At 60.6% G+C, this 91,386-nt stretch carries 84 protein-coding genes, 1 pseudogene and 1 riboswitch; of the genes and pseudogenes, 1 reads left to right on the forward strand and 84 read right to left on the reverse strand.

Features of this window, described 5'->3' with window-relative positions:
• Positions 1–56: 56 nt before the first annotated feature.
• The 16 genes and pseudogenes from hrpB to lepB all read right to left on the reverse strand — a co-directional run.
• Positions 57–1,514 (reverse strand): annotated as a pseudogene (gene hrpB / locus I8J29_RS20260) (ATP-dependent helicase HrpB); the annotation flags it as partial.
• Positions 1,515–1,761: 247 nt separating this feature from the next.
• Positions 1,762–2,475: an adenosylcobinamide amidohydrolase gene (locus I8J29_RS20265; protein ID WP_208849325.1), complete on the reverse strand. Its 714-nt coding sequence runs from the start codon at positions 2,473–2,475 to the stop codon at positions 1,762–1,764.
• On the reverse strand, positions 2,472–4,133 hold the full coding sequence (locus I8J29_RS20270) for a cobyric acid synthase (RefSeq protein WP_208849326.1): 1,662 nt from the start codon (positions 4,131–4,133) through the stop codon (positions 2,472–2,474). Before I8J29_RS20270 ends, I8J29_RS20265 begins: the two co-directional genes overlap by 4 nt.
• Entirely contained in the window at positions 4,130–5,278 is a 1,149-nt protein-coding gene (locus I8J29_RS20275; protein WP_208849327.1) for a pyridoxal phosphate-dependent aminotransferase, read from the reverse strand. The genes I8J29_RS20270 and I8J29_RS20275 overlap by 4 nt, the downstream gene beginning before the upstream one ends.
• Positions 5,279–5,296: 18 nt before the next feature.
• Positions 5,297–6,118 (reverse strand): adenosylcobinamide-GDP ribazoletransferase, encoded by an 822-nt coding sequence (gene cobS / locus I8J29_RS20280; RefSeq protein ID WP_208849328.1) that lies wholly within the window; start codon positions 6,116–6,118, stop codon positions 5,297–5,299.
• Complete coding sequence (cbiB, locus tag I8J29_RS20285) at positions 6,088–7,080, reverse strand: adenosylcobinamide-phosphate synthase CbiB (protein WP_208849329.1); 993 nt, start codon at positions 7,078–7,080, stop codon at positions 6,088–6,090. Before cbiB ends, cobS begins: the two co-directional genes overlap by 31 nt.
• A gap of 6 nt (positions 7,081–7,086) precedes the next feature.
• On the reverse strand, positions 7,087–7,686 hold the full coding sequence (gene cobU / locus I8J29_RS20290; RefSeq protein ID WP_208849330.1) for a bifunctional adenosylcobinamide kinase/adenosylcobinamide-phosphate guanylyltransferase: 600 nt from the start codon (positions 7,684–7,686) through the stop codon (positions 7,087–7,089).
• Between the two features lie 53 nt (positions 7,687–7,739).
• A complete protein-coding gene (gene cobT / locus I8J29_RS20295) occupies positions 7,740–8,777 on the reverse strand; it encodes a nicotinate-nucleotide--dimethylbenzimidazole phosphoribosyltransferase (RefSeq protein WP_276316307.1) in 1,038 nt (345 codons plus the stop codon).
• A gap of 55 nt (positions 8,778–8,832) precedes the next feature.
• Positions 8,833–9,651: an ABC transporter ATP-binding protein gene (locus tag I8J29_RS20300; protein WP_208849331.1), complete on the reverse strand. Its 819-nt coding sequence runs from the start codon at positions 9,649–9,651 to the stop codon at positions 8,833–8,835.
• Positions 9,648–10,688 (reverse strand): FecCD family ABC transporter permease, encoded by a 1,041-nt coding sequence (locus I8J29_RS20305; RefSeq protein ID WP_208849332.1) that lies wholly within the window; start codon positions 10,686–10,688, stop codon positions 9,648–9,650. Before I8J29_RS20305 ends, I8J29_RS20300 begins: the two co-directional genes overlap by 4 nt.
• Before the next feature lies 1 nt (position 10,689).
• Positions 10,690–11,754 carry an ABC transporter substrate-binding protein gene (locus I8J29_RS20310; RefSeq protein WP_208849333.1) on the reverse strand — a complete coding sequence of 355 codons (1,065 nt, stop codon included), beginning with the start codon at positions 11,752–11,754 and terminating at the stop codon, positions 10,690–10,692.
• Positions 11,755–11,962: 208 nt separating this feature from the next.
• Positions 11,963–12,194: riboswitch (cobalamin riboswitch) on the reverse strand.
• A gap of 262 nt (positions 12,195–12,456) precedes the next feature.
• Complete coding sequence (locus I8J29_RS20315) at positions 12,457–14,664, reverse strand: heavy metal translocating P-type ATPase (protein WP_208849334.1); 2,208 nt, start codon at positions 14,662–14,664, stop codon at positions 12,457–12,459.
• A 165-nt stretch (positions 14,665–14,829) separates the two neighbouring features.
• The gene (locus I8J29_RS20320; protein ID WP_208849335.1) at positions 14,830–15,138 is read right to left on the reverse strand and encodes a rhodanese-like domain-containing protein; all 309 of its coding nucleotides are present in this window, start codon (positions 15,136–15,138) and stop codon (positions 14,830–14,832) included.
• A 144-nt stretch (positions 15,139–15,282) separates the two neighbouring features.
• Positions 15,283–15,594 (reverse strand): heavy metal-binding domain-containing protein, encoded by a 312-nt coding sequence (locus I8J29_RS20325; RefSeq protein ID WP_208849336.1) that lies wholly within the window; start codon positions 15,592–15,594, stop codon positions 15,283–15,285.
• A gap of 143 nt (positions 15,595–15,737) precedes the next feature.
• On the reverse strand, positions 15,738–16,748 hold the full coding sequence (locus tag I8J29_RS20330) for a DUF4184 family protein (protein ID WP_208849337.1): 1,011 nt from the start codon (positions 16,746–16,748) through the stop codon (positions 15,738–15,740).
• A gap of 3 nt (positions 16,749–16,751) precedes the next feature.
• On the reverse strand, positions 16,752–17,276 hold the full coding sequence (lepB, locus tag I8J29_RS20335; protein WP_208849338.1) for a signal peptidase I: 525 nt from the start codon (positions 17,274–17,276) through the stop codon (positions 16,752–16,754).
• A gap of 189 nt (positions 17,277–17,465) precedes the next feature.
• Here lepB and I8J29_RS20340 point away from each other — a divergent pair, with 189 nt between their 5' ends.
• On the forward strand, positions 17,466–18,671 hold the full coding sequence (locus I8J29_RS20340; protein WP_240546353.1) for an MFS transporter: 1,206 nt from the start codon (positions 17,466–17,468) through the stop codon (positions 18,669–18,671).
• A gap of 54 nt (positions 18,672–18,725) precedes the next feature.
• On the opposite strand, the gene I8J29_RS20345 is transcribed toward I8J29_RS20340, so the two are convergent.
• The 68 genes from I8J29_RS20345 to I8J29_RS20680 all read right to left on the reverse strand — a co-directional run bounded on the left by I8J29_RS20345 (position 18,726) and on the right by I8J29_RS20680 (position 91,227).
• Positions 18,726–19,202, reverse strand: coding sequence for a YlbF/YmcA family competence regulator (locus I8J29_RS20345; protein WP_090637490.1), 477 nt, complete (start codon positions 19,200–19,202; stop codon positions 18,726–18,728).
• A 22-nt stretch (positions 19,203–19,224) separates the two neighbouring features.
• Positions 19,225–20,811, reverse strand: a complete 1,587-nt coding sequence (miaB, locus tag I8J29_RS20350) for a tRNA (N6-isopentenyl adenosine(37)-C2)-methylthiotransferase MiaB (protein ID WP_208849340.1) — start codon at positions 20,809–20,811, stop codon at positions 19,225–19,227.
• A 107-nt stretch (positions 20,812–20,918) separates the two neighbouring features.
• Entirely contained in the window at positions 20,919–21,488 is a 570-nt protein-coding gene (gene pduL, locus I8J29_RS20355) for a phosphate propanoyltransferase (RefSeq protein WP_208849341.1), read from the reverse strand.
• A 208-nt stretch (positions 21,489–21,696) separates the two neighbouring features.
• Positions 21,697–22,563 (reverse strand): 2-oxoacid:ferredoxin oxidoreductase subunit beta, encoded by an 867-nt coding sequence (locus I8J29_RS20360; protein WP_090637493.1) that lies wholly within the window; start codon positions 22,561–22,563, stop codon positions 21,697–21,699.
• 1 nt (position 22,564) lies between these two features.
• Positions 22,565–24,298 carry a 2-oxoacid:acceptor oxidoreductase subunit alpha gene (locus tag I8J29_RS20365; protein WP_208849342.1) on the reverse strand — a complete coding sequence of 578 codons (1,734 nt, stop codon included), beginning with the start codon at positions 24,296–24,298 and terminating at the stop codon, positions 22,565–22,567.
• A 191-nt stretch (positions 24,299–24,489) separates the two neighbouring features.
• Positions 24,490–25,443 carry a dipeptidase gene (locus I8J29_RS20370; protein ID WP_208849343.1) on the reverse strand — a complete coding sequence of 318 codons (954 nt, stop codon included), beginning with the start codon at positions 25,441–25,443 and terminating at the stop codon, positions 24,490–24,492.
• 120 nt (positions 25,444–25,563) lie between these two features.
• Positions 25,564–25,824 (reverse strand): stage V sporulation protein S, encoded by a 261-nt coding sequence (locus I8J29_RS20375; protein ID WP_028597363.1) that lies wholly within the window; start codon positions 25,822–25,824, stop codon positions 25,564–25,566.
• Positions 25,825–26,087: 263 nt separating this feature from the next.
• On the reverse strand, positions 26,088–26,882 hold the full coding sequence (locus I8J29_RS20380; protein ID WP_208849344.1) for a TIGR00282 family metallophosphoesterase: 795 nt from the start codon (positions 26,880–26,882) through the stop codon (positions 26,088–26,090).
• A gap of 78 nt (positions 26,883–26,960) precedes the next feature.
• Positions 26,961–28,502, reverse strand: coding sequence for a ribonuclease Y (gene rny, locus I8J29_RS20385; protein WP_090637497.1), 1,542 nt, complete (start codon positions 28,500–28,502; stop codon positions 26,961–26,963).
• 175 nt (positions 28,503–28,677) lie between these two features.
• Positions 28,678–29,352, reverse strand: coding sequence for a RecX family transcriptional regulator (locus tag I8J29_RS20390; RefSeq protein ID WP_208849345.1), 675 nt, complete (start codon positions 29,350–29,352; stop codon positions 28,678–28,680).
• 70 nt (positions 29,353–29,422) lie between these two features.
• Positions 29,423–30,478 (reverse strand): recombinase RecA, encoded by a 1,056-nt coding sequence (gene recA, locus I8J29_RS20395; protein ID WP_208849346.1) that lies wholly within the window; start codon positions 30,476–30,478, stop codon positions 29,423–29,425.
• Positions 30,479–30,691: 213 nt separating this feature from the next.
• Positions 30,692–31,951, reverse strand: coding sequence for a competence/damage-inducible protein A (locus tag I8J29_RS20400; protein WP_208849347.1), 1,260 nt, complete (start codon positions 31,949–31,951; stop codon positions 30,692–30,694).
• A 110-nt stretch (positions 31,952–32,061) separates the two neighbouring features.
• Positions 32,062–32,646, reverse strand: coding sequence for a CDP-diacylglycerol--glycerol-3-phosphate 3-phosphatidyltransferase (gene pgsA / locus I8J29_RS20405; RefSeq protein WP_208849348.1), 585 nt, complete (start codon positions 32,644–32,646; stop codon positions 32,062–32,064).
• Positions 32,647–33,972, reverse strand: a complete 1,326-nt coding sequence (gene rimO / locus I8J29_RS20410; RefSeq protein ID WP_208849349.1) for a 30S ribosomal protein S12 methylthiotransferase RimO — start codon at positions 33,970–33,972, stop codon at positions 32,647–32,649.
• 150 nt (positions 33,973–34,122) lie between these two features.
• Positions 34,123–34,611 carry a YajQ family cyclic di-GMP-binding protein gene (locus I8J29_RS20415; protein WP_208849350.1) on the reverse strand — a complete coding sequence of 163 codons (489 nt, stop codon included), beginning with the start codon at positions 34,609–34,611 and terminating at the stop codon, positions 34,123–34,125.
• A 120-nt stretch (positions 34,612–34,731) separates the two neighbouring features.
• Positions 34,732–35,769, reverse strand: coding sequence for a helix-turn-helix domain-containing protein (locus I8J29_RS20420; RefSeq protein WP_208849351.1), 1,038 nt, complete (start codon positions 35,767–35,769; stop codon positions 34,732–34,734).
• A gap of 35 nt (positions 35,770–35,804) precedes the next feature.
• Entirely contained in the window at positions 35,805–36,569 is a 765-nt protein-coding gene (locus tag I8J29_RS20425) for a DUF3388 domain-containing protein (protein WP_208849352.1), read from the reverse strand.
• Between the two features lie 198 nt (positions 36,570–36,767).
• A complete protein-coding gene (locus I8J29_RS20430; protein WP_090637513.1) occupies positions 36,768–37,019 on the reverse strand; it encodes a DUF3243 domain-containing protein in 252 nt (83 codons plus the stop codon).
• Between the two features lie 125 nt (positions 37,020–37,144).
• Positions 37,145–37,876, reverse strand: a complete 732-nt coding sequence (ymfI, locus tag I8J29_RS20435) for an elongation factor P 5-aminopentanone reductase (protein ID WP_208849391.1) — start codon at positions 37,874–37,876, stop codon at positions 37,145–37,147.
• 14 nt (positions 37,877–37,890) lie between these two features.
• Positions 37,891–39,177, reverse strand: a complete 1,287-nt coding sequence (yfmH, locus tag I8J29_RS20440; RefSeq protein ID WP_208849353.1) for an EF-P 5-aminopentanol modification-associated protein YfmH — start codon at positions 39,175–39,177, stop codon at positions 37,891–37,893.
• Between the two features lie 5 nt (positions 39,178–39,182).
• On the reverse strand, positions 39,183–40,463 hold the full coding sequence (yfmF, locus tag I8J29_RS20445; protein WP_208849354.1) for an EF-P 5-aminopentanol modification-associated protein YfmF: 1,281 nt from the start codon (positions 40,461–40,463) through the stop codon (positions 39,183–39,185).
• Between the two features lie 129 nt (positions 40,464–40,592).
• Positions 40,593–41,384: a spore cortex-lytic enzyme gene (gene sleB, locus I8J29_RS20450; RefSeq protein WP_208849355.1), complete on the reverse strand. Its 792-nt coding sequence runs from the start codon at positions 41,382–41,384 to the stop codon at positions 40,593–40,595.
• 98 nt (positions 41,385–41,482) lie between these two features.
• Positions 41,483–44,137 carry an FtsK/SpoIIIE family DNA translocase gene (locus I8J29_RS20455; RefSeq protein ID WP_208849356.1) on the reverse strand — a complete coding sequence of 885 codons (2,655 nt, stop codon included), beginning with the start codon at positions 44,135–44,137 and terminating at the stop codon, positions 41,483–41,485.
• A gap of 75 nt (positions 44,138–44,212) precedes the next feature.
• Complete coding sequence (locus tag I8J29_RS20460) at positions 44,213–44,437, reverse strand: YlzJ-like family protein (RefSeq protein WP_090637527.1); 225 nt, start codon at positions 44,435–44,437, stop codon at positions 44,213–44,215.
• Entirely contained in the window at positions 44,434–45,186 is a 753-nt protein-coding gene (locus I8J29_RS20465) for a ClpP family protease (protein WP_090637529.1), read from the reverse strand. The genes I8J29_RS20460 and I8J29_RS20465 overlap by 4 nt, the downstream gene beginning before the upstream one ends.
• Before the next feature lie 171 nt (positions 45,187–45,357).
• Positions 45,358–47,037 (reverse strand): ribonuclease J, encoded by a 1,680-nt coding sequence (locus tag I8J29_RS20470; RefSeq protein WP_208849357.1) that lies wholly within the window; start codon positions 47,035–47,037, stop codon positions 45,358–45,360.
• A gap of 486 nt (positions 47,038–47,523) precedes the next feature.
• Positions 47,524–48,396 carry a 4-hydroxy-tetrahydrodipicolinate synthase gene (dapA, locus tag I8J29_RS20475; RefSeq protein ID WP_208849358.1) on the reverse strand — a complete coding sequence of 291 codons (873 nt, stop codon included), beginning with the start codon at positions 48,394–48,396 and terminating at the stop codon, positions 47,524–47,526.
• A 158-nt stretch (positions 48,397–48,554) separates the two neighbouring features.
• The gene (dapG, locus tag I8J29_RS20480; RefSeq protein ID WP_208849359.1) at positions 48,555–49,784 is read right to left on the reverse strand and encodes an aspartate kinase; all 1,230 of its coding nucleotides are present in this window, start codon (positions 49,782–49,784) and stop codon (positions 48,555–48,557) included.
• A gap of 73 nt (positions 49,785–49,857) precedes the next feature.
• The gene (locus I8J29_RS20485) at positions 49,858–50,898 is read right to left on the reverse strand and encodes an aspartate-semialdehyde dehydrogenase (RefSeq protein WP_208849360.1); all 1,041 of its coding nucleotides are present in this window, start codon (positions 50,896–50,898) and stop codon (positions 49,858–49,860) included.
• 74 nt (positions 50,899–50,972) lie between these two features.
• A complete protein-coding gene (locus I8J29_RS20490) occupies positions 50,973–51,560 on the reverse strand; it encodes a dipicolinate synthase subunit B (RefSeq protein WP_208849361.1) in 588 nt (195 codons plus the stop codon).
• The gene (gene dpsA / locus I8J29_RS20495; protein WP_090637541.1) at positions 51,557–52,456 is read right to left on the reverse strand and encodes a dipicolinate synthase subunit DpsA; all 900 of its coding nucleotides are present in this window, start codon (positions 52,454–52,456) and stop codon (positions 51,557–51,559) included. Before dpsA ends, I8J29_RS20490 begins: the two co-directional genes overlap by 4 nt.
• A gap of 257 nt (positions 52,457–52,713) precedes the next feature.
• A complete protein-coding gene (gene dut / locus I8J29_RS20500; protein WP_208849362.1) occupies positions 52,714–53,157 on the reverse strand; it encodes a dUTP diphosphatase in 444 nt (147 codons plus the stop codon).
• Positions 53,138–54,403, reverse strand: coding sequence for a M16 family metallopeptidase (locus I8J29_RS20505; protein ID WP_208849363.1), 1,266 nt, complete (start codon positions 54,401–54,403; stop codon positions 53,138–53,140). The genes dut and I8J29_RS20505 overlap by 20 nt, the downstream gene beginning before the upstream one ends.
• A gap of 54 nt (positions 54,404–54,457) precedes the next feature.
• Positions 54,458–55,456 (reverse strand): polysaccharide deacetylase family protein, encoded by a 999-nt coding sequence (locus tag I8J29_RS20510; protein ID WP_208849364.1) that lies wholly within the window; start codon positions 55,454–55,456, stop codon positions 54,458–54,460.
• A 121-nt stretch (positions 55,457–55,577) separates the two neighbouring features.
• Positions 55,578–57,683, reverse strand: coding sequence for a polyribonucleotide nucleotidyltransferase (pnp, locus tag I8J29_RS20515; protein WP_208849365.1), 2,106 nt, complete (start codon positions 57,681–57,683; stop codon positions 55,578–55,580).
• A 265-nt stretch (positions 57,684–57,948) separates the two neighbouring features.
• On the reverse strand, positions 57,949–58,218 hold the full coding sequence (gene rpsO, locus I8J29_RS20520; RefSeq protein WP_090574209.1) for a 30S ribosomal protein S15: 270 nt from the start codon (positions 58,216–58,218) through the stop codon (positions 57,949–57,951).
• A gap of 167 nt (positions 58,219–58,385) precedes the next feature.
• Positions 58,386–59,342 carry a bifunctional riboflavin kinase/FAD synthetase gene (locus I8J29_RS20525; protein WP_208849366.1) on the reverse strand — a complete coding sequence of 319 codons (957 nt, stop codon included), beginning with the start codon at positions 59,340–59,342 and terminating at the stop codon, positions 58,386–58,388.
• A gap of 27 nt (positions 59,343–59,369) precedes the next feature.
• A complete protein-coding gene (gene truB, locus I8J29_RS20530) occupies positions 59,370–60,293 on the reverse strand; it encodes a tRNA pseudouridine(55) synthase TruB (protein WP_420831142.1) in 924 nt (307 codons plus the stop codon).
• Positions 60,290–61,300, reverse strand: a complete 1,011-nt coding sequence (locus I8J29_RS20535) for a DHH family phosphoesterase (protein WP_208849367.1) — start codon at positions 61,298–61,300, stop codon at positions 60,290–60,292. The genes truB and I8J29_RS20535 overlap by 4 nt, the downstream gene beginning before the upstream one ends.
• Entirely contained in the window at positions 61,297–61,659 is a 363-nt protein-coding gene (rbfA, locus tag I8J29_RS20540; RefSeq protein ID WP_208849368.1) for a 30S ribosome-binding factor RbfA, read from the reverse strand. Before rbfA ends, I8J29_RS20535 begins: the two co-directional genes overlap by 4 nt.
• A gap of 7 nt (positions 61,660–61,666) precedes the next feature.
• Positions 61,667–64,606 (reverse strand): translation initiation factor IF-2, encoded by a 2,940-nt coding sequence (gene infB, locus I8J29_RS20545; protein ID WP_208849369.1) that lies wholly within the window; start codon positions 64,604–64,606, stop codon positions 61,667–61,669.
• Positions 64,599–64,934, reverse strand: a complete 336-nt coding sequence (locus tag I8J29_RS20550; RefSeq protein ID WP_177222029.1) for a L7Ae/L30e/S12e/Gadd45 family ribosomal protein — start codon at positions 64,932–64,934, stop codon at positions 64,599–64,601. The genes infB and I8J29_RS20550 overlap by 8 nt, the downstream gene beginning before the upstream one ends.
• Complete coding sequence (gene rnpM / locus I8J29_RS20555) at positions 64,915–65,232, reverse strand: RNase P modulator RnpM (RefSeq protein ID WP_090637561.1); 318 nt, start codon at positions 65,230–65,232, stop codon at positions 64,915–64,917. Before rnpM ends, I8J29_RS20550 begins: the two co-directional genes overlap by 20 nt.
• 35 nt (positions 65,233–65,267) lie before the next feature.
• Positions 65,268–66,365, reverse strand: a complete 1,098-nt coding sequence (nusA, locus tag I8J29_RS20560; RefSeq protein ID WP_208849370.1) for a transcription termination factor NusA — start codon at positions 66,363–66,365, stop codon at positions 65,268–65,270.
• Positions 66,366–66,428: 63 nt separating this feature from the next.
• Positions 66,429–66,890, reverse strand: coding sequence for a ribosome maturation factor RimP (gene rimP, locus I8J29_RS20565; RefSeq protein WP_208849371.1), 462 nt, complete (start codon positions 66,888–66,890; stop codon positions 66,429–66,431).
• A gap of 267 nt (positions 66,891–67,157) precedes the next feature.
• Entirely contained in the window at positions 67,158–71,465 is a 4,308-nt protein-coding gene (locus I8J29_RS20570) for a PolC-type DNA polymerase III (protein ID WP_208849372.1), read from the reverse strand.
• 17 nt (positions 71,466–71,482) lie between these two features.
• A complete protein-coding gene (gene proS / locus I8J29_RS20575) occupies positions 71,483–72,931 on the reverse strand; it encodes a proline--tRNA ligase (protein ID WP_208849373.1) in 1,449 nt (482 codons plus the stop codon).
• Positions 72,932–72,937: 6 nt separating this feature from the next.
• Entirely contained in the window at positions 72,938–74,215 is a 1,278-nt protein-coding gene (rseP, locus tag I8J29_RS20580) for an RIP metalloprotease RseP (protein ID WP_208849374.1), read from the reverse strand.
• A 78-nt stretch (positions 74,216–74,293) separates the two neighbouring features.
• Positions 74,294–75,433: a 1-deoxy-D-xylulose-5-phosphate reductoisomerase gene (locus tag I8J29_RS20585; protein WP_208849375.1), complete on the reverse strand. Its 1,140-nt coding sequence runs from the start codon at positions 75,431–75,433 to the stop codon at positions 74,294–74,296.
• 22 nt (positions 75,434–75,455) lie between these two features.
• Positions 75,456–76,250 (reverse strand): phosphatidate cytidylyltransferase, encoded by a 795-nt coding sequence (locus I8J29_RS20590; protein ID WP_208849376.1) that lies wholly within the window; start codon positions 76,248–76,250, stop codon positions 75,456–75,458.
• 27 nt (positions 76,251–76,277) lie between these two features.
• Positions 76,278–77,042: an isoprenyl transferase gene (locus I8J29_RS20595; protein WP_208849377.1), complete on the reverse strand. Its 765-nt coding sequence runs from the start codon at positions 77,040–77,042 to the stop codon at positions 76,278–76,280.
• Between the two features lie 70 nt (positions 77,043–77,112).
• The gene (frr, locus tag I8J29_RS20600) at positions 77,113–77,667 is read right to left on the reverse strand and encodes a ribosome recycling factor (RefSeq protein WP_090637576.1); all 555 of its coding nucleotides are present in this window, start codon (positions 77,665–77,667) and stop codon (positions 77,113–77,115) included.
• On the reverse strand, positions 77,667–78,398 hold the full coding sequence (gene pyrH / locus I8J29_RS20605; RefSeq protein ID WP_208849378.1) for a UMP kinase: 732 nt from the start codon (positions 78,396–78,398) through the stop codon (positions 77,667–77,669). The genes frr and pyrH overlap by 1 nt, the downstream gene beginning before the upstream one ends.
• Positions 78,399–78,526: 128 nt before the next feature.
• On the reverse strand, positions 78,527–79,177 hold the full coding sequence (tsf, locus tag I8J29_RS20610; protein WP_090637580.1) for a translation elongation factor Ts: 651 nt from the start codon (positions 79,175–79,177) through the stop codon (positions 78,527–78,529).
• 104 nt (positions 79,178–79,281) lie between these two features.
• Positions 79,282–79,980 carry a 30S ribosomal protein S2 gene (rpsB, locus tag I8J29_RS20615; RefSeq protein WP_090637582.1) on the reverse strand — a complete coding sequence of 233 codons (699 nt, stop codon included), beginning with the start codon at positions 79,978–79,980 and terminating at the stop codon, positions 79,282–79,284.
• Between the two features lie 197 nt (positions 79,981–80,177).
• The gene (locus tag I8J29_RS20620) at positions 80,178–80,759 is read right to left on the reverse strand and encodes a hypothetical protein (protein WP_208849379.1); all 582 of its coding nucleotides are present in this window, start codon (positions 80,757–80,759) and stop codon (positions 80,178–80,180) included.
• Positions 80,756–81,373 carry a hypothetical protein gene (locus I8J29_RS20625; RefSeq protein WP_208849380.1) on the reverse strand — a complete coding sequence of 206 codons (618 nt, stop codon included), beginning with the start codon at positions 81,371–81,373 and terminating at the stop codon, positions 80,756–80,758. Before I8J29_RS20625 ends, I8J29_RS20620 begins: the two co-directional genes overlap by 4 nt.
• A gap of 32 nt (positions 81,374–81,405) precedes the next feature.
• A complete protein-coding gene (locus I8J29_RS20630; RefSeq protein ID WP_208849381.1) occupies positions 81,406–81,735 on the reverse strand; it encodes a hypothetical protein in 330 nt (109 codons plus the stop codon).
• A 62-nt stretch (positions 81,736–81,797) separates the two neighbouring features.
• Complete coding sequence (locus I8J29_RS20635) at positions 81,798–83,186, reverse strand: DUF342 domain-containing protein (protein ID WP_208849393.1); 1,389 nt, start codon at positions 83,184–83,186, stop codon at positions 81,798–81,800.
• Positions 83,187–83,225: 39 nt separating this feature from the next.
• Positions 83,226–84,011 carry a FliA/WhiG family RNA polymerase sigma factor gene (locus I8J29_RS20640; protein WP_090637590.1) on the reverse strand — a complete coding sequence of 262 codons (786 nt, stop codon included), beginning with the start codon at positions 84,009–84,011 and terminating at the stop codon, positions 83,226–83,228.
• 4 nt (positions 84,012–84,015) lie between these two features.
• Positions 84,016–84,447, reverse strand: coding sequence for a hypothetical protein (locus tag I8J29_RS20645; protein WP_208849382.1), 432 nt, complete (start codon positions 84,445–84,447; stop codon positions 84,016–84,018).
• 2 nt (positions 84,448–84,449) lie between these two features.
• The gene (locus tag I8J29_RS20650) at positions 84,450–84,944 is read right to left on the reverse strand and encodes a chemotaxis protein CheD (protein ID WP_208849383.1); all 495 of its coding nucleotides are present in this window, start codon (positions 84,942–84,944) and stop codon (positions 84,450–84,452) included.
• A complete protein-coding gene (locus I8J29_RS20655; RefSeq protein WP_208849384.1) occupies positions 84,941–85,558 on the reverse strand; it encodes a chemotaxis protein CheC in 618 nt (205 codons plus the stop codon). Before I8J29_RS20655 ends, I8J29_RS20650 begins: the two co-directional genes overlap by 4 nt.
• A gap of 3 nt (positions 85,559–85,561) precedes the next feature.
• Entirely contained in the window at positions 85,562–86,023 is a 462-nt protein-coding gene (locus tag I8J29_RS20660) for a chemotaxis protein CheW (RefSeq protein WP_208849385.1), read from the reverse strand.
• A gap of 14 nt (positions 86,024–86,037) precedes the next feature.
• On the reverse strand, positions 86,038–88,110 hold the full coding sequence (locus I8J29_RS20665) for a chemotaxis protein CheA (protein WP_208849386.1): 2,073 nt from the start codon (positions 88,108–88,110) through the stop codon (positions 86,038–86,040).
• A 45-nt stretch (positions 88,111–88,155) separates the two neighbouring features.
• On the reverse strand, positions 88,156–89,424 hold the full coding sequence (locus I8J29_RS20670) for a protein-glutamate methylesterase/protein-glutamine glutaminase (protein ID WP_208849387.1): 1,269 nt from the start codon (positions 89,422–89,424) through the stop codon (positions 88,156–88,158).
• A gap of 29 nt (positions 89,425–89,453) precedes the next feature.
• Positions 89,454–90,323 carry a MinD/ParA family protein gene (locus tag I8J29_RS20675; RefSeq protein ID WP_208849388.1) on the reverse strand — a complete coding sequence of 290 codons (870 nt, stop codon included), beginning with the start codon at positions 90,321–90,323 and terminating at the stop codon, positions 89,454–89,456.
• On the reverse strand, positions 90,316–91,227 hold the full coding sequence (locus I8J29_RS20680; RefSeq protein WP_208849389.1) for a flagellar biosynthesis protein FlhF: 912 nt from the start codon (positions 91,225–91,227) through the stop codon (positions 90,316–90,318). Before I8J29_RS20680 ends, I8J29_RS20675 begins: the two co-directional genes overlap by 8 nt.
• Positions 91,228–91,386: the final 159 nt, after the last annotated feature.

Consider the following 91,386-nt stretch of genomic DNA (forward strand, 5'->3'; position numbering starts at 1 on the left):
AGCACTGCCGACGATCTGGAGATTGGACTTCAGAAGTGAGCTCTCCGGACCTGGCACCGCAGCGCGGCGAGGCGCAGCCGCATGTCCACGCTGCGCGAGCGCAGCACGTCGCGGTCGCCGAGCAGCGCCGCCAGCTCGCAGGCGAGCGCGCCGAGCCCGAGCGGCTTCGCCGCGAGGACCATATGCGCGAGCCGCGGATGCATGCCGAGCTCGGCCAGCGCTTGGCCGTGCGGCGTCGGTTTGCCGGCGGCGTCGAGCGCGCCGAGCTCCCGCAGCAGCTCGGCCGCCTGCGCGTACGCGGCGGCCGGCGGCGGCGTGAGCCACGCGAGCTCGCCGGGCCCGTCGATGCCCCAGACGGCGAGCTCCAGCGCGAGCGGCGCCAAGTCCGCGCCGAGCAGCTCCGGATCGCTTTGCGGCTTCAGCTGCCGGTGCTCGCTCTCCGTCCACAGCCGGTAGCAGACGCCCGGCGCCTCGCGTCCGGCGCGGCCGCGCCGCTGATCGGCGGAAGCGACCGAGACCGGCACCGTCTCGAGCCGCGCCATGCCGGTGCGCGGCGAGAAGCGCGGCACGCGGCTCTGGCCGCCGTCGACGACGATTCGCACGCCGCGGACGGTCAAGCTGGACTCGGCGATGGACGTGGCGAGCACGATCTTGCGCTCGCCGCCCGCCGCGGCCGCGACGGCGCGGTCCTGCGCCTCCGGCGGCAGCGCGCCGTAAAGCGGCAGCACGGCCACGCCCGGCGGCAGCGACGGCCCTCCGGCGCCGCCCGTCTGCGCCGCGCGCAGCAGCTGCTCCGCGCGGCGGATCTCGCCCGCGCCCGGCAGGAAGACGAGCGCGTCGCCGTCATGGGCGCGCATCGCTTCGATCGTGCGGCGGGCGACCGCCTCCTCGATCCGGCCCGCGACCGGCTTCGGCTCGTAATGGGTTTCGACGGGATAGGCCCGTCCTTCGCTGACGAGCAGCGGCGCGCCGCCGAGCAGGTCCGCGACGGGTTCCGCCTCCAGCGTCGCCGACATGACGAGCAGCCGGAGCTCTTCGCGGAACACGGCTTGCGCCTGCAGGCAAAGCGCCAGCCCCAGATCCCCGTGCAGATGGCGTTCGTGGAATTCGTCGAAGATAACGAGCCCGACGCCTTCCAGCGACGGGTCGTGCTGCAGCATCCGCGTCAGCACGCCTTCCGTGATGACCTCGATCCGCGTGGCCGGACCGACCTTGGTATCCATGCGCACGCGGTAGCCGACCGTGCCGCCGACCGCTTCGCCGAGCGAAGCGGCCATGAACCGCGCGGCCGAGCGGGCGGCCAGCCGCCGCGGCTCCAGCATGAGGATGCGCCGTCCGGCCAGCCACGGCGCGTCCAGCAGCGCAAGCGGCACGCGCGTCGTTTTCCCCGCGCCGGGCGCCGCCACGAGAACGGCCGACGTCCGCTCGGCGAGCGCCGCGCGCAGCTCGGGCAGCAGGCCGTCGATGGGCAGCGCCTCCGCCGATTTGATTTTAGGTTGAGATGGATCGTTCATAGCCGAAATTCCCCTGTCTTGTCAATTCCTACGCTCGTATTCCTACGCTCCATTATAGAGACGATGCCCCGAGCCCGTCAAAAAAAGGCGGCCTTCTCCTGCCGCCGCTCCATCGCGCGCGCAACGCAAAAACGCGCAAACCGTCCGGCTTGCGCGCTCACGCCGCTGCTGCGATCTCGCGCAGCGTCTCTAACTAACCGTCCTCTTTTTCGAACCTATCGCATCGACCGGCCTTGGCGCCTCCGCATCATGCTTCGCCCTGCGTCCGAACGGCCTCCTCGACCGTGCCGTATACGAGGCGCGCGATCGCGTCGCCAAGCGCCGTAGCCGCGCCTGCGTATTGATGCGTCCGTCCGTGCCGGACGGTCTGGCTGGCGCCGATCGCGATGGCGTCGGTCGTCGTACCCGTCGCCGGCAAGCCGTGCTTCGGGTCCATAATGCCGCAATCGTGCAGCGCCGCCGACTTCGCTTCCGTCGCGGTGATGACGGCGTTGACCATCGCGGACGCCGTCATGCTGCCGTCGACGAGCACGAACAGATTGATCGTGCCCGGCGCGTAAGCCGGGAACGTCTCGCGCGCGCGTCCCGCGCGGGCGGCGTTGCCGGTGCCGGCCGTCGCGCAGCACAGCAGCCCGAACGCCTCGCCCGCCGTCTCCGCGACGGACGCGTGCGTCAGCTTCGCCGCGGTCAGGAACCCGATCGTCGTCTCCGGCGAATAGCCCCACCGCGCCAGCATCCGTTCGTAATCGCGCGCGGGATCCGAACAATCGTAATCGAGCGTTACCTCCCGGTTGACGAACCGGTCGGCGCTGCCGTAGCCGCCGCCGTATACGGCGCTGCTCAAAACGCAGAAAGGCTTCTCCGTCTCGATGACGAGCCGGTCCGCCGCCAGACTCATCGCCACGCCGGAACAGATCGTCGAAGCGAACGATGTGCTTCCCGTCCGAAACGGCTGCGTCATTCCACGACCCCCTCCGATTCCGTTCGGTCCGCGGCTAACCCGGCGATCGCTTTCAGCCGGGAGACGTCGACATGTTGCCGCACATGCGCCGCCAAACGGGCGAAGGCCGCCTCGCGCCGCTCGTTGAACCGCACGCCGCCGTCCATGGTCGCCCAGCCTTTGGACGCGCGGAGCCCGTTCAGCCAAGCCCGCCGGAAGTCGTCGTTATGCAGGACGCCGTGCAAGAACGTCCCCCATATGCGCCCGTCCGCGCTTGCGCAGCCCTCCTCCGCTTCGCGTTCCGCTGCCGCAAGCCCGACGTCAAGCCGGCTCTCGCTCAGCCTGAACGGCCTGACCGCCTCTGCCGAAGGCTCCGACGGCCACCCGCGGTCAGGCGCCGCGCGCTCGGGCCGCCATTCCACGATGCCGGTATGAATCTCGTAGCCCGCGACGGGATATGCCGTCGGCAAGCCGGGCAGCGCGACGTTTCCGTCCGCCCGGACCGTCCGCTTCTCGGCCGAGAACCGCACGTCGAACGGGAACCAACCGAAGCCCGCGAGCTCTACGCGGTCTGATTCGGTGCGGTCCGGATCGCGCAGCGTCTCGCCGAACATTTCGTAGCCGCCGCATAAGCCCACGATGCGCCCGCCCTGCCGCCGATGCGTTTCCAGCCGTTCCGCGAGTCCCGAGGCGCGCAGCCAGAGCAGGTCGTCGACCGTGTTTTTGCTTCCCGGCACGATGACGGCATCCGGCTCGCCCCATTGCTCCGGGCGCGACACGAACCGAACCGCCGCGTCCGGCTCGGCGCGAAGCGGATCGAGGTCGGTAAAATTCGAGAGATGCGGCAGCCGAACGACGGCGATGTCCAGCGCATCCGTCCCGCGGCTCGAATACGCAGCCGACCCGGCCTCCGCCCGTATGGCTTGATCGAGCGACAACGAATCTTCGTCCTCCAATCCGACATCGGCCAGATACGGCACCACGCCGAGCACCGGCTTGCCGGTCCGCGCCTCCAGCCAATCCAGTCCCGGCTGCAGCAGAGACACGTCGCCGCGGAACTTATTGATGACGAAGCCGCACACCCGGGCGCGTTCCTCCGGCTCCAGCAGCTCCAGCGTGCCCACGATCGACGCGAAGACGCCGCCGCGGTCGATGTCCGCCGCCAGCACGACCGGCGCGTCCGCCCAAGCCGCCGCCCGCATGTTGACGATGTCGCGGTCCTTCAGATTGATCTCCGCCGGGCTGCCCGCGCCTTCGAGCACGACGACGTCGAATTCGCCACGCAGGCGCCGAAGCGCGTCCCGCACGATCGGGCCTGCTTCGGCGAGCACCTCCTCCCGGTAGGTCCGCGCCTCGTAATCGCCGAGCGGCTTGCCGTGCACGATGACCTGCGACACCATGTCCTTCTTCGGCTTGAGCAGAATCGGGTTCATGTCGGTCGTCGCGAGAATGCCGCAGGCATCGGCCTGCATGCCCTGCGCGCGGCCGATTTCCTTTCCGTCCCAGGTGACGTAGGAATTGAGCGACATATTCTGCGATTTGAACGGAGCGACGGAGTAGCCGTCCTCCCGCAGGATCCGGCACAACGCCGTCACGAGCAGGCTTTTCCCGACATCGGAAGCGGTTCCTTGGACCATCAGGGTCCTCGCCGGCTGCGCGGCGCGCGATTCTCGGCTCATTCTTCCTTCGCCTCCCTCTCCGGCATCGGCCGGGCGAGCAGCGCCCGCAAGGCCGCTAGCAGCGTTTCGTTGTCTTCCCGCAGCCGCACCGCGACGCGAAAATAACGCCGGTCCAGGCCGCCGAACCGGGACGCGTCCCGGATCAGAATGCCCAGGCGCCCCAGCTCCTCCTGCAGCCGGTCCGACGTCCAGCCGATCCGGCCGGGAATGGCCGCCAGCACGTAATTGACCGCCGCGCCGCCGTAAGCCGTCAGACCGAACTCCGTCAGCCGGGCCGCGAGCCAGGCGCGCTCTTCCCTCGCCCAGGCGACCGTCCGGGCGGCGTACGCGGCCTCGTCCAGCACCGCCTCGCCGATTCGCTGCGCCAGCGAATTGACGCTCCACGGCACCTGCAGCGCCGCCAGGCGGCGGATGAGCGCAGGCGATGCCGCCATGTAGCCGAGCCGGATGCCCGGCACGGCATAAAACTTCGTCATCGACCGAATCACGATCAGACGGTCGCGGGACGCGGCTTCCTTCAGCAGGCTGAGCTCCGGTTCGTTCGCGGCGAAATCCATGAACGCTTCGTCCACCGCCGTCATGGCGCCGCTCGCCAGCAGCTTCTCCACGACGTTTCGCGCGACGCACTCGCCCGTCGGATTATTCGGGGATCCCAGCATCCATAGCGTCTCGCCGGGCGCCAAGCCCGCTTCCCGAAGCTGCCGCAGCATCCGATCGACCGCTTCGCCGGTCAGCCGGAACCCGTCTTCGGCCCGCAGCCCGATCGCACGGACCGCGCTGCCGTTCTTCTCCGCGGCCTCGCGGTATTCGCCGAAGCACGGCTCCGCGAGCACCGTCGTCTTCGGCTTCAGCGCCCGGAACAACAGATCGATCAGCTCGGCCGCGCCGTTGCCGACGAGCAGTCCGTCTACGCTTACGCCGTGCCGGCCGGCAAGCTTGCCGCGCAGTCCGCGAACCGCGGGATCGGGATAACGCGCGATTTCTCCGGCGTCGGCGTAGCTCTTCAGGATATGGCCCACGCAAGCCGGCGGGCCGAACGGATTCATGTTGGCGCTGAAATCGACGAACGCCTTCGGGCCGTCCTCGGCGCCGTACAATTCCCGGGCGGTGACCCAATCGCCGCCATGGCCGTACCGTTCCAACATTTTGATCACGCCTCCTTCTTAATGCAGCTGCAGCACGAGCGCAAACAACAGGATCGCTTCGAGGATTTCCGTCATCGCGCCGTAAGTATCGCCGGTCAGCCCGCCGAGCTTGCGGCAAAGCCGCCACGCCAGCAAGGACCCCGCGGCCGCCGCGAGCGCGGCCGATACGGCGATCGCCGCGAGCCAGCCGCCTTCCGGCGCCGGAAGCGCCAGCGCGGCGATGCCCGTCAGGACGGCCTGCACGGCCGCGGCCGCCAGCGCATGCCGCGCCTTGACGCCCCGGAACAGCACGGCCATTCCTTCGTCCGCCCGCGCGAACGGCCAGAACGCCATCGCGACCGCGACCCACAGCCGGCTCCAGCCGCAAGCCAGCGCCAGCAGCGCCGCTTCGGCCGGCCAGTTCCGCCCTTGCTCCAACCACGCGTCGAGCAGCGAGAACTTGAAGAGCAGCAGCACGATTGCGGCCAGTACGCCCATGGCGCCGACGCGGCTGTCCTTCATAATCTCGAGCATCCGTTCGCGGGAACGATGGCTCAGCACGCCGTCGGCCGTGTCCATCAACCCGTCCAGATGCAGCCCGCCGGTCAGCAGCAGCCAGAACGCGACGAGCAGCACGGCCGCCGGCATCGCGGGCACGCGTCCGTCCAAGCCGGCTCCCGCGGCCGCGACCGCGCCGCCGATGACCGCGCCGACGACGGGATAGTAGACGACGCTGCGCGCCAGCATCTCCGGCGTGAAGGGAATCTCGACCGGCACCGGTATGCGCGTCAGCAGCTGGAACGCCGTTCCCGCCGCTTGCAGTTCCCGTTTCAAGAACCCGAAAGCCGAAGCAGCAGCCATGCCGCAAGCACCCCCGCAAAACAAAATAGACTGACCATGTACAGCAGCCGTACCGTCCGCACGATGTCGGCCGGCTCGATCGGCCGCAGCGGCCACCCCATCCGGGCGCGCTCGCTCACGCGGCCGAAGTATACGTTCCGGCCGCCGAGCTCGATCCCGAGCGCGCCCGCCGCCGCGGATTCCGGAATGCCGCTGTTCGGGCTCGGATGCAGCCGCGCGAACTGCCGGACGGCCCGAATCGCCCTGGCCGCCGACAAGCCCGGCGTCGTCCAAGCCGCCGCGGCCATCAGCCCGCCGGAGAGGCGGGCGGGGATATAATTGAGCGCGTCGTCGAACCGGGCGGAAGCCCAGCCGAAGTGCGCGTACCGTTCGTTTTTGTAGCCGACCATCGAATCGAGCGTATTGGCCGCCCGGTACAGCATGGCCAGCGGCGCCGCGCCGAGAAGCGCGAACAGCAGCGGGGACAGAAACGCGTCCACCGTGTTTTCGGCCACCGTTTCGACCGCCGCGCGGGCGGCATCCTTCGCCTCCATGGCCGACGTGTCGCGGCTCACGATGTAGCCCGCGTAGGTGCGCGCTTCGTCCAGCTTTCCGGCGGCAAGCGGCCGGAAGACGAGCATTGCCGCGTCCTTCAGCCCTTTGACCGCCATCGTCGTCGAGATCAGCCAAGCGGACGCGGCGTAGCCGAGCCAAGGATGAATCCGGGCGGCCGCGAAGCAAATCGCCCACGTCGCGGCCGCGGCCGCCAGCACCGTGACCGCCGTCAGCGCCATGCCCCGCTTCCGCAGCGCCGCCGCGCTTAATTCAACGCCCTCCGGCCTCAGCTTGCGCTCCAATCGCGCGATGAGACGGCCGATGAGAATCACCGGGTGCGTCAGCCATTTGGGATCGCCCGCCGCCCAATCGATCGCGATCGCCGCGGCAACGAGCAGCAGCGTCTCCTGCAGCGAGTAGAAGAGCATGCCGGTTCAATCCTCCTCCAGCCGAAACGCGTGCCGCTTGAGGTCGAGCGGGATGCCCGCCACGACGAGATAGGCTTCGGCGCAATGGCCGGCCAGCCTCCGGTTCAACCGGCCCGCTTCGTCCCGGAACCGCCGTCCGAGCGGGTAGGCCGGAACGATTCCGCTGCCCACCTCGTTCGTCACGAGCAGCAGCGGACCGGTATACGCGTCAACCGCGGCAATCAATTTATCGAGCTCCGCTTGCAGCCGGTCCTCGTTCGTTTTCGTCTCCTGCTCGCCGTCGGTTCCCGGGTCCAGCCGCAGCAGCCAATTCGTCAGCCATAACGTCAGGCAATCGACGAGGACGGCCGGACGGCCGGCGCCGCCGGCCTGCTCCCGCTCGAGCTCGGCCAGCACCTCGGCGAGGGCCAGCGGTTCCTCGATCGTCCGCCAGGCGTAGCCGGAGCGCTCGCGCTGCTGCCGGTGCAGCCGGGTCCGTTCCTTCATTTCGTCATCGAAGCTCTGGGATGTCGCGATATAGACGCCGCGGTCCGACAGCTTGCGGGCATAGGCTTCGGCGAAGCCGCTCTTGCCGCTTCGCGCTCCGCCGGTAATGAAGATCGCCATACTCTCTCCCCTTCGTTCCGATCTTTCGCCGATCTTTCGCCTTCGCGGCGCCGTTACTCTCTCGACACGCCGGCGCTCTCGAACGTCGCCATCTCCCGCATGACGCGCAGCGCCGCGTCCACGAAATGAAACGCCAGCACGGCGCCGGTGCCTTCGCCGAGCCGCATGTCGAGATGGATCATCGGCTTCAGGCCGATCCTTTCCAGCAGCCGGGCATGCCCCTGCTCCTGCGAGAGATGCGAACCGAGCATGTACGGCACCGCCTGCGGCGCGATGGCCGCCGCGACCAGCGCGGCCGCGGACGAGATGAAACCGTCGACGACGACCAGGCATCGATTGGCCGCGGCGCCGAGAAGCAAGCCGGCCAGTCCCGCGATTTCCAGACCGCCGACCTTGGCGAGCGTGCCGATGGGGTCGGAGCCGTCCGGCGCGTGGAGCGCGATGGCTCTCGCGACGACGTCCACCTTATGCCGGCGGCGGTCTTCGGCGATCCCCGTCCCGAGTCCGACCGCCTCGTCCGGCGTCAAGCCGCCGAGGGCGGCGGAGAGCGCGGCGCTCGCCGTCGTATTGCCGATGCCCATGTCGCCGGTCGCCAGCATGCGGTAGCCGTCCCGCGCCAGCTCCGCCGCGAGCTCGAAGCCGCTCCGGAGGGCGGATACGGCATCCGCGCGGGTCATCGCCGCCTCGCGCGCCAGGTTCGCCGTCCCCTTGCGGGTCTTGCGGACAAGGAGCGCCTCGTGCGCCAGATCGGCGTTCACGCCCATGTCGACGCAGAATACGTCGGCGCCGGCGCCGCGGGCGAGCACGTTGACGGCCGCGCCGCCGGCAAGAAAGTTCTTCACCATCTGCGGCGTCACCTCCGCCGGAAACGCGCTGACGCCTTCCTCGCAGACGCCGTGGTCGCCCGCCATGACGACGACGGCGCGCTTCGAGACGTCCGCCGCGAGCTCGCCCGTAATGCCCGCCGCCTGCGCGGCGATCCGTTCCAGCAGTCCGAGACTGCCCGGGGGCTTCGTCAAGCTGTTCAGATGGCGCTCCGCCTCTTCCGTCGCCGCGCCGTCCAGCTCGCCGATTCCGTTCATTAATGCCATAAATTCTTGTTCGTTCCCGAACCCGCCATTCCAATCCGAGTCCGCTGCATAACGCTCAACCATTTTCTCGCTTCCTTTCCCGTCTGCTTTCGGCCGGCGCGGTTTCCGGCAGCAGCAGCAGCTGCGGCACGCCGGTTTCCGGATGCGGCAGCACCACCGTCCGCGCGCCGAACACCCGCGCGATGAGCTCCGGCCGAACGACCTCGGAGGGCGGGCCGAACGCCTCGATTTTCCCTTCGCGAAGGACGAGCAGCTCGTCGCAATAATGCGCCGCAAGGTTGAGGTCGTGCAGCACGGCCACGACGGTCAGGCGCCGCTCGGCCTGCCACCGCTTGACCGCATCGAGCAGCTGCACCTGGTAGCCGATATCCAGATATGTCGTCGGCTCGTCGAGCAGCAGCAGCTCCGGCTCCTGCGCCATCACCTTCGCCAACGCGACGCGCTGCCGTTCGCCGCCGCTCAACGCATCGATGGGCCGATCCTGCATATCGGCGAGCCCGAGCTCCCGCAGCGTGCGTTCCACCGTGCGCTCGCCTTCTTCGCCTTCTTCGCCCAGCCAGTTCTGGTACGGAAACCGTCCCATCGCGACCGTTTCCCGCACCGTGAAGCCGACGGCGGGCAGCCCGCCCTGCTGCAGCACGGCGACGCGCTTCGCGAGGTCTTTGCGCTTGTAGGCCGAAACCGCTTTGCCCTCCAGCAGCACCTCGCCCGCTCCCGGCCGTTCCGTGCCGGCAAGCAGCCGCAGCAGCGTCGATTTGCCGACCCCGTTCGGTCCGATGATGCCGTACATCGCGCCTTGTTTCCATTCGAAATTAATGTCGTTAAGTATTTGCCGGCCGCCGAGCGATAGCGCGACTCCTTTGGCTTCGATCATGCCGGGCCGCCCCCTTGCAGCACTTTGCGCCGATAGAGCAGGTAGGCGAAGAACGGCGCGCCGATGATCGCGGTTACGATGCCGAGGGAGATTTCCTTCGGGCTCAGCGCCGTCCGCGCGAGCGTGTCCGCCCACACGAGGTAGAAGCCGCCGCCCAGCGCGGAGAGCGGCACGATGATCCGGTAATCCGGGCCGACGAGCAGCCGGATCAGATGCGGCACGACGAGGCCGACGAACCCGACGACGCCGGCGACGGACACCGCGACCGCGGTGAGCAGCGTGGAGACGACCAAGACAATCAGCTTCGTGCGCTCGACGTTGACGCCCAAATGCGCCGCGTGCCGCTCGCCGAACGCGAAGAGGTTCAGATGCTGCGCATACCGGATCATGACCGGCAGCCCGACGAGCAGGAACGGCGCGATCAGCTTCGCGTGCGACCAGCTCCGCGCGCTCAGGCTGCCCAGGAGCCAGAACATCGCCTCGTTGACGACGTTTTGCGACAGCGTGACCAGGAACGACACGACCGCGCCCAGGAAAGCCTGGATGACGACGCCGGACAATATCAGCGTCTCGACGTTCATAGCCCCCCGCGCGCGCGCCAGTCCGAACACGGCGAACAGCGTCGCCATGCCCGTGACGAACGCCACGAGCGGCACGGTCCAGAGCCCCAGCGCCGTCTGCAGCCCGAACACGATCATGCATGCCGCTCCGACCGAGCAGCCCGACGCGACGCCGAGCGTGAACGGATCGGCGAGCGGATTGCGCAGCACCCCTTGAAAGCCCGCCCCGGCCAGCGCCAGGCACGCGCCGACGAGCATCCCGAGCACGACGCGCGACAGCCGGAGCTGCGTGACGATGGCGATATCCGCCGCGTCCCACTTGCCTCCGGCGTCCGGCATGCCGGGCAGCTGGTGCACGAGGATGCCCCAGACGTCCCTTAGCGGGAGGCCGGCGGAGCCGATCGACAGGCTGACGACCATCGACGCAAGCAGGAGGAGCATCGCTGCTCCTCCGTATAGGAATAGTTTCGTTCGCATGTTAGTGGAACAGGTCCGGATGCAGCTTCTTCGCCACGTCCAGCAGGCCGTCCGCAAGGCGCGGACCGACGCGCGTCAGCGGGTCCTGGTCGACTTCGAACAAGTTGTTGTTTGCGATGGCATGGATCGACTTCCAGCCCGGGCGCGATTCGATCGCCGCCAGAATCGGATTTTTCTCGCCTTCCTTCACGGTCATCGACGCATAGACGATGTCGTCCGGATTCGCCTTGACGACGGCTTCCGGATCGATCTCGTACCAGCCCGCCTCCGTCGCGACGTTCGTGCCGCCGGCCAGCGTGATGAGTTCGTCCAGAAACTCGCCCTTGCCGACCGTCCAGCCCGGGGAAAATTCAAGGTATACGTTCGGCTTCGGCGCGTCCTTCACCGCATCCGTCACCTGCTGGCGCACCTGCTCCATATGGCCGGTTACCGCCGCGGCTTCCGCCGGCTTGTCGAGGATGGCGCCGATCTGCTTGATTTTGCCGATGACCGCGTCGTACGTCTTCGGATCTGATGCGTACACGGGCAGCTTCAGGGAACGGAGCTTGTCGACGACGGCCTGGCTCATGCTGTACGAGGCCAGGACGAGATCGGGCTTCAGCGAGACGATCTTCTCGATGTCCGCGTTCATGTCGCCGATCTTCGGCTTATCCGCCGCTTCCTTCGGATAGTTCGAATAATTGTCGACGGCCGCGACGGCGTCCCCCGCCCCGAGCGCGTAGACGATCTCCGTCTCGCTCGGCACGAGCGTCACGATCCGCTGCGGCGCGGCGTCGAACGTCAAGTCGGTGCCCGTCGCGTCCTTGACCGTGAGCGGATAGACGGTCGCCTGCGCCGCCGCCCCTGCCTCGCCGCCGGCCGAACCTTGGTTCGCGGCCGTTTCGCCGGACGCGTTGGCGCCCCCGTTCGCGCCGTTCGCCGCATTGCTCGCAGCCGCTTGATTCGACGCGCTGCCATTGCCGTTTTCGGTTTTGTCCGTGCCGCAAGCCGCCGCCAGCAGCAGCATTGCCATCCCAAGCAGCAGAAGCGCCGCCTTGCGAATCGTTGGTTTCCTCAAACTGTTCATGTTCTCTCTCTCCCGTTCCGATCATTCTGCGTACCGTCTTTCGTTTGCCAGCCGTTCGTTCAGGCGCAACAAAAAAAGCGTCTCCGACTTCAGTGTCAGAAACGCTCCTGTTCCATGAACGGCGGCGGCTGGCTTTCGCCTGCGCGGCGAACCTAAATCGCTGCGGCGCCAGCGCCGATTTCTAACACCTCCCTAAGTCCACGTAGGTAGCGTTAATCCGCTGCAGGCAGGTCTCCTGACTCGGAGCGTCGGGCGTGACCCGTCTTCCCGGACGCGCGTTCGCGTCCAGTGACATCTCGGTCAAGCCTTGCCGCGGCCGGGGTTCGGCCGAGGCGCTCCTTACAGTGGCGGGTCCGTGCCGGCTTCTCACCGGTCTTCCCTATTAAGCCGAACCTCGCTTGATTCGCGATCGTCCGGCACCATGCAGCTCGCCTATGCAATTGTTCTGAGCTACTATACCACTCTCCGGGAAGCCTTGTCTACCCGAATCGTCGCCGGGCGGGGGTTCTTTTGAACGAGTCGTGGCGCATAACTATGATCTCATCGAAATCCGAGTCCATCACCGTCCATTGGGAGGTTTTCCCATGCCCAACCGGAAAGAACGGCGAACGGCCCGCGGGCTTGCCGCGTTGTACGCGGCCGCGGCCGTGGTTGCCGTCGCGAGCAGCCAGAACGGCCGCTGCGGCCCCCCGGCAAACGCGCCTACGACGACAGACGCCGATTCAGCCCGCGGCGCATCTGCCCGTTCAGACGCAGCGCATTGCCCACGACCGATACGGAGCTGAGCGCCATCGCCGTGCCCGCCATCCAAGGTTCGATGCCTCCGACGGCCGCGAACGGGATGACGATGGCGTTATATAAGAACGCAAACCCGATATTTTGCCGGATGTTGCGCACGGTCAACCGGCTGATCAGCAGCGCCTCGGAGATGCCCGTCAACCGGGAGCGCAGCAGCGTCATGTCCCCGGCGTCGAGCGCCGCCTCCGTGCCGCCGCCCATGGCGATGCCGACGTCCGCCGCCGCCAAGGCCGGCGCGTCGTTCCAGCCGTCGCCTGCCATGGCCACGACGGAGCCGTCGCCCTGCAGCTTGCGGATCAGCTCCGCCTTGTCTTCCGGGAGCAGCGAGGCGCGGACGTCGCGAATGCCCGTCATCGCCGCCGCTTTGCCCGCCGCCGCGGGGTGGTCCCCCGTCGCGAGCAGGACGCGGATGCCCTGCCGCTGCAGGTCGTCTACCGCTTCCCGGGACGTGCGCTTCACGGCGTCGGCGAGCGCGAACGCGCCGGCGCACGCGTCGTCCACGAACGCGTAGACGATCGTTTCGCCGCCCGCCTCCCGCTCGGCGGCGAAGCCGTGCAGCGACCGGTGGATCGTCCAGGACCGGTCGGCGGCGAAGCCGGCGTTGCCGACGGCGACCGAACGGCCGTCCACGGTCGCTTCGATGCCCTTGCCGGGATAGGCCGCATACGCGGACGACGCCGGCACGACCAAGCCCGCGCGCCGGGCCGCCTCCCGGAGCGCGTCCGCGAACGGATGCCGCGACCGCTCCTCCGCGGCCGCCGCAAGGCGAAGCAGCGAGGACGGGGCGCCGTTCAGCGCGCTGATGCCCGTCATCGTCGGCTTGCCTTCCGTCAAGGTACCCGTCTTGTCGAGTACGATCGCGTCTACCTGCGCCAGCCGTTCCAGCGCGCCCGCTTCCTTCAGCACGATGCCTCTGCGCGCGAGCTTGCCCGTCGCCAGCACGAGCGAGATCGGCGCGGCGAGGCCGAGCGCGCACGGACAAGCCGCGAGCAGCACGGCGAGCGCATGGATCGAGGCGGTCTTCCAATTGCCCGGATCGAGCAGCAGCAGCCACAAGGCCAAGGTGCCGAGCGACAAGACCATCATGACGGGGACGAACACGGCCGCCAGCCGGTCCACCTTCCGTCCGATCGACGACTTCGTCGCCTGCGCCTGCCGCGTGATCGCCGCGATGCGGCTCAGCATCGTTTCCCGTCCCGTCGCCAGCACCTGCATCCGCAGCGTCTCCCCCCGGACGGTCGTCCCGGCGTACACGCGGTCGCCCGTTTCCCGCTTGATCAGCCCGCTCTCGCCCGTCAGGAACGACTCGTCCAGCGTCGTCTCCCCTTCGGCGACGAGCCCGTCCGCCGGCACGCGCTCGTTCGGCTCGACGAGCAGCCGATCCCCGGCGCGAATCCGGTCGAGCGGAATCCGTTCCGGCTTGCCGCCGCGGACGACGACGGCTTCTTTCGCTTGCAGGGACGCGTAACCGTCCCCGTCCTTCATCGCCCGTTCCGACGCGGCGGCCTCCAGCAGCTTCCCGCCGAGCACGGCGGTGATGACGACCGCCGAGGTCTCGAAGTACAGCGCGCCGCCCGTCATCATGGCGATGTAGCTGTAGACGTACGCGGCCGTCGTGCCGATCGCCACGAGCACGTCCATGTTCGCCGTCCGCTCCCGCAGCGCGTAGAAGGCGCCGAAATAGAACGGCATGCCGATAAAAAACTGCACGATCGACGCCAGCAGCAGCTGCAGAATCGGCTCTTCGATGAACGACGGCACCGGAACGGCGCTTAGCGCGGGGTAATGGTGGGCCATCGTCCACAGCAGCGGCAGCGTCAGCGCGCAGCCGGCGAACACGCGCAGCTTGAGCGCGTCGATCTCCGATCCGTCGTCCTCCCGCCCGTGCGGATACGCCTGAAACCCGATCTGCCCGATCCTCTCGATAATGCCCGCGGGGGTCGCCGTTTCCGGGGCAAATGTAATGTAAGCGGACTTCGCCGCATAATGCACCGATACGCCGGATACGCCGGGCAGCCGGCCGACCGCGCGTTCGATCCGGGTCGCGCACGCCGCGCAGCTCATGCCCTGTATGCGCAAATCCAGCACTTCGTCCTCGTGTGGAGGCTGCATGGCCGCCCTCCTTCTCCTTCTCGATTGAACGTCGGCCGCATCACGGCCGCAAGACAACCCAAGCTGTCCTACTCTCCACTATATGGCGGCGGAGGATGCCGCATGATCATAAAAAAAAGCACCTTCGCATCGAAATGCGAAGGTGCCGTTTTGCGGTTGCTGGCGTTACTCGCCCTTGACGACCTCGCCCGGCCAGCTGAGCATGCCGCCGAGCACGTTCACGACCTCGTAGCCCTGGGCCGCCAAGTAATCGCACGCCCGGCTGCTTCGGTTGCCGCTTCTGCACATCAGGTACAGCGGTTCCTCGAAGCCGTTCAGCTCGCCCAGCCGCTCCACGAATACGGATAACGGCATGCTGACCGCTTCCTTGATATGGCCGTCCGCCCATTCGTCCGGTTCCCGGACGTCGATGAGGCTCAGCTTCTCGCCCGACCGCAGCCGGGTTTCCAATTCGCTTGCCGTAATTTCTTCCATCGTCTATAGCGCTCCTTCAAGCTCGAGTTGCCGATCTTATATGCATTTTACCTTCTGCTTCCCGCCGGTGTCCAGTTGCCGCCTGCAATCAAAAGAAAAGCATCCGCGTTCGCCGCGGATGCCGCCTTGCGCTTATGGTCCGGTTTAGACGCGGACCGCCGTGCCGCTCACCGCGACCATCAGCATGCCCTCGCGGACGACCTCGTAATCGATGTCGATGCCGACGATCGCGTTCGCGCCCAGCCGGGACGCGTTGCTCGACATTTCGTTGAACGCCACGTCGCGGGCTTCCTTCAGCTTCGTCTCGTACGCGCCGGAACGGCCGCCCACGATGTCGGTGATCGAGGCGAACAAGTCGCGCACGATGTTCGCGCCCATGATCGCTTCCCCGGTCACGACGCCCAGGTATTGTTGAATCGGGTTGCCTTCAATCGTCGGCGTTGTCGAAAAAATCATCGTAATCCCTCCCAATCGGTATAAGTCTGATACGTCTCGGCCTGTCAAAACGTTTCAAATTCCGCGGCATGTTGCGGGTGATTTCCGCGGCCTGCCCGCTTGCGATGGTAGAATGACCACATCCCGCCGGCATTATGCAATCGTCACGCGGACCTCGTCCGTCCATTCGGCCCGAGCTTCGCCGACGGCGGCCTCCGCTTGGCGGCGGTCATCCGGCACCCGAGCAGCACCAGCGCGGACCAGACGATCAGGTAGCCGTTCCACAACGACTGGAAATCCCCATGGAAGTTGGCGTACGGGCGGTTCAGCCGGAACGGCGTCCAGACGTATTCGCTGATCCGAAAGGCGACGATGGCCAGCAGCAGCAAGCCCACGGCGGCAAACCCGCCCGCAAGTCTGCGGTTCCTCGCCGCCCGGTAAAACAACGACGCGACGAACACGCCGAACATCGCGGAGGACAGCGGCGCCACGATCAGCGCGCTGACGAGGCGGTTATGGTCGCCGGTGACGACGATTTTCGCCGCGAACAACAGCAAGCCGACGGCGACGGCCGTCGTCCACAGCAGCGCTTTCGTGCCCGGCGCGGCCGATGCCGGAAGCCGCTCGAGCCCGGCGGCACCTCGCCAGCGCATGTACCGCCTCAGCAGAAGCAGTCCCGGAACGGCTACCCCGACAAGCGAGAACAGGTATTGCAGCAGCTTATAGACGCCGTAGCCGCCGATCTCGGCGCGCAGCGGCGGAAACCAGCCCACGAACACGCCGCTGCCGTGCGTCCAGGCGTCCATGAAGATATGCGTCAAATACCCGATGTACAAGGAAACGAGGAAGACCAGCCATGTACGCGCGGAATTGAGCTTCCACGCATCCGAGCTCAGGCTTGCGGCAAACCGCTCCAAACCGCCGGCCGCCGGGAGAAAGCGCGGCAGCGCCGGCTTGACGACGGCGTGAAACGCCGCCGCGACCGCGATGCTGAGCGGCAGCCCCTGCACGACGAAGCCGCGGAACGAATGGCCGATCGTCTGATAGGATTGCAGCGCCATGAAGTACTCCATGTCGGGAATCATGCTCCCGAGCACGAGGCCGGTCAAGCTCAGCTTCGGCGCGAGACGCCGCAAAGGCACGGCGAACAGGGGATGCGAGAACGTGAACGGCATCCGTTACCCCAGCCCCCCGAACTTGTTCAGCGGCCACAAACGGAACACGGCCCTGCCTTCGATGCTCGACAGCGCGATCGGTCCCAGCATTCGGCTGTCCTGGCTGTTTTCCCGGTTGTCGCCCATGACGAAGAGATGCTTCGCGGGCACCGTATACGGCACCTTCATCCCGTTCGCGTAGCTAAGGCCTTTCACGTACGGTTCCACGAGCTGCTTGCCGTTCACCAGGACATGGCCGTCCTCGGTGAAGTCGATCGCATCCCCTGGAAGGCCGATCACGCGCTTGATAAGCCGCTTATCGCTTTCGGGCCCGTCAATGATGACGATATCCCCCCGATGCGGCGATTCGAAATGATAGCTGAGTTTGTCCTCGATCAGCCGTTGCCCGTCCACGAGCGTTTTTTGCATCGATATGTTCTTGACCTCGGTTTGCGCGAAGGCGTAATTTTGAATGAGCAGCGCCGCCGTAATCGCGATGCCTAGCGTCACGCACCAATCCCGCAGCTCGCGGATCCATGGCTTTTTCATCGCATTCAAGCTCCTTTCCGGTTTCCGGCATCATACGTCCGCGGGACCCGCTACCTAATACGACATAACCCGCCGATAAGTTTCTTTCCGAGGAACTTCCTGTGCAAAAAGGATTGCTCTTCCTTGGGACCTGATATACAGTAAGTACGCTGTCATTCGAATTCCATGCCAAAGGAAGTGAAGGTTCCGTTGTCCGCTGAAGAACAAGCCGGCGAACGTCCCCTGATCGCCGCGACCCGCGCCGACCACGCCGTCTTCGTCGTCGTGACGCTGCTCTATTGGTCGACGCTGTACGTCTACGTCCCCATCCTGTCTCCGTTCATGAAGAGCGGCGGCTATGCCGACGGCCTGATCGGCATCGTGCTCGGCAGCTACGGGTTCGTGCAAATGCTCGTGCGGTTCCCGCTCGGCCTGCAATCGGATAAGCTGCACAAGCGCAAGCCCTTCCTCATGCTCGGCATGATTACCGGCGCGATCAGCTGCCTGCTGTTCATGGTGCCCGGCTCGTGGCTCTGGCCGCTCGCGGGCCGCATGATGTCGGGCGTCTGCGCCTCGGCGTGGGTCGCGTTCACCGTCCTGTACGCCGCTTACTTCGCCGCCTCGGACGCGACGAAGGCGATGAGCAATATCAGCGTTCTCACCGTCGCCGGCCAGCTGATCGGCATGATCCTGAGCGGCTGGCTGTCGGACGCGTACGGCTGGAACGCGGCCTTCGGCGCCGGCATCGTGCTCGGCGCGGCCGGACTCGCGCTGGCCTTCGCCGTCAAAGAACCGCGCGAAGGGGTCGCCCGCGCCCCGATCTCGCTCCGCCACCTGCGGGAGGTCATCCGCACGCCGTCCCTGCGCCAAGTCTCGACGCTGTCGATTCTGGCGCACTCCGTGCTGTTCATCACCATGTTCGGCTTCACGCCCCTGAAGGCGACGTCGCTTGGGGCTTCGGCCGGCCAGCTGACGTTGATCGTCGTCGCGTTCATGGTTCCGCACGGACTCGCGTCGCTCGTGACCGCGCGCTGGCTCGTGCCGCGCTTCGGCACCTGGAACGTCATCGGCGCCGCCTACCTGTTCAGCGGCCTCTTCACCGTCGCGATCGCCTTCTCGCCGAACCTCGGCCTGCTCGCGCTGACGCAGGCGCTGAACGGCTTCGCGCAGGGCATGCATCTCCCGATTCTGCTCGGGCTCGCGATCCGGCCGTTCGCCTCCGCCAAGCGGGCGACGGCAATGGGCTTCTACCAGGCCGTCTACTCGGTCGGCATGTTCGCCGGACCGTTCCTGGCCGGCTTCGTCAACGACCGCTTCGGCCGGGACTACGGCTTCTGGCTCGGCGGCGCGTTCGCCGCGGTGGCGCTGCTGCTGACGCTGTATTGGAAGCGCTCTACCGGCTCGGACTCCATCTAAAAAAAACACCTGCCGATCGCGCAACGCGTCGAATCGGCAGGTGTTTTTCCTAGCTTACATGCACTCTTCCGGTTCTTCCGTCCGTGCATCTTCCAGCGAGATTTTTTCCGCGACCGTATCCCGGATGACGGATACGACCGTCTGCAGCAGGTAGTTGATGTCCGCTTGGCTTTGCTGGAATTCCGTGATGATCGGAATGCCGTCCAGCTCGTCCTGCAGCGAATCGATTTCCTTCTCGATCTTCGCGACCATGTCGGCGTTCTTGAACGTCGTCTCGAACGCGACGGCTTCTTTCTGCTTCTTCTTGATTTGGGCGATCAGGCCTTGAATGCGCTCGTTGCCTTGAATCTGCTTCTCGGCGCGCTGGAACTGCTGCACTTCCTCGGAGGAGAACAGCATGTTCGCCAGCTCCTTGGTCTTGGCCATGATGTCCGCGCGGACGATGATGTCTTCCGTATTGAATTTCGGCACGCCGCAGCTTTCGCCGTGATCATGCTCGTGATCGTGTTTTGCCGTTTGTTCGTTTGCCATCGTGTCCAGCTCCTCTATATCGTTAAGATACGGCTTCCTGCCCGAATGCTTCCGCAACCGCCTCAGCCTTGATGTACCATGTCTGCACGTCCGTCACGCGCGCGTGAATGAACTGCCCGATCCATGAAGCGGGGCCTCTGACGTGAACGAGCTTGTTCGTGCGCGTGCGGCCGGACAGCATCTCCGGATTGTTCTTGCTCTGGCCTTCGATCAAGACCTCGACGGTCTCGCCGTCCAGCAGCAGGTTGCTCTGCAAGCTCAGCTCGCCGATCAGTTCGTTCAGCCGCGCCAACCGCGCCTTCTTGACGTGCGGCGGGATATTGTCTTCCATGCCCGCGGCAGGCGTGCCTTCGCGCGGCGAGTAGATGAAGGTATATGCCGAGGCGAAGCCGACCTCCTTCGCGAGCGTCAACGTTTCTTCGAACTGTTCGTCCGTCTCGCCCGGGAACCCGACGATGATGTCGGTCGTCAACACGGCGTCCGGCAGCGCCCGTTTGATTTTGTTCGCGAGCTCCAGGAATTGCTCCCGCGTATACTTGCGGCTCATCCGCTTGAGTACCTCCGTGCTGCCGGATTGCATCGGCAGGTGGATGTGCTCCACGAGGTTGCCGCGCGTGGCCAGCACGTCGATCAGATGGTCGTCGAAATCCCGCGGATGGCTCGTCGTGAACCGGATGCGCGGAATATCGATTTTGGCCATGTCCGCCATCAGGTCGCCGAAGCGGTAGTCGAGATCCGCGAAGTCTTTGCCGTACGCGTTGACGTTCTGCCCCAGCAGCGTGATCTCTTTGAACCCTTGCCGCGCGAGCTCCCGCACTTCCGCGATGACGTCCTCCGGACGCCGGCTGCGTTCCTTGCCGCGCGTATACGGCACGATGCAGTACGTGCAGAACTTATCGCAGCCGTACATGATGTTCACCCAGCCGCGCATGCCCTCGCGCTTCTTCGGCAGATTCTCGATGATGTCGCCTTCCTTGGACCAGACCTCCACGACCATCTCTTTGCCGAAATACGCGTCCTGCAGCAGATACGGCAGCCGGTGAATGTTATGCGTGCCGAAAATCAAATCGACGAACGCGTGCCGCTGCATGATTCGCCCGACGACCGATTCCTCCTGCGACATGCATCCGCAGACGCCGAGCAGGAGCTCCGGCTTCTCGAGCTTCAGGTGCTTCAGGTGGCCGAGCTCGCCGAATACTTTGTCTTCCGCGTTCTCGCGCACGGCGCACGTGTTCAGCAGTATCACGTCCGCCTCGCTGCGGTCCTCGGTCGGGAGATACCCCATTTGCTCGAAGATCCCTTTCATGACCTCGGTGTCGTGCTCGTTCATTTGGCAGCCGTACGTCGTGATATGGTACTTTTTCCCTTTGCCGAGCTCCAGCAGCTCCGGCGGAATGGCGGATTCGTAATGGACCCGGATTTCTTCCTTGCCCCGGCGCTTCTCGTCCTTGTAGCTCGGCGCCGAGTTGATCGTTATGTCTCTACCGTTGATCCGATAGGTCGTTTTTCCGTCCTCTTCCTTCAGTACCTTCGCGCCCGAAAAGTCGAAGTACTTCGAGAAGTCCTTCTCGGTGGTGCCCACGCCGTCACGTCCCCTCTTTATGCGCATCCATTCCCGCATTATATCAAAATCTGCCGCGATTAGAAAGAAGAAGCAACACCGCTTCACGGCTGCGATGGCGCAAAAAAGCGGCGCCGCTTGGCGGCACCGCCCGTTTACCCGATGATCTCCGCCTCGTCGCCGGTCTTGGCGCCCGCGGCGTTCGCTTCATCGGTATCGATATGCAAGTCCAGCGCGAAATCGGGCGATACGCGCGCGACGACGTTCTCGAGCACGACGCCGCGCTCTCCGCTTAAGCGGACCGACAGCTTCTGCTTGTCCGAGATGCCCCAGCGCTCCGCGTCGCTCGTGTGGAAGTGGATATGCCGCGCGGCGACGATGACGCCCTCTTCGATCGCGACCTCGCCGGCTGGTCCTTTGATCGTAATGCCCGCGGAGCCCGCGATGTCGCCCGATTCGCGGACCGGCGGATTGACCCCCAGCGCGAACGCGTCGGTGCGCGAGATTTCGAGCTGCGTGCGCTTGCGCACCGGGCCGAGAATGCGGACCTTCGCGAAGCTGCCTTTCGGTCCGACGACTTCGACCGTTTCGTTCGCCGCGAATTGGCCCGGCTGCGAGAGCGGCTTGAAGACCGACAATTCGGCCCCCGGCCCGAACAATTGCCCGAGATGCGCCGGAGAGAGATGGATGTGGCGGGCGGAGACGCCGACCGGAACTTTTTTCATGCTGGCACCTGCTTTTCTTGGAGTAGTCTTGGGTTGCGCGGCGTCGACGGGTCGCGTTGGCTCGCCTTCGGCCGCCGGTTCGTTGTCTGCTTTCCTTCCATGGATGGCTTCGTCGCATCCGGCGTAAGGCCCCTCACGTTCAAGAAGGCACGCCGTCCGGAGAGAGCGGCATGCCTTCTTGATCACGCTTTTTTCGCGCGATCGGGGATTATTTGAATTCCGCGACGAGCTTGGCGAATTGCTCCTGGGAGAGCGCGAGGTCCTGGTTGGCCAGACCTTCCGGCTGGAAGCCGCCGATCATGGACTCGTACGATTGACGTTCTTTGTTTTGATAGATCAGGCCGGTCAGCATGCCGTTCGTCTCCATGATTTTATTCATGGCCGCGATGCGGTTGGACGGATCATAATCCGGGAATTGGTCCAGGTTGACGATGTTCTCCTTGAACCAGTCGTACGTGTTCACTTTGTTGAACGTGACGCACGGGCTGAACACGTTGATCAGCGAGAAGCCTTTATGGTTAAGGCCCGCTTCGATCAAAGCCGTCAGCTGCTTCAGGTCGCTGGAGAAGGATTGCGCGATGAACGTCGCGCCGGCCGACATGGCGATTTCGAGCGGCGACAGCGTGGACTCGATCGAGCCTTCCGGCGTCGATTTCGTTTTGAAGCCCTCGGCGGAACGCGGCGACGTTTGGCCTTTCGTCAAACCGTAGATTTGGTTGTCCATGACGATGTACGTCAGGTCGATGTTGCGGCGGATCGCATGGACCGTATGCCCCATGCCGATCGCGAAGCCGTCGCCGTCGCCGCCGGAAGCGATGACGGTCAGCTCGCGGTTCGCCAGCTTGACGCCTTGGGCGATCGGCAATGCCCGGCCGTGAATGCCGTGCAGGCCGTAAGCGTTAATATAACCCGAAATCCGGCCGGAGCATCCGATGCCGGAGATGACGGCGAGGCTTTCCGGTTCCAAGCCGACGTTGGCAGCCGCGCGCTGGATCGCCGCCTGGACGGAGAAGTCGCCGCAGCCCGGGCACCAGTTCGGTTTTACGTTGTTGCGAAACTCTTTGAATGTTGCCATCTTAGACCAACTCCTTGCATGCTTTGTGCACTTCGGAAGGCAGAAACGGATTGCCATCGTATTTCAGGACGCTTTTGATTTTATCGGCGTGGCCGGCATGCAGCTTCACTTGGTCGGCCAGTTGGCCCGTCGCGTTGTTCTCCAGTACGACGACCTTCGCTGCCGCGCTCAAGTATGGCTCGACCAGATCCGCCGGGAACGGATGGATCTGGCGGATGGTCAGGTGGTTCGTTTTCAGGCCGTCCGCTTCCATGCGCGCGCGCGCCTCGTCGATCGTGCCGCCCGTCGAGCCCATACCGATGATCAGGAGATCGGCTTCCGCATGCGGAGCGTCCGCGCGAACGGCATCGCGAATGTGCAGGCCGTTCAGCTTGCTCAGGCGTTTATCCATCATGTTCTTGCGGTTTACCGCGCTTTCCGACGGACGTCCCGTTTCGTCGTGTTCGACGCCCGTTACGTGGTGCAAGCCGAATTTGTCGCCCGGGATGACCCGCGGGGAGACGCCGTCCTCCGTCAGCTCGTAGCGCTTGAAGAGCTCGTTCGGCTGGAGCTCCGGCAGCTCGCGCACGAGCTTGCCGCGGCTGATCGGCACTCTATTCAAATCCAGCTGCTCGCAGGACTGCTTGCCGAGCGACAGCTGGAGGTCCGTCATCAGGATGACCGGAACTTGGTATTCTTCCGATAGGTTGAACGATTCGATCGTGTCATAGAAGCAGTCTTCGAGCGACGCGGGCGCGATGACGATCTTCGGAATTTCGCCATGCGTGCCGTACACCATCGCGTTCAAGTCGGACTGCTCCTGCTTCGTCGGCAAGCCCGTGGACGGACCGCCGCGCTGCGTATCCACGATGACGAGCGGGGTTTCCGTCATGCCCGCGAGGCCGATCGCTTCCATCATCAGCGACAGGCCGGGACCGGCGGACGCGGTCATCGTGCGCACGCCGGCATAGTTGGCGCCGATCGCCATCGTCACCGCGGCGATTTCGTCTTCCGTCTGCACGACGGTGCCGCCGAATTTCGGAAGCTTCTTGATCAAGTACTCCATGATTTCGGACGCCGGCGTAATCGGATACGCGGACATGAGGCGGCAGCCTCCGGCCAGCGCGCCGAGGCCGATCGCTTCGTTGCCGATCATGAACAGCTTCTGCTTGCCGTCGGCAGGCTCGAGCTGGAATTCTTCCAGCGGTCCGCCCGCGAGCTCGAGCACGAAATCCGCGCCGCGTTTGACCGCCTCGATGTTTTTCTCGACGATGGCCGGACCCTTGCGCCCGAACTCTTCTTCGACGGCTTTATTGAATACGTCGATCGGCAGGCCGAGCAGCGCCCAGGATGCGCCGGACGCGACCATGTTTTTCATCAGCGACGTGCCGAGCTCCTCGGCGATCGACGTGATAGGCACGGGAAATAGACGAGCATTGATCCCGTCCGGAAGAACCGGGTTGAACTTGGCGTCGGCTACGACAACGCCGCCGGTACGCAGCTCATGGGCGTTCAAATCGATGCTTTCTTGGTCGAACGCGACCAAAATATCGAGATCGTCCGAAATGGCAAGCTTCGGCGTCGTGCTGATCCGGATTTTGTTGTTCGTGTGGCCGCCCTTGATCCGCGACGAAAAGTGGCGGTAGCCGTACAAATAATAGCCAAGCCGGTTAAGCGCCGTCGAGAAAATACGGTCGGTACTTTCTACGCCCTCCCCTTGCTGCCCCCCGATTTTCCAAGACAATTGACTGATCAAAATGCCCATCTCCTCTTTGAATGAACCTGCAATATTTTCGACAACATTAAAAATTGGTAAATGGATTCTAGCTTATAATCAAATAAATTTTATGTCTCTAAGTACTAAAATGCAAGCTGTTCCCGCTTTTTTTCGAATAGTTCTTTTCGATTATACCCATACCGCTGCGAGATTGAAATAAATGGAATCGTTCATTGCGGCAGATGCGTTGCCAAAAACGTCATCGCGTTCGATTCGAAGAACGCGCCGACCAGCGCATCGGAGTAGTTCGCCGACAGCGCATCCTGCAGCCGGTGAAGCTCGCCCGGATGCGTCAGTTCGCGAACGTACTGGTCGATCCCGTCGAAATCCGAGCCGAACATCAGCTGGCGCTCGCCGCCAAACTCGCAAATCCGTTCTACGTGACGCAGCACGTCAGCAATTCCGGCTGGCGCGCGCGTCGAAGACACGAATTGCGGAACGAACGTCACGCCGATCAGCCCGCCGGCGGCGAGCAGCGCTTTGATTTGCTCGTCCGTCAGATTGCGCGGATGCGGGCAAAGGCTGCGGCAGTTGGAATGGGAGGCGATGACCGGCTTCCCCGACAGCTGCAGCACATCCCAGAAGGCGCGGTCGCTCAGATGCGATACATCCACTAGTATACCCAATCTATTACATTCTTCTACGAAGGCTCGGCCTTTTTTTGTCAATCCGCCGCCGCGCGGCTCAAGGACGCCGTCCGCTCCCCAGTTGGCGTTGTTCCAGGTGAGGCCGGCCGCCCGTACGCCGAGCGCGAACAGGATACGCAGCATCGCCAGGTCCCCCTGCAGGCCGTCTGCGCCTTCGAGCGACAGCATGGCTCCGATCGTCCCCGGATTCCGCCGGAGCGCCGCCACGTCCCCTGCCGTGCGGATAAACGCCATCTCCGGCAAAGCGAGCACCTTGCGGTAGAAGAGATCCACGCTTTGCAGGAGGGGCACCATCGTTTTCTCCATCCGGTCCGGGATATAGAGCGCGAATGTTTGAAACGTCGAGCCTGCCTGCTTCAAGCGGGGAAGCGTCACGTCCAGCTTGCCTTGGTCGTCCCGCTCGAACGAGAGCGTCGGGTCCTCCAGCAGCTTCCAAATGACGTCGCAATGAAAATCGGCTTTACGAACGGGTTCCATCGCCATCTTCCTTCCGTTTACGGTTTTTGGACTCCTAAATAGTTAAAAAGACAATGCAAAAAAAACTGCCTACGTCGTAAACAGGTCAAGTCTCTAACATGAAAGGCCCGGACTCCGGCTTTATCTGGGTTCTACAATGAGCTTGATCGCCGTACGATCTTCGCCGTCGATGACAATATCCGTGAATGCCGGAATACAGATCAGGTCCACGCCGCTCGGGGCTACGAAGCCTCTTGCGATCGCGACCGCCTTGACAGCTTGATTCAACGCACCAGCCCCGATAGCTTGCAATTCAGCCGCTCCGCGTTCACGCAAAACGCCGGCAAGCGCTCCTGCAACAGAATTTGGATTAGACTTTGCTGAAACTTTTAAGACATCCATGGAAAGTGACCTCCTCGGGAATGATGGATGAATACCGCTATTCAGATAGTATTCGAGAGAGGCGAAAAAATTCCTTCTTTCTTGATGCTATGTTTGCTAAATCTTCTGAATTGCAAGAATTTTTCATAGAGCAAGATGTTCCGCATCGGACGCTTATGGCCCTCTCGTGTCCTTCCTCGTTACTATTAGCCCGAAACGCGCGAAGCTAAACAAGCACATGTCCGACGCCATGGCGAGCTCGCGCACAACACAAAAAATGGCTGCTACATGAGCAGCCATTCCGTTTCCGTCAGCCGGATTTTTTGAATTTTCTTCGCTTTGCCGGTCGCATCGTCGATCTCGACCGCAACCGCGTGCAAATGCCAGTCGCCTTCGTCGACGACGAACCGAGCGGGCAGCTGGGTCAGAAACTTATGCAGGACGGGGCCGCGTTCCATGCCGAGCACGCCTTCCATGGAACCCGCCATCCCGACGTCCGTAATGTACGCCGTTCCGTTCGGCAGCACCCGGTCGTCGTTCGTCTGCACATGGGTATGCGTGCCGACCACGATCGAAGCTTTGCCGTCCAAATGCCAGCCCATCGCGATCTTCTCCGACGTCGCTTCCGCGTGGAAATCGACCAGGATGTTTTTCGTCTTTTGCGCGAACTGCTCGATCAGCTCGTCCGCTTTGCGGAACGGGCAATCGATCGGGGGAAGGAACGTCCGGCCCTGCAGGTTGATGATCGCCAGCTCTTTTCCGTTCGCTTTAATAAGCGTCGCTCCCTGCCCGGGCGCCTCCGGCGCAAAATTCGCCGGCCGGACGATCCGCGGCTGATCGTCGATCCATTCGAAAATATCTTTGTTGTCCCACGTATGATTGCCCATTGTGATGCCATGCACGCCGGCGTCCAGCAGTTCCTTGACGATCGGCGCGGTGATCCCTCGGCCGGCAGCGGCGTTTTCGCCGTTCGCGATGATGATGTGCGGGGCGTATTTCGTTTTGAGCGCGGGCAGCACCTTCTTGACGGCCGCGCGCCCGACGTTGCCTACGATGTCGCCGATAAACAATACGTTCATGTCGTTCCTTACCTTTCTGTCATAAACCGGAAAAGTGGCTGACAGGCAGCCACTTTTCCGGTTCAATCTGCTATGCGGTTATTTGGCATATTCGACGGCCCGCGTTTCGCGAATGACCGTTACTTTAATATGCCCCGGATAATCGAGCTCGTTCTCGATCTTCTTCGTAATGTCGCGCGCCAGGCGGAATGCCTCGGTATCGTCGATTTTCTCCGGCTGCACCATGACGCGAACCTCGCGTCCGGCTTGGATCGCGTACGATTTCTCTACGCCGTCGAACGATTCCGAAATGTTTTCCAGCTTCTCCAGCCGCTTGATGTACGTCTCGAGCGTCTCTCTTCTTGCACCCGGTCTAGCGGCCGACAGCGCATCCGCGGCCCCGACCAGCATGGCGATGACCGAAGTCGCTTCGCAATCGCCGTGGTGGGAGGCAATGCTGTTGATGACGATCGGATGTTCTTTGTACTTCTTCGCCAGCTCGACGCCGATCTCGACGTGAGAACCTTCCACTTCATGATCCAGCGCTTTGCCGATGTCATGCAGCAATCCGGCTCTTCTTGCAAGCGTGATGTCCTCGCCCAGCTCCGCTGCCATCAGACCGGTCAAATACGCGACTTCCATGGAGTGCTTCAGCACGTTCTGCCCATAGCTCGTACGGTATTTCAAACGGCCCAAAATCTTGATCAAATCCGGGTGCAAACCGTGTACGCCGACTTCATACGTCGCCTGCTCTCCGTATTCGCGGATGCGTTCGTCCACTTCCTTGCGAGATTTCTCGACCATTTCCTCGATGCGCGCAGGATGGATGCGTCCGTCCGCGACGAGCTTCTCGAGGGATGTCCGGGCAATTTCGCGGCGGATCGGATCGAAACCGGACAATATGACCGCTTCCGGTGTATCGTCGATGATGAGATCGATACCGGTCAACGTTTCCAGTGCGCGGATGTTGCGGCCTTCGCGGCCGATGATGCGACCCTTCATTTCTTCGTTCGGCAGCGCGACGACGGATACCGTCGTTTCGGCTACGTGATCGGCCGCGCAGCGTTGGATGGCCAGCGAGATAATATCGCGAGCTTTTTTGTCAGCTTCTTCCTTCGCTTGCTGCTCGATCTCTTTGATCATTTGCGCCGTTTCATGGCGAACCTCTTGCTCGACGTTGGTCAGAATGACTTGCTTGGCTTCCTCCATCGTCAGGTTCGAAATGCGCTCCAGCTCTTGTAGCTGCTGCTTGTAGAGTGAATCGATCTGCTCTTGCGTTTCTTCGATCCGCTTCTCTTTGTTGGCTACTTGTTCTTCTTTGCGTTCCAGCGCTTCTATTTTTTTATCCAACGACTCCTCTTTCTGAATCAGTCGTCTTTCAAGACGCTGTACCTCATTGCGACGATCGCGAATGTCTCTCTCAGCTTCGGTACGGAGCTTGTGGACTTCATCTTTCGCCTCGAGAACCGTTTCTTTCTTCAGCGCCTCCGCGTCTTTCCTCGCATTATCTACGATTTGGCTTGCGGCTTGCTCGGCACTGGAAATTTTGGCCTCGGCGATCGATTTTCGAATAAAATAACCGACACCAAAGAAAATTGCACCAACAACGAGAGCGATCAGGATAGTTGCCCATACTGGCATTATCTCACCTCCTCGTTGTTCACCAAAGCAAACGCTTGGGACAGTATTTGGTTTTTTCCAGCCGGTTTTTAGCTTTCACACTTAATTTGGCGAAAATAATGGTTTCGAATCAATTTTTGGAAGGAAAATCGATTCTGGATGAAAGAATACAAATTCATTTTATCTGTTGTGAAAATCAATTGTCAAGCATATGCCCATCTTCGTCCTCGAGTTCGCTCTGCGCGGCCGCTTTGACCGCCTCTCGGACGGCGCCCGAAGGGAATCCTCTGCGCAGCAGAAACGCGGCCAGTTTATGCTTCCGTTCCCGCTCCTCGCCCTTCAGATGCGGCCATTTCTTGATCGCGGCGTTCACGGCGATCTCCGTCTCCGATTCTTCGTTCAGCTTAGACGCGGCCTCCTTGGCGGTATCGCGCTTGATGCCGCGCTGCAGCAGCTCCTGCTGCAGGAGACGTCTCCCCTTCGATTGCGACCGCATCCGCTGGGCGGCGTACAGCTCGGCATACGCCGAATCGTTCACCAGCCCTTCGCGTTTCAGCCGTTCGAGCGCTTTGCGGACAGCCCCCTCCTCCAGCTCTTTCTTGGCCAGATAGCGGACGATTTCCTTCTCCGTCCTCTGCCTCGCTCCTAAGTAAGCAAGCGCCAAGACGTACGCCCGATGCTCGCTGTCCTCGTGCAGAATCTGCTTCAATTCGTCGGCATCGATCTCCCGGCCTTTGAACAGCCGAAATTTGATGAGCAGGTCTTCGTGCACGCTCGTGAACGGGTCCCGGGCATCATTGACAAACAGATGATACCGCTGCTTTTTCTTCTTGTCTTGTTCGACGCTTGTGATCGTAAGAATAAGATCCACACCTCTCTCTCCTAAACAAAGAAGCACCTCGTCAAAGGTGCTTCTCGAATCGTATAGGCTCGCTTATGCTTTATTCGAGCTCGAGTTCCAGCTCTTCGTCTTCCTCGTCTTCGCTGAACGCGGCGGCGTTCGCCGTTGCGGCCGCCACGTTGCTGGCATCGCGGATTTGTTTCTCAATGACGGAGGAGATATCCGCGCGTTCCTTCAAGAATTGCTTCGCGTTCTCGCGGCCTTGACCGAGGCGCTCGCCGTTGAAGGAGAACCAGGCGCCGCTCTTCTGAATAATATCGTGTTCGACGCCGATATCGACGATGCTGCCTTCCTTCGAGATGCCTTCGCCGTACATGATATCGATCTCCGCTTGCTTGAACGGAGGCGCGACTTTATTCTTCACGACCTTGATGCGCGTACGGTTACCGACCACGTCGTTGCCTTGCTTGATCGATTCGATGCGGCGGACGTCGAGGCGAACCGTCGAATAGAACTTAAGCGCGCGGCCGCCCGGTGTCGTCTCGGGGTTACCGAACATGACGCCGACTTTCTCGCGCAACTGGTTGATGAAGATCGCGATCGTCTTCGACTTGCTGATCGCGCCGGAAAGCTTCCGAAGCGCCTGCGACATCAGACGCGCCTGCAGGCCGACGTGGGAATCCCCCATGTCGCCTTCGATTTCCGCTTTCGGCACGAGCGCCGCGACGGAGTCGACGACGACGATATCGACCGCGCCGCTGCGAACGAGCGCTTCGGCGATTTCGAGCGCTTGCTCGCCCGTGTCCGGCTGGGAGAGCAGCAATTCGTCGATGTTGACGCCGAGTTTATTGGCATAGGAAGGATCCAACGCATGTTCCGCATCGATGAATGCGGCTTGTCCGCCCGCGCGTTGAACTTCCGCGATCGCATGAAGCGCTACGGTCGTTTTACCGGAGGATTCCGGTCCGTACACTTCGATAACCCGGCCTCTAGGGAAACCGCCGATGCCAAGGGCAATATCTAACGCGAGCGAGCCGCTGGATACGGTCTCGACTTGCATGTGGGTCGATTCACCAAGTTTCATTATGGAGCCTTTACCAAATTGCTTCTCTATTTGACGCAGAGCCATTTCAAGCGCAGCTTTACGATCCGCCAACGAACTCACATCCTTCATGATTTATATTCTCATGATACCTTGTTTTAACTGCTTTGACAAGAGTTTTTACGAACATATATTCCTATTTCTCTATTGGCCAATAGAGCGCATAAAAAAAACCGCAGCAAAGTAATCTTCGCCACGGTTCTTCCGTCTAGAGTCGATTATAGTCGATCCCTATCGGGTTGGCAAGCTTTAATTTTACACGATCCGCTAGGCATCTTCGCGGTCGGACAAAGCCTGCCATAACCGGTACAGCAGCGATTTGGCGGCGCGGACGCGGATCATCTCGCGGTTGCCGTTCAGCGTCGCCGTGAACACTTTCGTCTGCTTTCCCCGTTCGGCGAGGCCGAAATAAACGAGGCCAACCGGTTTGCCCTCGGACTCCGACGGTCCCGCGACGCCGGTGAGCGAGACGCCGAAGTCGCTCTCTGCCAGCTCCCGCGCCCGTTCGGCCATCAGCGCGGCCGTCGACTCGCTGACGGCTCCAGGCGCGCCGGGACCTTCCAACTGCGACAGCGGAATGCTGAGCAGGCGATGCTTCATTAAGTTCGTATACGTCACGACGCCGCCCGTAAACTCGCCGCTGCTTCCGGGAATCCGGGTAATGAGCTGAGCCAGCAGCCCGCCCGTAAGGCTCTCCGCGCTCGCCAAGGTGCGTCTGGACGCCCGCAGCAAGCGAATGACCGCTTCTTCCAACGTGATGTCCTCCCTGGCGTAGAGATGCTGCCCGACGCGCTCGCGGATCGCCTTCTCCGTCTCATCCAGCCTGCCGTTCGCCTCGAGCTCGCTCATCGCTTTCGTCGACAGCCGGATCGCCACCTCGCCTTCCTTGGCGTACGGCGCGATCGACGGATCCGTCTGGTTCTCGATCAAGTCGATGAGCGCGTTCTCCAAGCTGGACTCGCCGATGCCGGCGAATTTCAAGAGCCGCGAATACAGGCGCCGTTCCTCGTTCATGACGGTGCGCAGCCAAGCTTTCGCCGGGCCGTCGAACATGGGCTTCATCTCGCGCGGCGGCCCGGGCAGCAGCACGTAATGCGTGCCGTCGGCCGTAAACGCGTTGCCGACCGCCAGCCCCGCTTCGTTGTGCAGCGGCTCGCTGCCCTCGATCAGGTTCGCTTGCCTGCGGTTGCTTTCGACCATATGAATGCCGCGCGAGGCGAACATCGCCTCGATTTTATCCATGCTCGGCTTATGCTCTTCGATGGCACGGCCCAAATATTCGGCCAGCGCGTCCTTCGTCAAGTCGTCCATCGTCGGGCCTAAGCCCCCGGTAAACAGAATCAGATCCGCGCGGGCACGCGCCAATTCGATCGCTTGGCGGATGCGGGCGGCGTTATCGCCCACGACGGTTTGAAAATAAACGTCGATTCCCAGTTCCGCGAGCCCTTGCGACAAGTACGTCGCGTTCGTGTTGACGGTTTGGCCGAGCAATAGCTCCGTGCCGACCGCGATGATTTCTGCGCGCATGTAAACATCTCCACTTCGTATGTATAGTATGGGCGAACTGAACCGGAACGCAAGAGAAGAAAAGCATCACTCTTCCATGAATGGCGAAGAAGTGATGCCCGACTGTCGAACTATGCGGTAAGCGGTATGAGGTTTTTGTTTTTGACGAAGTAGTCGATGCCCGAGTATACCGTAATGATCGCCGCCGCGTAGATCGAAATCTGATCGAACGGAAAGTCGAGGAAGGCGAACGGAAAGTTGTTGAGCAGCAGCGCGATGATCATCGTGATCTGCACCGCCGTCTTCCACTTGCCCCATTTGCTCGCCGCCACTACCGTGCCCTCGAGCAGCGCGATCTGCCGCAATCCCGTCACCGCGAACTCGCGGCTGATGATGACGATGGCGATCCAGGCATGCAGTTTCTCCATCTCCACGAGGGAGATCAGTACCGCCGCGACGAGCAGCTTATCCGCCAGCGGATCGAGCAGCTTGCCGAGGTTGGTGACGATTTTGTTCTTGCGCGCGATGTAGCCGTCGAGACCGTCCGTGCTCGCCGCTACTATGAATACGAGCGTAGCCAGGATTTGATTCCATGTAATGGAAAAATCGGAACCGTCGAACGAGAGCGGCTTCAAATCGACGTTGATGAGCAGCAGCACCATAATGATCGGCACCAAGAAGATGCGTGCGAGCGTAATGCGGTTGGCCAAATTCACTTAGAGCCCCTCCCCGGACATGTCAAATTCGTAAGCGTGCGTGATCCGCACCTTTTGAATTTCGCCGATCGCGGCCTTGCAGTTCGAAATAAACACTTCGCCGTCGATTTCCGGAGCGTCGTAAGGCGAACGGCCGACGTATACGTCGCTGCGACCGTCGTAACGTTCGACAAGCACGTCGATTTCCTGGCCGATGTACTTGCCGCTCAAATCCTTCGACACTTGGCGCTGGATTTCCATCAGCGTATTGGAACGCCATTCCTTGACGTCGTCCGGCACGGCGTTCGGCAGGCGAACGGCCGGCGTGTCCTCCTCCGGCGAATACGTGAAGACCCCGAGCCGGTCGAACTTCATCTCGCGGACGAAATCGCACAGGCGATCGAAATCCTCCTCGGTCTCGCCGGGGAACCCGACGATGATCGACGTGCGCAGCGCCACGTCAGGAATCTGCGCGCGAATGCGGGAGACAAGCTCACGCGTATCGCGTTGGCGGCCCGGACGGCGCATGCGCTTCAGGATGGAATCTTCGCTGTGCTGCAGCGGCATGTCGATATAGTTGCACACCTTCGGGTTGGACGCGATCGTCTCGATCAACTCGTCCGAGAAGAACCCCGGATAAGCGTAATGCAGGCGCACCCAGGCGATGCCTTCCACTTCGCTGACGCGGTTGAGCAGCTCCGGCAACATGAACTTGTCGTACAAATCCGTGCCGTAGTTCGTGGAATCCTGCGCGATCAGGCTGACTTCCTTGACGCCTTGGTTCGCGAGCTGCCGCACTTCGTCCACGATCGATTCGATCGAACGGCTGCGGAACTTGCCGCGCATAATCGGAATCGAGCAGAACGTGCAAGCGTTATCGCAGCCCTCCGCGATTTTGACGAACGCCGTATAGCGCGGCGTCGTGACGAGCCGCGGCAGCTTCTGATCGTAGTCGAACGCCGGATTGCCGACTTTGACCGGCCGTTTGCCGTGCAGCGCTTCGTCGACGATATCGGTGATATGGTGGAAATCGCCCGTTCCGACGATGCCGTCAATTTCAGGCATCTCGTCCATGAGCTGCTGCTTGTAGCGCTGCGTCAGGCAGCCCGACACGATGAGCGCTTTCAACCTTCCGGTCTGCTTCAGCTCCGCCATGTCCAAAATGGTATTCACGGATTCTTCCTTGGCGGCGTCGATAAATCCGCACGTATTGACGATGATGACGGTCGCATCGTCTGCCTGGTCCACCAAATGGTAGCCTCTGGCATCGATCAACCCCGACATGATCTCGGAATCGACGAGGTTTTTCTCGCATCCCAACGTTACCACTTTCACTCTTTCAGTCATCGATGTGTCCCCCAAACCCCTCCGAAAAGCTATCTTACCCAGTATAATACATGGCCTATGCAGTGTCAAAACAGGAAAAAGCCCCGAAAGGCCGCGATTTCAGCGGCAAAACGGGACCTCGCCTATGTACGGTAACGGCGCTTGCCGTCCTTATTTATAGTTCGTAAATTGCAGGTCGATTTGCAGATCGGCGCCCCGCAGCAGCGCGATGATCGCCTGAAGATCGTCTAGGCTCTTGCCGGTTACCCGGATGGAATCGCCTTGAATCTGGCTTTTCACTTTGATTTTGGAATCGCGGATCAGCGTGTTGATTTTTTTGGAGCTATCCTGTTCGATGCCCTGCTTTAGCTTGACTTTTTGCCGGACGGTTCCCATCGAAGCCGCCTCGACTTTGCCGAATTCCATGTTTTTGATCGGAACGCCGCGCTTCATCATTTTGGATTGCAAAATGTCGATGACGTTCTTCAGCTTGTATTCGTCGTCCGAAACGACGACCAAGTCGGTCTTCTCCAGCGTGAAGCTCGTTTTCGTTCCTTTAAAGTCGAACCGGGTGTCGATCTCCCGCTCCGCTTGCGTGATCGCGTTGCTCAATTCCTGCATATCGACTTTCGACACGATATCGAATGAATGTTCCGCCATTGCGCTGCAGCTCCTTTGTCTTTCCTTTTCTTGTCACGTATTATAGCGTATCCCGCTCCGCAAGAAAAGGCACCCGGGACCATAATGCCTACAGTCCGGATGCCTTCGTTGTCGCGAACGTCATGGCGTCGTTCCCGCGTTCGCCGCGTCGCCCGCCCCGGTCGCGCCGTCCGTGCCCGTTCCGGTGCCGGCGGAGCCGTCTTCCACGGGGGTAAGCAAAAGCTTGCGGGAACCGCCGGATTTGTTGCCGTCCTCGATTAATACGCCATCGATCGTAACGTCGATAAAATCGGCTCTGCCCAGCGAGATATAAATCGGGCCGTCGGCATCGTAAGACGCCGTGTCGCCGTTTTCCATCATTTTGTCAAATACAGTCTTACCCTTCTTGCCCGGCTTGCTCATCTCGTATATCCCGACCCATGCATGCCCGGTCGACTTCATTTCGATCTTATGCGTTCCCCCGGGAGAAACGTTATAATAATCCGTCGTGCCCGACGTCCGATCGAGCGTCAGCGTCGTCGTCGGTGCCGTCGGCGGCGGAGTCGTCTCGCCCTCCGACTGTTGATCCGGCGGCGTGGCCGAATCCGTACCCGTGCCGTTCGTCCCGCTACCGTTCGAAGCCCCGCCTCCGTTCGTCGATCCGCCGCCCGTCGTCGCGTTGCCCCCGTTGTTCCCCGAACCCTTTTCCGGATTCGTAGGCGGAGGCGTCGTCTCGTCGGTCATCTTCGTCTGATCCGCCGAATCCACGTTCTCTTTGCTTGGCTGCTTAATGGCGAAGATATAGACGAGCACGATGATCAGCAGCAGAAACGACCACATGAGCGCCCGAAAGCCCCATCGGCTTATGCGGTCGGACGTATGCGACTGGCCGCCGGACCGGCGCGGCCGCTGAACGGGCTCGATCACCGGCTGCTCCGGTACGCTCGACGGAATTTCCTTATTATAGAGACGCAGCACTTCCTCCGCGTCCAGTCCGACGGATTCGGCATAGTTTTTCACGAATGCGCGTACATAGAAGGAACCGGGAAGCACGCTGTAATTGCCTTCCTCGATGGCTTCAAGATAACGCTTGCGGATTTTCGTCAAGTCCTGAATATCGTCCAAGGACAGGCTTCTCTGTTCCCTCGCTTTCTTGAGCAATGCGCCCAAATCCGACATGACCACACCTCCTTATCATTATTGGCTCACCGGTATTAAAAATCATTAAAGCCCATCGTTAACGATTCGTACGAAATTTCTTCGTCCGGCGTATTGCGAAGCTCGATGATATAATCGAAGTCGCTGTATTCGAATGCCGACTCTCTTACGAAAATATCGGGATGCTCGATGACTTTCGTCGAAGGCATCGCCATGATTTCCTGAAGGAGCGCATGATGCTTTTCATTGGAACGAATGGTGCTTACGATCCCGTCGATAATAAAAATATTGTTCGGCGTCATTTCCTCTTCGGACAGCTGGCTGCGGACCGTCTGGCGCAGGAGCGTCGAGGACACGAACGTCCATCGCTTGTTCGAACAGACGCTGCCGGCGATGATGGATTCCGTCTTGCCGACGCGCGGCATGCCCCGCAGGCCGATGACCTGATTTCCTTCTCTTTTAAACACCTCGCCCAAAAAGTCAACCAGCAGGCCGAGCTCGTCGCGCGTGAAGCGGAACGTTTTGCGGTCGTCGGAGTCTCGTTCGATGTAACGCCCGTGCCGGACGGCTAAAATATCGACCAGTTTGGGCTCGCGAAGCTTGAGCACCGTGATATTGTCGACCTTCTGCAGCATGCGTCCGAGGATTTCGATCTTCTCGTCGTCGTTCGTCTGCAGCAGCATGCCGCGGGTGCGGTTCTCGACCCCGTTGATCGTCAAAATGTTGACTTCGAGCATCCCGAGCAGCGACGCGATGTCGCCGAGGAGGCCGGGGCGATTCTTATGTATTTTATATTCCATGTACCATTGTTTGAATTCCATCGGAGGCACCTCTGCTGAAAGGATGAAGTTCTTCGGAAGCTTCTTATCGATATGAGAGCAAACCCGTCCGCTGTAGCGCGTTCGAGCTATGAATATTTATGCTTTAAAAAGTTTATTCTACAATATTCGTCAAATTCCTGCAACAGGCAGCGAACATTACAGAAAAGCCTCCGCTGGGGAGGCTTTTCTCGTGGGCGTTTACGAATGTTGGACGAGCTTGACCATCAAGCCTGCGATCGTTTTGCGTTCCGATTCATCGCCGACATCCCACAATTGCTTGAGCGTACGCTGCTCTTCGTTCTTCGGATCGACCTTCTCATCCAGGAAGGAGCCGATCTCGTAAGCGAGGTTGGAAATCGTGTCTTCGTTCAACCCCATGCTTTTTGCTTGCTCGACGCGGTCAGATAAAAACTCTTTCCAGGTACCGAAGTTAGAAAGGACTGTTGCCATTGATGAACTTCCTCCTTTGCGTGTTGGCTGTTGATCAGCAACAACCGTATTGTTCGCGCAAGGAGCGACATTTATTCTTCACCGGACGGGTCGTCCGATTTTTTTCCGAAGATAAGGCCATCCGGTCAGGTCAACCAGCCGCCGTTCGGGCTGATGATCTGGCCGGTGATATAAGCGGATTCCGGCAATGCCAAAAAGTACACAAGCGAAGCGATTTCTTCCGGCTGCGCGAAGCGGCCGACCGGAATTTCGGATTCGAGCGCCACCTTCTCGGCGGCGTCCAGGTTGTCCAGCATGACGGTATCGACCGCCCCCGGCGCGACCGCGTTCACGGTTACGCCCGACGGCGCGAGCTCTTTGGCAAGCGCTTTAGTAAAAGCGTTCATGCCGCCTTTGCTGGTGGAATACAGCACTTCGCACGAAGCGCCCGATATGCCCCAAATCGACGATACGTTGATGATCCGGCCGAAACGCTGCCCGATCATGGCCGGCATGAACAGCTGCGTGCACAAGAACATGCCTTTCAAATTCACGTTCATGACTTCGTCCCAATCGTCGTCGGTCACGTCCGCAAGCATGCTGTAATGGGCGACGCCCGCGTTATTCACGACGATATCGGGCACCATGCCGCGCTGCTCCAGCTTCTCGCGCATCCGCAGCAGCTGTTCCCGCGAACGGACGTCCGCGGATACGGTCAGCACGTTGGCCGCCCCGAGCCGCATGCAGCTGCGAGCGGTCTCGTTCGCAGCCTCATGCGCCTGATTGTAGTGAATGACGACGTTCATGTTCTCCACCGCGAATCGGCGCGCGATTGCGGCGCCGATGCCGCGGCTTCCCCCGGTCACGAGAACGGTCATTTCCTTTAACGTTTTCAAGCTTCTTCCTTGGCTACGATCGATACCGCCATCCGGTCCCAGTTGAAGTGGCTGCGCAGACGCGCGTTGGCTTCGTCGAGCGTGATGCTTTCATAGACCGGCAGCAGCTTGAACAAATCCGCCCCGCGGAAACGGTAACGCGTAAATTCGCTTGCAATCGCTTCGGGGGAGTTCAGCATGCGCAAGTAACCGCCGATTTTTTTACGTTTCGTACGTTCGAACGCATCGACGTCGAGCCCTTTCGCCTGCGCGGCTTCGATCGCTTGGCGCAGCCTGCGCAGCAGCTCGTCGGGATCGCGAGATTCCCCGCCGACGACGGAGAACGCGTAGTCCTCGCTGCTGTTGAATTCATGGCCGAACGAATCCGTGATCAGCGTGTCGTCGTACAGCGCGTGATAAATCGGCGAGCTGGACCCGAGCAGCGCTTCGAGCATAAGCTTCGTCGTCAGTTCCGTGCGCAGCAGCTCCTCCGGATCGGACGCACCGCCGCGCTCCTTGAAGCCGATCATGACCTTCGGCATGGAGACGGGGAGCGTCGTCTTCTTGAGCGGAATTTTCACGGTATCCGGCTCGGGATCGAAGTAGCGGGTAATCTCGTCCTGCCGCTCGAACGGCTTGCGCGCCTGATTGTCGCGTACGAGCTTCATGACCGCTTCGGGTTTCACGCCGCCGACGACGAACAGAAACATGTTGGACGGATGGTAAAACGTTTCGTAGCAGCGATAAAGCGTTTCTTTGTCGATCTGATAGATGGACTCCACCGTGCCGGCGATGTCGATGTGGATCGGGTGCTTATGGTACAGCGCGTCGATCACGCCGAAGTACACGCGCCAGTCCGCGTTGTCGCGGTACATGTTGATCTCTTGCTCGATGATGCCCTTTTCCTTCTGGACGTTCTCGTCCGTGAAGTAAGGATGCTGCACGAAATCGATCAGCGTCTCCAAATTCGCTTCGATCTGCTCCGTCGCCGAAAACAAATAGACGGTGCGGTCGAAACTGGTGAACGCATTAGCAGACGCGCCTTGGGACGCAAAGGTTGCAAAAATATCGCCCGTCGGCTCCTCGAACATTTTATGTTCCAGGAAATGCGCGATGCCGTCGGGAACCGAGACCGGTTCTTGATCGCCGACCGCGAACCGGTTGTCGACGGATCCGTATTTCGTCGAGAAGGTCGCGTACGTTTTGCTGAAGCCTTCCTTCGGAAGCACGACGACCTCGAGCCCGTTTGGCATGACTTCGCGGTATAACGTCTCTTGAACGCCCGGGTAGGCTAACGTTTCCATTGGCTTCAGCCCTCCTTATTGTCGCGCAGGAAATAGATCGTGTCGAGCTCGGCTTTGCGCGCGACGGCCGCGATCTGTTCCGGCGTGACCGCCTGTACTTCCTGCAGCAGCTGCATCGCCGAACGCTCGCGCTTCGACAGGACGGCGTTGAAGTCGAACCCGATCATCTCGTTCGCGGAATCCTGCAATTCGCGCAAATGATTGGCGATCATCGCCTTCGTCTGGCTCATTTCCAACTCGCTGTACGAGCCGCTGCGCATTTGCTCCAGCTGCTCCTGAATGATCGTCTTGGCCTTCTCATAGTTGCCGATTTCGATGCCGGATTGAATCGTGCAAATGCCTTTATGTCCATCAAGCCGCGAAGCCGCGTAATAGGCCAAGCTGGCTTTCTCGCGAACGTTGAGAAACAGCTTGGAGTGCGGATAGCCGCCTAAAATGCCGTTATACATCAGCGCTGCCGGATAGTCGTCGTCGCCGTATCCCGTATTGATTCGCAGCCCCAAGTTCAACTTGCCTTGGGTCACGTCCATCCGTTCGACGACGTTCTGGACTTCCTTCACCGGCTTGCTTGCCGAGGAGACGCCGTAGTCGGCCGGCTCGCCCGCGTTGTGGCGGAAGGCTTCCGCGACCAGCGCTTTCACCTCGTCCAACGTCGTATCGCCGACGACGTACAAATCGAACGCCGCCGTCGCCAACCAATCCCGATACGCTTTCGTCACGGATGCCGGCGTGATCGCGTCGATGTCCTCCATCCGCCCGAGCGGGTGCAGCCTGTACGGTTCATCCGCGCACATCACTTCCAGGCAGCGCTCGGCCGCATACCGGATTTTATCGTTAATGATCGCTTCGAGCCGCTTGCGCAGGGTGTCCTTCTCCGCCTCGACGTATTTGGGACGCAGGACGCCGTTATCCGTGACGGGGTCCGTGACCACTTCGCCGAGCAATTGGAGCGATGCCGCGAGCAGCGGCCGGTCGGACGACACGAAGCGGTCATTGATGACGTCCATGCGGAATTGCACGATCTGCGAATCCCCGCGCTTGTAGACGTCGAAACCGAAGCCGGCGCCGTACAGGTCGTCGAGCCGTTCGCGGAACGCGATCGTTTCCGGCGTGGAAGCGGTGCCTCTGCGCAGCACGAAAGGAATCAGCGCGGCCGAAGTGACCGTCGATTCATGAAGCGGCAAACCCGCGTATAGGGAGATTGAAAAGGTTTTGAAACGCTGCGTCGGCAATACATGCAGTCGAATTCGGTTCAGCTGTCCTCGTTGAAATGGCGAGTTGCTCACGCCTCACGTCCCCTTCCGCTCAAGTGGTATAAAGCCAATCTATTCCAATTCTCAGAGATCTATTCCATTCTACCCGATGCGAAAAGGAAGAAGCAACCCGCGTCTTCGTGCGGGCTGCTTCAGCCGACTCTACATGCAGAAAATGTGTTTTCCGATGGTTTTGACCTGCGGACGGGTCCAGATCCACTTGGACGTCGCCGTCTCGGGGTTAAAATAGTAGAGGCAGCCGCCCGTCGGATCCATGCCGTTCAGCGCGTCCTGAACGGCCTGAGCCGCTTTCTCGTTCGGGGTCAGCCAAATCTGGCCGTCGGCGACCGCCGTGAACGCGCCTGGCTGGAAGATCACGCCGGACACCGTATTCGGGAAGCTCGGCGATTTCACCCGGTTCAGGATAACCGCCGCCACCGCGACCTGCCCGATATAGGGCTCGCCGCGGGACTCGCCATACACGGCGTTCGCCATCAGCTTCAGATCGTTCGCGGACAATCCGAGCGAGTTGGATTTCGTGACGTCCGACCCTGCGTTGTCGCTTTGATTGCCGCCGGCTCCCGCTCCCGCGTTGCCACCGCCGCTTTCGGCCGTGTCCGCCTCCGAGGGCGCCCAATTCTTGGTCGCCTCCCACAGCTTCAGCTTCGTCTTGGCGCCGACGACGCCGTCGGACTTAAGCCCGAATTTCCATTGAAACCAGGTAACGGCGTTTTTCGTGGAGGAGCCGAACACCCCGTCTACCTTGCCGTCGAAATAACCGAGGAATTTCAGCCGTCCCTGCAGCTCTTTGACGTCTTTGCCCGACGATCCGACCTTGAGGGTAGCGCTGCTGAACGTTTCCGCCGATTTGCCGAAGTGGGCGTTCTTAAGCGAGAATGCCCCGAACAACAGAAGGACGATGACGATGGTCACCGTAATTAAACGATTTCTCATCTTGGAATCTGCCTTTCTCTTGCAAATGTTTTCGCAAAGCAAGCCGAAGCATATTCCTATTATGAGAAATCGAGGGAACAACTATGCATGATGCCGAATTATGAACTGATTCGGCCGGCGTCGTATTGATCGATCGACAGCAAAACTTCCCGCGGCTTACTGCCTTCGTAAGGACCGACGACGCTCCGCGCCTCCATCTGGTCGATCAGCCTCGCGGCGCGCGTATAGCCGATGCGCATGCGCCGCTGCAGCAGCGAGACCGACGCCTGCTTCGCCTCCAGCACGATGCGGACGGCCTGGTCGTACAGCTCGTCCAGCATTTCCTCTCCTTCCGCCGCCGTATCTTCCACTTCCGGAACGAGGTCTTCCTTGTACTCCGCCTCGCCTTGGCCCCGCGCGTACGTCACGATGGCCTCGACTTCCTGATCGGACAGAAACGCCCCTTGCACGCGAATCGGCTTGGACATGCCTACGGGCAGGAACAGCATGTCGCCGCGGCCGAGCAGCTTCTCCGCGCCCGCCATGTCGATGATGGTACGCGAGTCGACCTGGGACGAGACGCCGAAGGCGATCCGCGACGGAATGTTGGCTTTAATGACGCCCGTAATGACATCGACCGAAGGCCGCTGCGTCGCAATGATCAGGTGGATGCCCGATGCGCGGGCCATCTGCGCCAGCCGGCAAATCGCGTCTTCCACGTCGTTCGCCGCCACCATCATGAGATCGGCGAGCTCGTCCACGATGACCACGATGTACGGCAGCACCGCGGCCGGATTATCGGCCATCAGCGTGTTGTAGCCTTCGATGTTGCGAGTGCCCGACTTGGAAAACAGTTCGTAGCGCTTCTCCATCTCGACGACGATTTTCTTCAGCGCGAGCGATGCCCTGCGCGGATCCGTCACGACGGGCGCGAGCAAATGCGGAATGCCGTTGTAGACGTTCAATTCGACCATCTTCGGGTCGATCATGAGCAGCTTTACTTCATCCGGCCGCGCTTTGTACAAAATGCTCGTGATGATGCCGTTAATGCAGACCGATTTCCCCGAACCCGTCGCGCCCGCGACGAGCAAATGGGGCATTTTGGCCAAATTCCCGACGATCGGCTGCCCGGAAATATCCCGCCCGAACGCGATGGACATCTTGGACGTCGCGTTCTGGAACGATGGCGTCTCCATGACCTCGCGCATCGTGACGACGGATACTTCCGTATTCGGCACTTCGATCCCGATGGCCGATTTGCCGGGAATCGGCGCTTCCATCCGAATATCCTTCGCGGCGAGCGCCAACGCGATATCGTCCGTCAAACCGACGATCCGGCTGACCTTCACGCCGGTGGCCGGCTGCACCTCGTAGCGCGTCACCGCCGGGCCCCGCACGACGTCCAGCACTTTCGCGCGGACGCCGAAGCTCTCGAGCGTCGCCTCCAGCTTGCGCCGCGACTCGATCGAATCCGCGGCTTCGCCCGCCTTCCCGCCGCCGTTCGGCTTCTGCAGCAGCGCCAGCGACGGCAGCAAATACGGCTTCTCCGACGGCGGCTTCACGATGCTGCCTGCCGCATCGGGCTCCTCCTCCTCGTCCGGCGAAGCGATCGCCGGGCTGCGTGGAGGATGAGCCGGCGATTCTTCCGGAAAATCGTCGTCGGAACGGTCGGCCTCGCGAACGTCGGCGACCTCTTCGTCGTCCTCGAGCGGCTCGTCCGAATCGTAGGGCAGCGATTCCGCAGCCGGACGCGCGGGCTCCGCCGGCGGCGGATTCCATGGCTGCGCCGGCACGGACGGCTCTTCGATCGCGCCCCCGCCTTCCAGCACGGGCGAGCGCCAATCGTCGTCCTCTTCGTCGTCCTGCCAGACGGCTTTCCTGGCGGTGGATTTGCCGCCGATACCGCTCGCGGCATCATGCTCGTCCTCCAGCTGCCATTCTTGATCGCCGGGCTCGTGGCCGCCCTCCTGCTTCGACACGTCGTTGAACCACGAGAAGATCGGCGAACGCTTCCTTTTGGTCCGCGCGCTCATGGCCGCCGCGTATGCGTCATCGTCGTCTTCATCGTCCAGGTCGTCCAGCTGCACGGCTTTGCCGGCACCTTTGGATGACGCTGCTCCTGCCGTCGCCGGCTGGCGCCGCGAGACGATTTTCATGCGCAGCAGGGACAGGAAGCGTCCTCCTCTGACGCGAGCGGCGCGAAGCAGATCGACGTACGACTTGCCCGTCATCAGCATGACGGAAATCGCGAACATGACGATCATGATAAACTTCGCGCCGAAATAACCGAATAACCAATAGAGGAGCGTATACTGGATCGCGCCGGCATATCCGCCGCTTGCCGAATACGTGACGCCGGCTCCTTGCGAATCCGCCGGAGCGTCCATGAGCGAGCCCCGAATGTCGCTGCCGAGCTGCGACAGGATGTACGAAGCGGTTAATCCGCCCGTCGGCTCCGTCTTCTGATCCATGACGGCGATCGAGCTCCAAAGCGTGCAGGCGAGCACGACCAGCAGCACGCCCGTCTTGCGGCTGGACCAGCCCGAAGGCCAGGCCCGCTTGATCATGACGGCCAAACCGACATAGATGCCGACCAGCGCCAAAACAAAATAGAACTTGCCTAATACAAGTCCGAATAATTTCGATAGTGCGCGGCCGACGGTCGCTTCTCCGGATAGCGCGATGACGGATACGGTGATCAGCAAAATCCCGTATACTTCGTATTTAAGGCTCGTCCCGACTGAGTGTTTTCTCTTTTTCTTTTTCTTAGCCAAAATCGTCACCTCTGTCAGCTATTATACCATAGGAGCAGGGTGCGATGTGTTACTATTATCCAGCGCGGAGCCTGGTTACGAGGTTGTCGCGCCGTACGCGACGAGCGTCCCGGGCGTCAGCTCGGGGCGCAAATACGCGTCCAGCGGACCGTCCGTCAGGCGAACGATGCGCCCGATGCCGGGCGCGACGGCTTCGATTTGCAGCCGGACGTCGCCGGCTTGAACGGTCAGATAGGGCCCCGGCTGCTGGCGGATTCCGTCGAGCACGAGCTCGAGCGGCATGACCGAATAAATCGTCATTGCGTCAGCCCTCCAAGCACCGGTGCGCCGGCCGATTGGCGTCTCGCATCGATCAGTTGGTTCAATCGGCGCAGGGCCTGGCCGATCCCGCCGACCTGGTCGATCAGCCCATGCTTGACCGCGTCGGTGCCGATGACCGTCGTGCCGATGTCTCGCGTCAACTCGCCGGTCTTGAACATGAGCTCCTTGAATACTTCTTCCGTGACATTGGAGTGCGACGTCACGAACCGGACGACCCGCTCCTGCATCTTCTCCAAATATTCGAACGTCTGCGGCACGCCGATCACAAGGCCGTTCAGCCGAATCGGATGAATCGTCATGGTAGCCGTCTCGGCGATGAAGGACGTATTGCCGGCTACGGCGATCGGCACGCCGATGGAGTGGCCGCCGCCTAGCACGAGCGTCACCGTCGGCTTCGTCAGCGACGAGATCATTTCCGCGATAGCCAGACCGGCTTCCACGTCGCCCCCGACCGTGTTCAGAACGATCATGATGCCTTCGATTTTCGGATTTTGCTCCGCCGCGACCAGCTGCGGAATGAGATGCTCGTACTTCGTCGTCTTATTTTGCGGCGGCAGAACGATATGTCCCTCCACCTGTCCGATGATCGTCATGCAAAAAATATTGGATTCCGCTGCCGGCGTCGCCGTTTGGCCCAGCTGCTGGATCGTTTCGACGACCGGATTGCCGATCGGCGGCTTGGCTGCCGGCGGCTCCGGCTGCTCCGACTTGAATGTTTCCTCCCACATTGCCTGTCCTCCTCGATGTCATGCTAGGCTTTGCCATGGCTGGCTCTGCATAGTATGGAATCCCCTTGCGGATTTATACGGATCCCCGAGAATAAAAAAACGGCCTCCGGCCGAAGCTTATCGCTCCGCCGAAGACCGTCGTTTCTAGTTATTCTATGGCATGCGCCGTGCTTATACTTCCATAATAATCGGCAAAATCATCGGACGGCGGCGCGTCTGCTCGTACAAGAAACGGCCGAGCGCGTCCTTCACGTTCGTCTTCAGGGACGCCCATTCGTTGACTTTATCGTTCATCAGCTTATGCAGCGTCGAGGTAACGATCCGGTTCGCTTCTTCCAACAATCCCTCCGACTCTCGCACGTAGACGAAGCCGCGGGAGATGATGTCCGGACCGGACAGAATCGCGCCGTCCTGCTTGCTCAGCGTAACCACGACGACCAAGATGCCGTCCTGCGACAAGAGCTTGCGGTCGCGAAGGACGATATTGCCGACGTCGCCGACGCCGAGGCCGTCGATCAGCACGTTGCCCGCGGGCACTTTGCTGCCTTTGCGCGCCGTGCCGCCTTGGAATTCCACCGTATCGCCGTTATCGATGATGAAGATATTTTCCCGTTCGACGCCGACCGCTTCGCCGAGGTGCGCGTGCTGGCGGAGCATCCGGTATTCGCCGTGAATCGGAATAAAATACTTCGGACGAATCAAATTGAGCATCAGTTTCAGCTCTTCCTGGCTGCCGTGGCCGGAAACGTGAACGCCGGAGACGGAGCCCGGTCCGTAAATGACGTGCGCGCCCAAGCGGAACAGCTCGTCGACCGTACGGCCGACGTACCGCTCGTTGCCCGGAATCGGCGTCGCCGCGATGATGACCGTATCGCCCGGCATAATGTCGACCTTCCGATGCGTGGAACGAGCCATGCGCGTCAGCGCGGACATCGGCTCGCCTTGGCTGCCCGTGGACAGCACGGCGACGCGGTCCGCCGCCATTTTATTGATCTCTTCCGGCTCGATGATCGTGCCTTCCGGAATGTTCAAGTACCCGAGCTCCGACGCGATCGTTACGACGTTGACCATGCTGCGGCCGACGACGGCGATTTTGCGCTTCGTCGCGACGGCGGCGTTCACGACCTGCTGGATCCGGTGCACGTTGGACGCGAACGTCGCGACGACGACGCGCTGCGTCGCTTTGCGGAAAATATCTTCCAGCTCGGAGCCGATCATGCTCTCCGAAGGCGTGAAGCCCGCGCGCTCCGCGTTTGTGCTGTCCGACAAGAGCGCCAATACCCCGCGGCGTCCGATATCGGCGATCCGCTGCAGATCGGCGTATTGATTGTTGACCGGCGTATGGTCGAACTTGAAGTCGCCCGTATGTACGACCGAGCCCTCTGGCGTATCCAAGCAGACGCCGACCGAGTCGGGAATGCTGTGATTCGTTTTGAAGAAGGACGCCTTGATCGCGCCGAGCTGCACTTCGCTGTCGGCATTGATCAAAATGCGTTTCGTTTCGCCGAGCAGGCCCGCTTCCTTCAATTTGCCCTCGATGAGACCGAGCGTCAGCTTGGTCGCGTAAATCGGCACGTTCAGATGCTTGAGCACGTAAGGCAAACCGCCGATATGGTCTTCGTGGCCGTGGGTAATGAGAATGCCTCTGACTTTGTCGCGGTTTTCCGTCAAGTACGTAATGTCGGGAATGACAATATCGATTCCGAGCATATCTTCTTCCGGGAACTTGAGACCCGCGTCCACCACGACGATATCGTTCGCGTATTGAATGACGTACATGTTTTTACCGATTTCACCGACGCCGCCAAGGGCAAAAATAAGCAGCTTATCCTGGATGTTCTTCTTAGACAAGTGAATTCAATCCTCCTAATCGTAGTACGAAATAAGGTGTACCTCGTCCGCCATTAATCAAAAAATAGCGAAGAAGACACTTTGTTTCATCGCGATATATATTTTCCGAACTCAAATTACACGGCCGCCCGTTCCTCGCTCGGGAACGTCGCTGCATGTAATCAATAACTAGTGCTGTCGAACGCCGCCCCTCGGCGTTACACTTTTTCAAAAATTTGCCGCACACCGTCACTTGCATTCATTATACATGATTGAAAATAAGAAAAACAAGTAACTGTTCCAGAAGCCGATAGAACGCCGCGCAATCAAAATACAATCGAAATACAATCGGACGACGCTTCTATGATAACGCTTTCGAAAACGTAATCGAATAAGCTCGTCCGACGCTCCCGCGTGCTTTGAACGCGCAGCCGGGCCGCTGAAACAAAAAACCGATGCTAGCGCATCGGTTTTTGACGAATGCAGCAGTGTACGTCCGGCAGAGCTTTACGCCTCTTGCTTTAAAACGCGGCGCAGCGTTTCTAGCTCGCTCTCGCTCGCCGCGACCAGAGGCAGCCGCACGCCGCCGACCGGCAGGCCTTGAAACGACAGCGCCGCTTTGACCAGGACCGGATTCGGGAGGTCGAACAGTCCTTTGAAGATCGGCAGTTGCTCGCCGTGCAGCTTCGTCGCTCGGCTTACGTCACCGTCCAGATACGCTTGGATCATCGCCTTCATCGGCTTGCCGATGATATGGCTCGCCACGCTCACGACGCCGTGCGCGCCGACGGCGAGCGCCGGCAGCGCCGAGCTGTCGTCGCCGCTATAGACCAAGAAGCCTTCCGGGGCGCCCATGACGATTTCGGCCACTTGGTCGAGCGCCGCGCATTCCTTCGTGGCGACAACGTTAGGCAGCTGCGCCAGACGCAGCGTCGTCGCGGCGGACAGGCTGACGATCGTACGGCCCGGCACGTTATAAAGCATAACCGGCAAGGACGTCGATTCCGCGATGGCCTTGAAATGCTGGTACAACCCTTCTTGCGTCGGCTTGTTATAATAGGGCGCGACGAGCAGCACGGCGTCGACGCCACATTGTTCCGCGATTCGGGTCACATGAATGGAGTGCGCCGTATCGTTGCTGCCGGTGCCCGCGATAATCTTGCAGCGGCCGCGGGCATGCTTCACGGCGAACGCGAACAGCGCCTGCTTCTCCTCGTCGCTCACCGTCGGCGATTCGCCGGTCGTGCCGCAGACGACGACGCCGTCGCTGAGTTGATCTTCGATTAAGTAATCCAATAAACGCCCCGTCGTCTCCCAGTCGATCGAACCGTCCGCCGAGAAAGGCGTAACCATCGCTGTAATCAAACGTCCGAAATCCACGATTATTCCTCCTCAGAATATTTGCGGAAGCAAAAATTCACTTCGCAAGCATTGGCTTGAATTTTGCGCAGCAAAATTCACTTCGTACGCATAAGCTTGAATTTTGCGCAGCAAAATTCACTTCGTAAGCATTGGCTATCATTTTGCGATAGCAGCATTCACTTCAGCTCTTTAATATCATGCAGTGCGAATTTCGCGTGCAGCGACTGAAGCGCGCTTGCCATATAGCTCTCCCGCACCAGTACCCATATCGTTGTGTTGGAGTCCGCCGACTGCAAAATCGGGATGCCCTCTTCCGTCAAAGCTTCCACGATCCGGGCCATGATGCCGGGCACGCCGTTCATGCCTCCGCCGATGACCGAGATTTTCGCGCAGCCGTTGACCGCCCGCGGCGAATAACCGATTTCTTGCAGGACCGCCACCGCTTTGTCCGCGTCCTGGTCAAATACGGTATACACCGCTCCACCGGGATTGACATTAATGAAGTCGACGCTGATATGATGCCTCGCCATCGCCTGGAACACCTGCAGTTGGACGTCCGCATGTCCTTCTTGCGCCTGCACGGTAATCTGCGTAACGCCGCTCACATGCGCGACGCCGATGACATGCCGATCGCGAACGGCGCCGGAATGAAGGACGTCGCTTACATCCGTGACGAGCGTGCCCTCCTCTTCCGAAAAAGTAGAGCGCACCCGCAGCGGAATGCGTGCCTGCTGGGCGATCTCCACGGCTCGGGGATGAATGACCTTGGCTCCTTGTCTCGCCATGTTTCCGACTTCCCCGTAGCTGATGACGGACAATGCCCGCGCGTCCTTGACGATTCGCGGATCCGCGGTCAATATCCCGTTCACGTCCGTATAGATATCGACGCGCGCCGCTTGAAGCGCGGCGCCGAGCGCCGTGGCCGACGTATCGCTGCCGCCCCTGCCGAGCGTCGTGAAATCGCCGGATTCCGTAACGCCTTGAAATCCCGTCACGATAACGACGTTGCCCGCCTGAAGCGCATGGCGGATCCGATCGGTGCGGATTTCCAAGATCCGCGCCTTGCCGAATTGATTATCCGTAATAATGCCTGCCCCGCCGCCCGTTAGCGCGATGGCCGGAATGCCCGCGGCGCGCAGCAGGCTGCACAGCACCGACGCGGAGATGATTTCGCCGCAGCCTTGAAGCAGATCGCGCTCCTTGACCGGCAGCGCATCGCCGTGCTCCGCGATGAGCGACAGCAGCGTGTCCGTTGCGTACGGATCGCCTTTTCGCCCCATTGCAGAGACGACAACGACGAGTTGGTACTGTCGTTGCCGCTCTCTTTGGATATGCTTGATTACCAATTCTCTCGCTTCTTTCGACGACAGCGAAGTGCCGCCGAACTTCTGCACGAGGATATGCATGGTCAAACCTCCGTATCCGACTGTGAAGCCCGCCGGATCGTCCGTCTGACAACCTGCTTGCAAGGAGGATGATTTATGGTTTCTCGATGGCGATATATTCTGCGATTTGGACGGCGTTCCATGCCGCGCCCTTTAGCAGATTATCAGATACGATCCACAAGTTAAGGCCGCGTGCATGACCGAGGTCACGGCGCAGACGACCGACGAAGACATCCGGCTTACCGGCCGCATCGGTTGCGAGCGGGTAGCGTTGCCCTGCAGGGTCATCGACCAGAACGACGCCCGGAGCGTCAGCAAGCAGTTTCTTGACGTCTTCCAGTTCATAATCCTGTTTCAATTCGACGTAAACCGACTCCGAGTGACCGTAAACGACGGGGATCCGAACGCAAGTCGCCGTCACGTCGATCGACTCGTCGTCCATGATTTTTTTCGTTTCGCGGACCATTTTCAATTCTTCGAGCGTATAGCCGTTATCTTGGAACTTATCGATTTGCGGAATCGCGTTGAATGCGATTTGATGCTTCACCGGCAAAGAGCCGACCGGCAAAATGTCCGGATTCGCTTCGTTGCCGTCGAGCACTTCGCGCGTCTGGCGAAGCATTTCGTCGATCGCGCGGCTTCCTGCTCCCGAGACGGCTTGATACGTGGAAACGATGATGCGGGAAATGCCGTATTTGTCCTGCAGCGGCTTGAGCGCCGCCACCATTTGGATGGTGGAGCAGTTCGGATTGGCGATGATGCCTTTATGTTCGTTCACTTTGTCGAGGTTGACTTCGGGCACGACAAGCGGCGTATCCGGATCCATGCGGTACGCGTTCGTATTGTCGATGCAAACCGCGCCGTGCTTCACGGCGTGGGGGGCAAGTGCTTTCGACACGTCGCCGCCCGCGCTGAACAAAGCGATTTCGACGCCTTTGAAGCTCTCCGGCGTCGCTTCTTCGACCGTATATTCCTTGCCTTTGAACGTCACTTTTTTGCCCGCGGAGCGAGCGGACGAGAGCAATTTCAGTTCCGCGATCGGGAAATCGCGCTTCTCGAGCAACCCGATAATTTGTTCGCCTACTGCGCCTGTCGCCCCGACTACGGCGACGTTAAACATCTTCTGCTGTGACATTGGCTGTCGTCTCCCCTTTAAAAAAACTTATGTCAAGGATTGCTCCAATTGCATACGGGATGAACTTGCGAGATTTAAGCGCGCTCGACGAGCAGCGGTTGAAGCTGCTTGCCGTTCAAAGCCGCTTCGCACGTTTCGGGTACCAGCTCCATTTTCGCGACGAGCGAATTCGGCTTCTGGATCGGATTATCCTGCCCGAACGGCACGAAATACACGTTTTTGCATACTAATAGTTTCGCGATATTGGCCGCATTCAAACCAAGCCCGTCGTTGGTCGAGATGGCCAGCACGAGCGGACGCTGATTGCGCATTTGCGCTTTGGCCGCCATAAGGACCGGGCTGTCGGTTTGCGCGTTCGCCAGTTTGCTCGTCGTATTGCCCGTGCAAGGCGCAATGACGAGTACGTCGAGCAGTTTGGACGGCCCCAGGGGCTCTGCGTCGACAATGGTCGAAATGATGTCGTTTCCGGTAATGGATGTCAGCTGACGCTGCCATTCTGCCGCCGTTCCGAACCGGGTATCCGTCGTAAGAAGCGTCTGCGTGACGATCGGCACGACGTTCGCGCCTTCGTCTACGAATCGCTGGATGACCGGCATGACCTCCGCGAACGTACAGTGAGAACCGGAGAGCGCGTAACCCACCGTTTTGCCTTGCCATTTCATTGCTCATTCCCCCGTAACCTGGAATCTTCCATAATCAATCGGCTTAAACAATCCGCGATGATGCGTCCAGCGGTTTTGGGTGCGACGATTCCTGGTAGACCGGGGGCGAGCAACGCCTTGATTCCGCGCTTCTCGGCGAACCGGAAATCGGTTCCGCCGGGCTTCGAAGCAAGGTCGATTATGACCGCTCGCGAGGGCAAATTTGCTATAATTTGCGCTGTGACTATCATAGTCGGAATTGTATTAAAAAGCAAGTCAATATTCCCCACGTATTGCAGCAAATCCTTGATATAAAAAGGCTCGAAACCCATCTCGTACGCCCTTGCGAAATGCTCTTCCCGGCGTACGCCGACCTTCACTTTCGCGCCCAAACCTTGCAGCGTCCGCGCCAGCGTCAACCCCGTCCGCCCGATGCCGAGCACCATGCACGACGAGCCGTGAATCGTAATGTCCGTGTTCTGCATCGCCATCATGACGGCGCCTTCCGCGGTCGGAATCGAATTATAGATGGCCACGTCGTCCCGGTCGAACAGTTCGACGAGCGCAATGCCGTGCTTCTGGCACAGATCGCGCAAGTACGGTTTGGCCATGCCGGCGTAAACCTTGCAATGCTTCGGCAGCTTGGCGACGTATTCGTCGGTCAGCACCAGTTCCTGGTCGCTGAACACGGCCACGATCTTGCCTTCGTCGTCGGTCCCGACCGCAGGCAGAACTAGCGCGTCCGCGTTAACGAACAGCGATTCGCTCATCTCGGCACGTACGGCGCCGTCAAGCGAAGAATGAAGCTGGTCGAACCCCGCGACCGTCACCGTTGCATCGAGCTCGGTCAGCTTCCGGATGACTTCCAATCCTCGAGCGTCGCCACCTAGAAGCACGACCTGAACTCCTGTCAGCATAAGGGTATCACTCCTTTCAGCGGCAACCGATACGCGCCGCGTGAATCGGCGGTTCGGTCGGCATTACAAACCGCAACCGTCGGCCCGCGTTAAGGCTGCCCGGTTGACAGTTGTTCGCTCTTGGTTATAGACCATCTTATGCACCCGCCCAGAGCGTGGTGAAGCCGTTTTGCGCATTTGAGGCGAAAATGAAAAAAGCACCGGAGCCGACGCTCCGGTGCTTTCATTTGTCGAAAAACGAGACTTGCCGTCTGCCTTTAAACGCCCGTATGCCCGAACCCGCCCGCGCCGCGCACGGTTTCGGGCAGCTCGGCCGCTTCCGTAATCGCAACCTCGGGTACAAGCTGGAACAGCATCTGGGCGATGCGTTCGCCGCGTTCGATCGCGAACGGCTGCTGGCCGAGATTGATCAGCAGCACCTTCACTTCGCCGCGATAGTCCGCGTCGATCGTGCCCGGCGAATTCAGGCACGTGATGCCGTGCTTGAACGCCAGGCCGCTGCGCGGTCGAATTTGCGCTTCGAGTCCCGCCGGCATCGCCATCGCGAAGCCTGTCGGAAAGAGCTTGCGCTCTCCGGGCTGCAGCGTTTCCGGCTCCGTCACGGCCGCATGCAGGTCGAAACCTGCGGCCAGCTCGGACATTTTGCGCGGCAGCGGGATGTCTTCGTTGCCGGGAAGCCGCTTAATCGACACTTGATACAAGCGAATCCCTCCCGATGGCCGCAGCCGCTTTGTCGTTGCTTCCGACCATCGCAACGGCGAAAGGCACGGACAGGATGCGCTTCGTTACGGCGCGGATGTCGTCCATCTTCACGGCGTCGATCCGCTCCAGCATCTCGTCCAGCGTGAAGTGCCGCCCCAGCATGAGCTCGTTTTTGCCCAAGCGGTTCATGCGGCTGCTCGTGCTCTCGAGGCTGAGGATCAGACTGCCTTTCAGCTGTTCCTTGCCGCGGTGCAGCTCCGCGTCCGTCAACCCTTTCGTCGCAAGGTCGTGCATCTGCTCGAGCGTCAGGTCCAGCACTTCCTTCGTCTGCTTCGGAGCCGTTCCCGCATAGACGGTGAACAAGCCGCTGTCCGCGTACGACGTGTGATACGAATACACGGAATACGCCAATCCCCGCTTCTCGCGGATTTCCTGGAACAGCCTGGAGCTCATGCCCCCGCCGATCGCGTTGTTCAGCAGAATCATCGCATACTGCAGCGGGTCCGCGATCGAGCAGCCCGGGAACGAGATGCAGATATGGTTTTGCTCCGTCTTCTTCTTATGAAACAAATAATTGCCGTTGAAGCTCGGCGACGAGACTTCGCGCTCCGAACCGGTTGTCTTGAACGCGCCGAAATGCTGCTCGAGCAGTTCCAACAGCGGCCCTTCCTCCACGTTGCCCGCGACGGCGATGACCGTGTTGTCGATGCGGTAATGTCCGTCCATGTAGCCGCGAAGCGTATCGCCGTTCATCGCGCCGAGCCGGTCTTCAAGACCGAGAATGGAATAGGCCAGCGGATGGTCGCCGAAGGCCGCGCGCGAAGCTTCGTCGTGCACCTTGTCGTCCGGCGTATCCTCGTACATCGAAATTTCTTCCAAAATGACGTTCTTTTCCTTCGCCAGCTCCGCCGGGTCCATCTTGGAATGGAAGAACATATCGGCCAGGGCATCCACGGCGATCGGCAAATGCTGGTCCAGTACCTTGGCGAAATAGCACGTATACTCTTTGGCCGTGAACGCGTTCACGTTGCCGCCGATTCCGTCGAACAGGTCGGCGATGTCTTTGGCGCTGCGACGGTCGGTCCCTTTGAATAACATGTGCTCGATGAAGTGCGAAATGCCGTTATTGTCCGGCGTTTCGTTCCGGGAACCCGTTTTGACCCAAACGCCGAACGAGACGGAGCGGCAGGTCGGAATGTATTCCACAACGACGCGCAGGCCGTTGCTAAGTTTATAGTTGTTCAATCTAGACGCCTCCTACGGCAACAGCATGAAATTATTGACTTCACTATAACAAAATTACGGTCCCGCCTCAACTAAGGACGCCCGATCGGAGGAAAGCGTTTCGCTGACGGTCCCGAGCATGAGCCCTTTTCCTTTGATCGCCTTGATCATGCCTTCGAGCGCCTGGCTGGACGAATCCGTCGGATGCATGAGAATGAGCGAGCCCGGTTCCACGCGCGCGCGGATCTTCTGCACGATCGCATACGCGGGCGGATGTTTCCAATCGACGGTGTCGAGCGTCCACAGCACGGTCTTCAGTCCCTGCTCGGCGGCGACGTCGACGGTCATCTGATTGTAGTCGCCCGAAGGCGGCGCGAACCAGCGATTGTTCACGTTCAGCGTCGATTTGAGCAGCGCTTCCGTCTTGGCGATCTGATTATACGCCGCGTTGCGGTCGAGCTGACTCATATTGGGATGCGTGTAGGCGTGGTTCGAAATCTCGTGCCCGTCCGCTTGGATCCGTTTCGCCGCGTCCGCGTTCTTCTTCAGCCAAGAACCGTCGAAGAAGAAGGTCGCTTTGACGTTCTCGTTCTTCAGCGTCTGGAGCATGGACGGGATGTACTCGTTACCCCAAGCGACGTTGATCATGAGCGCGACCATCGGCTTATTCGGATTGCCTTTATAGATGGGGACGCGGCCGAGGTCGTCCAGGTTCACCTTGGGCTTCACTTCCCTGTACACGAACCGGATCGGCTGAGTTTCGGGAGCGTGCAGCATCAACCGATACGTCTTGTCGACGTCGACTTCGAGACCGTTGTAGCCCGGAATCGCCTTCCACACGCGGTCGACGCGCGCATCCACCGGGGCGATCCGCTTCCTCTCCGCCTCGGTTTGTATCGTCTCGCGCAGGGAGGCTTTGCCTTGCGGCGACGGCTCGGACGGCGCGGAGGCGAAAACCGCAGCGTCCCCCCGCTTCATCGCGGACACATAGGCCGACAACGGGCCGTTCAGCCGAACCGCGATCAACAGCGCGCACATAGTCAGCAGCATGAAGATTCCCTTTTTCAGCTTCATGGCATTGTCCCCCCCTTCTCTTTCATCTTATTATGGCTCGGCCCACAATATGAGAAGAAGAATGCGGAGGATGCAAAAAAGGAGACAGGTTGCCCTGCCTCCTTCCATTCTCAAGCGGTGATTATGACTGCTGAGCCGGTACTTCCGGCGTGAGCAGCGCCTTGCGGGACAGATTGATCCGGCCCTGGGCGTCGATTTCCGTGACCTTGACCGTCACTTGATCTCCGATCTTGAGGACGTCCTCGACCTTCGCGATGCGCTCCTGCGCAACCTGCGAAATATGGATAAGCCCGTCCTTGTTCGGCAAAATCTCGACGAAGCAGCCGAATTTCTCGATGCGCTTGACCGTGCCCGTGTAAATCTCGCCGACCACGACTTCGCGGACGATGCCTTCGATGATCTGCTTCGCGCGTTCGTTCGCCTCGGCGTTGGACGAGGCGATGAATACCGTGCCGTCCTGCTCGATATCGATTTTAACGCCGGTCTCGTCGATGATCTTGTTGATGATCTTGCCGCCGGACCCGATGACGTCGCGGATCTTATCCGGGTTGATCTTCATGATGACGATCTTCGGCGCATAAGGCGACAGGTTCGTACGCGGCGTTTGCATCACTTCGTTCATTTTGCCGAGGATGAAAACGCGGCCTTCGCGCGCCTGTTCCAGCGACTGCGACAAGATCGCGCGGTCAATGCCGTCGATTTTGATGTCCATTTGAATGGCCGTCACGCCGGCAGCCGTGCCGGCAACCTTGAAGTCCATGTCGCCGAGATGGTCTTCCATGCCCTGGATGTCCGACAGAATGGAGAAATGATCGCCATCCTTGATCAATCCCATCGCGATGCCCGCGACAGGCGCCTTGATCGGCACGCCGGCATCCATCATCGCCAAGGTGCTGGCGCAAATGCTGGCCTGGCTCGTGGAGCCGTTCGATTCCAGCACTTCGGACACGAGGCGGATCGTGTACGGGAATTCGGTTTCGCTCGGAATGACCTTCGACAAGGCGCGCTCGCCGAGCGCGCCGTGACCGATTTCGCGGCGGCCCGGAGCGCGGAGCGGTCTTGCTTCGCCGACGCTGAACGGCGGGAAGTTATAGTGATGCATGAAGCGCTTCGTTTCTTCCAGGTCGATGCCGTCGAGAATTTGCACGTCGCCGAGGGCGCCGAGCGTACAAATGCTGAGCGCTTGCGTCTGGCCGCGCGTGAACAGGCCGGAGCCGTGCGTGCGGGGCAGCAGCGCGACGTCGCATTCGATCGGACGGATTTCGCTCAAGGCCCGTCCATCCGGACGGACTTTGTCGTGCGTGATCAGTCGGCGCACTTCTTCCTTAACAATATCGTACAGTACTTCCTTGACGTCGCCGAGCAGCTCCGGCGTCTCCGCGTACTCCACTTCGAAGTGCGCGATGGCGTCCGCGTTCACCGCGTCGATCGCCTCTTGGCGCGCGTGCTTCTCGACGACGCGAACGGCTTCGACCAGCCGTTCCTTCGCGAACGCGCGCACCGCTTCGTTGACGCCTCCGTCTACGGCGTGCAGCTTCACTTCGATCTTCGGCTTGCCGGCGAGAGCCTGCAGCTCTTCGATCTTCGCGACGATGCGGCGGATCTCGTCATGGCCGAACATGATGGCTTCGAGCATGACTTCCTCCGGCACTTCGTTCGCTTCCGCTTCGACCATCATGATGGCGTCCTTCGTTCCCGCGACGACGACGTAAATGTCGCTCTTCGCTTCCTGTTCCACCGTCGGATTGATGATGAACTGGCCGTCGAGGCGGCCGACGACGACGCCGCCGATCGGTCCGTTGAACGGAATGTCCGAGATCGTAAGCGCCGCGGACGTGCCGATCATCGCCGCGATTTCAGGCGTGCAGTCTTGATCCACGCTCATGACGATGTTCGCGATTTGGACTTCGTTGCGGAAGCCATCCGGGAACAACGGACGAATCGGACGGTCCGTGAGCCGGCTCGCCAGAATCGCCTTTTCGCTCGGGCGGCCTTCGCGCTTGATGAAGCCGCCGGGGATTTTGCCCACGGCGTACAACCGCTCTTCATAGTTGACCGTGAGCGGGAAAAAATCGAGATTTTTCGGTTCGTTGGACGCGACGACGGTACACAACACGACCGTTTCGCCGTACTTGACCGTAACCGCCGCGTTGGCTTGTTTCGCCAAACGTCCCGTTTCCAGCACGAGCGGACGGCCGCCCAAAGTAGTTTCTACGCGATGCACCATATAGTTCCTCCTTGCCGCGACGGTCCTTCCCGTCTACAAACGGGCGCCATCGCAGGCATTCATATTTCCAAGCGACTTGTATATGAAGTCCGGCCGGCAAACCCAATGCCGGATTCGTATTCACGTTGAGGAGATCAGCCCTTCAGCGGGCTCTTCGTGTTCATGTATGTATGCAAGCAGGCGATGCGATTTATAAAAAGCAACCCAGCGCAGCCGCCCGTTCCCGGGCGGCATCACAACCAGGTTGCTTTTATCCCCGCATCTATTATCGGCGAAGGCCGAGTTTTTCGATCAATGCGCTGTAACGTTTTACGTCTTTGTTTTTCAGGTAAGCCAACAGCTTGCGGCGTTGACCGACCATTTTGAGCAGACCGCGGCGCGAGTGGTGATCTTTCTTATGCGTCCGAAGATGGTCCGTCAAATTGACGATATTTTGCGTCAGGATAGCGATTTGAACTTCCGGGGAGCCCGTGTCGTTCGCGTGGGTTTTGTGCTCGTCGATCAGTTGGTGCTTGCGTTCTTGCGTAAGTGCCATCCGTGTTCACCTCCTTGTTTCTTAATCGCCGTCAGCCTCGCCGCCGTTCGGTGAATGACGGGCGGCCAAGCTAAGGTTCCGTTGCTGCGCGAAGCTGCGATTGAAAAGTACGACTGCGCAACGTCTTCGAGTATAACATAGGTTAAGGCCAGAAGTAAATGCGAATGCTATTTCTTGTTGTAAGCCGTCAGCAGCGTCCGCGCTTGATCCGCATCGGCATGGATCTGGGCGATGAGCTCGTCGACGCCGCCGAACTTTTTCTCCGTCCGCAGGAACGCGACGAATTGAACGGTCACGGTCTTGCCGTACAGATCGCCGTCGAAATCAAACAAATGCGCCTCCATGACCGGCTCGGGCAAGCTATCGTGAAACGTCGGCTTGACGCCGATGTTGAGCACGCCGGGGTACCGCCGGCCTTCCGTCTCCGCCATGATGGCGTACACGCCCTGGCGAGGAACGAAAAAGCCGTCTTCCTGCCGGATATTGGCCGTCGGAAAGCCGATCGTCCGGCCGCGCCCCTCGCCCTGCACGACCACGCCGCGCACGGCATAGAGTTCGCCGAGCAGCTCCGCCGCTTCCTCCGGACGGCCGTTCATCAAGGCTTCGCGAATGCGCGTGCTGCTTACTTTATCTCCGTCTTGCATGAATGGCTCCACAATTTCCACCCCAATATCCGGTTCGCCAAGCGCCCATAACGTCTCCGGCTTGCCCGCGCCTCTGGCCCCGAACGTGAAATCGAAGCCGACGACGGCCCGTCTCACCCGCAGCGGCCTCAGCACGTCGTCGACAAACTCGGCGGGCGTCACCTTGGCGAAATCCAAATCGAATTGCACGATATAAACGACGTCCACTCCCAGCCTGCGGAAACGTTCGAGTTTGTCCTCGAGCGGGGTCAAACTCGCGTTGTAGTGCGGGCTCCTGCCCAGCACTTCCTTGGGATGGGGATGAAACGTCATCACAGCCCCCTGGAGGCCGGCCGCACGCGCGCACGTCATCGCATGGGAAATGACGTTTTGATGCCCCCGATGGACGCCGTCGAAGTGGCCGATGGCCAGCGCCTTCGGAGACGCGTCCCGGGCCAGCGCGGACTCGCCGATCGGGTACTGCACAGAAATGATTTCCACTGCGGTCACACCTGCTTTTTCAACTTGCTAGTCTCCCGTCGGCGTAAACACTTTGACGGCCTTCAGGGTGCCGGAATCCGCATCCGGCTGAAATACGCCGGCGAACGCTCCGTCTTCGCCGTATACGCGGACCAAGGATTCGGGCTCGTAGGGTTCGTGCGCCAAGACCGCACGAAGCGGAATCCGTTTCCCTTGGAACGCGCGCACGACGTCCGCCCCGCTGACGGTGATCCGCGGAAAATGATCCAGCGCTTCGTCGGGAGGCGTCAGCTTGTCCGCGAGCTCGCCGGCCGCTTTCAGCCGAGCGACGTCCTCGAGCGTCAGGCAATTCGCTTCCGTGAAGCCGCCGGACATCGTCCGCGTCAGCTTCGCCATGACGGACGGCACGCGCAGCGCGGCGCCGATATCGACGCACAGCGTTCGGATATACGTACCCTTGGAGCAGACGACGGAGAAACGGATGACGGGATGCGGCTGATCCAACTGCGTTTCCAGCAGTTCCAAGCCGTAGATCGTTACCTTGCGCGGCTTGCGTTCCACGACCTGCCCTTCCCGGGCCAGCTCGTAAAGCCGCTTGCCGTCGACGCGCACCGCCGAGAACATCGGCGGCACTTGTTCGATCTCGCCGACGAACGACGCCAAGACGGCGCGGATTTGCGCCTCGGTCACCTTGACCTCGGGCAGCTGCTCCGTGACCGTGCCCGTCAAGTCCTCGGTATCCGTCGCCAATCCGAACTGCATGACGGCCTCGTAGGACTTGGGCCGATCCTGCACGTATTCGACGACGCGCGTCGCCCGTCCGATGCAGAGCGGCAGCACGCCGGTCACCTGCGGGTCGAGCGTGCCGGTATGCCCGATCCGCTTGACCTTCAGAATGCCCCGAACCTTCGCCACCACATCGTGTGAGGTCCAGCCCGCCGGTTTCCATACCGCCAAAATTCCGTCCATCATCGATCCAGCGCCTCTCTTACGGTTTGCACGACGGTCGCGATCGCGGCGTCCATGCCGTGCTGGAGCCGGCAGCCGGCCGCCCGGACATGGCCGCCGCCGCCGAAGGATTGCGCGATGGCCGCGACGTCCGCCTTGCCCGATGAACGCATGCTGACCTTCACTTCGCCGTTCTCCGTCTCTTTGAACAAGATGCCGACTTCCACGCCTTCGACGTTCAGGGCATAATTGACCAACCCTTCCAGATCGTCCCCGACCGCGCCCGTCTCCGCCATGTCGGCGTATGTGACGAACAGCCAGGCGATCCGGTTGTCGTCCGAAAACGCCAATCGGCTGAGGCCTCGCTGCAGCAGCAAAAGCTGCGGTTTCGTCATGCGCTCAAGCAGATGGTTGGCGATCCAATGGCCCGGCACGTCTTCGGCCAGCATGCGCGATGCCGCCTGCATGACGCGCGGGGTCGTATTGGAATAGCGGAAGCCGCCTGTGTCGGTCATCAGGCCGGTATAGACCGCCGTCGCCGCTTCCCGGTCGAACGGGATGCCGGCGAACTCGATCAGATCATGCAAGATCTCGACCGTCGCCGCGGCGTCGACCCGGATCAGGTTATGCGTGCCGAAGGCGTCGTTCGTCGGATGATGATCGACGTTCAGCAGCTTTGCCCCATCCGCGAACAAGTCCTTCACCGTGCCGATCCGGCGGAAATCCGCGCAATCGACCGCGACGACGCGATCGAATTTCTCTTCGAGCGGCTGCTTGCCGTGATTCACGACGGATGCGGCCGCGTCCATAAAAAGAAGCCGCGCGGGCACCGCGCCCTCGTTCACGAGCACCGCTTCTTTCCCCAGCTGCCGGAGCAGCCAGCCGACGACGAGCGTCGAGCTGATGGCGTCTCCGTCCGGCTGCACGTGCGCGACGACGAGATACCGGCTGCCTTCCCGCAGGAAGTCGAGCGCCTCCTTTAGCGACGCCCGATAAGCGTCCGGCGAACTCGCGCCGTTCGCGGCGGTCATTGCGTATCCCCGCCGCTGCGATCGTTGATGTCGTGCAGGAGCGACTCGATCCGGCTGCCGTACTCGATGCTGCTGTCGAACTTGAACAACAGCTCCGGCGTATGGCGGAAGCGGATGCGCTTGCCCAGCTCCGAGCGAAGGAAGCCGGTGCTGCGCGCGAGCGCCTTAAGCGTTTCTTCCTTCTGCTCATCGCTGCCCAGCACGCTGAGGTAAACCCGCGCTTGGGACAGGTCGTTCGTGATCTCGACGCCCGTCACCGTAATAAAGCCGATGCGCGGATCCTTGAGCTCCGTCTGAATAATCGTGCTGAGCTCTTTCTTGATTTGCTCGCCTACGCGTCCTACGCGGACTTTGGCCATCGGTCAATCACCTCTCCACGGACTCTAAGATGTACGCTTCGATAATGTCGCCCTCTTTGAGGTCGTTGTATTTATCCAGCGTAATGCCGCACTCGTAGCCTTGGGCCACTTCCTTGGCGTCGTCCTTGAACCGTTTGAGCGATTCGATCTCGCCTTCGAAGACGACGATGCCGCCGCGGATCAAGCGCGCTTTGGCGTTCCGCGCGATTTTGCCCGAGATGACCATGCAGCCCGCGATGACGCCGACTTTGGTCACCTTGAACAGGTTGCGGATTTCGGCCTGGCCGATGACGACTTCCTTGAATACCGGATCCAGCATGCCCTTCATCGCGTGTTCGATCTCGTCGATGACGTTGTAGATGATGCTGTGCAGGCGGATGTCGACTTTCTCTTGCTCGGCCGTTGCCAGCGCCTGCGGTTCCGGACGCACGTTGAAGCCGATGACGATCGCGCTGGAAGCCGCGGCGAGGTTGATGTCGGATTCCGTGATCGCGCCCGCGCCGCTGTGAATGATTTTCACGCGCACGCCTTCGATGTCGATCTTCGCGAGCGAGCCCTTGAGCGCCTCGGAAGAACCTTGCACGTCGGCTTTGATGATCACGTTGAGATCCTTGATCTCGCCTTCTTTAATATGATTGTACAAATCTTCGAGCGTTACGCGCGAGTTCGCGCCGAGCTCGGATTGGCGGTGCTTGATGGCGCGGCGCTCGGCGATGTCGCGTGCTTTGCGCTCGTCCTCGAACACGAGGAACGGATCGCCCGCTTGCGGCACTTCCGTCAAACCGGTGATTTCGATCGGCGTGCTCGGACCGGCTTCCTTCAGACGGCGGCCCTTGTCGTTGACCATCGCCCGGACGCGGCCGAAGCAATTGCCGGCGACGAATGCGTCGCCGATTTTGAGCGTGCCGTGCTGCACGAGAATCCGCGCGACCGGCCCTTTGCCTTTGTCCAGCTCGGCTTCGATGACGGTGCCGCGCGCCCGTTTGTTCGGGTTCGCTTTATAGTCGTTCACCTCGGCGACGAGGAGAATCATTTCGAGCAGTTCTTCCAGGCCGATGCGCTGCTTCGCGGAGACGTTGACGAAAATCGTGTCGCCGCCCCACTCTTCCGGCACCAGTCCGTACTCCGTCAAGCTCTGCTTGATTTTGTCCGGCTCGGCGTCCGGCTTGTCGATCTTGTTCACCGCGACGATGATCGGCACGTTCGCCGCCTTCGCGTGGTTGATCGCCTCGACCGTTTGCGGCATGACGCCGTCGTCCGCGGCCACGACGATGATCGTGATATCCGTTACCTGCGCGCCGCGCGCCCGCATCAGCGTGAAGGCTTCGTGGCCCGGCGTATCGAGGAACGTGATTTTCTTATGGTTGATCTCGACTTGGTAGGCGCCGATATGCTGCGTAATGCCGCCTGCTTCGCCGCTCGTGACGTTGGTTTTGCGGATCGCGTCGAGCAGCGTCGTTTTGCCGTGGTCGACGTGACCCATGATCGTGACGACCGGCGGACGCGCTTCGAGGGACTCCTCTTCGTCCTTCTCTTCGATCGTCTCGAATTGATCTTCCTCGACCGGAATCTTCACTTCGACTTCGACGCCGTATTCCGCCGCGATGAGCTGCACGGTATCCAGGTCGACTTCTTGGTTGATCGTCGCCATGACGCCGAGCATGATGAGCTTCTTGATGACTTCCGAAGCGTCCTTATGCAGCAGCTTCGCCAGATCGCCGACGGTTACCGTGCCGCGCACGATGATTTTCTTCGGCGTATTGTCGATCTTCTCGCGGCGTTCCTGCTGCTGGTTCCGGCCGCGGTTGTTCTTGCCGCCTCTATTGTTCTTGCCGCCCCGGCCGTTGTTGTCTTCGAATCGCTTGTTGTTGTTGTACGAATTGTTCGAGGCTTTCGGATTGTTGCGTCTCCGATCGTCCGACGTGCCGCCGCGGTTGCTGTTGTCGAACGTGCGCGCAGGCGCGCTGCCGGCGCTGCCGCCCTGGCCTTGCGGGCGATTGCCTTGGTAGCCGCCTTGGCCGCCGCCTTGACCTTGCGGACGGTTGCCTTGATAACCGCCTTGGCCGCCGCCCTGGCCTTGCGGACGATTGCCTTGATAGCCGCCTTGACCGCCGCCTTGGCCTTGCGGACGATTGCCTTGGTAGCCGCCGCCGCCTTGGCCTTGCGGACGGCTGCCTTGACCGCCCTGACCGCCGCCTTGGCCTTGCGGACGGTTGCCTTGATAACCGCCGCCGCCTTGGCCTTGCGGACGGCTGCCTTGGTAGCCGCCGCCTTGGCCTTGCGGACGATTGCCCTGATAGCCGCCGCCTTGGCCGCCTTGACGATTGCCTTGATAACCGCCGCCGCCTTGGCCGCCTTGGCGATTGCCTTGGCCTCCCTGGCCGCCTTGACGGTTGCCCTGATAGCCGCCGCCTTGACCGCCTTGACGATTGCCTTGGCCGCCTTGGCCGCCTTGGTTATGCGGGCGTTGATTCTGATTGTCGCTGTTCGAAGAAGTGCCCGAAGTTTGGGCGCTGGATGCCTGGCCCGAAGCCGGCGAGGGACTGGTCGTCGTGTTGGCGGACGTAGCCGCGTTCTTGGATTGTTCCGTTGTATGTGAAATAGTCATATTCCCCTGTTTTTCTTTCGTATTTTTGTTGCCTTGCTGAACGGATGCGTTGAGCGCGTGCTGCGGCTTGCGCTCCTGCTGCTGCCGATTGGACGATTGGGCCGCCGAAACCGTCGCGTTCTCCTGCGCGCGTTTGGCTGCCGCGTTCGCTTTGATGTCGCGGAAGAAACCTTCCACCTTCGAAACCATCTCATTCTCCATGACGCTCATATGGTTGTTCACGGGCAGATTGAGACGTTTTAGAATCGTGATGATTTCTTTGCTGCTCATGTTGAGCGATTTCGCGTATTCGTATACGCGCAATTTATCTTTGTTGTCTTTGTCTTGTTGTTTAGTCAATATACTCCACCTCCGTAGATTCAGCTAAGCTTTGAACGATGCTTTTGGCAAAACCGGCATCCGTCAGCCCGAGAATGACCCGCTCCGATTTCCCGATCGCCTCTCCCAACGCAATCCGGTCAAAAGCCTCCACGCAGTTCGTGTCGTACGTCGCGCATTTATCCCTAAACTTCTTCTTGGTATTATCCGAGGCGTCCGCCGCGAGGATGACGAGCGCCGCCTTGCCTTGACGGACGGCCTTCAGCACGGTTTCGTCGCCGGTGACCAGCTTCCCGGCCCGCATCGCCATGCCGAGCATGGACAGCGCCTTATGCTTCCTCTGCTTCATCGGGCTCATCCTTGCTTGCGATAAACTCGTCTTCGACGGCGATGAAATCCTGCGCGAGCTGGTCGTAGATCTCCGCCCCGACCGTCTGCTTCAGCGCCCGGTCCAGCGCCCGGCTCTTCTTCGCCAGCCTGAAGCAATCCACCTGTCCGCAGAGATAAGCGCCGCGGCCCGCCTTCTTGCCCGTCAAATCGATCAGAACGGCTTCGTCCGGCGTGCGGACGACCCGGATCAGTTCTTTCTTCGGCTTCATTTCTTGACAAGCCACGCACTTGCGCAGCGGAATTTTTCTCGGTTTCATCCTTCATCCCTCCCCCGGGCGATGGCCCGCCCCGATCAATCGATGGAGACGGAATCTTGATGCATCGTGCTCATCGCCGATTTCGGACGGCCGTATTCCTGCTCGGCTTGCGATTCGCTCTTGATGTCGATTTTCCAGCCGGTCAGCTTCGCGGCCAGCCGCGCGTTCTGCCCCTTGATGCCGATCGCGAGCGAAAGCTGGTAGTCCGGTACGATGACGCGCGCCATCTTCTCCTGCTCGTACACGATGACTTCGATGACCTTGGACGGGCTCAGCGCGTTCGCGACGTATTCTTCCACGCTCTCCGACCAGCGCACGATGTCGATCTTCTCGCCCTTCAGCTCCGTCACGATCGTCTGGACGCGCATGCCCTTCTGCCCGACGCACGAGCCGACCGGATCGACTTCCGGATTGCGCGAATGCACGGCGATCTTGGAACGGAAGCCCGCTTCGCGCGCGACCGAGCGAATCTCGACGACGCCGTCGTAAATTTCCGGCACTTCGAGCTCGAACAGCCGCTTGAGCAGGCCCGGATGCGTGCGGGACAAGAAGATTTGCGGCCCCTTCGTCGTGTTCTCCACTTTCGTGATGAACGACTTGACGCGGTCACCGTGCTTGAACTTATCCGTCGGCATCAGCTCGGTCAGCGGCAGCACCGCCTCGACCTTGCCCAGATCGATGAACAGGTTGCGCACGTCTTGGCGCTGGACGATGCCGTTGACGATATCCTCTTCCTTATCGATGAACGCATTATAGATCAGGCCGCGCTCCGCTTCCCGAATGCGCTGCGTGACGACCTGCTTCGCCGTCTGCGCCGCGATCCGTCCGAAATCGCGCGGCGTCACTTCGATTTCCGCGACGTCGTCCAGCGTATAGTGCGGGTTGATCTCGCGGGAAGCCTCGACCGAGATTTCGAGACGCGGATCCAGCACCTCGTCGACGACGGTCTTCCGAGCGTATACCTTGATGACGCCCGTAAACCGGTTAATGTCCACCCGGACGTTCTGGGCGGTATTGAAATTGCGTTTGTAGCTCGAAATCAGGGCAGCCTCGATCGCTTCCAGCAAAATATCCTTGCTGATCCCTTTCTCTCTTTCGATTTCCGCTAATGCTTCGATAAATTCCATGCTCATTGGAAATGAGTTCCCCCTTTCGACTGGTTCCCTACGTTATGATAAAGCCGCCTCTTCCGTCAATCAGAAGAGGATGGCCAAACGCGCGCTTGCCACTTTCGCGTACGGAATGGCATGCTTCTTTTTGCCGATCTCGATCACGACTTCTTCGCCGTCGAAGGACGCGAGCGTACCCTCGAACTCTTTCAAGCCGCCGATCGGCTCATACGTGGTCACGAAGACATGCTTGCCTACGGACTTGGCGACGTCCTCCGGCTTCTTCAGCGGACGTTCCGCTCCCGGAGACGAGACCTCGAGGAAATAAGCTTCCGGAATCGGGTCGTTCGCATCGAGCTGCTCGCTCAAATATTCGCTGATCCGTCCGCATTCGTCGATGTCGATGCCGCCTTCTTTGTCGACGTAGACGCGAAGGAACCAATTGCTTCCCTCTTTCACGTATTCCACGTCCACGAGTTCGAATCCATGTTCGTCAAGAAACGGTTTGACCATGTCCTCGACGGCGCTTTTGATTTTAGGTGTGCTCAAAAACGTTGTACCTCCCATTGCAGCCTGTCGTCGTCGGATAGGCGCGCTGTCCGTTAATTTTTCGGTCGTCTCGCTTACGAAGGAGAATCTCGCTGTCATTCGTACAGGTAAAAAGGTGCAGACAAAACGTAAAGAGTGGGTTTCCCCACTCTTCTGCGAAAAAGTCGTATCATCAGCATTACCAGAAAGATTATACCATAATCACGAATCCGTGACAATACGGTGCGGGCCGTCAAGCGCCGAGACGCCGCTCCCCGCTTGCCGCTTCTAAAACAGCGACAGCTGATTCGATTCCGGCAGGCCGCGGAAACAGCCCATGCCCGTCAGCACTTCGACGATCGTCTTCGTGGCTTTCGACTTCTGCTGGAAGTCTTCGATCGAAAGGAACTCGCCGAAGTCCCGGGCCGCCGCGATGTTGCGGGCGGCGTTCTCGCCGATGCCGCTGATGGCCCCGAACGGCGGAATGAGCGAATTGCCTTCGACGATGAAGCGCGTCGCCTCGGAGCGGTAAAGGTCGACCGGTTTGAAGGAGAAGCCCCGCGCCGTCATTTCGAGCGCCATTTCGAGCAGCGAGACGCTGTTCTTTTCTTTCGGCGTGGCGCTGAACCCTTTTTGCTCGATTTCGATGATCCGCTTCAGGATGGCTTCGTAGCCTTGGCACAGCAGGTCCAGGTCGAAGTCCTCGGCCCGGATCGAGAAGTACGTCGCGTAATAATAGATCGGATAATAGAGCTTGAAAAAGGCCGTCCGCACCGCGGATATGACGTAGGCCGCCGCATGGGCTTTCGGGAACATGTACTCGATTTTGAGGCAGGAATCAATGTACCATTGCGGGACCTTGCAATTCTTCATTTCCTCGATCCACTCCGGCGTGAGCCCCCGGCCCTTCCGCACGCTCTCGGTGATTTTGAAGGCGAGCCCCGCGTCCATGCCGGCCTTGTAGATCAGGTACAACATGATGTCGTCGCGACAGCCGATCACCGTCTTGATCGTGCAGGTCCGGTTCTTGATCAGCTCCTGCGCGTTGCCGAGCCAGACGCCCGTACCGTGGGACAGTCCCGAGATTTGCAGCAAATCCGCGAACGTCGCGGGTTTCGTCTCCTCGAGCATCTGCCGCACGAACTTCGTGCCCATCTCCGGCACGCCGTAAGTGGCGACGGACGAGCGGATCTTCTCCGGCATGACGCCGAGCGCGTCCGTGGAGCTGAACATGCTCATGACCTTCGGATCGTTCATCGGAATCGTCGTCGGATCGACGCCGGTCAAGTCCTGCAGCATGCGCATCATGGTCGGATCGTCGTGCCCGAGAATATCGAGCTTCAGCAAATTTTCCTCGAAGGCGTGGTAATCGAAATGCGTCGTCTGCCATTCGGCGTTCAAGTCGTCCGCCGGATACTGCACGGGCGTCACGTCTTCCACGTCGATGTAGTCCGGCACGACGACGATGCCGCCGGGGTGCTGACCGGTGCTGCGTTTGACGCCGGTACAGCCGGACGCAAGCCGGGACAGCTCCGCGCCGCGCCATTTCTTGCCCTTCTCTTCTTCGTACTTCTTGGCGAAGCCGTATGCCGTCTTCTCGGCGACCGTGCCGATCGTGCCCGCGCGGTACACGGCTTTCTCGCCGAACATGATTTTGGTGAAATTATGCGCGGTCGCCTGGTATTCGCCCGAGAAGTTCAAGTCGATATCGGGCACCTTGTCGCCCTTGAAGCCGAGGAACGTCTCGAACGGAATGTCCTGCCCCTCGCCCTTCAGCGGCTTGCCGCAGTTCGGGCATAGCTTATCCGGCAGGTCGAAGCCGCTCGGATAGCTTCCGTCGAGGAACCATTCGCTGTACTTGCACGCTTCGTTCAGGCACAGATAGTGCGCCGGCAGCGGGTTAACCTCGGAGATGCCGAGAAACGTCGCGACGACGGACGAGCCGACCGAACCCCGGGAGCCGACGAGATAGCCGTCCGCGTTGGACTTCTTCACGAGCCGCTCGGAGATGAGATAGTTCGCGGAGAAGCCGGCTTTCGTGATCGGCACGAGTTCTTTCTCGAGCCGCTGGACGACGACCTCCGGGATGGGATCGCCGTAGAGCCGTTTTGCCGTCTCGTAGCATGTGGCGCGCATTTCTTCGTCCGCGCCTTCCATGATCGGCACGAACAGCTTGGACGGGAACAGATCGAATTTCTCGAACCGGCCGGCGAGCTCGTTCGTGTTTTTCACGACGACTTCGTACGCCTTCGCTTCGCCGAGGAACTTGAATTCGTCCAGCATTTCTTTGGTCGTCCGGAAATGCGCGTCCGGTTTCGTAATGTCCTTCAGCGGGCTGAAGCCGGTGATGCCGTGAATCGTAATGTCCCGGAACATTTTGTCGCGTTCCTTCAGGTAGTGCACGTTCCCGGTCGCGATGACCGGCTTGCCCAGCCTGTCGCCGATATCGCACACGCGCCGCAAGGCCTGCTCGATTTCGGCGCGGCTCGCGACGAAGCCCTTCTCCACGAGATGCATGTAGAACGTTACCGGCTGGACCTCCAGCACGTCGTAGTACCGCGCGGTTTCCTCGGCTTCTTCCACCGACTTGTTCAGCACGGCTTCGAAAAACTCGCCCTTCTCGCAGCCCGAAATGATGAGCAGTCCTTCGCGAAGCTCCGTCAGCTTGCTCTTCGGGATGACGGCGACGCGTTTGAAGTGTTTCGTATGGGAGATAGAAATCAGTTTGAATAAGTTCTTCTTGCCGACCGCGTTCAGCGCGTAGATGCAGCAGTGGAACGGCCGCGAGTTGGACAGGTCCAGCCCGACGTAGTCGTTTAGCATATGCAAGCCGGTTATGTTGCGGGCCGCCGCATCGCCGATGAGCCCGAACAGCACGCCGCCGAGGGCGATGGAGTCGTCGATGGCGCGGTGGGCGTTCTCGAGACTGATTTTGTATTTGTCCGCCAGCGTGCCCAGCCGGTGGTTCTTCATCGACGGATGCAGGAAGCGAGCCAGCTCCAGCGTATCGAGCACGGGATTCGTCACTTCCGGCACCCCGTAGAGCTTGCAGGCGGCCTGGATGAAGCCCATATCGAACCGCGCGTTGTGCGCCACCAGCACCGCGTCGCCGATGAATTCGACGAACTCGCGGATTTTCGGCTCCAGCTCCGGCGCGTCCGCGACCATTTCGTTCGTAATGTTCGTCAGCTGCTGAATGTTGTACGGGATATGCTCGTGCGGGTTGATGAACGTCGAAAAACGATCGATTTCCTTGCCCTCCTGCATCTTGACGCCCGCGAGTTCGATGATTCGGTTGTTCACGACCGACAGACCGGTGGTCTCGATGTCGAAGACCACGTACACGGCCGCCGCCATCGGCTCCTCGCGCGCGTTCATGACCATCGGCACGGCGTCGTTGACGACGTTCGCTTCGAGCCCGTACAGCACTTGGACGTCGTTCTTTTTCCCGGCCTTCGCCGCCTCGGGGAAGCATTGCACGTTCCCGTGATCCGTAATCGCGATCGCCTTGTGCCCCCACTTGGCGGCTTGTTTGATGTAAACGTCGACCGGCGTCACCGCGTCCATCGTGCTCATGGTCGTATGAAGGTGAAACTCGACGCGCTTCTCTTCCGCTTCGTCCTTCTTCTCCTTCGGCGCGACGACCTCGTGCAGGTCGGACGGCATCATGACGAGCTCGGGCTCCATCATGAACCGGTCGTACTCCACGCGGCCGCGCGCCTTGATCCACTTGCCGTTCGCGAGCTGCTTCAGTACCTTTACGTCGTCCTTCGTCTTGGCGAACATCTTCATCGCGATGGAATCGGTGAAGTCCGTGACGTTGAACGTGAACAGCGTGCTGCCGTTGCGCAGCTCCTTCTCCTCGAGGTTGAACACCGTGCCCTGCACGGCGATTTTCTTCTCCTCTTCGAGAATATTCATGATCGGCACGGCTTCCTCGCGAATGTCGTAACCGACCACGAGCCGGACGTCGCCTTCATCGGCCGGCGGCGCATCCGGAATCGACGAGGTCATCATCTGCTCGATGACGTCGCGTTCTTCCTGCTGACGTTTCTGCTCGAACGCCTCGTAAATCTCCTGCTTCGAGTCCGCGACCTTCAGCTTGACGCGAATGTCGACCGCGAACTGATCGCGGTAAAAGCCCGCCGCCAGCTCGTCGATGCCTTTCTTTTTTGCCATTTGCAGGCCCATGTCGTCCATCATGTACAAAGTGACGAGCTCGCCGTCCGCCTCGATTCGCGCCTTGCTCATCCATCCGTTGATGGACGCGTTGCTGTGCTGCAGCCATTCCACGAAGGCCGGCCAATATTCGTGAATCAGTTCGTCCCGCGGCACTTCTTCGCCGTAGAGGAACTGGAAGGAAACCTTCGCGATATGCGAGAATTTCCCTTGAATCGTCCTGCAAAAAACGCCAAAAGCCGGTAAAGGAACCAAGGACGTTTTGCTGATGCAAAACGTCCATTCCCGGTTACTCCGGCTTACGATCACTTTGTCTATATGCCCATCGCCAAAATGTTCATTCGCGATTTGCGGCGGCAGGTCCGCCTGCTTCATCAGCAGTTCGAACCGCTGCCGTTTTTCCCCGGTTTGGTTCATATTGCCCTCCCCCAAAATCAATAGGCCCGAGCAAATACGACGGAATGCTCCGCCTTCTCTCCGCATACCAGACAGGTCGACTTCCGCTCCGCCGGCTCGAACGGAATGTTCCGGCTCGTGGCGCCCGTCTCTTCCTTCACTTGCCGTTCGCACGCTTCGGATCCGCACCAGCCTGCGAGCACGAAGCCGCGCTGCTCTTCGAATAAGGCCTTCATCTCGTCGAGCGTATCGACCGAATACGAATGCTCCGCCCGGAATTGCTTCGCGCGTTCAAACATATCACGGTGGATGTCCGCGAGCATACGTTCAATTTCTTCCTTCAAGCTGCTTTGCTGCACGATCCGCTTCTCGCCGGAGATGCGGGAGACGAGCACGACTTGTCCGTTCTCCATGTCGCGCGGACCGAGCTCCAGTCGGACCGGCACGCCGCGCATCTCGTATTCGTTGAATTTCCAGCCCGGGCTCATGTCCGTCCGGTCGTCGACTTTGACGCGGATGCCGGCGCGCTTCAGCTCGGCGTAGAGCTCGTCCACGCGCGCAACCACTTGCTCCCGGGTTTTCGGCGGTCCGATCGGAATCATGACGACCTGCGTCGGCGCGACTTTCGGCGGCAGCACGAGGCCGCGGTCGTCGCCGTGCACCATGATCATGGCGCCCATCAGACGGGTCGATACGCCCCACGAGGTCGTATGTACGAACTGCTGCGTGTTCTCGCGGTCCAAGTACTTGATATCGAACGCCACCGCGAACTTGTTGCCCAGGTAGTGCGACGTGCCCGCTTGCACGGCGCGTCCGTCCTTCATCATCGCCTCGATCGAATACGTGTCGACCGCGCCGGCGAAGCGCTCGGACGGCGTCTTTTGGCCCATGATGACCGGGATCGCCAAGAAGTTCTCGCAGAAGTCGCGGTAAATTTCGAGCATCCGGTTCGTTTCCTCGCGCGCTTCCGATTCCAGCTCGTGCGCCGTATGCCCTTCCTGCCAGAGGAATTCCGTCGTGCGCAGGAACGGCAGCGTCCGCTTCTCCCAACGGACGACGTTCGCCCATTGATTGATCAGAACCGGCAGGTCGCGGTAGGATTGAATCCATTTCGAATACATGTGGCCGATGATCGTTTCCGACGTCGGACGGATCGCGAGCCGTTCCTCGAGCTTCTCGCCGCCCGCCTCGGTAACCCACGGCAGCTCCGGATTGAAGCCCTCGACGTGCTCCTTCTCTTTCAAGAAGAAGCTTTCCGGGATGAACATCGGGAAGTACGCGTTGCGGTGGCCCGTTTCCTTGAAGCGGCGGTCCAGCTCGTCGCGCATATGCTCCCAAATTTCGAATCCTTCCGGCCGGAACACGATGCAGCCGCGGACCGGCGAATAATCCATGAGCTCCGCTTTCTTGATGACATCGATGTACCAGCGCGAAAAGTCCTCGCTCTGCGGCGTAATTTCCGTTACGAATTGTTTATCCTTCGACATGACCGACTAGTGCTCCCCTCTTACCAAGCGCAAAATATCATTATACGTGACGGCCAGCATCAGCAGCATGAGCATCGCGAAGCCGATGAAATGGACCATGCTCTCGCGGTTCGGATCGACCGGTCGTCCGCGAACCGCCTCCAGGCCGAGGAAGAGCAAACGGCTTCCGTCGAGCGCCGGGATCGGCAGCAGGTTGAATATCCCCAAATACAAACTCAAAATAGCCACCCACGACGTCAGCTGGGTAATCCCCTGCGAGGCGATTTGACTCGTTACCTGGGCCGTCCGGACGGGACCGCCGAGATCGTCGAGCTTGAAATTGCCGATGATCAAGTTTTTGAAGCCTTCAAAAATCATGATCGTCATGTTCTTCATCGCTTGACCCGCGTACTTGAACGTCTCGCCGAACTTGACCGAGCGCGAAGGAACCGCGGCGGTGATCCCGAGCTTGCCGGCGCCGGTGTCGTCGGGCTTCGGCGTGATTTTGGACGTGATCGTCTTGCCCTCGCGAACGACGGTGAAAGTCAAAGGCACGTTGGGCGATTTGCTGATCAAATCGATCATTTTCTCGGAATCGGCCCCGATCTTGACGCCGTTGACGGAATCGATGACGTCGCCGACCTTGATGTCGGCCTTGGACGCCGGCATGCCGGCCACGACGTCGCCGATCAACAGCCGGTCGGGATTCTCCATCGGCACGCCCGCCATCTGGAAGTAAACGCCGAACAGCACGAAAGCCAGGACAAAGTTCATGACGGGTCCCGCAACGATCGCAAGCGCGCGCTGGCCGACGGTCTTGCTGCCGTATTGGCGGTCGAGCGGCGCGATCTGCGTCTCCTTGCCTTTCGCGATCATGAGCGCTTGCGGGTGGATGTCGAACGACTCCGTCACCCCGTCCGCGTTGAGCGCCAGCTTCAGCTTGTTCTCGATATCGATCGATTCGACTTCGCCGCGCACGACGTTCGTGCGGTCGTCGAGCCGGTCCAAATAAATACGGGACACCTTGCCGTCCTTGACGCGAACGGCGATGGTCTGTCCCGGCTGAATCTCGATCAGTTCCGGATCTTCCCCGGCCATGCGGACGAATCCGCCCGCCGGCACGAGACGCAGCGTGTAGCGCGTCTCGCCGCGCTTGATGGAAAACAGCTTCGGCCCGAAGCCGATCGCGAACTCCCTTACCAATATCCCCGCGCGCTTCGCAAAGTAAAAGTGACCCCATTCGTGTATGGTCACGATGACGAAGAAGACCATTACCGTCAAAAAGACGACTTGTATCGTGTGCATCGCTCTCGAGCCTCCTGTTCGTAACGGCCTGTACTTAGATTATCATTATTCTCCCGTTCGATACAAGAGAACCCCCCGTCAGATGCTTGCCGCCGTCCGGCGAGCCCAGGCATCGACTTCGGCGATCGCCGTTACATCGGGAACCTCGACGATCTCGTGCCGATCCAGCACGGACGCGATGACGTCTTCGATTTGCAAAAAGGTGATTTCGCCGTTCAGGAACCGGGCTACGGCCGTTTCGTTGGCCGCGTTGAATACCGTCGGAACCGACTTCCCGGCCCGGCCGCTCTCGTACGCGAAGCGCAGGCACGGATAACGATCGTAGTCCATGGTCCGGAAGTGCAATGCGGACAGCTTCGCGAGATCCAGCGGCTCCGCGGGCGATACCCGGCGCTCCGGATACGTCAGCGCGTACTGAATCGGCACCCGCATGTCCGGAAGCCCAAGCTGCGCGACGACGCTGCGATCGACGAACTCGACGTACGAATGGATGATGCTCTCCGGATGGATCAGCACCTCGATGCGGTCGTACGGCAAGCCGAACAGCCAGTGCGCTTCGATGACCTCCAGCCCTTTATTGGCCATCGTGGCCGAATCGATCGTCACTTTCGCCCCCATCGACCAGTTAGGGTGGTTGAGCGCCTCCGCGACGGTGACCCCGTGAAGCTCCTCGCGGGTCCGATCCCGGAACGAACCGCCCGATGCGGTCAGCGTGATGAGCTGGATATCTTGGCGCCGTTCGCCGTTCAGGCATTGGAAAATCGCCGAATGCTCGCTATCCACCGGCAATATCGCCACGCCCCGTTCCGCCGCACGGCGCATGACCAAGTGGCCCGCCGTCACGAGCGTTTCCTTATTGGCGAGCGCGATCGACTTGCCCGCGTCGATGGCGGCCAGCGTCGCCGGCAGCCCGCGGCTGCCCACGATCGCCGTCATGACCGTATCGGCGTCCGTCTCGGCCGCGATCTGGACCAAGCCTTCGTCGCCGAACACCGCCTTCGTGCCGGCCGGCAGGTGCGGTCTGGCTTCGTCCGCCAGCGCTTTGGACGACAGGCATACGGTCTTCGGACGGAACTGCCGCGCTTGCCGCACCAGCAAATCCACGTTGCTGCCCGCCGCTAGCCCTTCGATCCGGTAGCGGTCCGGTTCGCGTCCGACGATGTCCAGCGTTTGGGTCCCGATCGAGCCCGTCGAGCCGAGAATCGTTAGTTTCTTCAATCTATTGGCCTCCCCGAGCGCCTTACAACGGCAGCAAATTCGTCATGATGAGCAGCGGAAACACGATCAGCCAGCTGTCGCAGCGGTCGAGCACGCCGCCGTGCCCCGGCAGCAGCGTGCCCGAATCCTTGATGCCGCGCACCCGTTTGTACGCGGATTGGATCAAGTCGCCGAGCTGTCCGGCCACGGCCGCCACCAGTCCGATCATGATCGCGCGGCCGATGCCGATCTCGTCCGGATACATCCACGCGAACACCAAGGCGATCAGCAAGGCAAGCACGACGCCGCCGAGCGACCCTTCGATCGTTTTGTTCGGGCTGATCGCCGGCCACAGCTTGTTTTTGCCGATCGCTTTGCCCGTGAAATACGCGCCGGCGTCCGACGCCCATATGGCGAAAAACGCCATGATCGTCGTCATGAGTCCGTGCGATTCGCCGCCGCGGACCTCGTACATCGCATGAAAGCCGTATCCGATGTAGAGCGCGCCGAGCAGCATGAGCGCCGCTCCGTCGATCGTCACTTCGTTCTTGGTCAGCACGGTCACGCTGAGCAAAATAAACATCAACATCCAAATCATATGTAAGGCTGCCGGCTGATGCAGGCCGAAGTCGTCCCACGGCAAGAAAAGCAGCAGCGTACCTGCCATCGCGAGCCAGGCCAGCGGATGCTTCATCGACACGCCGTTCATCCGGATGTACTCCATCATCCCGACGATCGTCAGAAAAAGTAGAAGTGCAAAGAAATACCATCCGCCCAGCACGGTCAGTACCACAAACACGGCGCCGGCAAGCACGCCCGAAATAATGCGTTGTTTCACGCGTATGACACTCTCCAGTCCAGCTCGTTACAATCCGCCGTATCGGCGGGCCCTTCGTTGGTATTCGCGGACCGCCTCATAGAAGTGTTGATCCGAAAACTCGGGCCAGTAGACGTCCGTAAACCACATTTCGCTGTAAGCGAGCTGCCAAAGCATGAAATTGCTGAGGCGCAGTTCGCCGCTCGTGCGAATGAGCAAATCCGGATCCGGAAGGCCCGTCGACAACAGGCGGCTTTCCACATCCGGCACGTCGATTTCGTCCGGGTCCAGCTTGCCGTCCCGGATATCGCGGCCGATGCTTTTCATGGCCTCGATCATTTCTTTCCGGCTGCCGTAGTTCAGCGCGAACGTCAGGACGAGACCGGTATTACCCGACGTCAGGGCGACGGCGTCCTCGACGGCTTTCAGGGTGTGGGAGGGCAAATCCTCTTTGTAGCCCATGATGCGGATCCGCACGTTCTTCTCCATGAGATCCTTGATCTCCATGGCGAGGAACTCCTGGGGCAGCTTCATCAGAAATTCGACTTCCGCCTTCGGCCGCTTCCAGTTTTCCGTCGAAAACGCATAAAGCGTTAAATATTTGACGCCTACCCGATCCGCGGCCATCGTGATCCGCTTGACCGCTTTCATCCCGGAATGGTGGCCGGCCATGCGCGGCAGGCCGCGGCGCTTCGCCCACCTGCCGTTGCCGTCCATGATGATCGCGATATGCTGCGGGATGTTATCCGATTCCAACGTCTGCAGCGGCGCCGCGGACGTTTTGCCAAACAAGGCCTTCAATCGCTGTAACATGCTCGTCCTCCCGCCGCTAGCGTCGATTTATGCAACAAACCCCACCATTCGGAGGGGCCGGTACGCATTATTATACTTCCATGATGTCCTTCTCTTTGGCGGCGAGCACTTTTTCCACTTCGGCGATGAATTTGTCCGTCGTTTTTTGGATGTCGTCCTGGTGGCGGCGGGATTCATCTTCGGAAATGTCCGTCTTCTCGAGCTTCTTGATGTCGTCGTTCGCGTCGCGGCGGATGTTGCGGATGGCAACCTTCGCTTCTTCGCCGAATTTCTTCGTCATCTTGACCAGCTCGCTGCGGCGCTCTTCCGTCAGCATCGGAATGCCGATGCGAATCGTGGAGCCGTCGTTCGAAGGCGTCAAGCCGAGATCGGATTTCATGATCGCTTTCTCGATGGCGCCCAGCGAGGATTTATCCCATGGCTGGATGAGCAGCGTGCGGGAATCCGGCGTGTTGATGTTCGCCAATTGGTTGACCGGCGTCAAGGCGCCGTAATATTCGACTTGCAGACGGTCCAGCAGAGCCGGCGTCGCGCGTCCGGCGCGGAGCGTCGACAGATCGCGCTTCAGCGCGGCGATCGCTTTGTCCATCCGTTCTTCGGCGTTCTTCTTTATGGTTTGCGGCACTAGGACGCACTCCCTTTCATCACGATTGTTCCGATTTTTTCTCCCAGCACGACGCGCTTAATGTTTCCGGCTTCCGTAATGGAGAATACGACGAGCGGAATGTCGTTGTCCATGCAGAGCGACGACGCCGTGGAGTCCATCACGCCCAAATTGCGGTTAAGCACTTCCAGGTACGTCAGCGTCTCGAATTTCTCCGCGGAAGCGTCCTTGAACGGATCGGCGGAATAGACGCCGTCCACTTTGTTTTTAGCCATTAAAATGACTTCGGCTTCTATTTCAGCTGCGCGCAATGCGGCAGTAGTGTCCGTGGAGAAGTACGGATTTCCCGTGCCGGCCGCGAAAATAACGACGCGTCCCTTTTCCAGGTGACGAATCGCCCGGCGGCGAATATAAGGTTCCGCGATTTGCTGCATCGCGATCGAGGTTTGCACGCGAGTCGGCACGTCGATTTGTTCGAGCGCGTCCTGCAGCGCGAGAGAATTCATAACCGTGGCAAGCATTCCCATGTAATCGGCCGTCGCGCGGTCGATGCCTTTTGCCGAACCCGCGATGCCGCGCCAGATGTTTCCGCCGCCGACGACGATCGCCACTTCAACGTTAAGTTCCACTACTTCTTTGACCTGCTCGGCGATCGAAGAGATCACGGAGGATTCGATTCCATACCCATTGTTACCCGAGAGCGATTCCCCGCTCACCTTCAGCACGATACGTTTGTACACGGGACTTTGCAACGTGGTTTACCTCCATCTTGGACCTTGTCTTAAGGCCGCATACTCGAAATGAATGCTGCTTATCGCGCAGCGGTCGGTAAGTAGAAAAAACGGCGGGGCGAACGCCCCGCCCCGCCTGTGCGTTCGGATTACAATTTGGCTTGAGACATAACTTCGGCAACGAAGTTGTCTTCTTTTTTCTCCAAGCCTTCGCCGAGTTCATAACGAACGAAGCGACGGATCGAGATGTTCTCGCCGATCGTGCTGATTTTTTCTTTAAGCAGCGTGTGGATCGTTTTGTCCGGATCTTTGATGAACGCTTGCTCAAGCAGGCAGTACTCTTCGTAGTATTTGCTGATGCGGCCTTCAACCATCTTTTCGACGATTTTTTCTGGCTTGCCTTCGTTGAGGGCTTGCGCCTTCAGAATTTCGCGCTCTTTTTCCAGCTCATCGGCCGGCACTTCTTCGCGGCTGACGAATTTCGGGCTAGCCGCCGCGATTTGCATCGCGATATCGCGCGCGAATTCGCGGAATTGATCGGTTTTGCCGACGAAGTCCGTTTCGCAGTTGATTTCGACGAGCACGCCGATGCGGCCGCCGGCGTGAATGTAGGACTCGACCGTGCCTTCCGTCGCTACGCGGCCCGCTTTGTTCGCCGCCGCGGACAGTCCTTTCTCGCGAAGCAGGTCGATCGCTTTCGCGATGTCGCCGTTCGTTTCGTCCAGCGCTTTTTTGCATTCCAGCATGCCCGCGCCCGTTCTTTCACGCAATTCTTTTACTGCACTCGCACTTACCGCCATCGTTCGTGACCTCCTGAAATTGGATAAGGTTTGACTTTAAAAAAAGGGCGGTGAGAGGTTATGCACCTTCTGACCACCCTTTCTAGTCGGTTCGTCAATGAATATTAAGCAGTCGTGACTTCGCCTTGGCGCGATTCAACGATTGCGTCGGCCATTTTCGCCGTCAGCAATTTTACTGCGCGGATTGCATCGTCGTTACCCGGGATGACGTAATCGATCTCGTCCGGATCGCAGTTCGTGTCTACGATGCCGACGATCGGGATACCCAGCTTGCGCGCTTCGGCAACCGCGATGCGCTCTTTGCGAGGGTCGATGACGAAGAGGGCGCTAGGCAGGGAACGCATGCCTTTGATGCCGCCGAGGAATTTTTCGAGACGATCTTTCTCTTTGCGGAGAAGGATGACTTCTTTCTTCGGAAGCACGTTGAACGTGCCGTCTTCTTCCCATTTGTCGATCGTTTTCAGACGATCGATACGTTTTTGGATCGTTTGGAAGTTCGTCAGCGTGCCGCCCAGCCAACGCTGGTTGATGTAGAAGTTGCCGCAACGTTCCGCTTCTTCCTTAACCGAATCCTGTGCTTGTTTTTTCGTGCCGACGAAGAGAATCGTGCCGCCTTGCTCGCCGATCGAGCGAACGAAGTTGTAAGCCTCTTCGACTTTCTTTACCGTTTTTTGCAAATCGATAATGTAAATCCCGTTACGTTCCGTGAAGATATAACGATCCATTTTCGGGTTCCAGCGACGAGTTTGGTGACCGAAGTGTACCCCAGCTTCAAGAAGCTGTTTCATGGAAATAACCGCCATCTCTTCAACACCTCCTGTTAAATGGTTTTTTGTTTTCCTCCGCCGATCTCATTTTCCGCCATCACTTCGACCGGGCCGAAGCACCAATGGCAAAATTAATCGGCGTGTGTTTTTAACACCGTCAACTACTATACCATATCCGGATGGGGCCATGCAACCGCATTTGACGGCAATTCGACGCCGTTTTCAATACGGCGTCATTTCCCGCTTTTATCCAAATCGCGCTTGGCCGTTTCGGGATCGAGCGGCTGGCTCGTCACGATGCCGCGCACCTGCTGCAGGGTCGGTTTGCCCTGAAACGAAAAATAGCCCGCGCGAATCGTTTTCAATCGCATCAGGTCGATGAAAGCCTGCTTGTCGGCGATGATGCCGCGTTCGGCAAGCAGTTCCGCCGTCTCCGATACGCTCGCGTTCGGCGGAATGCGCACGATCGTTCGGGCCTGATCGACCGCTTTGTCTTCCCCGTCCGATGCCGCCGGTTTCCCGGCCTTCTCGTCCTTGGCGCCGGCAGCCGGCTTATCCGCCGCCTCGCCCGGCGCGGACGACGGCTTGGCGTTCTCCGTCGCCGTCTTCGGCAGCAGCTCGGCGCGAACGCGCTCGCGCTCGTCCGCGACGGCCTTGTCGAGATCCGCTTGCGAGTACGTCTTGACCTCGGCCATCGTCTCCGGCAGCGCGTTCAAGCCTTCGGCCTGCTTCTCGCCGATCAGCATCAACTGCAGCAATCCGGCACCCAAGATGATGCCGACGCCGAGTCCGAACAGAAACGTCCGCCTGTTCATCGCGCCGCCTCCTCTTGCTTCGCCAGTTGAAGGATCAGCTGGACTTCTCCTTTGTGGCGTCCCAGCTTCTTCGCGATCGCCTCGATGGACTTGCCGGCCGAATGGAGCTCGAACAGCTCCGAGTACCGGCCGCGAATCGAGTCCGTTCGAGTATCGTCTTCCGGGCTGTCCGCAGCCAAGAACGCAGCTTCCCGCAAGCCCGCTTCGGCCGGAATCGAAGGTTCGTCCGCCGCAATCGAAGACACCTCCGGCGGTGTCCCTACATTATATAGAGCCGGCATCGTCTTGCTTTCCCTCTGCGTTCGCAGCAGCTCGGACAGCGCCGCTTCGAGCTCGGCGCAGCGCGTTTCGAGCCGTTCAAGCCGCTCGTCCCGCTTCGCCGCCATCGCCTGCGCTTCCTGCGCCGATTTGCCGACCAGATCCGCGATTTCCCGGTTGTCCGCCTCCATGTTCTCCATGAACTGCTCCAGCGCGGTTTCCATGCCGCGCATGGTCCGGTCGCGGTCTTCCGCGCCGCCTCGCGCGCTTCCGTCGGCGGCCTTCCTGCGGGGAAGCACGGCTGCGCAAACAATGGCGATGCCTCCGAGGAGCATGATGGTTTGCCACGGTTCCATTTCGAATCACCTGCAATTATGGTTATGATGCTTCATGTCGACACGTCGATATGCTTGCCCTTGTAAGGATGCGGCGGTTCGTCGCGCTCGTCCTTGCGTTCCTGACCCGTTTGTCCCCGGTTCTGCCAGGCCCCCCGCTTCTCCGCGGAACGGGAATTCCGGTCGTGCTCCGACGAGATGCCGCGATTGCCGCTCTGTTCGACTTCCGCATTGCGGCTGCGCTGCTCCTCCATCGTCTTGGCCGCGTCCTTCTCCAGCAGCGCTTGCTCCAGCGCGGGCCGGTGGTTCATTTGGCTTTGCTGCGAGGCGCTTTCGGGCGTGCGCGGCACGGATACTTGAAAATCGATCGGCCTGTACGGCATGCGCGGTCCTCCTTCCGATGCGGACGCGAACGGTTCGCCGCTCGAATCCGCACGTCGATGCTTTACATATAAGGAGCCATGATGACGTCGCCTTCGGAATATCGGAACGAAATGCGCTGCGCCGCATCCTTGACGAAGCGCGTATTGCGGCCGATCACGATTTTGGTGCCGCCGTAGATGACGTTGACTACGTCCACCTTCGCGCTGTCGGTATCTTCGAGCGATCGTTCGATTTCCAGCAGCCGGTCCCTGTTGTCCGCGATTTCCTCGAGCGCCGCCCGCTTCGTCGACGTCAGCTTGATCCGCATCGCCAGCTTGTCGCTGGACAGCGTGCCCGCCGCCGCAAGCTGATCGAGCAGCGCCAGCGCCTTCTCCGTCTTGTCCAGGCTGTCGTTCAGCGCCCGGAGCTGCGTGCGCCGCTCCAGCAGCTCGCTCCGCAGCTCCGGCCGGACGCCGACTTCGATGACGGTCGCGGTCGACATCGTGTTGCCGATCGTTCGCGCGACGACGCGTTCGCCGGCTTGGATGCTCCCCCCGACGACGAGGCCTTTGGCGCCGGTACACTGCACGCTGCGGCCCGCGCGCACTTGGGAATGCATGATGCTTTGCGAGACGAGCACATCCTCCGCCGCGATGACGTTGCCTTCCTGAATGAAGGAGCATTTCACGTTTTTGCCGGCTTTGATCAGGCCTTTGCCGCTCGCCAGCACGCCGCCGGTGATTTCGACGGACCCGTCCGTTTCAAGCACGGCGCCTTCGACGCCGCCGACGACCCGAATATCTCCGGATGCTTTGATCTTAAAGCCCGCCAGCACGTTGCCGCGAACGACGACCGTCCCGACGAAATCGATGTTGCCGATCTTGTAGTCGACGTCCCCGTTGACCTCGTACACCGGGAACACGTTGATTTTGGACTTGTCGGTCATCGAGACCAACCCGTCGAGGGCGGCGTAGAGCGCCGTTTGTTCGGGATTGAGCACGACGTTTTTGCCGAGCTTGAAGTACGCTTCCTTGCCGTTGCGGCCGGCAATCGGCTCGCCCGTGACCGCCACCCCGTCTTTGCCGGGCGTAGCCCCGACCTTCTCCGCGATGAGTTGGCCCCGCTTCACGTTCTTCAGCTGCGTCACTTCCTTGAAGTCCACCTTGCCGCCTTCCAGCTCGACGGGGCGGTAGCCTTCCTCGTCCATGTCATAGGAAAACCGGATGTAGCCGTCCTTGCCGTTCGCCGCCGCTTCGCCCTCCGCGACGACCGTTTGCTTGTAATAATACCGGCTCGGCATCGCGGCGATGTCGTCCAGCACGGTCCGCAGCACGCCATGCTTGACGCCATGGCTCTTTAAATAATCTTCCAGCTGCGAAGAAGTGCAGGAGAACGTTTCGTCCGCCACGTTGAATTGCACGAACGCAGTCAATTTATCGGGCGACTGCTGCACGACCACGTATTTTTGCATTTGTTCGGCCGTCGTCACGACTGCCCCTCCCTCGATCGGTTAGTGCTGCATGAGCTGATCCTTCTGTTTCTCCAGCGCGCCCCGAAGCCGGAGAATCGCCTTGGAGTGAAGCTGCGAGATGCGCGAAGGCGAAAGCGACATGACCTCCGCGATTTCGCTGAGCGACAGCTCTTCGTAGTAGAAGAGCGAGATGACGGTCCGCTCCTTCTCGGTCAGCCGGTCGATCCCCCGGACGAGGGATTCCTTCAGAAAAAACTCATGCACCTTGTAATCCGGATTTTTCGCTTTCTCGTCCACGAGGAGCGACAGACGGGTTTCCGACTCCTCGTCGCGGATCGGATCCTCCAGCGAGCATACGGTCGTAACGGCGATTTCCTGCAGCATGACGCCGAATTCCTTCACCGTCACGTTCAGGTAGCCGCTGATTTCCGCGTCTTCCACGGAGCGCATGTACTGCTGCTCCAATATCTGATAAGCTTCCTCAATCCGCTTCGCCTTCTCGCGCACGGAGCGCGGAACCCAGTCGCCCTGGCGAAGGCCGTCGATGATCGCCCCGCGAATCCGCCAGGACGCGTACGTCTCGAATTGAAGACCTCTTCTGTAGTCGAATTTTTCGATGGCGTCGATCAAGCCCATGACGCCGTTGCTGGCCAGGTCGTCCTTCGATACGTTCTTGGGAAGCCCGATGGCCATCCGGTTGCTGACGTAGTCGACCAAGGACAAGTATTGCTCGATCAGCCGTTTCTTGGCCTCGATGTCCCCGTCTTCTTTCCACTTGCGCCAGATCTCGATGTTCGACAAATGAGGCGCTTTCGGCTCAATCATCGTCTCACCCTCCTGTTAGGTGACGTATTGCTTTTGCCAATTCTTCGGGCTCCTTGTTTTGCGTAGAAACCAATTTTGGAGGCGACAGCGGTTTAAAGTCCGATTGTTGGCTTGACTCCGGCGTTACGTTTCCATCCGTTTGATAATGAAGCAGTTCGCGCAGCTCTTCGCCCTGTTCCGGCGTCGAATAATCGATCGCCTGCCCTTTGGGCTGTTCCTCGGCCGCGGCGGCATGCCGCATGGCCGCCGCCGGCCGAGGCTTCAAGATAACCGCCAACGCGGCGCGAACCGGAAACGCCAGCGCGAAAAAAACGATAAACGCGTACAGGCAACGAAGACCGGTAATGGCCGGTCCGTTATCGCCGATCGAAAAAAGGAGCGTCAACAAGCTTCCGCTTAGGCCGAGCGTTATGTTCCAGCGCCATGAACCGATCATTGCTAAATCTCCTTTACTCCTTGCTGAACGCTGCGTATGGTCAACATGCCGTTCAGGCTGTTGAACTCGATCGTCCGTCCGTAATTCGCCCCCGTATCCTCCGACAGCAGCGGAATGTCGAAGCGCTCCAGCATCAGCCTGCAGGATTCCACGTTCCGCGGACCGATCCGCATGGCGTCGCTGCTTGCATGGAACGCGAACATCTGGGCGCCGCCGGCCATCTTGGCCACGAACCTCCGCGCCACGGCCCCTTCCGTCCGCATCAGCTCGATCAGACGGGGAATCGACGTATCCGCGTATTTGGCGACGTTGATCGGTGCTTCCCGCGCGATCTCGGAAGTCGGCAGCATGACGTGCGCCATCCCGGCGATCTTGGCGCGTTCGTCGTACAAGGTCAGGCCGACGCACGAACCGAGACCGGTCGTCTTCAGCACGGCGCCGCCGGCCGCGACTTTCAAATCCGCCATGCCGACTTTCACGACGTTCTCGCGGATCATTCGGTCGGCACTCCCAAGGCGTTGAAAATCCGCTCGAACGACTCCGGATCCGGAATGAGGAAGAAATGGCCCGCGAGCGCTTCCTTGCCTTCCAAGAAGGTCGTATCGATGAGAAGCGCGGAGTCGCCCATGTCCCCGTATTGCACAAGGCCGTAACTGAGAATCGCGCCGGCCATGTCGACCGCGATCGCGGGGACGGTCGGCGACAAGTACAAGTGCGTGAAATCCGCGAGCGACGACAGGTACGACCCGGCCAAAATATTGCCGATTTCGCTCAGCGCGGAAAATTCCATCTCCGAATACCCTTCGTCCTGCACGTCGATGGCGAGCAGATTGCGAAGCAGCTTCTTGGCGGATTCCTCGTCGATCAGGAAAAACATGTTGCCCGGCGCGTCGCCCTCCACGCGCAAGAATACGGCGATGACCACTTGCTCGAACCCGCCGACCTTATCGGCGATTTGCTCGAACGGGCTTAAGCTGACGGTCGGGACCATCATGTCGACGGGCTTGTCCAGCAGGCGGGACAGCGCGGTCGCGGCGTTGCCCGCGCCGATGTTGCCCACTTCCTTCAGCACGTCGAGCTTGAACGCTTCCAGGCGGTTTAACGGATTCACGCGTTACGCCTCTTGCTGCTCGAGCTGGATGATCTCGCTCTTGTTCAGCACTTCCGCCAGGTTGAGCATGATGAGCAGCCGGTCGTCGCCGACCTTCGCCACGCCGCGCAAATACTTCGCCTTGACGCCGCCGACGACCTCGGGAGGCGTGTCGATCGTGTCGGCATCGATATCGATGACGTCGTTCGCGGCATCGACGATGAACCCCACCTCGAGCTCGTTCACCGCCACGATGATGATCCGCGAGCTTTCCGTCGGCTCCGTCTCTTCCAGGCCGAACCGGCCGCGCAGGTCGATGACGGGAATGACGACGCCCCGCAGGTTGATGACGCCTTTGACGAACGCGAACGTTTTGGGCACGCGCGTGATCGGCAGCATCCGCTCGATCGTGCGCACTTTCTCCACTTCGATGCCGTATTCCTCATTCGCCAATCCAAACACGATCACTTTCACTTCTTCCCCCATACGTAACCCCTCCTTTATTTGATGAGCGCGTTCGGATCCACGATCAGCGCGACTTGGCCGTCGCCCAAGATCGTCGCGCCGGATATCGCCTCGATGTTGGTCAGATAGCCGCCGAGCGTCTTGAGCACGATTTCGCTCTGCCCGATGAATTCGTCCACGGTCACCGCGCCGACCTTATTCCCCTTGCGGATGACGATAACCTCCGTCTCCTGCTCGTCCTCTTCGGGGAACGAGCGGCAATCCAGCACCTGCGCGAGCGAGATGAGCGGAATGACCGAGCCCCGGTAGTCGATCATCCGATTGCCGTGAATTTTGCGGATCTGCTCCCGCGGCACGATGGCGGTCTCGACGATCGACGAGAGCGGAATGGCGTATTTCTCGGTGCCCAGCTTCACGAGCATCGCGGAAATAATCGACAGCGTGAGCGGCAGCTGGATCGAAAATTTCGTGCCCCGGCCCTGCGCCGACTCCACGCTCACATACCCGCCGAGCGATTCGATCTTCGACTTCACGACGTCCAGCCCGACGCCGCGGCCGGAAATGTCCGAGATTTTGTCCGCGGTGCTGAAGCCCGCGGCGAAGATCAGCATGTTGATCTCGCTCTCGGTCAGCCGCTTCGCCGCTTCGGCGTCGACGACGCCGTTCTTGATCGCGGTCTGTTTGACCTTCTCCGCGTTGATGCCGCGGCCGTCTTCTTCGACCTCTATGAAGACGTGGTTGCCGCTGTGGTACGCGCGCAGATGAACGGTGCCCGTCTCGGGCTTGCCGGCGGCGACGCGGTCCGCGATCGATTCGATGCCGTGGTCGAGGGAGTTGCGCAGCAGATGGACGAGCGGGTCGCCGATCTCGTCGATGACGGTCCGGTCGAGCTCCGTGTCCGCGCCGCTCACGACCAGTTCGACCTTCTTGTCGAGCGACTTGGCCAAGTCGCGCACCATGCGGGGGAACCGGTTAAAGACCGACTCCACGGGCACCATCCGCAGCTTCAGGACGATGTTCTGCAAATCGCTGCTGACGCGGGACATATGCTCGACGGTTTCGGTCAGTTCGTTGCGGCGGATTTCGCTCGCCAGCTGCTCGAGGCGGACGCGGTCGATCAGCAGCTCGCTGAAGAGGTTCATCAACGAGTCGAGGCGTTCGATGTCCACGCGGATCGTCTTTCCGACGGTGCCGCCGGCGGCTGCCGCCGGCGCGGCAGCACGCGGAGCGGCCGGCGCAGCCGGAGCCGCGGGCGCGGCGGTCTGGGCGATCGCCGCGGCGACCGCTTCCTGCGCGATGGACGCGGAAGCCGTCGGAGCGCCTTGCACGGAAGCGCCGCCGAGCTGCCGCAGCGATTCTTGATCCAGCTGCGTGATCGCGGCGCTTTCGATCTCCGATACCGCTTCGATCCCTTTGCGGAGCTCCTCCTCCGGAAGGCTCGCGATCGTGAACACCGTGAAGGTCCGGTCGAACTTCTCCTGCTCGATGTCCTGCACGCTCGGCGCCGACTTCACGATTTCGCCGTTCTGTTCCAGAAAATTGAACACCATGTAGGCGCGCGCCGCCTTGAGCACGCAATCCTCGCGAACCGTCACCGCGACGTGGTAGACCGACATGCCCGCTTCAATCGACTGCAGCAGGATGGAGCTTTGGAATTGGTCCAGCGCGCCGCCTTCGTCCGCCATTCCCGCGCCTGCCTGCGAGGACGCCGCGCCGCCCGTCTTGTAATCGCCCTTCACGATCGCCTGCAGCGACGCCACGATGGACGTGACGTCCGCCTTGCCGGTGCCCCCGCCCGTGATGTCTTGCACCATCGACTCCAACGCGTCCAAGCCCTTGAACAAGGTATCGAAAATAAAATCGTCCATCGCGAGCTTGCGGTTGCGCACGAGATCGAGCACGTTCTCCATCTCGTGGGTAAGCGAGGCGAGGTCTTCGTAGCCCATCGTCGCCGACATCCCTTTGAGCGTGTGCGCGGAACGGAAGATGATCTGAACGATCCCGATGTCGTCGGGCGCGCCTTCCAGCTTCAGCAGATTTTCGTTAAGCGACTGCAGGTGATCGTTCGATTCGTCTATAAACATCGATAAGTAGGCGTTCATGTCCATGTCCTTGCACCTCCTGAATGAATAGTTGCCACACGAAAATCCGGTCTAGCGCCGTACGGCGCGCACGAGCGTCGGCGCGATGTCCTTCAGCGGAAGCACGTCCTTCGCGGCACCGGCTTCCACGGCCGCGCGGGGCATGCCGTACACGACGCAGGATTCTTCGGATTCCGCGATCGCCGTCTCCGCGCCGCTTTCGTTCAGATGCTGCATGCCCTTCGCCCCGTCGGTGCCCATGCCCGTCATGAGCACGGCATGCCGCTTCAGCTCGGGGAAGCGCGCGCACGATTCGAACAGTGCGTCGACGGACGGGCGATGACCGCCGCGCGGCGCGTCGTCGGTCAGCAAGACGCGATAGCCGCCGCCGTCCTTCGCCAGCGTCAGATGATGCCCGCCGGGCGCGATGTAGACCACGCCGGCGCAGATCCGTTCGCCCTGCGCGGCCTCCCGGACGTGCAAGGCGCTGAAGGCGTCCAACCGCTGCGCGAGCGACCGGGTGAATTTGGGCGGCATATGCTGCACGACGAGCACGGGCGCCGGGAAATCCTCCGGCAGCGCCGAGATGACCTCGTGAAGCGCCCGGGGGCCGCCCGTCGACGTGCCGATCGCGACGAGATGCCGGAACGCCTCGGTCGGCTGAGGCTTACGCCTTGCCTGTTCCGGCGTCTCGCCGGCGGCGGGATGCGTCTTGACCGCTTCGGCAGCCGGTTCGGTCACGGTATGGCGCGCCGCATGCTCGTCGCCTGCGGGCTCGGTTTTCGCGGCATGGGCGGGCTTTCTGCCTATGGCGGCGGGAATGCCCTCGTCAGGCTTCGACGCTGCCTGCGGCCGCGGCGGGCTGAAGCCCGGCTGCTTCGGCGCGCTCCGGGCTCCGTCGCCCGGCCGGTCCGCCGCGTACCATTTCGAATGGCGCCTCGTGATGGCGGCGATGCGCAGCTTCTCCAGCAGTTGCTCGCCGACGCGCCGGATGTCCGGCGACAGCGGGCCGGACGGCTTGCGGATGAAATCGAACGCGCCGTTCTGCAGCGCCTTGATCGTCTCCCGCGTGCCGTCGTCGCTGACGCTGGACATCATGACGATCGGAACGGGATGCACGCGCATGATGCGTTCCACCGCTTCCAAGCCGTTCATGACCGGCATCTCCAAATCCATCGTGACGATGTCCGGCTTAAGCCGGCGCACGGCTTCGATCGCGTCGCGGCCGTCGTTCGCCGTGCCGGCGATCGCGAACCGGGGATCGCTCCCGATCAGATCGCAAATAATTTGTCGCATAAAGGCGGAGTCGTCGACGACGAGCACGCGAGAAGTCGCAGCCATTGGCGAGCCTCCATTTCCTCCAAGGTAGGTTAAGATCGTTTGAACATGCGCAGCAGGAAACCTTTGACGCCGCTGCTCGCGGACCCCTGCGCGGCGGGAACCTCCGCGAACCGGCCGGCGATTTCGGCGATGGCGCGGGCCGCGTCCGTGCCGGGAAACGCGACGGCGAACGGAATCTGCTTCTTGACGGCTTTCGTGACGTTGGCATCATCCGGCAGCATGCCGAGCACCGGAACGTCGATGCCGAGGAAGCGCTTGGCCACGAGCCCGATCTTGTCGGCCGTCGCGCTGCCTTCCTTTGCGTCCGACGCCCGGTTGACGACAAGCTTGAACGAGACTTGGTGCTCCATGGCCGTCACCATTTTGATGAGGGCGTAAGCGTCCGTGATGGACGTCGGCTCCGGCGTCGTCACGACGATCGTCTCCTGCGCGGCGGCGATGAACTTGACGGTTTCTTTGGACAGTCCCGCTCCGGTATCGAATAGGATCACGTCGTACTGCCCGTGCAGCCGTCCGATCTGCTGCGCGAAGTAATCGAGCTGCGCCGGCGACAGATCCAGCAGATCCGCGAACCCGGAGCCGCCCGCGATGAAATGGACGCCTTGCGGTCCCTCCTGGATAATCTCCCAGATGGTCTTCTCTTGCTTCAGCAGATGGTAGAGGCTGTACGTCGACGAAATGCCCATAAGCACGTCGATGTTCGCCATGCCGATGTCGGCGTCGAAGATCAGCACTTTTTTGCCGATCCGCGACAAGGCGAGCGCGAAGTTCAGGCTGAAATTCGATTTGCCCACGCCGCCTTTTCCGCTCGTCACCGCGACGATGCGCGTCGTTCGGCCCTCCTGCCGCAGCTCCTGGTTGCGCACCATATGCCGGAGCGCCTCTGCCTGGTCATTCATGCGGCGCCCCCAGCAGCTGCTTGACATAGTCGGAAGCCCGGAAGGGCGCGATGTCGTCCGGGACCGTCTGGCCGTACGCGATGTATGTCGGCTTCAGCCCATGCTCGAGCGCCAGATTCAGCACGGCGCCGACGGCATTCGTCTCGTCCTGCTTCGTGTACAGCACCCGCGTTACGCCGAATCTGGCGAAATTGGCCGCGACCGCGGACATATCGCTCGACTTGCCCGTCAAGCTGAGCACGAGGAACGTCTCCGACCGGCTGCCCGGCTGAAGCAGGCTGTTCACCTCCGAGACGTAAAGCTCGTTGCGGAAATTCCGGCCGGCCGTATCCATGAAGATGAGCTCGCGGTCCTCCAGCGCTTGGAACGCGCGCGTCACTTCGGCCGGGGAAAAGACGACTTCGAGCGGCACGTTCAGAATGGTCGCGTACGTGCGCAGCTGATCGACGGCGGCGATGCGGTACGTATCGGACGTGATAAAGCCGACTTTCCGGCCGGCCTTCAGCGTTTGCTCGGCGGCCAGCTTCGCGATCGACGTCGTCTTGCCGACGCCCGTCGGTCCGACGAAGTGCACGACTCTCGTCTCGCTCCCGATCCGGCCTTCCTCGAAGCCGCTCAGCCACGCCAGCAGCGTGCGTTCCGCGATCCCCCATACGGCGTCGCGATCGGAGCCGCCGCCGATTGCGGAATCGGCCGCGTCCGTCGCCGCCAGTTCGGCTTCCACCGCTTCGAGAAGCCGTTCGCTCCACGGTTCGCCGACCTCCTGGGCCGTCAATCGGTCGTGGAGCGCCTGCAGCGCTTCCGGCCTGGCCGCCAGCTGCTGCTGCTTCGACATGCGCATGATCCACTGCTTCATGTCGCGGATCTCGTCCATGAGCGCCTCCTCGGTCATACGGCTCTTCATCGGCTGCAAGGTCGCCGCCGCCGGCTCGGCTGCGATGCGGGCCGCGGCCGGCGCAACCGCGCGCGATTGCAGATTGGAAGAGCACTCGTTTGATGCGCTGTCACCAGATCATGTCGCATGCCGTCTCCACCTTGTGAATGAGGGGGGGGGGGCGGGGGG

It is taken from the genome of Paenibacillus artemisiicola, from assembly GCF_017652985.1.
Taxonomy (GTDB): domain Bacteria; phylum Bacillota; class Bacilli; order Paenibacillales; family Paenibacillaceae; genus Paenibacillus_Z; species Paenibacillus_Z artemisiicola.

Bases quoted from the DNA above. Each gene is read 5' to 3' on its own strand.
- dpsA (WP_090637541.1), bottom strand. From the start codon at position 52,456: ATGCTGACAGGAGTTCAGGTCGTGCTTCTAGGTGGCGACGCTCGAGGA.
- cobS (WP_208849328.1), bottom strand. From the start codon at position 6,118: ATGGCTGCTGCTTCGGCTTTCGGGTTCTTGAAACGGGAACTGCAAGCG.
- I8J29_RS20485 (WP_208849360.1), bottom strand. From the start codon at position 50,898: ATGTCACAGCAGAAGATGTTTAACGTCGCCGTAGTCGGGGCGACAGGC.
- I8J29_RS20420 (WP_208849351.1), bottom strand. From the start codon at position 35,769: ATGTCGGATTTGGGCGCATTGCTCAAGAAAGCGAGGGAACAGAGAAGC.
- miaB (WP_208849340.1), bottom strand. From the start codon at position 20,811: ATGCGCATAAAGAGGGGACGTGACGGCGTGGGCACCACCGAGAAGGAC.
- rpsO (WP_090574209.1), bottom strand. From the start codon at position 58,218: ATGGCACTTACGCAAGAACGCAAGCACCAACTGATCGACGAGCACAAA.
- I8J29_RS20310 (WP_208849333.1), bottom strand. From the start codon at position 11,754: ATGAACAGTTTGAGGAAACCAACGATTCGCAAGGCGGCGCTTCTGCTG.
- I8J29_RS20635 (WP_208849393.1), bottom strand. From the start codon at position 83,186: ATGCAAAAATACGTGGTCGTGCAGCAGTCGCCCGATAAATTGACTGCG.
- rny (WP_090637497.1), bottom strand. From the start codon at position 28,502: ATGCCAGTATGGGCAACTATCCTGATCGCTCTCGTTGTTGGTGCAATT.
- tsf (WP_090637580.1), bottom strand. From the start codon at position 79,177: ATGGCGGTAAGTGCGAGTGCAGTAAAAGAATTGCGTGAAAGAACGGGC.
- I8J29_RS20630 (WP_208849381.1), bottom strand. From the start codon at position 81,735: ATGCCGTACAGGCCGATCGATTTTCAAGTATCCGTGCCGCGCACGCCC.
- rnpM (WP_090637561.1), bottom strand. From the start codon at position 65,232: ATGAAACCGAGAAAAATTCCGCTGCGCAAGTGCGTGGCTTGTCAAGAA.
- I8J29_RS20300 (WP_208849331.1), bottom strand. From the start codon at position 9,651: ATGATCGAAGCCAAAGGAGTCGCGCTATCGCTCGGCGGCCGGCAAATA.
- cbiB (WP_208849329.1), bottom strand. From the start codon at position 7,080: ATGCTCTTCTACTCGCTGCAGGAGACGCTGCTGCTCGTTGCCGCGGCG.
- sleB (WP_208849355.1), bottom strand. From the start codon at position 41,384: ATGAGAAATCGTTTAATTACGGTGACCATCGTCATCGTCCTTCTGTTG.
- I8J29_RS20645 (WP_208849382.1), bottom strand. From the start codon at position 84,447: ATGATCGGTTCATGGCGCTGGAACATAACGCTCGGCCTAAGCGGAAGC.
- I8J29_RS20425 (WP_208849352.1), bottom strand. From the start codon at position 36,569: ATGGAATTCAAACAATGGTACATGGAATATAAAATACATAAGAATCGC.
- I8J29_RS20345 (WP_090637490.1), bottom strand. From the start codon at position 19,202: ATGGCAAACGAACAAACGGCAAAACACGATCACGAGCATGATCACGGC.
- pduL (WP_208849341.1), bottom strand. From the start codon at position 21,488: ATGAAAAAAGTTCCGGTCGGCGTCTCCGCCCGCCACATCCATCTCTCT.
- I8J29_RS20380 (WP_208849344.1), bottom strand. From the start codon at position 26,882: ATGAACGTATTGTTTATCGGCGACATCGTAGGCAACGTCGGGCGCGCG.
- truB (WP_420831142.1), bottom strand. From the start codon at position 60,293: ATGATGGACGGAATTTTGGCGGTATGGAAACCGGCGGGCTGGACCTCA.
- I8J29_RS20270 (WP_208849326.1), bottom strand. From the start codon at position 4,133: ATGAGCCGAGAATCGCGCGCCGCGCAGCCGGCGAGGACCCTGATGGTC.
- I8J29_RS20415 (WP_208849350.1), bottom strand. From the start codon at position 34,611: ATGGCGGAACATTCATTCGATATCGTGTCGAAAGTCGATATGCAGGAA.
- lepB (WP_208849338.1), bottom strand. From the start codon at position 17,276: ATGAAAAAGCCATGGATCCGCGAGCTGCGGGATTGGTGCGTGACGCTA.
- nusA (WP_208849370.1), bottom strand. From the start codon at position 66,365: ATGAGCATGGAATTTATCGAAGCATTAGCGGAAATCGAAAGAGAGAAA.
- I8J29_RS20620 (WP_208849379.1), bottom strand. From the start codon at position 80,759: ATGAACAGGCGGACGTTTCTGTTCGGACTCGGCGTCGGCATCATCTTG.
- I8J29_RS20315 (WP_208849334.1), bottom strand. From the start codon at position 14,664: ATGCAGCCTCCACACGAGGACGAAGTGCTGGATTTGCGCATACAGGGC.
- I8J29_RS20665 (WP_208849386.1), bottom strand. From the start codon at position 88,110: ATGGACATGAACGCCTACTTATCGATGTTTATAGACGAATCGAACGAT.
- I8J29_RS20650 (WP_208849383.1), bottom strand. From the start codon at position 84,944: ATGATCCGCGAGAACGTCGTGAAAGTCGGCATGGCGGATTTGAAAGTC.
- I8J29_RS20670 (WP_208849387.1), bottom strand. From the start codon at position 89,424: ATGGCTGCGACTTCTCGCGTGCTCGTCGTCGACGACTCCGCCTTTATG.
- pnp (WP_208849365.1), bottom strand. From the start codon at position 57,683: ATGGTGCATCGCGTAGAAACTACTTTGGGCGGCCGTCCGCTCGTGCTG.
- I8J29_RS20675 (WP_208849388.1), bottom strand. From the start codon at position 90,323: ATGAATGACCAGGCAGAGGCGCTCCGGCATATGGTGCGCAACCAGGAG.
- I8J29_RS20465 (WP_090637529.1), bottom strand. From the start codon at position 45,186: ATGTGGGAGGAAACATTCAAGTCGGAGCAGCCGGAGCCGCCGGCAGCC.
- I8J29_RS20640 (WP_090637590.1), bottom strand. From the start codon at position 84,011: ATGATTGAGCCGAAAGCGCCTCATTTGTCGAACATCGAGATCTGGCGC.
- ymfI (WP_208849391.1), bottom strand. From the start codon at position 37,876: ATGACCGTTCTCGTGACCGGGGGAAGCCGCGGCATCGGCGCCGCAATC.
- I8J29_RS20360 (WP_090637493.1), bottom strand. From the start codon at position 22,563: ATGGCAACATTCAAAGAGTTTCGCAACAACGTAAAACCGAACTGGTGC.
- I8J29_RS20275 (WP_208849327.1), bottom strand. From the start codon at position 5,278: ATGTTGGAACGGTACGGCCATGGCGGCGATTGGGTCACCGCCCGGGAA.
- rpsB (WP_090637582.1), bottom strand. From the start codon at position 79,980: ATGGCGGTTATTTCCATGAAACAGCTTCTTGAAGCTGGGGTACACTTC.
- I8J29_RS20510 (WP_208849364.1), bottom strand. From the start codon at position 55,456: ATGAAGCTGAAAAAGGGAATCTTCATGCTGCTGACTATGTGCGCGCTG.
- I8J29_RS20265 (WP_208849325.1), bottom strand. From the start codon at position 2,475: ATGACGCAGCCGTTTCGGACGGGAAGCACATCGTTCGCTTCGACGATC.
- I8J29_RS20370 (WP_208849343.1), bottom strand. From the start codon at position 25,443: ATGGAACCCGTTCGTAAAGCCGATTTTCATTGCGACGTCATTTGGAAG.
- I8J29_RS20625 (WP_208849380.1), bottom strand. From the start codon at position 81,373: ATGGAACCGTGGCAAACCATCATGCTCCTCGGAGGCATCGCCATTGTT.
- dapG (WP_208849359.1), bottom strand. From the start codon at position 49,784: ATGCATATCCTCGTGCAGAAGTTCGGCGGCACTTCGCTGTCGTCGAAA.
- yfmH (WP_208849353.1), bottom strand. From the start codon at position 39,177: ATGGAAACGTTAGCCTACCCGGGCGTTCAAGAGACGTTATACCGCGAA.
- rbfA (WP_208849368.1), bottom strand. From the start codon at position 61,659: ATGGCCAAAGTCCGCGTAGGACGCGTAGGCGAGCAAATCAAGAAAGAG.
- I8J29_RS20305 (WP_208849332.1), bottom strand. From the start codon at position 10,688: ATGCGAACGAAACTATTCCTATACGGAGGAGCAGCGATGCTCCTCCTG.
- I8J29_RS20550 (WP_177222029.1), bottom strand. From the start codon at position 64,934: ATGAAGCAGAGGAAGCATAAGGCGCTGTCCATGCTCGGCATGGCGATG.
- I8J29_RS20660 (WP_208849385.1), bottom strand. From the start codon at position 86,023: ATGGGGGAAGAAGTGAAAGTGATCGTGTTTGGATTGGCGAATGAGGAA.
- rimO (WP_208849349.1), bottom strand. From the start codon at position 33,972: ATGACTGAAAGAGTGAAAGTGGTAACGTTGGGATGCGAGAAAAACCTC.
- I8J29_RS20490 (WP_208849361.1), bottom strand. From the start codon at position 51,560: ATGAAATGGCAAGGCAAAACGGTGGGTTACGCGCTCTCCGGTTCTCAC.
- I8J29_RS20430 (WP_090637513.1), bottom strand. From the start codon at position 37,019: ATGGCAACAGTCCTTTCTAACTTCGGTACCTGGAAAGAGTTTTTATCT.
- rseP (WP_208849374.1), bottom strand. From the start codon at position 74,215: ATGCACACGATACAAGTCGTCTTTTTGACGGTAATGGTCTTCTTCGTC.
- I8J29_RS20595 (WP_208849377.1), bottom strand. From the start codon at position 77,042: ATGTTACAGCGATTGAAGGCCTTGTTTGGCAAAACGTCCGCGGCGCCG.
- I8J29_RS20320 (WP_208849335.1), bottom strand. From the start codon at position 15,138: ATGGAAGAAATTACGGCAAGCGAATTGGAAACCCGGCTGCGGTCGGGC.
- I8J29_RS20570 (WP_208849372.1), bottom strand. From the start codon at position 71,465: ATGAACCAAACCGGGGAAAAACGGCAGCGGTTCGAACTGCTGATGAAG.
- I8J29_RS20680 (WP_208849389.1), bottom strand. From the start codon at position 91,227: ATGAAGAGCCGTATGACCGAGGAGGCGCTCATGGACGAGATCCGCGAC.
- proS (WP_208849373.1), bottom strand. From the start codon at position 72,931: ATGTCGAAGGATAAACAATTCGTAACGGAAATTACGCCGCAGAGCGAG.
- I8J29_RS20325 (WP_208849336.1), bottom strand. From the start codon at position 15,594: ATGATTTTTTCGACAACGCCGACGATTGAAGGCAACCCGATTCAACAA.
- I8J29_RS20330 (WP_208849337.1), bottom strand. From the start codon at position 16,748: ATGCCGTTCACGTTCTCGCATCCCCTGTTCGCCGTGCCTTTGCGGCGT.
- I8J29_RS20460 (WP_090637527.1), bottom strand. From the start codon at position 44,437: ATGACGATTTATTCGGTCATGCCGCTCGAGCTCGTGCTCGACGGAATC.
- I8J29_RS20375 (WP_028597363.1), bottom strand. From the start codon at position 25,824: ATGGATGTCTTAAAAGTTTCAGCAAAGTCTAATCCAAATTCTGTTGCA.
- I8J29_RS20400 (WP_208849347.1), bottom strand. From the start codon at position 31,951: ATGCGCGCAGAAATCATCGCGGTCGGCACGGAGCTATTGCTCGGCCAA.
- cobT (WP_276316307.1), bottom strand. From the start codon at position 8,777: ATGGCATTAATGAACGGAATCGGCGAGCTGGACGGCGCGGCGACGGAA.
- I8J29_RS20535 (WP_208849367.1), bottom strand. From the start codon at position 61,300: ATGACCGCCGCGAACGGCGCGAGTTCGCCGGACGCTTATCGGGCGTCG.
- cobU (WP_208849330.1), bottom strand. From the start codon at position 7,686: ATGGCGATCTTCATTACCGGCGGAGCGCGAAGCGGCAAGAGCGGCTTC.